Raw genomic sequence first — 113,089 nt, 5'->3', positions numbered from 1 at the left:
ATGGCGAGCAGGTGCACGACGGCGTTGGTCGACCCGCCGATCACGGCCAGGGTGACGATGGCGTTGCGGAAGCTCATCGCGGTCATCACCGTTGAGGGCCGACGGTCCTCGTGCACCAGCCGGACCGCCAGCCGGCCGGTCTCGTGCGCCATCGACCGCAACCGGGCGTCGACGGCCGGCACGCCAGCAAAGCCGGGGATCGTCATCCCCAGCGCCTCGGCCATGCACGCCATCGTGGACGCGGTGCCCATCGTGTTGCAGTGGCCGGCACTGCGGATCATCGAGGACTCCGACGAGCTGAACTCCGCCGCGCTGAGGGTGCCGGCCCGTACCTCCTCCGACAGCCGCCAGACGTCGGTGCCACAGCCCAGCGGACGGCCGCGGAAGGTGCCCGTGAGCATCGGTCCGCCGGGCACCACGACCGCAGGCAGGTCGACCGAGCTCGCCGCCATCAGCAGCGACGGGATCGTCTTGTCGCAGCCGCCCATCAGCACGACACCGTCGACCGGGTTGGCCCGCAGCATCTCCTCGATCGACATCGCCGCGAGGTTGCGCCACAGCATCGCCGTCGGCCGCATCAGCGTCTCGCCCAGCGACATCACCGGCATCACGTGCGGCACCCCGCCCGCTGCCCAGATCCCCGCCTGGACCGACCGGGCGACCTCGTCCAGGTGGGCGTTGCAGGGGGTGAGGTCCGAGGCGGTGTTGGCGATGGCGATGTGCGGCCGGCCGTCGAAGGAGTCCGCCGGCGTCCCGCGGCGCATCCAGGCCCGGTGGATGTAGGCGTCCCGGACGCCCGCCACCTCCCCGAACCACGCGTCACTGCGCATGGCCCGACCCAAGGCCATGTCGGCCCTGGGCTCTATGCTTCTGGGCCATGCGGGCCTTGGTCATCACGGCACCGGGCGAGGCGGAGGTCCGCGAGGTCCCGGTCCCCCGGGCGCGCGGCGGCGAGGTGGTCGTCGAGGTGGAGCAGGCGGGAGTCTGCGGTACCGACCTCGAGCTCTTCCACGGCACCCTCAGCTACGTCCGCGACGGCCTGACCACCTTCCCGATCCGGCCCGGACACGAGTGGTGCGGCCGGGTGCGGTCGGTCGGCGCCGGCGTCGACCAGTCCTGGCTCGGCCGCCGGGTCGTCGGTGACACCATGCTCGGCTGCGGCCGGTGCCGCCGCTGCCAGTCGGGTCGGCACCACGTGTGCGCCGTCCGGACCGAGATCGGCATCCGCGGGGACCAGCCGGGGGCGCTCGCCGAACGGCTGGCGCTGCCGGCCTCCGCGCTGTACGCCATCCCCGAGGTGCTGAGCCCCGCAGCCGGTGCCCTGGTGGAGCCGGGCGGAGTCGCGCTGCGGGCCGTCCGCGCGGCGGCCCTGCGCGGCGGCGAGCGGGTGCTCGTGCTCGGCGGCGGCACCATCGGCCACCTCTGCTCCGCGTTCGCCGTCGCGCACGGCGCCACCGTGACGGTCGCCGACCCTCGGCCAGAAGCCCTGGAGCTGGCCGGCCGGTTCGGCGCCGTCGGTGTCGCCCCGGACGACCTGCCCGACGAACCGTCGTTCGAGGTGGTGATGGAGGCGAGTGGTGGGCCGGACAGCGCGCAGCGCGCCGTCCGGCTGGTCGAACCGGGCGGCCACCTGGTCCTGGTCGGGCTGGCGAACCAGCCCAGCATGGTCGACACCCGCGACCTGGTCTTCGGTGACCTCACCGTGAGCGGGCTGCTGGGTGCCTCGGCCGGGCTCGAGGGGGTCATCGCCTGGTACGCGGCCGGTGAGGTGGTGCCCGACGACCTCGTCGCCGCCGTCGTCGGACTGTCGCAGGTCCCGGCCCTGTTCCGCGGCGAGCGGCCCGCCCAGGCGGGGTCCGGGCCGAAGATCCACGTCCAACCCTCGCGGCACGGCTGACCCGGGCGGCCACTGCGGGATAATCCTCAGGTGGCCCCTTCCAGCGCGACCTCGGTCTTCATCTCCCGGATCCGGGGGCTGCCGGTCCTGGACGCTGCCGGCGACCAGGTCGGCAAGGCGCGCGACGTCGTCATCCAGCGTCGCCCGGCCGGCCGGGCCCCCCGGGTCAAGGGGATCGTGGTCGAGCAGTTCGCCCGACAGCGGATCTTCGTCCCGATGTCCTGGGTACGCCGGCTGGACGCCCTCCAGGTGATGATCACCGGGCCCGTCAACACCCGCCGCTTCGAGCGCCGGGAGTCCGAGACGCTCGTGATCGACGACCTCTTCGACGCCACGGTCGAACGGCTGGACCATCCGATGGGCGCGACGATCTTCGACGTCGCGATGCGCCCGGTGCGGACGCCGGAGTGGGAGCTGTCGGAGGTGGCCCTGCGGGACGAGGCCAAGCCGGGACGCTTCGGCCGCCGCGGCCACCACACGACGATCGTGGACTGGTCCATGATCAAGATGCTCAGTGTTGATCATGGTCAGGGCATCGACCACCTGCTGGCCCAGCTGGAGGACATGAAGGCCGCCGACGTCGCCCGCGAGCTGCACGACATGACGCCGGAACGCCGCGCCGAGGTGGCCTCCGCGCTGGAAGACGCCAGGCTGGCCGACGCCCTCGAGGAGCTGCCCGAGGACGAGCAGGTGCAGCTGATCACCGCGCTCGACGTCGACCGGGCCGCCGACGTGCTCGAGGAGATGGACCGTGACGATGCCGCCGACCTGATCGCCGAGCTGGCGCCCGAGCTGGCCGAGGTGCTGCTCGCGCGGATGGAGCCCGAGGACGCCAAGGACGTACGCCGGCTGCTGAGCTATGCGGAGTTCACCGCGGGCGGCATGATGACGCCGGAACCGCTGATCCTGCCGCCGGACGCCACGGTCGCCGAGGCGCTGGCCCGTGTCCGTGACGCCGAGCTCACCCCCGCCCTGGCCTGCATGGTCTACGTCTGCCGGACGCCCCTGGAGACCCCGACCGGCCGCTTCATCGGCGCCGTGCACTTCCAGCGGCTGCTGCGGGAACCCCCGTCCACGCTGGTCTCGTCGCTGATCCACAGCGACCTCGAACCGTTGGTCGCGAGCGCCAACCTGCACGCCGTCAGCCGTTACTTCGCCACCTACAACCTGGTCAACGCGCCCGTGGTGGACGCCGAGCACCGGCTGATCGGGGCGGTCACCGTCGACGACGTGCTCGACCACGTCCTGCCGCAGGACTGGCGCGGCACCCAGCTGGACGGTCTGGCGATCGCCTCGCCGGTGAGCCGTGGCTAAGGCCGAGCGCGCGTCCGCGCGACTGAACACCCCAGGCTCCCGCCGACGCTTCGAGCTGCCGCGCTTCGAGCTCGACCGGGACGCGTTCGGCCAGTTCGCCGAGGGTTTCGCGCGCTTCATGGGGACGGCGAGGTTCCTGGCCTGGATGACGGTGATCGTCATCGTCTGGGTGCTGTGGAACGTCCCGGCCGGTCCCGACCGACCCCGCTTCGACGACTACCCGTTCATCTTCTTGACCTTGGTCCTGTCGCTGCAGGCCTCCTACGCCGCCCCGCTGATCCTGCTCGCGCAGAACCGGCAGGAAGGTCGCGACCGGGTGGGGCTGGACGCCGACCGGGCTCAGAACGACCAGAACCGTGCAGACATGGACTTCCTGGCCCGCGAGATCGCCAGCCTGCGCAACTCCGTCGGCGAGCTCGCCACCCGCGACTACGTCCGGTCTGAGCTGCGGGCCGAGCTACGCACGATGCTGGCTGAGCTCGAGGCCGAGGACGCACGGACCGCGCTCGGCGACCACGGCCCCCGGCCGGGCCCACGCGACGGCGACCACCGCTCACGCCCGAGCCAACGCGACGACCACCGCTGACCCAGCGTCAGCGCGGAGCTGCCACCACGACCGCGTTGGCCCGGGCCGCCTCGGCGAGCCGGTCGTCGTAAGGTGACAAGGCCTTCGAGGTCGTCGCCGAGGGTCAGAGCCGAGGCGAGGTGCACCGCGTCGAGAGGGTGGAGCAGCGGAGGTTGCAGCAGGCCTGCGGCCTCGAACACCGCGGCGGGCACCTCGAGCAACGTCACTGAGTCGAGAACAGCGCGGGCCAGCTCGGCTCGGTGTGCGGCGACCCGACGCACCCCCGCAGCAGCTCGGTGCGCGCGAGGCCGCAGCTGACTGGTCTGCGGTCACCGCCGGCGAGCCAGGTTCGCAAGGCCGCCGTCTGCGGCTCCGCCCCCACCAGCTTGACCAGGGCGGACGTGTCGAGGTACAGCGCCACCTCTCAGTACCGCTCGGCGTCTCGCACGGCTCTCAGCTCAGCCGAGACGTCCGAGCCTGGCTCAGGCGGATCGCGAGGTGCTTCACAGTGGCACTGCCGACGGCGGCTGGTCAGCCGTTGTCGTAGGGCTCGCCTAGGCTGGATCCATGCGTGCCGCCGTCCTCGACCATCCCCTGCTGCCCCCGATCCAGACCGCCCTGAGCAAGGTGGACGACCCCGAGATCAAGCGGCCGATCACCGAGCTGGGGATGGTCAACGCCGTCGAGGTGGACGCCGACGGTGGCGCCCGGATCGAGGTGCTGCTGACCGTCTCCGGCTGCCCGATGAAGGAGACGCTGACCCGCGAGGTCACGGCCGCCGTGTCGGCGGTGCCCGGGGTCAGTGCCGTCCAGGTCGACCTCGGGGTGATGAGCGACGACCAGCGGCACGCACTGCGCGAACAGCTCAAGGGCGGCCAGCCCGATCGGGAGATCCCGTTCGCCCGACCGGACACCCTGACCAAGGTGATCGCGGTCGCCTCCGGCAAGGGCGGCGTCGGCAAGTCTTCGGTGACGGTCAACCTCGCGCTCGCGCTGGCCGCGGCCGGCCGCAGCGTCGGCGTGCTGGACGCCGACATCTACGGCCACTCCGTGCCGGCGATGCTGGGCGTCGCCGACGCCCGCCCGACCTCGGTCGACGACATGATCATGCCGGTGCCGACCAACGGCCTCAAGGTGATGTCGATCGGGATGCTCAAGCCGCGCCGCGACCAGGTGATCGCCTGGCGCGGCCCGATCCTCGACCGCGCCCTGACCCAGATGCTGGCCGACGTCTACTGGGGCGACCTGGACTACCTGCTGCTCGACCTGCCGCCCGGTACGGGTGACGTCGCCATCTCCCTCGGCCAGAAGCTGCCGAACGCCGAGGTGCTCGTGGTGACCACGCCACAGGCCGCCGCCGCGGAGGTCGCCGAGCGGGCCGGGACGATGGCCTCGATGATGAACCAGCGGGTGATCGGGGTGGTGGAGAACATGTCCTACCTCGCCGTCACCTGCCCGCACTGCGGTGAGGAGCAGCGGCACGAGGTGTTCGGCAGCGGCGGCGGTCAGGACACCGCCGACGGTCTGACGACCCGGCTCGGCTACGCCGTCCCGCTGCTCGCCCAGGTGCCGCTCGACCCACGACTGCGGGTCGGCGGCGACGAGGGCGTCCCGGTGATCAGCTCCGAGCCCGACCTGCCGTCCGCCCGCGCCCTGCAGGCCCTCGCCGACGGCCTCGACCGCCGCGGCCGCAACCTGCTGGGCCGCCAGCTGGGACTTGCTCCCGCCGGCCGCTGAGCCCACGCCGTCGAGCTGGCCCAGGGACGACACGCCCTGAGCCTCTCGAAGGCCGCGTTGTCTGGTTTCTTGCCCCAGGTGATCGTGATGTCGGCCTGTGGGACGGGTGCGGGATCAGGTCGCGTCGGGATCGAACGGGGTGAGCACCCGTGCGTCGGCGTTGGCGCCGACCACGGGCTCTTCGTCCTTCGCGCCGTCGATCGCGCCCCTGACGTCATCCGCGGCGCCGGTGACGGTCGACGAGACGCCGGCGAGCTCAGCCTTGACGTCGGCGACGATCGGTTGGACCTCGTCCAGCAGGTGCTTCTGGATGAAGGACTTCGGGTTGAGGTCGCGGAAGTCGAGGTTCTCGAAGCCGGGCCCGAGCTCCTTGCTGAGCTGGTCCTGGGCCGTACCGGCGAGGGTGCGCACGTACTGGACGACCCGGGCCGCCTTGCGGGCCAGGTCGGGCAGCCGTTCGGGTCCGAACAGGATGACCGCGAGCACCAGCAGCAGGATGAACTCGGGGCCGTTGATGTCGAGCAGCAGAGGCGTCAGCACCTCAGCCCTCCTTGCTGCCCAGGGTCACCTTCGCCGACCGACGCGACGAGCCGCGAGTGTAGTCGAGCACGACACTGTCCCCAGGGAGGTGGGTGCGTACGGTGACGATCAGCTCTTCCATCGTGGTGACGCTGCGGTCGTCGATCTTGGTGACGACGTCGCCGGGCCGCAGCCCCGCGTCCGCGGCCGGCCCGCCACGTTCGACGCTCTCGAGCTGGACGCCGGAGGTGGAGCCGTCCGCGACGGTCGCGCCGATCACCGGATACCGGGCCTTGCCCCGCGCGATCAGCTGCTTGCCGATCGCGGTGGCCTGGTCGATCGGGATGGCGAAGCCCAGGCCGATGTTGCCGTTCTGGCCCTGGCCGGCACCGAGGGTGAGGATCGCGGAGTTGACCCCGATCACCCGGCCGCCGGCGTCGACCAACGGGCCGCCAGAGTTACCGGGGTTGATCGGGGCGTCGGTCTGGATCGCGTTGATGTAGGCGGTCGGGGCGTCGGCCGCCGAGCTGGCGTTCACGACGACCGGCCGGTCCTTCGCGCTGACGATCCCCTGGGTGACGGTGCCCGGCAGCCCGAGCGGGGCACCGACCGCGATCACCGGCTGGCCGACGGCCAGCGAGGCCGACCGGCCGACCGGCAGCGGGGTCAGCGTGCCCGGCGCGTCGACCTTGATCACGGCCAGGTCGTAGGAGGGGCTGCGGCCCAGCAGGGTCGCCGACTGTCGCCGCCCGTCGGCCAGGACGACCTTGATCTTGGTGCCGTCGGCGGCCTCAGCCACCACGTGGTTGTTGGTCATGATCCGCCCGGCCTTGTCGAGCACGAACCCTGAACCCGTGCCGTTGCCGACCTGGATCATCACCGTGGCCGGCACCACCCGCCTGGCGATCTCGACCGTGTTGGCCTGGGCGGGGGCGGGCGCCAGCGGGCTCGCACTGGTCGAGGGGTCGGGAGTCGACGCGGACGGTCCGACCGGGCCGGTCGTCGGGCTCGAGGCGGACACCGGAGCCGCAGCCGACGACCCACCGGCCAGCCGCGACCCGCCGTACCCGGCCGCGCCGCCGATGACCACGGCGGTGAGGGCGGCAACCGCCACCACCGAACCCCCGCGCAGTCCGCGCCTGCCTGACCCGGGCAGCGCGGTGGCGGCGACGAGCGGTATCGGTGGGGCGGGCGGCGGTGCGGGAGCGGCCCAGGTGGGCGCAGAGTCGAAGCCCGGTCCGCGCGGGGCGTACGGGTCCTCCGGCGGCGGTCCGAACGGACCGTAGTAGCGGTCGTCCGGGTTGCCCTGGCCGCCTGGAGCCGGGTGGTCGCTGTCGGCCATGAGCTAGCGACCTTCCGAAAGCGTCACGGAACTTCTCCTCTGGGTCACTGGCCCCACACGTCGGCCAGAATCTGTCCCCAGCCCGCTCGAATCCTCTTCATCGTAGTTCGCTCCGGCAGCGGCGCGTGGGGCAACGCGGAGACGGCCGAGGCCAGCAGCTCCGCCGATCCGTCGGTGACCACGGTGAAGACCGTGCCGTCGGACTGCCACGTGGCCAGGCTCGAGGTCCCGTCCTGTACGTAGGCGCCGAGCGCGCCGTCCCAGGCCGAGCCGGACGGGGCGGTGGCCAGCCGGCCCTGCTGCTCGAAGACGCTGACGGTCGCGACGCCGTCGCTGTAGACCAGGTGCAGCGCGGCCGGCGTGCCCGAGCTGCTACGCAGCCGGACCAGCGACAGCCGGGCCAGCTCGTCGGCGCAGAACCAGCCCTGCCGGCTCAGGGCGGGGGCGGCGCTGAGGGTCAGCACGGTGTCGGTGGTCGGCAGCTTCAGCTGCGCAGGCTCAGCGGGCTGGGCGGGATCAGGCGCCGCGAGCCCGTGCGGGCGCAGCTCGACGCTGGTGAAGGCCACCTGCATCACCTGCCTACCCGTGTCGTCGAAGCCCTGCTGGGCCAGGACGATCCCGGTGGCGTCGTCGACCCACCAACGGGCGGCCAGCTGGCCCGCGCGCCGCGCCTCGACCATCGTGGCCGAGCGCCCTGCCGCCTCGGCTCCGGTCCAGGCGGCGAGGCTGTAGTGCGACTCCAGCAGCGACACGAGGTGGGAGTCGTTCAGCCGGTTCACCGAGGTCGCCTTCGCGTACCCGCTGCCCACCACCTGGCCGGCCGGGTCCAGCACCCGCGACCAGGTTCCCTCACCGGCCACGGCCTCCACCTCGACGGTGGCCCGGACCGGCGTAGAACCGGACGCGGCCACGTAGACCTGCCGGCCGGCGTACCCCACCGTCTCGGCGGCGACGGCCGCCCGGGCCAGCGTGGCCTGCGCCGCCGCGGCGTCGAGGGCTCGGGTGCCGACCGTCGGCCCGACGTCAGGCAGCCCGGTCCCTGCGGTCCCGGGCGCGGCGGTCCCGGTCTGGGTGGTCCCGGTCTGGGCGGTCCCGGTCTGGGCGGTCCCGGTCTGGGTCGATCCGGTCGCGGTGCTGAGGGCAGCGACCCGGGTCGACATGACCGCGCCCAGGGCATCGTTGGTCAGGGGCAGCTGGGCGAGCATCGAGGCGAACTCGGTCCGGGCCTCCGAGCCCGGGTCGGCCACCGCTGTCAGGGTGTCCGCGGGCGCGGCGAGGTAGCCGACCACGCTGACCCCGGCCACGGTGGCGCCGACCGCGACGGCCGCCGCGGTCCGGCGCAGCCGCAACGTCCGTCGCCGGCTGGTCAGGCTCCCCGGACGGGTCCGACGGAACGGGCGGCTCCACAGCGGGGCCGTCGCCTCGGCCCCGGCGATCAAGACCAGCCGCTGGGCGAGCTCACGCGGGGCCTCGCCACCCGTCGGCATCCGCAGGGTGTCCCGCAGCCGACGCAGCTCAGCGACCTCGGCCCGGCAGGACGTGCAGTGCACGAGGTGCACGAGCAGCCGCTCGCGGCGCTCCGGGTCGAGCGCGCCGTCGACGAGGGCGGACCGGTTCTCGGCCAGGTCGGCGCAGGGGGCGCGGCGGGTACGGCCGCGCCTCACCTCACCTGCTCCGGCTCCCGCGTGGATCCTCGGGCGCCGACGGCCTGGATGAGCCCGGCTTCGACCGCGACGCCCAGGTAACGCGCCCGCTCGCCGGTCGGACGCCGGTGCGCGAGGGCGGTCCGCAGCTGGGCGCGACCGCGGTGGATCCGGCTGCGGACGGTACCGATCTTGATGTCGAGGACCGTGCTGATCTCGTCGTAGCTCAGGCCCTCGATGTCGCAGAGCACCACGGCCGCACGGAACTCCGGGGTCAGGGCGGCCAGCGCGGCGGCAACGTCATGGTCCAGGTCAGCGTCGGCGAGCTGCTGGGCGGGCGTGGGCCAGCTGCTCCGCAGCCGCTCCTCCGCACCCTCGCCCAGGCCGTCGAAGCGGATCTTCTGCCGGCGCCGGGCGCCGTCGAGGAAGAGGTTGGTGGTGATCCGGTGCAGCCAGCCCTCGAAGGTCCCGGGCTGGAACCGGTGCAGTGACCGGAACACCCGGATGAAGACGTCCTGGGTGAGGTCCTCCGCGTCGTGGGGGTTACCGGTCAGCCGGTACGCCAGCCGGTAGACCCGGGCGCTGTGGTCGCGGACGATCTCCTCCCAGCTGGGTGGGACCCACTCCGCCATCTCGGGCGCCTCGGGCGCCTCGGGCTCAGCGTCAACGGGCGGCTGCCACTGGCTGGGGTCCGGGGCTGGCCACGGTCCCGGAGCGGACGTACGGGCCATCGGGTCGGTCTCCTCGCGCTGGGCACGACCCGCCATCAGCGTCGAGTCGGTCCCAGTGTCGCCACCGATGCTGGCACAGCGCTGGCCGAAGCCTGTCAACCACCTGTGCACGTCTCCACCTCCTGGTCGGGAGAACGAGCGGCTCGACTACGCCGTTCCCGCCGGCAGACCGACCGACGTCAGGCAGGCGGCGAGAGCCTGGCGATCGGCCTCGGTGGCCTCGAGCAGGGGCAGCCGCAGGCCACCGACGGACCGGCCCTGCAAGGCGAGTCCCGCCTTGACCAGGATCGCTCCCGAGGTGGCGAAGATGCCGGTGAACAGCGGCAGCAACCGCCGGTGCAGGGCCAGCGCACCGGCCACGTCACCGCCCACGTAGGCCTCGATCATCGCCTTGGTCTCAGCGCCGCAGAAGTGGGTGGACGTCCCGACCACGCCGACCGCGCCCACCGACAGCAGCGGCAGGGTCAGCGCGTCCTCACCGGAGTAGTAGGCGAGGTCCGTCGCGGCCGTGACGGACGCGGTCGCGACCAGGTCGCCCTTGGCGTCCTTGACCGCCACCACGTGCGGGTGCTCGGCCAGCCGGAGCATCGTGTCGGTGAGGATCGGTACGCCGGAGCGGTGCGGGATGTCGTACAGCATCACCGGGACGTCGGTGGCGTCCGCGACGGCGCGAAAGTGCTGCAGCAGCCCGCTCTGGGGCGGCTTGGAGTAGTAGGGGGTGACCACCAGCAGCCCCGCGGCCCCGAGCTTGGCCGCCTGCTCCGCCAGCTCGCAGGAGTGGGCGGTGTCGAAGGTGCCGACCCCGGTCAGCACGGCGGCCCGGTCGCCGACCGCGTCCAGCACGACGCGCAGCACGTCGGCCTTCTCGGCGTCGCTCGTGGTGGGCGACTCCCCCGCTGTGCCGTTGACCACCAGGCCGTCGTGGCCCAGCTCGTCAACCAGGTGGTCGGCCAGCTCGGCCGCCCGGTCGAGGTCGACCCGGCCGTCCGCGTCGAACGGGGTCACCATGGCCGTCAGCAGGCGACCGAACGGCGGTGCAGTCATGGCCCACACTCTAGTGGTCCCGCTCAGCTACGGCTGGGCTCGATGACCACCAGCGGGTCGCCGTCGTTGACCACGTCGCCGGCGTCCACGACCACCTCCACGATGGTCCCCGCGACCTCGGCCAGGACCGGGATCTCCATCTTCATCGACTCCAGCAGCACGACCGGGTCCTCCGCCGCCACCCGCTGGCCGACCGCCACCTCGACCTTCATCACGGCGGCCACCAGCTCGGCGACGACGGTATGGCTCATGACGACATCGTAGGGCCGCCAGCACCCCGGCCCCGGCGCGCTGGGCCGTCGACACAGGAAGGCAGAGCCCGAGCCGGTATCGCTATGCTCGCCCCCGTGACCGTGTCAGCCAAGACCTCCCCCAAGACCGCTCCGAAGCCCGCCACCTGGGCGTACACCGAGGAGTTCGTCCCCGAGTCCGAGTCGGCGTCGGCGGCCCGGGACAGCGGGGCCCCGCTCGGGGTGAGTGCGCTGGGGCGCGGACCGGCCAACGTCCTCACCTTCTTGGCCCGGGTCGCGAACGCGCGGGCGGTCGTCGAGATCGGCACCGGGGCGGGGGTGTCCGGGCTGGCTCTGTTCGCCGGCATGCAGCCCGACGGCATCTTGACCAGCGTCGACGTCGAGCCGGGCCCGCAGCAGGCCGCCCGGCGCGCGTTCGTCTCCGTCGGCATCCCGACCCAGCGGTTCCGGCTGATCACCGGCGCCGCGCTGAGCGTCCTGCCGCGGCTGAGCGACGGCGCGTACGACCTCGTGTTCGTCGACGGCGACACGATGGAGTTCCCCGAGTACGTCGAACAGGGCGTCCGGCTGCTGCGCCACGGCGGCGTGCTCGCCGTGCACCACGCCCTGCTGCACGACCAGACCGCCGACCCGTCCCAGACCGACGAGGAGACCGAGTCGGTCCGCGCGGCGCTCGAGCTCGTCCGTGACAACGAAGACCTCGTGCCCGCCCTGCTGCCCGTCGGCGACGGCCTGCTCGTCGCCGTCAAGCGCTGAGCCGGGCCAGCGACCTGGGAACGCGTCCCGAGCCTGTCGAGGGCCCCGAAGGGGTTGCGCTTTCCCTGAGCTTCTCCGTGGTCAGACGGGCTTGACCGTCACGCCCTTGCCGACCACGGTGATGCCGGTGTCGGAGATGGTGTAGCCGCGGGCGATGTCGTCGGCGCGGTTGACGCCGACCTTGCCGCCGTCGGGGACGACCACGTTCTTGTCCAGGATGGCGTCGCGGACCTCGGCGTTCCGGCCGATCCGGACGTTGGAGAGGACGACTGACCGGCTGACCTTCGAGTTCTCCGAGACCCGGACGTTCGGGGACAGCACCGAGCTCTCGATCGAGCCGCCGGAGATGATGCAGCCCGGGCTGACGATGGAGTCCAGCGACAGACCGCGCAGCGTGAACTTCGCGCCCGGCATCTGGACGGGGTAGGTCCAGATGGGCCAGTCCATGTTGTAGAGGTTGAAGACGGGGTCGATCGACACGAGGTCCATGTGGGCCTCGTGGTAGGCGTCGATCGTCCCGACGTCGCGCCAGTAGGCCCGGTCGCGGTCGCTGCTGCCCGGCACCTCGTTGGCGCTGAAGTCATAGACCTGGGCATCGCCACTGTTGACAAAGCTGGGGATGATGTCGCCGCCCATGTCGTGGCGGGAACCGTCCAGCTCGGCGTCGCTGGTCAGCGCCTCGATCAGGGCTTCGGTGGTGAAGATGTAGTTGCCCATCGAGGCGAACGAGGACTCAGGGTCGTCGGCCAGCCCGGGCGGGTCGGCCGGCTTCTCGAGGAACTGCTCGATCTTGTTGTTGGGTCCGGCGTCGATCACGCCGAACGCGCTCGCCTGGGCCCGCGGCACGCGGATCGCGGCCACCGTGCAGGCCAGGCCGCCCTGGATGTGGGCGTCGAGCATCTGCTTGACGTCCATCCGGTAGATGTTGTCGGCGCCGAACACCACCACGTAGTCGGGCTCGTCGTCGAGGATCAGGTTGAGGGACTGGAAGATCGCGTCGGCGCTGCCCTGGTACCAGTGCGGGCCGAGCCGCTGCTGCGCCGGCACCGGCGTCACGAAGTTGCCGAGCATCGTCGACATCCGCCAGGTCAGCGAGATGTGCCGGTCGAGAGAGTGGGACTTGTACTGGGTCAGCACGGCGATCTGCCGCATCTCGGCGTTCACCAGGTTGGACAGCACGAAGTCGATCAAGCGGTAGGTGCCGCCGAACGGGACGGCCGGTTTAGCCCGGTCCCCGGTCAACGGCATCAGCCGCTTTCCCTCGCCGCCAGCCAGGACAATCGAGAGCACCTTCGGTCGCGCCGCCATAACCGAAACCTAGGGCGTCGGCCGATCCGTCGACAAGGGGGGTCCCGACGCGTCGACCAGCCCATACGCGGCCGGGAGTCCTGTGGGAGCATGCGGAGCATGACGACCGTCGCTGATGACGCCAAGCTGTCCATCTCGCTGCTGACCCGGGAGTACCCGCCGAGCATCTACGGCGGAGCCGGTGTGCACGTCGCCCAGCTGGTGCCGCAGCTGCGCAAGCTGATCGACGTCGACGTGCAGTGCATGGGCGAGCCCCGCGAGGGCGCGACCGCGCACGCGGAGACCTATCCGGCGGGCGCGAACGCCGCACTCCGGGTCTTCGGCGCCGACCTGTCGATGGCCGCAGCCGTGCCCGAGGTCGACCTGGTGCACTCCCACACCTGGTACGCGAACCTGGCCGGCCACCTGAGCGGCCTGCTGCACGGCATCCCGCACGTGGTGAGCGCGCACTCCCTGGAGCCGCACCGGCCGTGGAAGGCCGAGCAGCTCGGCGGCGGCTACCAGCTGTCCTCCTGGGCCGAGCGGACCGCGTTCGAGGGCGCGGACGCGGTGATCGCGGTCAGCAACGGGATGCGCACCGGCACCCTGGAGTCCTACACCGACCTCGACCCGGCCAAGGTGCACGTGGTCAAGAACGGCATCGACACCGACGAGTTCAGCCCCGACCTCGGCACCGACATCGTGAGGGGCCTCGGCATGGACCTCGACCGGCCCTCGGTGGTCTTCGTCGGCCGGATCACCCGGCAGAAGGGCCTGATCCACCTGGTCCGGGCCGCCGAGCAGCTGGACGCCGGCACCCAGCTCGTGCTGCTGGCGGGAGCCCCGGACACCCCGGAGATCGCCGCCCAGTTCGACGAGGCCTTCGGCCACCTCAAGGCCGCCCGCGGGAACGTGATCTGGGTGCAGGAGATGCTGCCCCGCGCCTCGGTCCGCCAGGTCCTCAGCCACGCGACGGTCTTCGCCTGCCCGTCGGTCTACGAGCCGCTCGGTATCGTCAACCTGGAGGCGATGGCCTGCGAGGCCGCCGTCGTCGCCTCCGCCGTCGGCGGCATCCCCGAGGTGGTGGTGGACGGCGAGACCGGCTACCTCGTCCCCTACGACCCGGCCGCCGCCGGCGACCCCGCCGCCGTGGCCCAGTTCGAGGCCACGTTGGCTGAGCGGATCAACGCCCTGACCGCCGACCAGCGCCTCTCCGCTGCTTTTGGTGCTGCCGGCCGGCAGCGCTGCATCGACGAGTTCAGCTGGGCCAAGATCGCCGCCGAGACCGTCGACGTCTACCGCGAGGCCATCCGCGTCCACGGGTCCTGACCTCAGAACAGAACCCCGCCGCACAGACGGTGCGACGGGGCTCGTGGGGCGTTCGGGTGATTGTTAGCCGACAACTTCCTTCAGGGCACCGGCGAGCTCGGCGGCCTCCGTCGCGTTGAGCTCGACGACGAGGCGTCCACCGCCCTCCAAGGGCACCCGCATGACAATCCCACGGCCCTCTTTGGTGACCTCCATGGGGCCGTCACCAGTCCGCGGCTTCATTGCAGCCATCGTCCATCCTTGTCTGTCGTCTTCGGGCGTTTCTCCAATCATCCCGCATCCTCGGCACGGGCACCTGCGGGGGCCGCAGACCCCGCGGATACTGTCGTCTGATGACCAGCCTTGGCGTCCTGATCGAGGTGGCCGACGCCGTCGGCACCGTCACCTTTTCGCGACCGGAGGCACTCAACGCCCTCGACGACGACGCCAAGTCCGCGCTGCTGACCGGGCTGCGGGATCTCGCAGCCGACCGAGGCGTCCGAGCGGTCGTGCTGACCGGCACCGGACGGGCCTTCTGCGCGGGTCAAGACCTGCGTGAACACGTCCAACGGCTGACCCAGAGCTCGGCGGCGGAGGTGTGGCGGACCGTCCCGGAGCAGTACAACCCGATCGCCCTCACCCTGCACACCATGGACAAGCCGGTGCTGGCCGCGGTCAACGGGGTCGCCGCCGGTGCGGGCGCCTCGCTGGCCTTCCTCGCCGACGTCCGACTGGTCGCGACCTCCGCCAGCTTTACCCTCGCGTTCGCCGGCGTCGGCCTGTCCTGCGACACCGGCTGCTCGTGGACCCTGCCCCGCCTGATCGGCACCACCCGGGCGATGGAGCTCCTGATCAGCGGCCGGTCAGTCTCGGCAGCGGAAGCGCTGGCACTGGGGATCGCGACCGAAGTCGTCCCGGACGAGGACTTCGCCGACCGGGTGGCGGTGCGGGCGCGGGCGCTGGCCGCCGGACCCAGCCTCGCGTACGGGGCCATCAGGCAGGCGGTCGGCTACGCGGCCGGAGCACCGCTGGCCGAGTCGCTGGCCTTCGAGGCCGAGCAGATGCGTCGTACGGGCGGCTCCGCCGACCACCGGAGCGCCGTGGACGCGTTCCTGGCCAAGCAGCGGCCGGTCTTCACCGGTCAGTGACGGGCGGGACAAAGCAGTCGGCAAGGTGGTCGTCGACCAGCCCGCACGCCTGCATCAGCGCGTACGCGGTCGTCGGGCCGACGAAGCGGATGCCTGCAGCCTTGAGCGCCTTCGCCAACGCGACCGACTCCGGCGAGGTCGCGCGGTGCTCGTCGGTCGGCCGAGGCCGGTCGACGACCCGGAACGACCAGATCAGCTCCGCGTACGCCGGTCCGAGGTCGGCCACCACGCGCGCGTTCGCCACGGCCGCCTCGATCTTGGCGCGGTTGCGGACGATGCCAGGATCGGCCAGCAGCCGCGCCACGTCCGTCTCGTCGAACGCCGCGACCCGTTCGGGGTCGAAGCCGGCGAACGCGGCCCGGAACCCCTCCCGTTTGCGCAGGATCGTGATCCAGGCCAGCCCGGACTGAAACGCCTCCAGCGTCATCCGCTCGTAGAGGCCGGTCACGCTGCGCACCGGCTGTCCCCACTCGGTGTCGTGGTAGTCGAGGTACTCCGGCGACCCGAGCGCCCACGGACAGCGCAGCTTGCCGTCCGGACCTGCGCTCGCGCGGGACCTCACGCGCCCCGCCTGCCCTCCGCGACCGCCGCGAACTGGCGCAGGCTCACCCCGAAGCCGGCCCGCATCAGCGGCAGGGTCAGCCCGACCAGGGCGTTCACCGGCGCACCCCCGGGTACGGTGACGACCTCGGTGCAGCTGATCTGTGTCCGACCGTGAGGGGTACGGCCGCCGACGTCGCTCAGGTGGAACACGCCCTCGCCGGTGAAGTAGGGCCCCAGGTGCAGGATCTCGAGCTCGGCCTCGCCGTCGGCGGGAGGCGACCAGCCGGTGACCACGAAGTTGTCCAGCAGCCCGATCGGCAGGCCGGCCAGCCAGAAGCCCGAGAGGGCGGCGACCCGGACGCCGAGACCGGCCGCGTGGTCGGTGTGCACCTGCAGGGTGGTGAGCGGGATCCAGCGGGACTGGCCCGTCCAGTCGACCAGCACCTCCCACGCCCGGTCGAGGTCGGCGTCGGTGGCGATCCCTGCCTCGAGCCGGGCGCTCACCGACGCACCGGCAGCTGCTGGTCCGGACCAGACGACGTCGCGTCCGGCTCCACCACGGGGGCCCCGGTCAGCTCGGCGATCCGTGCGTCCCGCTCGGCGATCTCGCGGCCGAGACGCTCCAGCAGGTCGTCGACCTGACCCATCGCGTAGCCGCGGAGCGTGACCCCGAAGCGGGCCTGCTCGATGTCGGTGGCCGTCAGCGGCCGGGCGGGCAGCTGCTGACGGTAGGTGTCGTACACCGGTTCCCTGCTCATCCCGCCTCCGCCTCCCGCCGCGGCGACCGCCGCGATCCCGAGGGCCACGATCGCGGCCGCCGCGATGAACCATTCCATGGACCGATCGTGCCAGAGGCGACGAGCGACGAGGATGCGACCTCGATAAGTTGCGACATGGTGCCGCGTACTCGCGGCACCATGTCGCAGCTTGTTGATCAGCGGTCGCCCAGCACCAGGGAGATGGCCTCGTCGACGTCGTCGGTCAGGTGTAGGAGGTCCAGGTCGGACGCCGAGATCGTCGCCGCCGCGAGCGCCGGGCCGGCGAGCCAGTCCAGCAGGCCGGACCAGTAGGCCCGGCCGAACAGCACCACGGGGAAGGACGTGACCTTGCGGGTCTGCACCAGGGTGAGTGACTCGAACAGCTCGTCCAGCGTGCCGAAGCCGCCGGGCATCACCACGAAGCCCTGCGCGTACTTGACGAACATGGTCTTGCGGACGAAGAAGTAGCGGAAGTTGATGCCGAGGTTGACGTAGGCGTTGAGGCCGGACTCCGTCGGCAGCTCGATCCCGAGTCCGACCGAGACCCCGCCGCCGGCCGCCGCCCCCTTGTTCGCAGCCTCCATCACCCCGGGTCCGCCGCCGGTGATGACCGCCTGACCGGCCTCGGCGAGCCGGCGTCCGATCAGCTCGGCGGTGGCGTACGCCGGATCGTCCGGCGACGTCCGCGCCGAACCGAAGACGCTGATCGCCGGCCCGAGCTCGGACAGGGTCCCGAAGCCCTCGACGAACTCCGCCTGGATCCGCAGCACCCGCCAGGGGTCGCTGTGCAGCCACTCGTTCGAGCCGGGCTCGTCCAGCAGCCGCTGGTCGGTGGTGGTGTCCGGCACCTGATCGCCCTCGCGGACGACGGGTCCCTGGGCGTAGCGGTGGTCCGACATCGCCTCAGCCTAGTAGTCTGTCGCCTCTGAGCCTTGTGGTTTGGCGGCGTCCAGGTGCGTGCATCGCAAGGCCGACGAGGAAGGGCTACCGGGTCGTAGCACGACGAGGTGAACGCCGCGAGGTGCGTGCCCTGGGCGCCGCCAAGCCCAAGAATGAGGGGCGACAGACTACGAGGAGGCTGCCCCGCACCGCGGGACTAACCGAGCCAGCGCAGCAGCGCGTCGCGGCAGCCGACGACCTCGTCGGCGGGGCAGAACTCGTCGTCGGCGTGGGCCTTGTTGGGGTCACCGGGACCGAAGTTGACCGCCGGGACGCCGCGGGCGCTGAACCGGGCCACGTCGGTCCAGCCGAACTTGGCGCTCGGCTCACCACCGACCGCAGTCAGGAACTCCGCCGCGGCCGGCTGGTCGAGCCCGGGCCGCGCGCCGGCGGCGACGTCGGTGACCCGTACTGGGAAGCCCTTCAGGACTTCCCGGACGTACGCCTCGGCCTGGGCCGGTGACTTGTCGGGCGCGAAGCGGTAGTTGACCTCGACCTCGCACCGGTCGGGGATCACGTTGCCGGCGATGCCGCCGCTGATCCGGACGGCGTTCAGGCCCTCGCGGTAGGTCAGCCCGTCCACCTCGACCTCGGCTGGGGTGTGTGCGGCCAGAGCCGCCAGCACCGCACCCGCGTCGTGGATCGCGTTGTGGCCCTTCCAGGCCCGCGCGGAGTGCGCGGCCAGACCGGTCAGCTCGACGACGGCCCGCATCGTGCCCTGGCAGCCGCCCTCGATCCGGGCGCTGGTCGGCTCGCAGAGCACGGCGAACACCGCGTCGAGGTGCTCGGGGTGGCTGGTGGCGAGCGCCTTCAGCCCGTTGCGGTGCTCCTCGACCTCCTCACCGTCGTAGAAGATCCAGGTCAGGTCACGGCGCGGGGCCGTCAGGGCGGCGGCCACGGCCAGCTGGACGGCCACCCCGCCCTTCATGTCGCAGGCGCCCCGCCCCCAGATGAGGGTCCGGCCGCCCTCCTCGGTGACGGTGGAGGGGACGTTGTCCGCGATCGGCACCGTGTCGAGGTGGCCGGCGATCACGACCCGTTCGGCGCGGCCCAGCTCGGTCCGGGCGACCACCACGTTGCCGTACCGGCTCACCTGCAGGTGCCCGTACGGCCGCAGGGCCTGCTCGACCAGGTCGGCGACCTCCGTCTCGTCGCCGCTGACCGACTCGACGTCGATGAGCGCCCGTAGCAGCGCGACGACGTCGCCTTCGAGATCCAGGGTGGTCACCCCGGCAATCTAGTGGCCCGTCGTCAGCAGACCGGGCACAGCGGCTCCCGGTAGGGTCAAGGCCCATGACGACCGAGACGGCGCCGCAGGCCACGCAGGGACGTACGGCCTGGGGGTGGGGGCTGGCGACGGTCTCCGACACGGTCGGCGTGCTGGACACCTGGTTCCCGGCGCCGGCGCTCGGTCCCGCGCCCGACGCGGAGCTCGACGGCGGAGCGCCGGCCGAGCTGGCCGCCGCCACCGTCATCGACGCGGACCGCGGCGTGCGTACCGAGGCCGTACGGGTGGTGGCCGACCTCGACGCCCCGCCGGTCGACACCTCAGACGCCTACCTGCGGCTGCACCTGCTCAGCGCACGGCTGACGGCCCCCCGTACGGTCAACCTGGCCGGGATCTTCGGTGTGCTGCCCAACGTGGTCTGGACGAACGCGGGGCCGTGCGCGGTGCCCGGCTTCGAGACCGTCCGCGCCCGGCTGCGAGCCCGGCTCGGGCACGTGACGGTGTACGGCGTCGACAAGTTCCCCCGGATGGTCGACTACGTGCTGCCGAGCGGGGTCCGGATCGCCGACGCCGACCGCGTCCGGCTCGGCGCCCACCTGGCTGAGGGCACCACCGTCATGCACGAGGGCTTCGTCAACTACAACGCCGGAACGCTCGGCACCTCGATGGTCGAAGGCCGGATCTCGGCCAGCGTCATCGTCGGCCGCGACTCCGACATCGGCGGCGGCGCCTCGATCATGGGCACCCTGTCCGGCGGCGGGACCGAGGTGATCTCGATCGGCGAGCGCTGCCTCGTGGGCGCGAACGCGGGCGTCGGCATCGCCCTCGGCGACGACTGCGTGGTCGAAGCCGGACTCTACGTCACCGCCGGCACGAAGGTGACCCTGCCCGGCGGCCAGGTGGTCAAGGCCCGCACCCTGTCCGGCGAGCCCAACCTGCTCTTCCTCCGGAACTCCCTGACGGGCATCATCGAGGTCCGCCGGCGGGTGGGCGTCGGCGTGGAGCTGAACGAAGCCCTGCACGCCAACTGACCGTGGCCCCGCCCAAGCCCCGGAGCCACCTCACCCGACGCGGCCTCGGCTGCCTCACGTTGGCGTTGCTGCTCGTCGTCGGCGCGGCCATCGCCGGCTTCGCCCTGCTGCGCGACCGTGGGGTGACCGCGCCCGTCCCGGGCCAGCAGCGCTGTGTGGCCACGGCCGGGGAGTCCTCCGTGGTGCTCAGCCTCGAGCAGGCCCACCTGACCTCGATCATCGTCGGGCTCTCGGTCCGTCGCGGGCTGGCGCCGCGGGCGGCCTCGATCGCGATGGCGACCGTCTACCAGGAGTCGGGGATCCGCAACCTCGACGGTGGCGACCGGGACTCGGTCGGGCTGTTCCAGCAGCGTCCGTCCCAGGGCTGGGGCACGGTCAAGCAGCTGAAGGACCCCTACTACGCCACCGGCGCGTTCTACGACGCCCTGGTCAAGGTCAAGGGCTGGGAGGACGGTGACATCACCGAGGTGGCGCAGCAGGTGCAGCGCAGCGGCTTCCCGGACGCCTACCGCGACCACGAGGCCGACGGCCGGGTGCTCGCCAGCGTCCTGACCGGCCGGTCGACCGCCGGCATCAGCTGCCTGGAACGCCAGGATCGCGCCGGGAACAGCGACGGTCTGGTCACGGCGATGGAGAAGACGTTGGGCACGGTCGACCACGCCGTCGACGGCCCTACGGTGACCGTCCGGGCGGGGAAGGCGACGCTGGCCTGGGCGTACGGCCAGCACGCCGTGGCCAACGCGGCACGCTACGGCGTCGTCTCGGTCACCGTCGCCGACCGGACCTGGACCAGCGACGGCACCACCCTCGCCGCCTGGGAGGTCAACCGCACGATGCTCGGGACCGGCGAGGTCCGCGTCACCCTGCGCTGACCCACGCCCTGCCACCGAGTTGTCAGCGTCAGTGGTCGCCCTGGCGACCACCGCCGCTGACAAGTCGGTAGTCAGGAGAGTCGGGCAGCGGCCGCGGCGATGCGTTCGTCGGGTGCGGTCAGGGCGAGCCGGACGTACGAGGCAGCGGCCTCACCGTAGAAGTCGCCGGGGGCGGCCAGGATGCCGTACCGGGCGAGATGGTCGACCGAGGCGCGGCCGTGCTCGTCCCGGGTGGCCCACAGGTAGAGCCCGGCCTCGGAGTGCTCGATCCGGAAGCCGGCCGCGGTCAGCGCCGGGCGCAGCACCTTGCGCCGGCCCTGGTAGCGCCGGCGCTGCTCGTCGACGTGGGCGGAGTCGGCCAGCAGGACCGTCATCGCCTCCTGCACCGGTCGCGGCACGATCATCCCGGCGTGCTTGCGTACGGCCAGCAGCTCCTCGACCAGCACCGGGTCGCCGGCCACGAAGCCGGCCCGGTAGCCGGCCAGGTTGGAACGCTTGGACAGCGAGTGCAGGGCCAGCAGCCCGGTGTGGTCGCCGCCGCAGACGTCCGGGTGCAGCACCGAGGTCGGCTCGGCCTCCCAGCCGAACTCGCCGTAGCACTCGTCGGAGACCACGACCGCCCCTCGGGCCCGAGCGTCGCGGACCCGCTCGGCGAGCACCGGGGCGGACAGCACCTCACCGGTCGGGTTCGACGGGGAGTTGAGCCAGACCATGGTGGGCCGTTGGTCGCCCAGCTCAGCCAGGTCGTCGACCGCCCGGCTGCGGCAGCCCGCCAGCCGGGCGCCGACCAGGTAGGTCGGGTAGGCCGTCCGCGGCACCACCACCAGGTCGTCCTGGTTGAGCCCGAGCAGCGTCGGCAGCCAGGCCACCAGCTCCTTGGTGCCGATCACGGGCAACGTCGCTGCGGCCGTGATCCCCTCGGCTCCCCACCGCCCGGCCAGGTAGGCCGCGATCGCCGCGCCCAGCTGCGGGGTACCCGCCGTCTGCGGATAGCCCGGGCTGTCGCCGGCGGCGGCCAGCGCCCGCTGACCCAGCTCGGGTGTGGGGTCGACCGGCGTACCGATGGACAGGTCGACGATGCCGTCCGGGTGGGCGGAGGCGAGGGTCTTGGCGGCGGCCAGGGTGTCCCAGGGGAAGTCCGGCAGAGCCGCGGAGACCCTCACGGGCGTACGGGCAGCAGGCTCACTCGGCCTGCTCCTGCGGCGGTAGCGCCTCGATCAGCGGGTGGTCCTTGTCGATCACGCCGAGCTTGGCCGCGCCGCCGGGTGAGCCGAGGTCGGAGAAGAAGTCCACGTTCGCGTTGTAGTACTCCTTCCACTCCTCGGGGGTGTCGTCCTCGTAGAAGATGGCCTCGACCGGGCAGACCGGCTCGCAGGCGCCACAGTCGACGCACTCGTCGGGGTGGATGTAGAGCATCCGCTTACCCTCGTAGATGCAGTCGACCGGGCACTCCTCGACGCAGGCCCGGTCCTTGAGGTCCACACAGGGCTGGGCGATGACGTACGTCACAAGTCACTCCTCGAATCATGCTGGTACCCACGGAACTGGCCGGGGTCGGACGTGCTCGCCCTAGTATCGCCCTCGCAGTGCACGCGCTCCACGAAGGTTCACCTACGAGACGGTGGCGATGAACGATCTCCTCCGGGCGGCCCAGCCCGGCCAACGCTGGACGGTCCGGTACCGGACGCCCGACGGCGCGGCCACCGACGTGATCGGCTGGCTGCAGCTGGTGACCGAGGAGCAGGTCTATGTGCACCGCGGCGGCTGCGAGCTGACCGTCGTCGAGCGGGCCGCGGTGGTAGCCGCCCGCCAGGTGCCGGCGGCGGCCGGCGGGCCGCCCCCGGACCGTGTCATCAGCCCCGACCAGCTCGAGCACGTCGCCCTACCCGGCTGGCTGGCCCTGTCCGAGCCGCTGGGCGACTGGGTGCTGCGGGCCGGCGGTGGCTTCACCGGACGGGCCAACAGCGCTCTGGCGGTCGGCGATCCGCACGTCCCGGTAGCCGAAGCCGCGCGCCGGATCGTGGCGTACGCGGCGCTGAACGCGATTCCGCCGCGGGCGCAGGTGGTGCAGGGCGGGGACCCCGAGGCGGCGCTGCAGGCGCTCGGCTGGGTCGACAGCTACGTGCCCACCGACGTGCTGGCGATCCGGCTGGCCGACTTGCTGGGCACCGAGCGGCCGCCCACCGGCGTCCGTGTCACCGAGACCCTCGAGGTGGCGTGGTGGAACGCCTACGCCGAGAGCCGGCCCGCCGACGTCGACCCGGGCTTGCTGCGGCTGATCCTCGCCGGCCACCCGCCGACCGGCTTCGCCAGCGCCAGCGGCGAGCCGGGGAACAGCGAACCGGTCGCCATCGGTCGGGGTCACCTGAACGGCGACTGGCTCGGCTGCTCCGCCGTCTGGACACGCCCCGAGCACCGCCGGCGGGGTCGGGCGACGGACGTCCTGCGCGCACTCGGCCACTGGGCCGCCCGGAACGGCGCCCGCTACGCCTACCTTCAGGTCGCCACCGCGAACACGGCCGCCGTGACCGCGTACGAGGGGCTGGGCTTCCGCCTGCACCACCGTTACCGCTACCTGGCGCCGCCGGCTGGCGATGGTGTGTTCACTTCCGTGGCGTAGTCGCCACGGAAGTGAACACACTGATGGCGAGGAGCCCTCAGCTGCAGCGGATCCGGTCGGTCGGGCCGTAGCGCCAGGAGAAGTTCTGCCGCTTGGCGACCTCGCCGTCGCGGTAGAAGAGCCGGCTGTAGGAGACGTCGAAGCCCTGCGCGGGCGCCTGGGGCTCGCACGAGGCGGAGTCGTCGACGAGGTCGCGGCCGGTGGTGAAGCTCGACTTCGCCGGTGCGGTGGAGGCGACCTTGTCCCACGTCTTCGTCGACCACATCGTGACGGTGATCGAGCCGCGCTGGCTCGCGCTGGCGGGGGTGACCTCGGCCTGCACGAGCACGCCGTAGCGGGTGTCGTTCTGGAACTTCAGGTCCAGGTCGGGCCACGCGACGGTAGCCTCCCGCCCCGGCGGGTAGCGGTCGATGTAGAGCGTGTGCGGCTGGTGCTCCACGTCCTTCAGCCCCGCGAAGAACATCGCGTTGAACGTCGTGGTCGCGCTCTGGGACACCCCGCCGCCGAGCTCACGCTTGAACTTCCCGCCCGAGATGATGAAGCCCTCGGTGAAACCGTTGGCCTTGGTCCGCTCCCCCACCACCTTGTTGAGCGAGAACGTCTCGTCCGGCTTGAGGACGGTGCCGTTGATCAGCTCGGCCGCGCGGCCGATGTTGACGTTGCGGTACTCGGCGTAGGGGAAGTAGGTGGTGAAGCTGCCGGTCTTCTCCGTGATGCCGAGCGCCTCAGCGTCGGCGGTCGAGAAGGACGCCTTCGCGCCGGACAGCTCGAGGGTGGCCGTCCGGTCGTCGCCCTTCCTGGTCAGCACCGGCTCGACGGCCTTGGCCAGGGCGGACGCCGCCACCGTGGCGCCCTCGACCGCCGGGATCACCGTCGGCCGCCCGTCGACCAGCCGGACGGTCGCGTCGCGGGGCTTGCTCGAGGCGACCTCGCGGACCGCCGCATCGGCCGCCTCACGCAACGTCTGGGCGTCGAGGTCGGGGACGAGCGTCCCGTCCTGCTCGCGGAAGTCCAGGGCCGCACCGATCATCGCCGGGGTCACCGAGATCCGGCCGCCGTCGCCGACCTGCACCCGGACCGGGCCGGAGACCGCAGGCAAGGCGACTGCGCTGCGCACGGCTTTGGCCTCGGCCGTGGTCACCACCGGCGGCGCGTCCTCGACCGGCAGGTCCACCGGGTCGGTCCCGAGCCAGCCGTCGGTCAGCGCGGCCGCCGCCTGCGGTCGCGCCAGCTCGACGCCGGCCCTTGCCTTCCTCACCACGAAAGCCTGGTCGCGATAGACCAGCCCGGCGTTCACGGGCTCGCGGTCCACCTCCTGCGCCACGGTGGCCAGGGCAGCCTCCAGCCGGGCGCGGTCCACCGTCACGACCGCCTCGGTCGCCCCACCGCCGGTGACCAGCACCCGGACGATCTGGCGCGGGCTCCACGGGTGTCCCCCACCTGCGGCTCGGACGCTGGCGGCGTAGTCGACGCCCAGTCCCGCCTCCGCCGGCAGCAGCGACGCCGTGGTCCCGGCCGCGACCACCTTCCGGGGTTCAGCAACCCGCGGGCCCAGCTCAGCCGTCAGCCGGTCCTCGGCCTGCGCCGCCCCGAGTCCGCCGACCGGGACCCCGGCAATGACGGCGTCCTTGGGCAGCCGGTCGCCGGCCACCAGGTGGCCGAGCAGGTAGAGCGCGGCCACGAAGGCGACCGCGGCACCGGCCACCCGCAGGATGCGGACGAGGTGGGCGCGACGCGTCGCGTCCGGAGGCACCGGAGCAGTCGGCGCCGCGCCAGCGGACGAGGGAACAGCGGGCGCCGGATCATGGCTGGACAGTGGTCAGTCCAGCCCGGCGAAGAGGTCGTCGGCCCAGCCGCCGGTGTCCGGGAACGGCAGCCCCGCCGCGAACCGGTAGTACTCGCGGCCCCACATCTGGTCGCCGATCACCTTGGCGCCGGCGAAGAACGGGCCGTCCTCGGTGATCTGGGTGGCGTGGGCGCGCATGGCTTTGAGCTTGGCCTCCACGTACTCCTCGCCCGCGATCTCGGCGACAATGTCGGCGTTGCTCGAGACCATCGGCAGGTCGGGGTTCTCGACGTCCCAGCCGGCGAAGGTCTCGGTGTCCCCGGCAGCACGCAGCGCCTCGATGCCCTCGCGCATCCGCTCCCGGCTCATCGTGTTCCAGAGCACCCGCGGGACCAGCCAGGCCTCGCCGAGGTCCGGCCGGTACGTCGGCACGCCGGCGAGCAGGTAGCCGTACATCGCGACCCGGTGCGCCTGCACGTGGTCGGGGTGGCCGTAGCCGCCAATCTCGTTGTAGGTCAACAACACCTGCGGGCGCCGGTCGCGGATCAGCGGCACCAGCGCGTTCGACGCCTCGAGCAGGTCGGCGGTCCAGAAGATGCCGTCCCGCAGCACGTCGCGGGCGATCGCGCGGCGCTGGTCGTCGTAGGCCATCCCGGAGTCGCGGTAGCAGAAGTCGCCGCCGAGCCGGACGAAGTCGGTCACTCCGAGCGCGTCCATCGCCTGCTGCAGCTCACCCAACCGGTGCGGCCCGAGGGTGTCGTCGTGGTCGGCGTCGAGATGCACCAGCTCGGGGACGAGCACCTCGCCCTCCTCGCCGAGGGTGCAGCTGACCAGCGTCACCGCAGCCCCGGCGGCGACGTACTTGGCCATGGTGACGCCGTTGCCGATCGTCTCGTCGTCGGGGTGGGCGTGCACCAGCATCAGCCGGCGGTCAGGAAGGGGCGTACTCACGGGTTCCACCCTAAGCGGAGTGAGCCTCCGCGCCGACGACGGAGAACGGGGCCGCGAAGTGGCACGCCGAGTCGTGGCTGCCCACCCCGTCCGGACGGGACACGAGCAGCGGGACGTCGACCGAGCAAGTGTCCTCGGCCTTGAAGCAGCGGGTGTGGAAGCGGCAGCCGGACGGCGGGTTGGCCGGGCTCGGCACGTCCCCGGTGAGCTTGATCTGCGCCCGCGAGTGCCGCAGCGTCGGGTCGGGCACGGGCACCGCGGAGAGCAGGGCCTGGGTGTACGGGTGGGTGGGGCGGGAGTAGATCTGGTCCTCGTCGCCGATCTCGGCGAGGGTGCCGAGGTACATCACGCCGACCCGGTCGGAGATGTGGCGGACCACCGAGAGGTCGTGGGCGATGAACACGTACGCCAGCCCCAGCTCGTCCTGGAGCCGCTCGAGCAGGTTCACCACCTGGGCCTGCACGGACACGTCGAGCGCGGAGACCGGCTCGTCGCAGATCAGCACCTTGGGGTTGAGCGCGACCCCGCGGGCGATGCCGATCCGCTGCCGCTGGCCGCCGGAGAACTGGTGCGGATAGCGGTGGATGTGCTCGGGGTTGAGCCCGACCAGGTCGAGCAGCTCCTGCACCCGGCGGCGCCGGTCGCCCTTCGGAATCGCGTCGGGGTGGATCTCGAACGGCTCGCCGATGATGTCGCCGACCGTCTTGCGCGGGTTCAGCGAGGTGTACGGGTCCTGGAAGACGATCTGGATGTCGCGCCGCAACCGCCGCATCGCCGCACCTCGCGCCGCGTACATGTCGACGCCGTCGAACTCGACGGTGCCGGCGGTCGGCTCCTCCAGCCGCATCAGCAGCCGGCCCAGCGTCGACTTGCCGCAGCCGGACTCGCCGACGATGCCGAGCGTCTCGCCGCGACGCAGCTCGAACGACACCCCGTCCACCGCCTTGACCTGCCCGACCGTCCGCCGCAGGATGCCGGCCTTGATCGGGTAGTGCTTGACCAGACCGTCCGCCTTCAGGACGACGTCACCGTCCGTCATCGGGCACCGTCCTCTCGGGTTGGTCCGGCGAGCTCGTCGGCCACCGGGTCGACCAGTCCCGCACCGTCTGCGACGTCCCTGGTCGGCGTGGCCGTCCCGGCCAGCACCTCCTCGGCGAAGTGGCAGGCGCTGCGCCGGTGATGACCGACGACGTGCAGCTCCGGCGGCGGGTCGGTCCGGCAGACGTCGGCCGCGTACCGGCACCGCGGGTTGAACGAGCAGCCGGCGGGGATGTGCAGCAGGTTCGGCGGCAGCCCACCGATGGCCGAGAGCTCCTGCCCCTTCTGGTCCAGCCGCGGGATCGACTCGAGCAGACCCTTGGAGTACGGGTGCGCCGGTGATGCGTAGAGGTCGTAGACGTCCGCGTGCTCGACGATCCGACCGGCGTACATCACCGCGATCTTGTCGGCGACGTCGGCCACCACCCCGAGGTCGTGGGTGATCAGGATCAGACCCATCTTGCGCTCGTCCTGCAGCTCGCGGAGCAGGTCCATGATCTGGGCCTGGACGGTCACGTCGAGGGCGGTCGTCGGCTCGTCGGCGATCAGCACCGCCGGGTCGAGCGCGATGGCCATGGCGATCATGATCCGCTGCCGCATGCCGCCGGAGAACTGGTGCGGATAGGCCTTCACGCGCTGGCGGGCACCGGGGATCTGCACCCGCTCCATCAGCCGGACGGCCTGCTCCTGCGCGTCGGCCTTGTTCATGCCGCGGTGCTGGCGGAACATCTCGGCGATCTGCCAGCCGACGCTGAACACCGGGTTCAGGGCGCTCAGCGCGTCCTGGAACACCATCGAGATCTCCGGCCCGCGGATCGCTCGACGCTGCGGCTCGCTCATCGTGAGCAGGTCCTCGCCGCAGTAGCGCACCTGCCCGCCCGTGACGAACCCGGGCGGGGAGTCGAGGATGCCCATCACGGCCTGAGCCGTGACCGACTTGCCGGAGCCGGACTCGCCCAGGATGGCGAGCGTCTCGCCTTCGGACAGCGAGAACGAGACCCCGTTGATGGCCTTCGCGACGCCTTCGCGCCCGCGGAACTCCACGTGCAGGTCCTCGACCTCCAACAGCACGCCGTCTCGGGGCTGGTGGTGCGCCGAGCTGACCGCACGCGCGCCCCGCGTGGGGGTGGTGAGCACCTCGGTCATCCGCGGAGGTCCTGTCGCGGGTCGAGTGCGTCCCGCAGACCGTCCCCGATGAAGTTCACCGAGAGGCTGAGCGCGACGATGAAGCCCAGCGGGATCCAGAACAGCACCGCGTTCGGGGTCGGCAGGAAGCCCTGGGTCTGGTTGATCAACAGCCCCAGCGAGGTGTCGGGCGGCTTGACCCCCAGGCCGATGAAGGACAGCGCAGCCTCCAGCAGGACGGCCGTGGCGATGGTGAGGGTGGTGTTGACGATGACCACGTCGACGGTGTTGGGCAGGATGTGCTGCACCAGGATCCGGACGTCGGAGGCGCCCATGGCTCGGGCGGCGTGCACGAAGTCCTTCTCCCGCAGGGTGAGCACCATGCCGCGGATGACCCGGGCGAGCTGCATCCAGTTGGTGACGCCGAGGAAGACCGCGACCATCACCCAGCTGCCCGAGAACTTGACCGCCATCACGCCCACGATCACCACCGCCGGCAGGATCAGCAACAGCTCGAGGGTGCGGTCGACGACCGAGTCGACCCAGCCGCCGTAGTAACCGGCGATCGCCCCGAGGGTCACGCCCAGACCGGTCGAGACGACGGCGACCACGATCGAGATGAGCAACGAGAACTGGGTGCCCTTGATGACCAGCGCCAGCATGTCGTGGCCGAGCTCGTCGGTGCCGAACGGGTGGATGGCCGAGGCCGGCAGGAACTGGTCAAAGTCCGAACCCGTGCCGGCCCGCCAGAACAGCCCGCCCAGCAGGGCGAACAGCAGCATCAGGAGGAAGACCGCCGTTCCGCCGACGGCCGCCTTGTGTCGCAGGAACCGGCGCAGCGTGGCCGTGGCGCCGGTGGTGACCGGGGCGGGTTCGACCGCAGCCGTTGGGCCGGCCAGCAGCTCAGTCAAGGCGGAGCTCAGTCAAGGCGAATCCTTGGGTCGATGACGCTGTAGGCCAGGTCGGCCAGCAGGTTGGCGAGGATGACGAACACGGCGGTGACCATCAGGAACGCCAGGATCATGTACGGCTCCTTACGGTTCACGTAGGTCACGAGCAACGCACCCATCCCCTGCCAGCCGAAGACGGTCTCGGTGATCACCGCGCCCGAGACCACCGAGCCCATGTTGATCGCCGCCACCGTCACCACCGGGATGAGGGCGTTGCGGAAGGCGTGCACCCAGATCACCCGACGCGGCGTCAGCCCCTTCGCCCGTGCGGTCCGGACGTAGTCGGAGCTGACGATGTCGAGCATCGACGCCCGCTGGAAGCGGGTGTACGTCGCGAACGAGATCAGCAGCAGTGAGATCGTGGGCAGGGTGTAGACCCCGGTGAACTGGAAGAGGCGATGCCCCAGCCCGCCGGAGAAGCCACCCGGTGGATAGCCGGCCGTGACCAGCCACCGGGGCATCCCCAGGGACTGCAGGGTGTTGTTCAGGTTGATCCCGACCAGCTTCAGCAGCACCGCGACGCTGAAGATGGGCATCGAGAAGACCAGGAACGAGAAGCCGGTCACCCCGTAGTCCAGCGCCGAGTTCTGCCGGACCGCGGTGACCACGCCGGTGAGCATGCCCACCACGATCGCGAGGATCGTGGCGAACAGGATCAGCCGGAGCGTGATCACGCTGGCGTGCAGGATCTTGCTCTTGACGTCGACCGGGGTGGTCCCCGGGTTGACCGTCGTACCCCAGTCCCCCTGCACGAAGTTTCCGAGCCAGCTGAAGTAGCGGCTCAGGAACGGCCGGCCGAGGCCGGCGCGTTGGTACGCGGCAGCGATCGCGTCAGCCGATCCCCCCGGGTTGGTCTGCCGTTGCCGGCCGGCCCACTCCGCGATGGGGTCACCCAACGCCTGCACCAGAGCGAAGCAGACGAAGGATGCCACCAGCAGGAGCAGGACCGACACGGCCAACCGGCGGACGATATAGGCGATCAACCCTGAAGTTCCCACTCGAAGGCGTTCCAGAAAGGACCGCCGGACACACCGTCGTAGGACAGGGCCGGGCTGAGGGTGCTGGTGTGGGCGATCATGTCCGAGAACTGGTAGAGCGGGATGGACGCCAGGTCCTTGGCCATCTCCGCGTCCATCTGGTTGTAGAGGTCGGACTGCTTCGTCTGGTCGGTGGAGGAGTTGCCCTCCTTGAACAGCTTGTCGACCGTCTCGTTGGCGTAGCCGTTGTAGTTGGCGCCACCACCGGTGGTGTAGATGCTGGTGCTGCTGGACTTGAACGGGTTGCCGACCCAGGCAAACAGGGCGGTGTCGAAGTCGCTCGCCGGCAGCCGCTTGGCGTTGAAGTTCACGTCCTGGTCGTCGGTCACCTTGATGCCGGCCTTGGCGCACGACGATCCGACCAGCTGGGCGATGCGCTCGCGGTTGTCGACGACCTTGTGACCCAGCCGGAAGGACGCTTCCTTGCCGTCAAGGGCGTAGACGCCGTCGGAGCCGAGCTTCCAGCCCGCCGCCTCCATGACCTGCTTGGCCTTGTCCACGTCGCCGGTCTTGTAGTCGGCGTAGTGGTCGACGTAGGCCGGTTCGTTCGGCAGGTAGATGAAGTTGCCGACCGGCACCGTGTCCGGGTTGACCTGCTTGACCAGCTTGGTGATGATGTCGCTCCGGTCCACGCAGAGGAACGTCGCCTCCCGCAGCGCCTTGCCGGCGGCGCCCTGGAACATGGGCAGCTTCATGTTGAAGTCGATGTGCTCGTAGGTGGCGCCCGCCTTGGCCACAAAAGTGACGCCGCTGAGCGCCCGCAGCTGCTGGGCGAGGGCCGCGTCGGGCTGCGGTGAGATGACCTGCACCTCCTGGTTCTGCAGCGACTGCACCTCCGACTGTCCGTCGGCGTTGGTCACGATGGTCAGCGACTCCGGGCCGGCCGCATTGCCCCACCACTTGTCGTTGCGCACCAGCACCGACTGCTCGTCGGTACGCGACTTCAGCAGGAACGGGCCGGCCGAGACGTCAGCGTCGGCGTTGAACGCCGTGAACAGCTTGATGTAGTTGGCCGCGAACTCCTGCGTGTCGGCACTGTTGTCGGAAGCGCTGATCTTCGTGACGTCCTGGATCTTGCTGGCCGCTTCGACGATGTGCGCCGGCATCATGTAGGCGAACAGGCTGCGGTAGTCGCCGAACGGCGTGGTGTAGGTCGTGGTGACGGTCTTGTCATCGTCGGAGCAGACCGGCGCCTTCATCTGGTCGTAGCCGGTGGAGCTGGCCGGGTCGAAGGCGGGCGCGCCGTCCTTGCTCTTGGCCGCAGACGCCGAAGCCAGCCACGCGAGGTAGAAGTCGTGGCAGCTGACCGGCTTGCCGTCGGACCAGACCGCGTCGGGCCTGATCTTGTAGACGATGCTCAGCGGATCGGTGCTGGCCTCGGTGACCGAGCTCATCACGTCACCGTCCACGCACACGCCGAGGTTGCTGTCGACGAAGAACGCCGACGGCTGGGCCAGGCTCAGCAGCGAGTTGGCGAAGCTGTTGGCCGTGGAGGTGTTGTTGTTGTAGTCGTGCACCGCCTCCTCGACCGCGGCGGTGACGTTGCCCGAGCTGTTCACCTTGGGGCGCTTGTACACGTCGGTCAAGCTGCCGTCCGGCTTGCAGAGCGTCGGGCCGCGGCCGGCGCCGGCCCCGGTCGAGCTGGCCCCGCCGGTGGGGGTCTCGGTGGTGGAGCAGGCTGTCGTCAAGAGCAACGGCACGGCCGCGACCGCGGCGAGCGCGCGGATGCTTCTTCGCATGGGAGGTCCTCCTCGAGGTGGCACGCCGCAGCGCACAGTTCAGCGCGTGCCCCGAACGGCCACCGCACCCGCACAGTCTTAAGCCACGCTGCCGACCAGCGCAAGGTCTTGGCGAGAGCGGCCAACGGCGCAACACGATTGTCATCTGGAGCCGTGACCGGCCGGAGGAGGAAGCCCGGACCACCGTCGGTGGTCCGGGCCAGCCGGGTCGGCGCGGTCAGCGGCTGCGGCGCTCGCTGATGAGGCGTCCGGTGATCGTGAGCAGCAACGCGATCATCAGCATCGCGGTACCGATCACGTTGATCTGCGGCGGCAGCGCCTTCTTGGCCGCTCCCCAGACGAACATCGGGAAGGTCACTTCTGAGCCGGAGTTGAAGTTGGTGATGATGAAGTCGTCGAAGGAGAGCGAGAACGACAGCAGGGCGGCACCGACGATGCCGGGCATGATCAGCGGCAGCGTGATCCGCAGGAAGGTCTGCACCCGGTTCGCGTAGAGGTCCTGGGCCGCCTGCTCCAGCCGCGGGTCGAGCCCGACGAGCCGGGCCTTGACCGTCACGACGACAAAGCTCATGCAGAACACGGTGTGGGCGATCCAGATCGTGGTCTGGCCCAGCGGGAAGCCCATCCCGACGAAGAGCACCAGCAGCGACGAGCCGGCCACGACCTCCGGGGTGGCCATCGGGACGAAGATCAACACGTTGGCCAACGCCTTGCCGCGGAACTCGTGCCGGACCAGCGCGAACGCGGCGAGCGTGCCGAGCACGGTCGCGGCGAGGGTGGCGAGGACGGCGATCTTGAGGCTGAGCCCCAGCGAGCCGCACATCCCCTCCACGCTGCACGGGTGCGCCCAGGCGTCGAGGGAGAACTCGGTCCAGGTGTAGTTGAACGACCCGGCCGGCTTGTTGAAGGAGAAGACCACCACCACCGCGATGGGGATGAAGAGGTAGACCAGCGCCAGGGCCCCGAACAGGGTGACCAGGTGGTCGCGGACCCAGCGCCCCGTCCGACCCTTGATCTTGCGGCGCGGCGGCGGCTCCGTACGCGCCGGCGCGCTGGTGGAGTCCGCGTCGGTCGGTCGAGTGAGAACAGCCATCAGACCAGATCCTCCGTTCCCGCCCTGCGGACGTAGTAGACGACGAGCACCACGATGGCCACCATCAGCGAGATCGACAGGGCGGCCGCGTGGTTGTAGTCGCGGACCCGCAGGAAGAGCGCGTCGATCACGTTGCCCGACATCGACTCGCGCATCGAGCCGAGGAAGGTGGCGTTGATGTAGTCACCGGTGGCCGGGATGAAGGTCAGCAGCGTGCCCGAGACCACGCCGGGCAGCGACAGCGGCCAGGTGATCTTCCAGAAGCCCGCCCAGGCGCTGGCGTAGAGGTCGCCGGAGGCCTGGATCAGCGACCGGTCCTGCTTTTCCAGCGACGCGTAGAGCGGCAGGGTCATGAAGGGCAGGAAGTTGTAGGTCAGACCGAGGATCACCGCGAGCGGGGTGGCGAGGACCCGGCCGTCGCTGGTCACGCCGAGGGCGTCGGTGACGGCGAGGAAGCCGATGTCGTGCAGAAGGCTGACGACAGGTCCGTCGTCGGCGAGCACGGTGGTCCAGGCCAGCGTCCTGATCAAGAAGCTGGTGAAGAACGGCGCGATGATCAACACGAGCATGATCGGCCGGACTCGGTCGCTGACCTTGAAGGCGATCGTGTACGCCAGCGGGTAGGCGATCAGCAGCGCGAGCACGGTGGAGACGGCCGCGTAGCCGAAGGAGCGCAGGAACTGCGGCCAGTAGTCGACCCACACCTCGCGGTAGTTGCCGAACTCCCAGGTGAAGCGGTAGCCCTCCTCCAGGCCGCCGCTGGTGAGCGAGCTGTTGATCTGGCTCAGCAGCGGCAGCAGGAAGAACACGACCAGGGCCAGGGCCAGGGGCAGCAGCAGGAAGTACGGGGTCAGCTTGCTCGAGCGGGCACCACTGGCCCCGTCGCTGGTATCGGTGCTCTGCCCCAGCGCCGGGCCGACCGCCCCGGTACCGACTTCCGGGGGTGCCACGCTCACGAAGCGACCTCGGCGGCCTCGGCCTCGATCCAGGCCCCCTCGTGCAGGCCGAACGTGTGCTCGGGGTGCCAGTGCAGGCTGACCTGCTCGCCCACCCGGCGGATGTGGGTGGCGCTGTTCTGGCTGAAGACCGCCACCTCTTCCTCGGCGTCGGCGAGCGCCCGCACCACGTACTGGGTGGAGACGCCGATGAAGGACGCGTCAATGATCGTGCCGTCGATGGTGTTCATCCCGCTGGGCGCCTGCCCGACGTCGGCCATCGAGATCTTCTCCGGCCGGACGCCGGCCTCGACAGCCGTGCCGGTGGCGGTGAGCCGGTCGGCCGGCATGGTGAGCCGGACGCCGTGGAAGTCGACGACGACGGTCGAGGCGTCCCGGCTGACGACGTTGACGCTCAGCAGGTTGGTCTGGCCGAGGAAGCCGGCGACGAAGGCGGTCCGCGGGTTCTCGTACAGCTCGATCGGGGCGCCGACCTGCTCGACCTTGCCCTTGTTCAGCACGGCGATGGTGTCGGCCATGGTCATGGCCTCCTCCTGGTCGTGCGTGACGTGGATGAACGTGATCCCGACCTCGGTCTGGATCCGCTTCAGCTCCAGCTGCAGCTGGCGGCGCAGCTTGAGGTCGAGCGCGCCGAGCGGCTCGTCGAGCAGCAGCACCTTCGGCTTGTTGACCAGCGCCCGGACGACGGCGATCCGCTGCTGCTGACCGCCGGAGAGCTGGGTGGGCTTCCGCTTGGCCAGGTGGCTCATCTCGACCAGCTCGAGCATCTCGTTCACCCGGCGTTCGACCTCAGGCTCCTTGCGCCGGCGTAGCCCGAACGCGACGTTCTCGAAGATCGTCATGTGCGGGAACAGTGCATAGCTCTGGAACACCGTGTTCACCGGACGCTGGAAGGGCCGCAGGTGCGAGATCTCCTGGCCGCCGATGCGGATCTCGCCTGAGGTCGGCTCCTCCAGCCCGGCCACCATCCGAAGGGTGGTGGTCTTGCCGCAGCCTGAGGGGCCGAGCAGGGCGAAGAAGCTGCCTTCCGGCACCGCGAGGTCGATGTCGTCCACGGCCGCAAAGCTGCCGTAGTGCTTGTACAGCCTGCGGATGTCGAGACCGCTTCCCTCCTCACCCTGGTCCTGCTGGGGCGGCGCCGTCTGGGTCGTGGTCATGTGGTCAGGCCCCTCATCCCGGTCAAGCGCCTCAACACCATCAGGCACCTCAACACCATCAGGCACCGGTCAGCTTGGCGAACGCGCGGTTGCATCGGTTCTCCTCTTCCTCGGTCAGGCCCATGAAGACCTGCGCCTTGGCCAGCGTCTTCTTGTCGGGGAACACCAGCGGGTTCTCGAGCAGGTCGGGGTCGTAGTCCTCCATCACCTTGGCTGTACCGTCGACCGGGGTGATGTAGTTGATGTAGTCCTCCGACTGCGCAGCGATCTCGGGGTCGTAGTAGAAGTTGATCAAGGTCTCGGCGTTCTTCTTGCGGGGGCTGCGGATGGGCGCCACGAAGTTGTCGCTCCAGATCGTGCAGCCCGCGTCGGGGACGACGAAGCCGAGGTCGGGGGTGTCGGCCTGCAGGCTGACGACGTCGCCGGTCCAGCCGACGCAGGCGGCCACGTTGCCCTGGGCGAGGTCGGAGCCGTAGTCGTTGCCGGTGAAACGGCGGATCTGGCCCGAGTCCACCGACTTCTGCAGCTTGGCGATCGCCGCGTCGAACTGCTCGAAGGTGAAGTCGGCACAGTCGTAGCCGAGGTCCATCATGGTGAGCCCCACGGTGTCGCGCATCTCGGTCAGCAGCGTCACCTTGCCGCGCAGGGCGGAGTCGGTGAGCAGCTGGTCCATCGACGTGATCTCGACCCCGCCGAGCGCCGCGGGGTTGACCGCGATCCCGGCCAGACCGGACTGCCAGGTGACGGAGTACTTGCGGCCGGGGTCGTAGCTCACGTCGCGCAGGTCGGCACGCAGGTTCTTGAGGTTGGGGATGTTCGCGTGGTCGAGCTCGGTCAGGAAGCCGAGCCGGATCAGCTTGCCCACCATCCAGTCGGTGACCACGAACAGGTCGGCGGCGATCTCCTGACCACCGGTCAGCTGCGGCTGGATCTTGGCGAAGTACTCGTCGTTGTCGTTGACGTCCTCGGTGTAGGCCACCTGGATGCCGGTCTTCTTGACGAACAGCTCCAGGGTCGTCGGGTCGGTCGACCCGTCCTCGGCGACGTCGATGTAGAAGGGCCAGTTCGACCAGTTGAGCGTCTTGTCGGAGTCGGACAGGTCCGGCACCGCGGTGTAGTCCGACACCTTGATGCCCGGGACGGCGCACGCCGAGAGGGTCGCGGCCGTGGCGGCCAGCCCGGCGCCCCGTAGGAAGGAGCGCCGGCTGACGGACCCGCGGAGCCGCCGGCCCGGCGTCAGCCCAGGGCTCGCACCCGTTCCACTCACGTGCTCCCCCTCATGGTTCGCTGACCCGATCGGAGTGGGTTACCCCGCCCCACTCCGCTCGGTCCTACGTTTATCGCAGTCTTGAGCAGCTTTGGCAAGGTATTCGGTGTTCCATTCGTGTTTCTCCTGCGGATCCGCTTGCCTCGGTTCGGCCGTGAGGCCATGATCGGTGGATGAGCACAGGACCCGTCGTGTCGGTTCCCGAAACTGAGGACCCCGAGCCCGTCGCTCCCCTCGCCGCTGTCCCGGCCCGACCGGTCGATGGCGACCGCCAGCCGGTACACCTCGACGAGATCGCCAAGGCGATCGTGGAGCAGCTGCAGCAGGACGGCCGCCGCTCGTACGCCAAGATCGCCACGGCCGTCGGCCTGTCCGAGGCCGCGGTCCGCCAGCGGGTGGCCCGGCTGACCGAGGCGGGCGTGATGCAGATCGTCGCGGTGACCAACCCGCTGCAGCTCGGCTTCCGCCGCCAGGCCATGCTCGGCATCAAGGCCGAGGGGCGGCTGGAGCCCATCGTCGACGCGCTGGCCGCGATGAACGCCGTCGACTACGTGGTCGTGACCGCCGGTTCGTTCGACGTGCTGGCCGAGGTGGTCTGCGAGGACGACGACCACCTGCTCGCGCTGCTCGAGAACGACATCCGCACCATCCCTGGCGTCCGGGCCACCGAGTCCTTCGTCTATCTCAAGCTGTCGAAACAGACCTACCAGTGGGGAACCCGATGACCAGCCCGAACCCGACCCTCGACGCCGTGACCGACCACGGACAGGCTGGCGGGATGCCCGGCAGCCGGAACGCCGCCGACCACCTGTGGATGCACTTCACCCGGATGTCGGGCTACGCCGACAAGCCCGTGCCCACGATCGCCCGCGGCGAGGGCGCCTACATCTGGGACACGAACGGTCGTCGCTACCTGGACGCGCTGTCCGGGCTGTTCGTGGTACAGGCCGGGCACGGCCGCGCCGAGCTGGCCGAGGTGATGGCCGAGCAGGCCCGGACGCTCGCCTTCTTCCCCATCTGGTCCTACGCCCACCCCAAGGCCATCGAGCTCGCCGACCGGCTGGCGGCGGAGTCACCGGGTGACCTGAACAAGATCTTCTTCGCCACCGGCGGCGCCGAGGCGGTGGAGACGGCCTGGAAGGTGGCCAAGCAGTACTTCCGGCTCACCGGCCGGCCCGGCAAGTACAAGGTGATCTCGCGGGCCATCGCCTACCACGGCACCACCCAGGGCGCGCTCTCGATCACCGGGATCCCGCCGTTCAAGGCCCCGTTCGAGCCGCTGGTGCCCGGCAGCCACCGGGTGCCGAACACCAACTTCTACCGCGCCCCCGAGCCGGTCGCGAACGACGAGAAGGCCTTCGGCCTGTGGGCGGCGAACCGGGTCGAGGAGGCCATCCTCGAGGAGGGTCCCGACACCGTCGCCGCGGTGTTCGTCGAGCCGGTGCAGAACGCGGGCGGCTGCTTCCCGCCGCCGCCCGGCTACTTCGATCGGCTGCGGGAGATCTGCGACACCTACGACGTGCTGCTGGTCTCCGATGAGGTGATCTGCGCGTACGGCCGGCTCGGCACGATGTTCGGGGCGCAGAAGTTCGGCTACCAGCCCGACATCATCACCAGCGCCAAGGGCCTCACCTCCGGCTACTCCCCGCTGGGGGCGACGTTGATCTCCGACCGGGTCTTCGAGCCGTTCAGCCACGGCGACACCGTCTTTCCGCACGGTTACACCTTCGGCGGCCACCCGGTCTCCTGCGCGGTCGCGCTGGCCAACCTCGACCTCTTCGAGCGCGAGGACCTGCTCGGCAACGTGCGCCGCAACGAGAACGCCTTCCGGCAGACCCTGGAAAAGCTGCTCGACCTGCCGATCGTCGGCGACGTCCGCGGCGACGGCTACTTCTACGGCATCGAGCTGGTCAAGGACAAGAACACGAAGGAGACCTTCGACGCGGCCGAGTCCGAGCGGATCCTGCGCGGCTACGTCTCCGGCGCCCTGTTCGAGAACGGCCTCTACTGCCGCGCTGACGACCGCGGTGACCCCGTCATCCAGGTCGCCCCGATCCTGACCTCGGACCAGGCCATCTTCGACGAGATCGAGCAGACCCTCCGCCACGTCCTCACCGAGGCCTGGACCCTGGTCTGAGGCCGATGCTTGAAGAGCTTGCGACATCGTGCCGCGAGTACGCGGCACCATGTCACAAGTTGTTCGGCTCAGCGGTAGCGGCGGACCGACTCCAGGGCTCGGCGCAGCTGGTCCAGCCCGTCCACGAGCTCACGGCGGACCGGCTCGGCCAGCTCGCCGGCCAACGCCCGTTCGGCGGCGGCGACGGCTTCCTCGTTGGCCGCCAGCCGGGGGAAGCCCTGCCGCGCGGTCTGGGCCAGCGCCCAGCCGTTCCGGAACTGCGCGGTCGCCGGGAGCTCGGCGAAGTAGCGCAGCGCGTAGGGGGCGGTCAGCTCTTCCTGGCCGATGACGAAGAAGCCGTCCGCGGCGGCGTACACCTCGTACGCGCTGGCCGTGGACGGCTCGGTCAGCAGCGCCCAGGCCGCGACCTTGGCCTCGGCGGTGGGCAGCGCAGCCCGGGCGCGGGCGGCGTGCACGGCCGCGGCGGAGGAGGGGTCCTGCCGCAGGGTCGCCTCCACCAGGTCGGCGTCGCCGGCGACCGCGGCCAGCCGTTCGACGATGCTCCAGGTCAGCTCGGAGTCCAGCTGGACGCCGTCGGGCAGCGCGCGGCCGGCGGCCCAGTCGTGCAGCCGGTCAGCGTTCACGGAGGTGCCGACGGCGAGCCGGAAGCCGGCGAGCTGGCGGTCGGACCCGGCGGCGCTGCCGGCAACGATCGCTGACGCTGTCGCGTGCACCCGCCCCAGCCGGCCCAGACGTTCAGGCACCGGGGCGTACGGCCCGGCGAGGCTGCGGGCGGCAAAGCTCAGCAGCACCCCGACCAGGTCCTCGGACTGCTGCCCGACGAGGGAGTCGCAGATCAGGTCGAGCGCGACGGCCGGGTCGAGGCTGGCGTCCCGGACGGCGTCGCGGATGGCGTTGTCGACCACCACGAGCACCGCTTCGTCGCGGACCTGCGGCAGCACGGTCGCCAGCCGGGACCAGCCGTCGGGGCCGAACCGGACCTTGGCCCAGGTGGCGTCGGTCGCGTCGGGGACGACGAGGACGCTGTCGGCGGCCACCTCGATGGGCGCAGACCGGTCCCGCAGCCGGAGGTCCACCAACGGCTGGACGCTGCCGTCGGCGGACACGCGGCCGACGGTCAGCGCGTGGGTGCGCGGCGACGTCGTTCCGTGCGGCCCGCTCACCGTCAGCGTCACGGGCCCGGAGGCTGCGGACACGTCGATCGTGTCCATCCCGGACGTTCGCAGCCAGCCGTCCGCCCACTCCGCCAGCCCGCTGGCCCCGGCGTCGGTCCAGGAGGCGATCAGCTCGGCGAACTCGGCGTTGCCGAACGCGTACCGGTCGAAGTAGGTACGCAGCCCGGCGAGGAAGACCTCGTCGGAGACGAAGCCGACGAGCTGCCGCAGCACCGCCGCGCCCTTGGCGTAGCTGATGCCGTCGAAGTCCTGCAACGCGGCCGCCGCGTCGACCGACCCGTTGCCGGCCACCGGGTGGGTGCTCGGCGCCTGGTCGGCCACCGCCCCCCAGTCCTTGCGGCGGACGCCGAACTCGGTCCAACGCGGATAGCGGGTGGCCTCGGTGCAGCAACGGTGGGCCAGGTACTCGGCGAAGGACTCGTTCAGCCAGAGGTCGTCCCACCACCGCATGCTGACCAGGTCGCCGAACCACTGGTGGGCCATCTCGTGGGCGATCACGCTGGCCCGCGAACCGCGGTCGGCCTCGGTCGCCCGGCCGCGGTAGATGAACTGGTCGCGGAACGTCACGCAGCCCGGGTTCTCCATCGCGCCGGCGTTGAAGTCGGGCACGAACGCCTGGTGGTACTCCCCGAACGGGTACCGGACGCCGAAGATCCGGTGGTAGTAGTCGAAGCTCTGGCCGGTCACCTCGATCATGTCGGGCGCTTCGGCCTCCAGCTGTTCGCGTAGCGAGGCCCGTGCGTGGAAGCCCAGCGGAATGCCGTCGTGCTCGGCGAACACCGAGGCGTACGGGCCGGCCACCAGGGTTACGAAGTAGGTCGACAGCGGCTCGGGCGGGGTGATCGTCCAGTGGCCCGGGACCGTGGCCTGGCTCGGCCCGTTGCCGAGCACGGTCCACGCGGGTGGCGCCGCGACCTCGAAGTGGTACCGCGCCTTCAGGTCGGGCTGGTCGAACGAGGCGAACCAGCGCGGTCCGGCGTCCAGGAACGACATCGCGTACAGGTAGGTCTGGTCGTCGGCCGGGTCGACGTGGCGATGCAGCCCCTCGCCGTCGCTGGAGTAGGCCATCCGGCCCTCGACCACGAGCGTGTTCTCCTCCTGCAGACCGGTCAGGGCGATCCTGCCGTCGGCCCAGGCGCCGGGGTCGACGTCGTGTCCGTTGAGCGTGGCGCCCAGCAGCTCGTGTCCCTTGAAGTCCACGAACGTGCGCGGACCCGAGCTGGCGAAGGTGATCGTCGTACGCGAGCCGAACGTGTCGGCGCGCGGATCGGTGAGGTCGAGCTCGACCGCCACCAGGTGGACCTTCAGCGTCGCCGCACGCTCCTGCGCCTCCGTCCGCAACAGGCTCGGCACGGCTACTGGTCCGCCAGGTAGTGGTCGTAGGCGTAGGTGGTGAAGAACTGCGGCCAGTCCGGGGTCAGGCAGGTGGCCTCGAAGATCTCGACCGCCGCCGCGACCCGGCCGCGGCCCGCCTCGTCGGTCCCCTCGGACAGCCGTTCAGCCTCCTCCGCGAGCAGCGTCCGGGCCAGCTCGTCGGTGACCGTCTGGCCGTCGTCGGTGATCACGCCGTGCCGGATCCAGTGCCAGACCTGCATCCGGGAGATCTCGACGGTCGCGGCGTCCTCCATCAGGTGGTCGATCGCCACAGCCCCGGCGCCGCCGACCCAGGCGGCGAGGTACTCCAGGCTGACCCGGATGTTGGTCCGTACCCCGTTCAGCGTCACACCGCCGCCGGCACTGGCGACCTCGACCAGATCGGCTGCGGTGACCGAAACGTCGTCCCGCTGGCGCCCGAGCTGATGGGGCGCCTCGCCCAGCACGGCGTCGAACGCGTCGAGGCAGGTCTGCACCAGTGCCGGGTGCGCCACCCACGAGCCGTCGAAGCCGGCGGCCGCCTCCCGCGACTTGTCCGCCGTCGTCTTCTCCAGCGCCGCTGCCGTCGCCTCGGGATTGGCCTTGCTCGGCACGAACGCCGCCATGCCGCCGATCGCGTGCGCGCCGCGGGCGTGGCACGTCTTCACCAACAGGCTGGCGTACGCGGCCATGAACGGCGACGTCATCGTGACCTGGCTACGATCGGGGAGAAGATGATCTTGGTCTTCCGCGAAGTTCTTGATCATGGAGAAGATGTAGTCCCAGCGGCCGGCGTTCAAGCCGGCGGAGTGGTCACGCAGCTCGTAGAGGAACTCCTCCATCTCGAACGCCGCCGGCGTGGTCTCGATCAGGCAGGTGGCGCGGATGGTGCCGTACGGGATCTCCAGCCGCTCCTGGGCGTAGGTGAAGGCGTCGTTCCAGAGCCGAGCCTCGAGGTAGGACTCCATCTTGGGCAGGTAGAAGTACGGACCCGCACCGCTGGTGATCAAGGTCTGCGCGTTGTGGAAGAAGTAGAGACCGAAGTCGACGAACGATCCAGGCACTGGAGCGCCGTCCAGCAGGAGGTGCCGCTCGTCGAGGTGCCAGCCGCGCGGCCGGACCAGGATGGTCGGCGTGCTGGCGCCGACCTCGTAACGGCGGCCGTTGGCGTCGGTGAAGTCGATCTGGTGCCGGATCGCGTCGTAGAGGTTGATCTGGCCGTCAACCACGTTGAACCAGGTCGGGGCGGTGGCGTCCTCGAAGTCGGCCATCCACGCCTTGGCCCCGGAGTTCAGCGCGTTGACCGTCATCTTGCGCGAGGTGGGGCCGGTCATCTCGGCCCGTCGGTCGGCCAACCCGGGTCCGGGAGGCGCCACCCGCCAGCTCGTGTCCTCGCGGACCGACGCAGTCCCGGGGCGGAAGCCGAGCGTGTGACCCGGGTCGCCGGCGGCGTAGCGGTCGGCCCGGGCCTGCAGCAGCTCAGCGCGGCGCGGGCCGAAGCGACGGGTCAGCTCGGCCACGAAGTCGAGCGCGTCGGGGGTGAGGATCTCGTCGAACCTCGGCCGCAGCTCGGCCTCCACCGTGATCGCCGGCGCGGCGCCGGAAGGGGCACCGGACTGGACAGGACTGGTCATTCGCCAAGTCTGGCAGCCGGACTTCGGGGCCGGTCAGACGGGCCAGAATGGGACCGTGGCCATCACCGTCCGTCCGCTGGAGCACGCCGACGCCGAGCAGGCCCGCCGCTTGGGCGGTGAGGCGTTCGGGGTCCCGACCAGCCCGCCGACGCAGGAAGCCCGCGTCGACCAGCCCGGGGTGGCGTGGTTCGGCGCGTTCGACGACGGCGTCCTGGTGGCCCGGATGGTCGACCGGGTCTACGACTCCTGCTTCGGTGGCGTGCTCGTCCCCACCAGCGGCATCGCCGGCGTCACCGTGGTGGCCGAGGCTCGCGGCCGCGGCACGCTGTCCCCACTTTTTGCGGCGACCCTGGCGTCCGCCCGTCGCCGCGGAGCCGTGCTTTCGACGCTGTTTCCGACGGCACCGGGTATCTACCGCCGTTTCGGCTACGAGGTGGTCGCCGACTACGTGAGGGTCGAGCTGCCGACGACGGCGCTGACCGCTGTCCGAGCGCCGATCGGTACGACCACCCGCCGCGCCACGCTGGACGACGTCGAGGCCATCCGGGGCGTCTACGACCACTGGGCGATCGCGCAGAACGGTCCCCTCTCCCGGCGGGGGGTCAGCTTCCCAGGCTCCGCGAAGGAGCTCTTGTCCGAGTTCACCGGCGTGACTGTCGCGGTCGACGCCGACGGGGAAGTCGTCGGCTTCGTCTCCTGGAACCGCGGCCAGGGCTACGGCGAGAGCGCGGCGATCGAGGTCGCCGACCTGCTGGCCGGGACGGCGGACGGGTACGCGGCCCTGCTGCGGCTGGTCGGCAGCTTTGCCAGCGTCGCCCCGGCCACCCGGATCGACACCTCCGGTGACGACCTGGCCCGGCTGCACCTACCCTCGCTGTCCTGGCGGATCACCTCCTCCTCGCCGTACATGCTCAAGGTGCTGGACGTCGTCGGGGCGCTGACGGCACGGCACTACCCACCTTCGCTGTCGGCTGAGCTGACCCTCACCCTCGCGGGAGACGTCCTGCCCGACCTGGACGGGGGCTACCGGCTCACCGTCGCCGGCGGCCGCGCTCAGTGTGTCCGGGAGGGGGCCGAACGGCTCGACGCCGGCGACCGGGTGCTGACCCCGCGCGGGCTCGCTCTGCTCTATGCCGGCGCCCAGTCGTCGGCGAACCTGCGGGCCGCCGGCCATCTCATCGGCGGCGACGTGGCCGAGGACCTCGACTGGGACGCCCTTTTCGGCGGTCGGCAAGCCCACATCCGCGACTACTTCTGAGCCCGCCGAGGCGTCTTGAGCATTCGTTGACGACATCCTGATCCGCTCTTAACCGTTCCTGCGGCATCTCTGGACGTCCTCCGGAGGTCTGTCTCCGAATCTAGTCACAAGCAAGTCGGAGCATCACGAAGGGAGCACGACCATCATGAACGTCGCTTACCGCGAAGACTGGGTCACCGCCGCCAGGTGCCGGGGCACCGGAGACGTCCTCTTCGCCGAAGGTGCTGCTCAGCGCCGTGTCCGAGTACTCTGCGACGACTGCCCCGTCCGGCTCGAGTGCCTCGCCGAGGCCCTCGACAACAACATGGAGTGGGGCGTCTGGGGTGGCCTGACCGAGCGCGAGCGCCGCGCCCTGCTGCGTCAGCGGCCCGACGTCACCTCCTGGCGCGACGCCCTGCTGCAAGAGCCCGTCACCGTTCGCTGATCGCCCGCAAGAAGCCGCTGGAGAAGAGCGACGACCCCATCCGTCGCCCTCCAGCGGGTGAGTCACCGTAGAAATATCTCCTGCGACCGCCGACCATCACCGTTACGGTTGCTGACCATCGGCGTGTAGCTCAGCAGCAGAGCACCGGGCTCCAGACCCGGAGGGGGCAGGGGCAGAACCTGCCACGTCGGCGAGACCGAGGTCGACAGGGAGTCGATGACCAACAGCTATGCGCTCGGGGAGCTGAGCCGAGCGTTCCTCACGGCGACCACCCACGAGGATCCCGACGTCCGACGTCGCGCTGATCGACGCGCGCACCAGTGGGCGCAGGCCATCGAGCAGATGGCCAACGGGCGGATCGCGGTGGGGTCGCGCTCCCCCGCCCGCGGCCTCCCGCCCTGGGTCACCCTTGACGTGCTGCGCGGCGGGTTCGCCAGGGGCAGCGCGTCTGCCGAGACGCCGATCGGAGCCGACGAGATCGCGCTCGCGAGCCGCCTGGGGATCCCGGCCGAGCGGCGTCTCGTCCTCGGCTACTTCGTCACCGATCCTGGGCTGCAGGAGCTGTACGCGCTCCTGGACTCCGGGGCCTACCGGGTGGACATCCCTGAGGACGCGATCCTGCTGACCATGGCCTGGCTCGTCCGGGCCGGCGACCGGGAGGCCGCGCTCGACCTGCTCGACGCCGTGTCCCCCTTCGCCGACCGGTTCCGGCTCGCGCCGAAGGTCGCGACTGTTCCCACCGCCCCGCCCGAGGTCGTCTACCGCATCACCGCAGGCGACGCCGCCGCCGTTCTCCGGTCACGTAAGCCGAATGCCCAGGTCGAGGCGCAGCGTGAAGCGCTGGCGATCTGGAACCCGTTCGGCGATCGCGTCCTCACCCTGTGGCTCGAGAAGTACGTCGACGGACTGGTCACGCTCGATGATGATCATGGCTGGCGCGGACGAGCCAGCGCCCTGGTCGAGGAGTACGACCGGCTGGCGTCGGTCCACACCAGGTGCACGAAACACCAGCGGCCCAAGGAAAATCTGGCGATCCTCGTCCGGACGCTCCGGACGCTCACCAGTAGCGGTGACCTGCAGCCCCGGGAAGCGGGGCTGGTCCGAGTGGCGATCGAAGCCTCGCTCGCCAAACGAGGGACGCCGGGATCCGCCGAGCACGTGGAGCTTCGTCAGCGCCAGCGGTCTGTGGCCTCGACACCCGCGCACGCTCGCGTAGCGGCCGTGGCCGCCGAGCGGCTCCGCATGCTCGACCAAGCCGACGGGATCGAGGACCCGGGCTCTCTGTCTGGACGAGTCACCCAGGAGGAGGCCGCGGGAACGGGGGTGGTCGAAGGGTCGACCATGCCCCACATCGTGTCGCGCATCCTCGCTCGGGCCCACTTCGCGCCGATCGAGACGCTCCTGGCCGAGGGCGTCGTTCCCTCCGCGGAGGTCCTGGCCGAGCTGCTGCCGCGGATCAGCGCCACGGTGGTGGCCGCCGGCTTCGCCGACCCAGCGCTCGCCAGGCTGGCCGCGGCGAACTACCGGGCTTTCCGGCGACGCCGGTCCCTGCTGCTCCTCGACCTCGCGAAGCAGGTGCAGCTCACCGAGCTGCCCTGGGTGCGGGCCGTCGCTCCGTACAGCAGCGTCACCACCGAGGAGGCCACGGCGGTGGCCCGACGGGTCGGGGCGCTCGCCCTGGACCACTTCCCGGCCACGATCCTCCCGAACCCGCTCGTGGCGGAGCTGGATCATCTCTTCCGCGCTGCTGGCCACGACGTCCCCCTCGTCGAAGAGCTCGCGGCCGACATCTTCATGGGTCGCTTCTCGGACAAGTTCCGGCTGGCCGCTCAAACTGCGATCCGGGTCGTCGGCGACACCGTCTACACGCGCTACTTCGGGATCGAGGCTCGCGCGGTCCTCAGCCTCGTCGATCCTCCGAGCAAGCTCTCACCGCGGGGCTGGATCTGGCGACGCGCTCGCGAGAGCAATCGGGGGTGGAGCTTCGCCGACCTGTGCCGAGCCCGTGCGGGCCGGCCGGCCGTGGACGGCTGGTCGGTCGCCGCCAACGGCATGGTCATCGAGCAGTCGCAGATCCTGACGACGCACAACCTCGCCGCCCTGGTGACGCTCGGCGTACGACCCACCCGGCCGTGGGTGGACCTGGCGCGGGACTCGATCGAGCAGACGGCAGCCCTGCTTGACCGTGCTACCCGCCAACCGCGGCCACTCGCCACGGTGAAGGACGCGGCGTACGCGTGGCGGCAGGCGGTCTTCTACCTGAGCCAGGCGGACCCGGCCGAGACCGGAGCCCTGATTGCCGATCCCACGGTCGCCGCCGACGGCCCCGCGGTGATGGCCGAGCTCCTCAGCGGACTGCGTGTTGCCGCCGCGGGCAGCCGAGCCCCGCAGAGCACCCGTGCACCCTTCGTCGGCTGGACGGTGGGCCGCCACTGGGTCCTCGACGCCATCGGGCACTCAGCGCACACGCCGTCCTGACGGATGCAGCGAGGAACACCTCGGCCCCTACGACCCTCGACGGGGTGGCCGCTCCGAAGCTCACTGGGTGACGCCCCCGGGCCACAGCAGCCTCGAAGAGCTCACGGGCCACCTGCGCATCCTTCTCAGCGCCTCGCCGATGTCGTGGGCCGCGTCGTCGCGATGCCGTACGTCACCGCGACACTGGTCAGCAGCGCAGCTGCGCAAGCCGGTCCTCGGCTTGTCGCATGAAGGACGTGGCACGAGAGGCGTCGACCGGCACCGCCTCGAGCCGTCGAGCTTCGACCAACGCGAGCACTGTCGCCTGCTGGACCTTGGTGAGCGCAGAGATGATCCTGACCGCCCCTCCGTCACCGGAACTATCGAACCCGAGCGGACAGTGTCAAGGATGCCTGAGCCGGTCCGGCAGCTCCCCGCAGCCGCGCCGCGAAGGAGCCGTAGAGGAACGCCGACTGGATTCCGTCGATCCGCCCGAACTTCTCGGTGAGCAAGACCACCGGACCGCTGAGGACAGCGAAGACCTCCCGCAGGGGGACGGTCAGCGGCCTATCCGGGTTGCCGCGAATGAGCCGCGTGCGATCCACCTGCCGCTCGACCAGGAGCCCTGGGTCGATGAGTCGTGCTGCCTATCGGTGAGCGGCGGGCAAGCCAGGTCGGCGCGCTCAGCAAGGTCAGCAAGGCTGAGCTCGTCGCCGGCGAGCAGGGGAGCCGACAGCAGGCGCTTGGCCGTCCGACCTGAAGATCGGAGCCAGCAGCGGCGGCCCAGTTCTCCATAACTGAGCTTTTCCTCCACGACACGAGCGCCTCATCGCCTGGCTGAGCCCATGCAGCGAACCGGAGCGAACGAGCGGGCCTACGGTCACCCGGGACTGACGCGAGGGCTCGTCATCTCGTCTTCGCTGCAGCCGCAGTGCCCGAGCCCGTGAGCCGTGGGAAACCGGCACCCGAGGGGAATCCCCGGACGCCACTTCGCGGAGCGAGCGCCGGGGTGCCGATAGCTCCCGTCGCTGGCGATCTTCAGCTCCTTGACGATGCAGTGCGGACACCATCCCGTCTCAGCGCTGAACGGCCACTCCTTGGCCAGCGTCTCCGTCGTCGTGTCCTCGGTCACCGCACGGATCCAGGCGTCGTCGACCTCGACCTCGCTCAGCGGGACCAGCGCCCCGCTGTCGGCGTACTTGCGGATGGTGCGACAGCTCGCGAGGTGCAACACCCGAGCGGTACCGATATTCGTGTCGTGGTTCGCGACGACCGGCTCGCCGGTCACGCGATAGACCCGCCCCTGGAAGAGCGCTTCGGAATCGATGGACATGCTTTGATCAACCCTTACTCGTCAGACGTTCAAGCGGAACGATCACGCGGGACTTCGGCTGTTGTCGACCACTGCTGATAACGACCGGAAACCGTTTCTGACAAGGAAAAAACAGCGCGCTGGGCCGGTCGGGTGTCAACGGGCAGAATCGGTGTCGGCCGGACATCTTGCGGACCCTTTGCGGACCGCTCAAGGCTCGGATCCCTCCCTCGTGGCTGGCGTCAGTGGCGTCGTTGGGTCTCACTCGTCGCGGAGCGCAGCTTCCCCATCCTGGCCACCGTGGAAGACGCCGAGGACGTTCACCACCAGCTCGCCGGCGAACTCGTCGACCTCGTCGGCGATCAGCGTTCGCTTCTTGAAGCTGGACGTCCGCACTCCCGGTCGAATGTCATCGCGGGCTCGGCCGGCGCGGGGGAAGACGAGGATGTCGTCGATGTGTTCGAGGATCGCCGCGACGAAGCGCTGCGCGACATCCGCGGACCCCTTCTCGGTGATCCAGTCGTCGAGGGCGTGAAGTTGCTGCTGGGCCTCAGGGGTGTAGGTAATTCGGCTCGTCACGAACGGGTGGACCACTTGGCCTTGAAGCCGGCGCGGACGTCGTCGGCCGGGATCGCCCGCGCCGGGTCAGCCTTGAGCGCGTCGTAAGCGGCAGCCACGTCAGAGCGCAGCCACGACTCGGAGGCGAGGTCGAACGCCTCCTGCGGGTCGACCGATTCGAGCAGTCGGAGAGCGACGTGCTTGCGCACGTCGGGAGGCAGGGACATCCCTGCCTCATAAACCTCCGGCTCACCCAAAGACATGACATCAGGGTACGCGGGTCTTGAGGCTCTCGGGCCTCTCACCGCGGCACGTCCCTCGGGCCAACCTCGCGCAACCGCCCCGACCTGCGACACAGAAAGGAAGGCAGTCGCGGCGCCCGACGTCGGCGTCCAGCGCGCCGGCTCGATGGACGGCGAGGCTTACGAGCGGTGGGTCGCCAGCGTCGACCTCGACACCGGCCGGAAGAAGGGTCACGTCCGTGACGACGCGAATCACTGCGGTTTGTCGAGGTCGTGATCAACGGGCCGAAGACCTCCTCTGAACTGCGGTTTTGCGCAGATTCACACGTTGAATCGGAACTCCACCACGTCGCCGTCGGCCATCACGTAGTCCTTGCCCTCCAGGCGGACCTTGCCCTTGGCCTTCGCGGCCTGCATCGAGCCGGCGGCGACGAGGTCGTCGAAGCCGACGATCTCGGCCTTGATGAAGCCCTTCTGGAAGTCGGTGTGGATCACCCCGGCGGCCTCGGGCGCGGTGGCGCCCTTGGGGATCGTCCAGGCGCGGGACTCTTTGGGACCGGCGGTCAGGTAGGTCTGCAGACCGAGGGTCTCGAAGCCCACCCGCGCGAGCACGTCCAGGCCGGGTTCGGCGACGTCCATCTCGGCCAGCAGCTCGCGAGCCTCTTCGGGCTCCATCTCCACCAGCTCGGACTCGATCTTGGCGTCGAGGAAGATCGCCTCGGCTGGCGCGACGGCCGTCCGCAGCCGGTCCAGCAGGGCCTCGTCGGCCAGCTCGTCGGAGTCGCAGTTGAAGACGAAGAGGAACGGCTTGGCCGTCAGCAGGAACAGCTCGCGCAGCGGCTCGCGGTCCAGCCGGGCGGCAAAGATGCCGCGGCCGGAGTTGAGCACCTCGTACGCCTCCCGGACCGCCGCGAGCGTGACGGCGCGGTCCTTGTTCATCCGCGACTCCTTCTCCAGCCGCGGCAGCGCCCGTTCGACGGTCTGCAGGTCGGCGAGGATCAGCTCGGTCGAGATGGTCTCGATGTCGCTGGGCGGGTCGACGGCCCCGTCGACGTGGGTCACGTCCGGGTCGGTGAAGACCCGGGTGACCTGGCAGATCGCGTCGGCCTCGCGGATGTGGGACAGGAACGCGTTGCCCATCCCCTCCCCCTGGCTGGCCCCGCGGACGATACCCGCGATGTCGACGAAGCTCACCGTCGCCGGCACGATCCGCTCGGAGGCGAAGAGCTCAGACAGCACCGCCAGCCGCGGGTCGGGCACTCCCACGACGCCCACGTTCGGCTCGATCGTCGCGAACGGGTAGTTGGCCGCGAGCACGTCGTTACGGGTCAGGGCGTTGAAGAGGGTCGACTTGCCTGCGTTCGGGAGTCCGACGATGCCGATGGAAAGAGCCACGTCGGCCAAGCCTAGAGGGTCTGGGCGAGCAGCCAGGACGCGTGGACCGCACACCCCGGGCCGGCGGTCGCCCACCACGACCACCCTCGTGCGCCTCTTGTCCGCTCTTGCGCCCGGTGTAGGGAGCGCACGAGCGCCGACAAGGCGCATGAGCGACGGATCTGGGCCAACGGGCTCGTTGGTCAGGGCTCGAGCGCGAAGAAGGCGCTGATCGCCAGCGAGAGCGACCAGGGGTCCTCCATCCCGGCCAGCTCACGAGCCGAGTGCATCGACAGCAGCGGCACCCCGACGTCGATGGTGGCGATCCCGAGCCGGGTGGCGGTCAACGGGCCGATCGTGGAACCGCAGGGCAGCGCGTTGTTGGAGACGAACTCCTGCGTCGGTACGCCGGCCCGGCGACAGGCCCGTCGCCACAGGGCGGCCCCGGCCGCGTCGGTGGCGTAACGCTGGTTGGCGTTGAGCTTGAGCAGCGGCCCACCGTTGAGCACCGGCAGGTTCGCAGGGTCGTGCCGTCCCGGGTAGTTGGGGTGCACGGCGTGACCCGCATCGGCCGACAGGCACACCGAGCCGGCGAGCGACTGGTGCCTCTGGTCGGCCGAAGCGCCCAGGCTCCCCAGGATCCGGCTGACGACGTCGGCCAGCAGCGGACCGGCGGCGCCGGAGCGGGTCGCGCTACCTACCTCCTCGTGGTCGAAGGCGGCGACCAGCTCGATCCGTTCGCTGCCCGGCGAGGCGACCAGAGCGGTCAGGGCGGCGTGCACGCTGCTGAGGTTGTCCAGCCGGCCAGCGGCGAAGAACTCACCGTGTCCTCCAAAGACAGCAGGGAGGGCGCTGTCGAACGCGACCAGGTCGTAGCCGTCGATCTCGTTGCGGGTACAGCCGGCGACGTCGGCCAGGTGGTCGAGGATGCTGGCCCCCCGGTGTCCGACGCTCCACACGGGAGCGGTGTGCTGCTGCGGGTCGAGCTTGAGCCCGTCGGCGTTGACCCCGCGGTCCAGGTGGATCGCGAGCTGGGGGATCCGCATGATGGCGCCCGTCCGGACCAGCGGGGTGCTGCCGTCGGTCAGGGCCAGCCGGCCGGCGAGGCCGAGCTCACGGTCGAGCCAGGAGTTGAGCAGCGGCCCGCCGTAGACCTCGACCCCCAGCTGCTGCCAGCCGAAGCCGCCGACGTCGGGGCGCGGCTTGAGCTTGAAGGTCGGGGAGTCGGTGTGCGCACCCACGATCCGGAACGGGATGGTCGGTCCGGCCCCCGCCGGGACCCGCCAGGCCAGCAGAGCCCCGTCGCGGACGACGTAGTGGCCGCCCGGGCTGGGGTCCCACGGCTCGCGCTCGTCCTGGGCGGCGAAACCGGCCGTCGCCAGCCGCCGCGCACCCTCGGCGGCGGCGTGGAAGCTGCTCGGCGAGGCCGAGACGAAGGCGCCGAGGTCGGCGGCGTGGTCGGTCGCGGTCATGGCCCTCACGCTATCGCCGGTGCGGCCTCCCGCTTTTTGTCAGTGGTCTCGAGCAGGATCGAACACATGGACGGGTTGGGCGTGGGTGCGTTGGTGTGTGGGCTGGTGCTGGGGCTGCTGATCGGGGTGGCCGCGGCGCTGGTGATCGCGCGGTCGCGGCGCGAGGTGCTGGCGGCCACCGACCGGACCGAGGTGGCGCAGCTGCGGGCCGAGCTGGCGAACGCCCACACCGCCACGGCGACCGCGCGGGGTGAGGCCGAGCGGTTCCGGGCCGAGACCGCCCAGGTGCGAGGCGAGCTCGAGCACGCCCGCGCCAACCAGGCCGACACCCGCGCCGACACCGCCGACCAGCTCGCGCTGGCCCGCACCGACGCGGCGAACGCTCGCACCGAGGCGGCGACCGCGCAAGCCGAGGCGGCGGAAGTCTCGGCTGCGGTCGCCAAGGTGACGGCAGAGCGCGATGCCGCCCGCCAACGCGCCACCGAGATCGAGGCCGACCGCGAGGCGATGCTCAACCACTTCAAGGTGCTGTCGGCTGAGACGCTCGAGCGCCAGGGCCGGACGGCCGACGCTTCGGCGGAGCAGCGGCTCAAGGCGACCGAACAGCTGATGCTGCCGGTACGCCAGAGCCTCGATCGCTTCAACGACCGGCTGACCGAGGTCGAGAAGGAACGGGTGGCGATCTCGACCGACCTCAAGGCGCAGGTGCAGAGTGTCCAGCTCACCGGTGAGACGCTGCGGCGCGAGACAAGCGCGCTGATCACGGCCCTGCGCAAGCCGCAGGTGCGCGGCGCGTGGGGCGAGACCCAGCTCAAGCGGGTGGCGGAGCTCGCCGGGATGGTCGAGCGCTGCGACTTCGACCTGCAGCAGACCACCCGGGCCGACGACCGGACGCTGCGGCCCGACATGCGGGTCAACCTGGCCCAGGGCAAGCACATCTTCGTCGACTCCAAGGTGCCGCTGAGCTCGTTCCTCGAGGCGGCGGAGACCGACGACCCGGAGGTGAAGGCCGAGGCGTTGGCCCGGTACGGCCGGCACGTCCGCACGCACGTCGACCAGCTGTCGTCCAAGCAGTACTGGAAGGCCGCCGAGACGCCGGAGTTCGTGGTGCTGTTCCTGCCGAACGAGATGTTCTTCGCCACCGCGCTCGACCAGGTGCCCGACCTCTACGACTACGCCGCGCAGCGCGACGTGGTGCTGGCCACGCCGACGACGCTGATCGGCATGCTGCGGGCGGTCGCGTACGGCTGGAAGCAGGCGGCGCTGGCCGAGAGCGCCGCCGAGGTGTTCAAGCTGGGCCGCGACCTGCACGAGCGGCTGGGGCTGATGGGCAACCGCTTCGACAAGCTCGGCCGTGCGCTGCGGACGTCGGTCAACGCCTACAACGAGACGATCGCCACTGTGGAGGGCACGGTGCTGGTCCAGGCCCGGAAGTTCCGCGACCTCAAGGTCAGCGAGAAGGAGCTCGAGTCGCTGACGCCGGTGCACGAGCCGGTCAGGCAGATCCAGGCGGTAGAGCTCGTCGAGGACGCCGTCCAGGTCGAACCGCTGGTGGGCCGCAGCAAGAAGCGTCGGCTGGCGATCCCGGAGGCGGCTGAGCTGGTCCGTCCCGAACCCGACCTGCTCGAGCTGGTCGAGTCGACCGTCCCCGACCAGAACGTCCCTGGCGAGGACGAGCGACAAGGTCGCGCGATGACTTGACTCAGCGATCGGAGAGGCGACGCCGGGTCCGGGCCAGGACCGCGGCACCGGCCGCGACGGCCAGCAGCCCGAGGACCAGGACGCCCGGGGCTGGGCCGCCGGTCGCCGCCAGCCGCTGAAGGTCAGCGCGCGCGGAGCCCCCGGTCGCGCTGGCCCGGGTGGGCTGGGCCCCAGCGGCAGCCTTCGGGGCGTTCGCCACGGGAGCACTTGGGACCCCGGTCACCGGTCGGCTGAGCCGTGCGGTCGCCACCACGTCGTCTGCGGTGCGGGACGGGTCGCCGTACGGCGGGTCCGCGCGCGCAGCCCCGTGCAGCACCAGCCGGCCGCGACGGGCCTCGGCCGCCGAGACGGTGTGCCAACCACGGCAGGTCTGGCTGTTCCCGGGAGCGAAGGCCGCGACCACGGGTCGGCAGTGGAGCCGAACCGATCCCGAGGCCGACGCGCGGACGTCGGTCAGCGTGGTGTTGCCGGTGTTCTCGAGCCGTAGGACGACCGGCAACCGACTGCCGCGACGTAGCTGAGCCGGTCCGGCCGCGAGCGTCAGCGCGAGCCGGGGGCGCTGCACCGCGCCGACGCTGACCGACCCCACCGCCAGCACGTCGTCGCTGTCGTCGTCGGCCTCGCCGCCCGGGCCCTCCCCGCGAGCCACGGCGCCCAGCTCGAGGCCGCCGAAGTCGAGGTCGGCCTGAGTCACCCGCAGGGTCGCCCTGCACCGCATGGTTGCCGTGGGCGCCAGATCGGTCGGCTGCGCCGGGTCACACCGCACCGGGCCGACCCCCGCGTCGGGATCGCTCACCCGTACGTCGGTCAGTGGCAGCGTGCCCGTGTTTCGCACCTCATAGCTCACGGTCAGCGGCTGGCCAACTCGGCTGACTGACGTCGGCGACACTGTGGTGGTCATCGCCAGCCGAGGAAGTGCGCTCGCGTCGCGGTCGAACCTCACCGGGTAGTCCTCGACCTCTCCGGGACCAGAGGACCCGGTCGGCTGCTCGACCTGGGCGGCGCTGGCGCCGATCCGGAACCGGGCGTAGCTGGACCCGGCGGTCTTAGGTCGAACGACCCACCACAAGGTGGCGGAGGTCGCTCCCGCGTCGAGGTCGAGACAGGACCGCTCGGCAGTCTCGAAGGTCTGGTCGCGGTCGACGTCGATCCAGCCGCAGAGGCGTGCCGGAGCCGCGCTGGCCGTCACCGCGACGACCGCGGCGACGCGCTGCTTCCGGCCAACCGCCGACGCCGGCAGTGGGCCCGTGCCGTCGTCGCCGCTGTCCGTCCGCGCGGTACCGGGACCACCGCCGCCGCCCTCGGCGTCGCTGTCCGCGGTCACCTGAGGGCCGAGCCGGAGGTGACCGAGCGCGGCGCGGGCCGGGCCGTCCGAGGCGTCGTCGTAGGCGGCCGGAGCGTCACCGTAGTCGTAGCCGACGGCAGCCGCCGGACCGGCGCCCAGCACGTTCACCGCCGCCGCCAGCACGACGGCGACCACGGTCAGGCCGGAGCGAACAGGTGCTGGCATGCTTCGGCTCCCTCAGCGCCCCCGAGCGGGCCGACTCGCGTGCGAGCCTAGCCGCCCCGAGGCGTCAACCGCGCCAGCCGTGGCCGGTTGCGGAGCTTTCCGCTCAGTCGCCGGCGACGCTACGGCGAAGGTCGCGCCGGAGCTCCGGTGGCAGCGCGAAGACCAGGGACTCCTCGGTCAGCCGCTCTTCCTGAGCGGCCGGGAAGCCGTGCTGGACGAGCAGGTCCAGGACGCCCTGCACCAGGTCCTCCGGCACCGAGGCGCCGCTGGTGACGCCGACGGTCTCGACGCCGACGAACCAGGCGGGGTCGACCTCGCCGGCGTTGTCGACCCGGTAGGCCGTCCGGGCCCCGGACTCGAGCGCGACCTCCACGAGCCGGACAGAGTTGGAGGAGTTGGCCGAGCCGACCACGATCACCAGGTCGCTGCGGACGGCGATCTGCTTGATCGCCAGCTGACGGTTGGAGGTGGCGTAGCAGATGTCGTCGCTCGGCGGGTCCATCAGCAGGGGGAACTTCTCCCGCAGCCGGTGCACGGTCTGCAGCGTCTCGTCGACGCTCAAGGTGGTCTGGCTCAGCCAGGCGACCCGGGTGGGGTCGCGCAGCTCGACCCCGGCGACGTCCTCGGGTGACTGCACGAGCGTGATCTGGTCGGGGGCCTCCCCGGTGGTGCCCTCGACCTCTTCGTGGCCGGCGTGGCCGATGAGCAGGATCTCCAGCCCCTCACGGGCGAAGCGCCGGGCCTCGTGGTGAACCTTGGTCACCAGCGGGCAGGTGGCGTCGATGGCTTTGAGGCCGCGCTCGGCCGCCTCGGTGTGGACCGCCGGGGACACCCCGTGGGCGGAGAAGACGACGGTGGCGCCGAGCGGCATCTCGTCCAGCTCCTCGACGAAGATCGCTCCCCGCGCCTGCAGGTCTTCCACCACGTGGCGGTTGTGCACGATCTGCTTGCGCACGTAGACGGGTGCCCCGTACGTGTCGAGCGCCTTCTCGACCGTGATGACCGCACGGTCGACCCCGGCGCAGTAGCCGCGCGGAGCGGCGAGCAGCACCTGTCGGCTGCCGCTAGACGGCTCGGTGGCAGGGCTGATGGTCTCAGTCATGTCCCCAGTCTAGGTTCCGTACACGGCGGTCACGTTGCCGTTGATCGTCGACCCCGACCGTTACGCTCGGGCCGTGCCCCTGGAGTCCTCGCCGGAGAACCCCCAGCCCCTGCGCCGGGTGGTGCACCTCGTCCGGGGCTGGATCGAACGGCTCGGCGCGGTCTGGGTCGAGGCTCAGCTGATCGAGATCAACCGGCGCTCCGGCAGCCGTACGGTCTTCCTCACGCTGCGGGACCGGATCTCGGAGGTGTCGGTGTCGGTGACGGTCTCCCCCGCCACGCTCGACGCGGCCGGTCCCCTGACCGAGGGCGCGACCGTGGTGGCCCGGCTGAAGCCCTCCTACTACGAGGCCTCGGGACGCTTCTCCTTCTTCTGCGACGTCATCACCCCGGTCGGTGAGGGTCAGCTGTTGGCCCGGCTGGAGCAGACCAAGCGGCTGCTGCAGGCCGAAGGGCTGTTCGACCGCACCCGCAAGCTGCCGCTGCCGTTCCTGCCGCGCGTGGTCGGCCTGGTCACCGGCGCCGGCAGCGCCGCCGAGCGCGACGTGGTCGAGAACGCCCGCCGACGCTGGCCCGCGGTCCGGATCGAGACCCGCTACGCCCTCGTCCAGGGCCCGCAGGCCGGAGAACAGCTGATCATCGCGCTCGAGGCGTTGGACCGGATGGCCGAGGTGGACGTGATCGTCCTCGCGCGGGGCGGGGGCTCGCTGGAGGACCTGCTGCCTTTCTCCGACGAGGGTCTGGTGCGGGCGGTCGCGGCCTGTCGGACGCCGGTGGTCAGCGCCATCGGCCACGAGACCGACACCCCGATCCTCGACCTGGTCGCCGACTACCGGGCCTCGACCCCGACGGACGCGGCCAAGCGGGTCGTGCCCGACGTCGTCGAGGAGCTGGCCCGGCTGACCCAGGCCCGGAGCAGGCTCGCCCAGGCGATCACCACCCAGCTGCACCGGCGCCAGGAACAGCTGGACGGCCTGCGCTCCCGCCCGGTGCTGACCGACCCGACGGCCTCGTTCGCGGTCCGTCACGAGCAGGTCGCCACGCTGCGGCACCGGGGTGAACGGGCCGTCAGCGGCCGGCTCGAGCGGGAACGGGTCGGTATCGAGCACCAGCTGGCGCGGGTCCGGGCCATGTCGCCCAAGGCGACGCTGGAACGCGGCTACTCGATCTTGGTGGGCCCCGACGGGCACGCGGTCACCTCGGTGACCGAGATCGACGAGGGCGACGACCTGCTCGCCTACCTGGTGGACGGTCAGCTGGTCCTGGAAGCCCGCGAGCAGCGACCGGCGAGCTGGCCGACCGCAGGAGGAACACGATGACCGAGCCCGGTACGGCCGCCGACCTGACGTACGAGCAGGCTCGCGACGAGCTGGTGCAAGTGGTGCAGCGGTTGGAGTCCGGCGGCGTCCCGCTGGAGGAGTCGCTGGCCTTGTGGGAGCGCGGTGAGCTGTTGGCCGCGGTCTGCCAGCAGCGGCTGGACGGCGCCCGCGCGAAGGTCGACGCCGCCCGCCCGAAGCCCGCTCCCCCAGACTGACGTGTCAGCGTGGATGGTCGCTTGGACGACCGTCGACGCTGACACGTCGGGGAAGGTGCGCGAGGGGTCAGGCGACGAAGCGGCGGTAGTCGACCGGCGCCAGCCCGATCTCGCGCCGGAAGTGCTCGCGCAGCACCACGGCAGGGTAGCCCACCGGGGCCGCGGCAGGAATCTTGCGACGCGGAACGCGCGAGCCAGCGCGGACGGCTCCCGCAGGCCTCAGCCGGCCGGGGCGAGGGTCGCGGCGTAGGACTCCAGGTCGGCGTAGGGCAGGTCGCCGACGACGATGGTCGTCACCTTGGCCGAGGGCAGCACGAGGGACCGTGTCCGCTCGTCGGAGCTGATCAGGCGCTGCCACACCTGGGTGCCGACGGTGCTCTGCCCGTCGGGCAGCCCTTTGCGGGTGCGGTCGACGATCAGGTCTTCTCCCCTCAGGTCGCCCTGGTCGAGCTCGACGTAGACGTCTTGTCCGGTCAGGAAGCCGAGCTGCCACAGCTTGCGCACGGACGGTTCGCCAGCGAGGCCAGGCTGACCGGTGGTCAGCCAGGTGGCCCGGGTGGCCCGCCAGTCCTTCGGCACCGACGTGGGCGCCAGCACCTCGAACGGGGCCTGTTGCCGCGCCTGGGCCAGGACCGGCCGGTAGTCCACCACCAGCACCGCAGGGGACTCCGGCGAGCGGGTGAAGAACCAGGTGATGATCACGAGCGGGATCAGGATCACCGCCAGCGACCGGACCAGGTCGCCCATCGACGACGGTTTCTTGGAGCGTGCCACGGGTCCATCCTCACAGACCGACCCAATGACGGACTGATCACAGTCCGTCGTCGCGACCCTGAGGTCAGCGGACGCTGTCGCTGCTGCCCGGCGTGGCCGTCTGGTCGGGCCCGTCACCCCGCGGCTCGGCGATCGTCCGGTGCACCTCAGCCTTGAGCTTGTCCGGTAGCACCTTGGCCGCCAGCTCTTGGGCCTTCGTGCCCAATGAGGCCGCGACGACCCGGTCCTTGCCCCGCTGCAGCGCGTCGTACCCCTGACGGGCCACGGCGGCCGGGTCGTCCTTCGGACCCTGCCCCACGAGCGTGTCGTCCATCCCGGCCCGGGGGAAGAAATTGGTGTCCGTCGGTCCGGGCATCAGCGACGTGATGGTCACGGCGGAGTCCTTCAGCTCGCTCTGCAGCGCCTCGGTCAGCGACTGCACGAAGGACTTTGAGGCGTTGTAGACCGCCTGGAAGGCTCCGGGCAGCGTCGACGCGATGGAGGAGGTGAGCAGCAGCCGGCCGGCGTCGCGCTCCACCATGTCGGCGAGCAGCAGCCGGGTCAGGAGCATCGTCGAGGTCACGTTCAGCTGGACGACCTGCAGCAGGGCGTCGACATCGGTGTCCACGAACGCCCCGCCCTGGCCGACGCCGGCGTTGACCGCGGCCGCGTCGACCGCACGCCCGGTCGCGATCACCGCCTCGTAGCAGGTCTGCACGCCCTCGACCGAGGAGAGGTCCACCTGCATGACGTGCACCTCGACCCCCGCAGCCCGCACCCGGGCCGCGGCCGTCGCCAACCCCTCGTCCTCGGCACAGAGCAGCAGGTCATAGCCGTCGGCGGCGAAGAGCAGGGCCAGCTCGAGCCCGATGCCGCTGGAGGCTCCGGTGACCACGGCGAACGGTGAGTCAGTCATGTCCTTCTCTTCCCGGTTGCTGGGCCGACAGACCCGTCACGGGGTCGGCATGCCGCCGTTGACGTTGAGGGTCTCCCCGGTCACGTAGCTCGACTCCGCTGACGCGAGGAACACGTACGCGGGCGCGAGCTCGGCCGGCTGACCGGCACGGCCGAGCGGGGTGTTCTCACCGAAGGTCGGGAGCGCCTCGGTGGGCTGACCGCCGGCGGTCTGCAGCGGCGTCCAGATTGGTCCGGGCGCGACGACGTTGACCCGGATGCCCTTGGGGGCGAGCTGCTGCGCGAGCGCCTTGGAGAAGGTGTTGATGGTGGCCTTGGTCGAGGCGTAGTCGACCAGGGTCTCCGAGGGCGAGTACGCCTGGATCGAGGAGGTGTTGATGATCGTCGAGCCGGGCCTCAGGTGCGGCAGCGCGGCCTTGGTGATCCAGAACATCGCGTAGACGTTGGTCTTGAACGTCTCGTCGAACTGCTCGTCGCTGATGTCGGCCAGCGACTCGACGCTCTGCTGCTTGCCTGCGTTGTTGACCAGGATGTCCAGCCCGCCCAGACCCTCGACCGCCTGTGCGACCAGGTCGCGGCAGTAGGCCGGGTCCTTCAGGTCGCCGGGCAGGGTCAGCGCCTTCTGGCCGGCGGCGGTGATGAGGCCGGCGATCCGGACCGCATCCTCTTCCTCCTCGGGCAGGTAGGAGATGGCGACGTCCGCGCCTTCACGGGCGAAGGCGATCGCCGTCGCCGCGCCGATGCCGGAGTCGCCACCGGTGATCAGGGCCTTGCGCCCGATCAGCCGGCCGAGGCCGCGGTAGGTGTCCTCGCCGAGGTCGGCCTTGGCCTTGAGGTCGGCGTCCAGACCCGGTCCGTCCTGGCTCTGAGCGGTCGTGGTGATGTCGCTGTAGAGCGTCGTCGGGTCAGTCAACGTGTACTGGTCGGTCATGACTTCTCCTTGGGGTGGGGCGGTCGCTGGTTCCAGCGTCGGGCCGACGAGCGGCCGAGCACCGTGATGGCCCTGACCAGCGCGGACGGCAGTGGCTTGAGACCCTGCTCGACCTGGTATCCCTGGACGGTGCTGGTGGCCTCCGGCGGGGGGCCGGCCGGCAGCAGCCGGGCGAAGACGCCGAGCAAGGCTGCGGTCGTCGAGGGCGCCAGACCGTTGACCCGCGCGCCGATCTTGGTCAACAGGCTGAGGAGCACGTACGCGCGACCGGCGAGCACCCCGTCGACGATCCGGACAGCAGCACGCTCGGGGTTCATGGCGATCCCCGGCAGGGTCGCCGACGGCGCGAACCAGGCGTACTCGGCACCTTGGTTGCCGGTGAACTCGGCGCGCAGGTGGGATCCGGTCCGCATCAGCCCGGGGGCGACGGTGGTGACCTTGACCCCGGTACCGGCCAGCTCCGAGCGCAGACCGGCCGTGAAGCCGACGGCGCCGAACTTGGCGGTGCTGTACGGCAGCAGGTGCGGGACGGGCACGAGTCCGCCGATGGAGGTGATGACGCCGATCCGGCCGGAGCCGCGGCGTCTCATCGGGCCGACAACGGCGAGCGCGACGTTGATCGGACCCCACAGCATGACCGAGATGGCCTCGTCGAAATGGTCCCGGGTCAAGGAGGCCAACGGCCCCACCTGGATCACGCCGGCGACGACCACGGCGACCTCGATCGGTCCGTCCTGGGTCTCGATCGCGGTCACGAGCTCGTCGACCTCGTCGGCGTCGCTGACGTCGCAGACCGCGGTCCGGACGCTCAGGCCCTCGGCGGTCAGCTGGACGCGAGCGGCGTCGAGCTCCTCCGCCGAGCGGGCACAGATGACCAGTCGGTGACCACGACGCCCCAGCTCCCGGGCGATCAACAACCCCAGGCCCCGCGACGCCCCGGCCACGAAAGCCAGAGGCGCGGTGGGGCCCGGGGTCGGTGAGATCATCGTCTGGTCGATTCCTGTGGTCAGGAGGTCGCCGTGTCCTGGACGTTGCTCTTGGCCTGCTGAGCCTGTCCTTGGACGTCGGAGGCCGCCGAGGCCCCCTCGCTGGTGACGGTCTCCTTGGCCTGCTGAGCCTGGCCCTTGACGTCGGCGGCCGCGGTGGTGCCCTCGTCCTTGACCGTGGTCACGGCGTCGGTCGCGGTCTCCTTGACCTGCAGGGCCGCCAGCTGGGCCGGCTCCTTGAGGTTGGACGCGACCTCCTTGGCGGCGTCGGTGAGGCCGGCCTTGAGCGGCTCCGCCTTCTCCTTGACCGTCACGGCCAGGTCCTTCTCCTTGGTGCTGGCCGGGATCAGCGAGCTGATCAGCAGACCGGCGCCGAAGGCGACCAGGCCCGCGGCGAGCGGGTTGCCTTGGGTCCGCCGCTTGGCCAGCGCCGGAGCGTCAGCGACGGTGCCCTGCGCCGAGGCGAGGGCACCCTGAGCCGACGACACGGCACCCGACGCGCGGTCGGAGACGGTGCCGGCCACGTCGGACGCGGTGCCGGAGGCGTTGGCCTGCGTACCGTGCAGCTTGTCGGTTGCGTCGTGGACCTTGTCGGTCACGACATCCTTGGCCTCGTCGACCGTCCCCATGATGCGTTCCTTGATGCCGACGCCCTTGTCCTTGACCTTGTCGACCTGACGCTTGGCGATGTTCTTCGGGTTGGCCTGGTCGGCCAGCGCGTCGACGTCGTTGCTCAGGTTCGCGCGGGTCCGCTCGATCTCAGCGCGGATCTCTTCGGGGCTGCTGCTGCTCACAGGTTCTTCTCCTCTTGGCCTTTGAGTGCGTTCGGGATCTTGCCGAGGGTGTCGGTGGTCTGCGGCACGCCGCGGATCTTCTTGAGCTCGCCCCGGCCGACGACAGCGAGGATGGCGGCGATGATCGCCCAGACGAGAGCGACGACCAGCGCCGACTTGCCGTAGCCGATGGCGCCGCCGAGGCCGACCCACAGAGCCTGGGACAGGAACAGCAGCACGAAGAAGCCACCGAGAGCGGCCCCGACGAGCATGCCGATGCCCTTGCCGGCGTTGGCAGCGGACTGGCTGACCTCGGCCTTGGCCAGGGCCACCTCCTGCCGCATCAGGGTGCTGAGGTCTCGGGTGACGTTGCCGAGCCGCTCACCGATCGACGGCTCGTCCGGGGTGTAGCGCTCGGGCTCCACCGACGAGGATCCGGTGTAGGGAGTCGTCATCGGGTGATGTCACCCCGGCCGGGCTCGGTGTAGGTGACGGTGTCGTCGTAGGCGACGGTCGGCTCGTAGCCGACGGTCGGCGCCTCGGCGTAGGTCGGCGCGTCCGTCGGGTAGGTCGTCGGCGCCGGGGTGGCGTAGCTGCCAGCCTCGTAGCCACCGGCGGTGTCGTAACCCGACGCGTAGGTCGAGGTTGTCAGCGCCGGGGTCTCGGCGGCGACCTTGGTGTCGTGGGCCTCCGAGGCGAGGCTGCGGCTCAGTCGGCCGACGACGACGCCAGCCAGCGCGGCGCTGGTCAGGAAGACCACCGGGCGGCGACGAGCGAAGTTGCGCAGGTCCTCGAGCAGGTCGCCGGGCTCGCTGTTCTCGAGCCGGTGGGCGAGCTCGCCCACGGTGCGCGAACCTTGCTTGGCGAGGTCGCTCAGCGGGCCGGGCTTGTCGGCGCTCGAACCCATGGAGCCCAGCTCCTCGGCGAAGGAGTGCACGAGGGTGCTCAGGCGCTGCTGCTGGGTGCCGACCTGGCTGCTCAGCTCGGTACGGCCCTGGTCCAGCAGGTCCTTGACCTGGGTGGAGGCCTCAGCGGTGACGGCGGCGGCCTGCTCCTTGGCCACTCCGGCCACCTGCTGGCCCTTGTCGACCGCCGTGTCCTTGAGGTCGGCGGCCTGCTCCTTGGCCACTCCGGCCACCTGCTGGCCCTTGTCGACCGCCGTGTTCTTCAGGTCGGCGGCCTCGGTTTTGGCGGCGCCAGCGGTCTGCTGGGCGGTCTCCTTGGCGGAGTCGGCGGTGCTCGTCTCGACCGGGGCGTAGAGCTCCTCGGTGGCGGTGCTGCCGACAAGCGGGTCGGTCACCGGCTCGGCGAACTGTCCGTAGGGAGCAGCTGGGTCAAAAGCGGTCCGGTCGGCCGTCGTGGGCGATTCGGTGATCTCCCACTCGCCCGTCTGAGGATCCTGGCCCCCGTTGGAGGGGAGGTACGGCGACTGAGTCACGTGATCTCCAATCGATCTAGTACGTGGTGCCGCGGTCGCGCGACATCCCTCTCACCTTACCCAAGCGCTTTACGACGTAAACCACCCTGGAGGGTGAATCTGCTGGAGCCCTTGTCTGTTGCCTATGAACGCCGACGAGAGCCTCCCCTCGGGTGCTCGACCGCTCGGAGGGGCGGGTGGATCTGGCCTCCCGTGCCGAAAAGCGCGGCGCTACAGTACCCAGCGGGCCGAGCCGCAAAACCTTCGTGGCCGACCTCGTGCGGAACTGGCCGACGAGCAGGCTATCGTCAGCATCAGCCGGTCGAGCAGTCTGCCGAATTTCCTCGAGGAAGCTCAGGTGACCGCATGCCCAGCTCCAGTTCTGTCCGGTCCAGTCCTGCCCGGACCTCCCCCGTCGCTGCTGCCCCGCACGTGGCCGCCGTCCCTGACCTCGACCCCGCGCCTGAGCTGGCCGACCTGTCGTCGGTGGTCGAGCCGACGGAACCGAACGCGCAGCTGCGCCGGGAGCGCTCAGCCCAGATCACCGCCCAGCTACTGGTGGCCGACCCGGCCGACGGGGCCGAGCTGCGACGGCGCCTCGTGCTCCTGCACCTCGACGCTGCCGAGTCGGTGGCCCGCCACTACGGCCGCCGCGGCCAGGACCACCAAGACCTCGTTCAGGTCGCCCGGCTGGGACTGGTGGAAGCCAGCATCCGCTACGACCCGTCGCTCGGCTCGTTCCTCGGCTTCGCGCTGCCGACGATGATGGGCGTCATCCGTCGGCACTTCCGCGACCGCGCCTGGTCGGTCAAGCCGCCCCGCTGCATCCAGGAGAACGCCGCGGTCATCGCCCGAGCCCGGGAGGACCTGACCCAGGAGCTGCTCCGCTGGCCGACGGTCGGCGAGCTGGCCTCGCACCTCTCTCTCACCGAGGACGAGGTCCGGGCCGCGCGTCAGGTGGACGGCTGCTTTCAGGCGTCGTCGCTGGACGCGCCCGTCGGTCAGCGGGCCGAGTCGCTGGGCGAAAGCCTGTCGGAGGTCGAGACCCGGTACGACCTGGTCGAGACCTCGCTGACGCTGGAACCCGCGTACCGTCAGCTGAGCGAGCGTGACCGTCGACTCGTCTACCTCCGCTTCTACTCCGAGCTCAGCCAGCGCGAGATCGCGAACGAGTTCGGCGTGAGCCAGATGCAGATCTCCCGGTGGCTGGTGCGGGTGCTGCGCTCGCTGCGGGAGTACCTCGGTGAGGACGAGAGCAGCTCGATCGCCAGCTGAACGGGACCGGCACGATTGCGGGCATGAGCGAACCCGGGTTCACGGCGTCGAGCGTCCCCGGCCTGAGGGTGCTCGCGACGGGCGCCTCGCCCCGCGGCGACCTGCTGCTGCGGAGCCGCCGAACCGATGCCGGCGAGGTGACGGAGCTGATCGTGAACGGCGTGTTCGCCATGGACAGTGTCGACACCTCCAGTGAGCGGGCCCTGGCCGCACGCGTGCCCCCAGCCGCACGCCGGGTCCTGGTCGGCGGCCTCGGGCTCGGCTACACCACGGCGGCGCTGCTGGGTCGTGATGACCTGCGGCTCGACCGGGTCGACGTGATTGAGCTCGAGCCGCTGCTGGTCGACTGGGCCTATGACGGCTTGACGCCGGTCCTGGCTACGGTGGCGGCCGACCCTCGGGTTCGGCTCGTCGTTGCCGACGTGGCCGTCGTCCTGGCTGGTCGCGCGGAACCGTCGGCCTCCTGGGACGCGATCCTGCTCGACGTCGACAACGGACCCGACTTCTTGATCCACGACGCCAACGCCGCCCTCTACGGTGCCGACCTGTTGCAGGCGGCGTACGGCCGGCTCCGCCCTGGCGGCGTGCTGGCGATCTGGTGCCAGGGACCGGCTCGGCAGCTGCTGGCCACCCTCGATGCCCTCGGCCCCGCCGAGGAGCACCGGTATCGGGTGACGCGCGGGGAGCGGTCGTGGGAGTACGCCGTCTACACCGTCAGCCGGCCGCACCCGGGCCTCGGGCAGAATGACGGCCATGGCTGACGACTTCCGGATCGAGCACGACACCATGGGCGACGTGCGGGTCCCCGCGGCCGCGCTGTGGCAGGCACAGACCCAGCGGGCGGTGGAGAACTTCCCGATCTCCGGCGTGCCTGTCGACCCGGCCCTGATTGCGGCCCTCGGCCTGATCAAGGGGGCTGCCGCCCAGACCAACGCGCAGCTCGGAGTGCTCTCGGCCGAGCGGGCCGACGCGATCAGCGGCGCGGCAGCCGCGGTCGCGGCCGGCGAACACGACGGCGAGTTCCCGATCGACGTCTTCCAGACCGGCTCGGGCACCTCCAGCAACATGAACGCCAACGAGGTGATCGCCTCCCTGGCCACCGGGGCCCTCGGCGAGACCGTGCACCCGAACGACCACGTCAACGCGTCCCAGTCGAGCAACGATGTGTTCCCCAGTGCGATCCATATCGCGGCGACCCAGAGCCTCGTCGACGTCCTCGTGCCCGCCCTCTCCCACCTCGAGCGCTCGCTGGCCCGCAAGGCGGAGGAGTTCGCGACGGTCGTCAAGAGCGGCCGCACGCACCTGATGGACGCGACCCCGGTGACGCTGGGTCAAGAGTTCGGCGGCTACGCGGCCCAGATCCGTTACGGCGTCGAACGCGTCCAGGCGACGGTGCCCCGCGTGGCGGAGCTGCCGCTGGGCGGCACGGCCGTCGGGACCGGCATCAACACCCCGGCCGGCTTCGCCCCCTCCGTGATCGCGATCATCGCCGAGCAGACGGGCTTGCCGCTCACCGAGGCCCGCAACCACTTCGAGGCCCAGGGCGCCCGGGACGCGCTCGTCGAGGCCTCCGGGGCGCTGCGCACGATTGCCGTCAGCCTGAACAAGATCGCCAACGACCTGCGCTGGATGGGCTCCGGTCCGCGGGCGGGGCTCGGCGAGATCGCACTGCCCGACCTGCAGCCGGGCTCCTCGATCATGCCGGGCAAGGTCAATCCGGTGATCTGCGAAGCCACCGTGATGGTGTCCGCGCAGGTGATCGGGAACGACGCGGCCGTGGCCTTCGCCGGCGCAGCGGGGTCGTTCGAGCTCAACGTGATGCTGCCGGTGATGGCCCGCAACGTGCTGGAGTCGATCCGGCTGATCGCCAACGTGAGCCGGCTGCTGGCCGACCGCTGCGTGGACGGCATCACCGCCAACGTCGAGCACTGCCGGAGCCTGGCCGAGTCCTCCCCCTCGATCGTCACCCCGCTCAACCGGTACCTCGGATACGAGAACGCTGCTGCCGTGGCCAAGAAGGCACTGAAGGAAGGCCTCACGATCCGCGAGGTCGTGGTCAACTCCGGCTACCTCGCCGACGGCACGGTGACCGAGGACCAGCTCGACGCCGCCCTCGACGTCTTGGCGATGACCCGCCCGCCGGTCTGACCTGCCGGGTCAGGCGTCGACGGCCGGGTCGGAGATGTTCGCCATCCACTCGATGCCGAACTTGTCGGTCACCGACCCGTACCGGTCGCCCCACATCTGCTTCTTCAGCGCCACGGTGATGGTGCCTCCCTCGGCGAGGGCCGCGAAGTAGCCGGTCAGGTCCTCGACGTCGTCACCGGTGATGGCGATCGTGATGCTGGAACCCTCGTGGAGCGGCATCTGCTCGGGGGTGTCCGACACCATCAGGGTGAACCCCTTCGGCGTGGTCAGCTGACCGTGCATGACCTGGTCGGGCGGCATCCCCTCCATCCCGAACTCGCCGAAGGTGGAGACGCTGAGCTCACCGCCGAAGACACTGCGGTAGAAGTCCAGGGCCTCGCGCGCCTGGCCACGAAAGTTGAGGTACGGGTTGAGCAGGGACGACATGACGAGCTCCTCTCGGTGGCCGGCCCCGCGCCGGCTCTGCCCATCTTGACCGGGACCACCGACAGAACTCATCGCCCTCGACCGAGCTGGCACGAAGATCGCCGGAGCAAGCACAGAGTCCAGCCTCGGATGAGCTCGGTGAGGATAGGCGGGTGACGAGTGAGGTGGTGGGCGTGGACACGGGCCGGCGATCCGGGACGCGGGGCTGGCCGCGGGGGGCGGGCCTGCTGGTCGGTGCCGGTCCCGCTGTGCTCGGCCTGCTGCCGTGGCTGGTGACCGGGCTCCGGCTGCCGATCCAGAACCTGTGGGCCACCGAGACACTCCCGGAGCAGATGCCGCGGGCGCTGTTGCCCTTCAGCCAGTACGCCCTGACGCTCATCATCGCCGTCATCGTGACGGGTGCCGCAGCAGCGGGGCTGTGCACCCGAGCCGCTCGACGGCGACTCCCCCGCCGGAGCGTCCTCGCGGTGCTGAGCGGTGTCCTGGTCGTCCAGCTCGGCGCCCTGGTGCAGACCGCCGTGGTGGTCCAGGCGGGCCTCGCCGGCGGGTTCGAGTCCGCGATCTACATCGCGGTCCTCGTGGCGGTGACCGTGACGTCGGTCGTGGTCGGCGTACTGACGCTGGCTCTGATCGCCGCCGGCCCACCGGCGGCAGCCGTGGTCGGCATGAGCGTCGGCGCCGTCGCCCTGGCGCCGTGGCTGAGCAGACTGATCGTGCCGCTGGCCACCGTCGCCCCGACGCCGTCGGCCCTCCAGCTGCTCGCCGCAGCGCGATGGGTCCCGGCCGTCCTGGTCGGCGTGGTGATCGCGTGGGCAGGACTACGCACCCTCAGGCGAGCCCTGGCCGGCGCTACGGGTCTGCTGCTGCTGTGGGTCGTCCCCGCGCTGACGACCGCGATCGCGGCCTCGGCCGGAACTCGGGTGCTCGCCCGTAGGCCGGCGGAGATGGCGCAGTTCGCCGGACAGGTCTTCAGCCAGGCCCTGACGACACCGGCCCTGGCGCTACCGCCACTCCTGGTCGCGCTCGTCGTCGCCGCGGTCGGAATACTCGGCCGGTTCCTCCGACGCCGTGGGCGGGATCAGTCGGTCAGTACCAGCCGTGGGAGTCCTTGAAGCTCCAGGCCTCACAAGGACTGCCGTAGCGGCTGTTCATGTACTGGACGGCCCAGGTGATCTGGGTCGCGGGGTTGGTGCGCCAGTCCTCGGCCACCGAAGCCATCTTCGAACCGGGCAGAGCCTGGGGGATGCCGTACGCGCCCGAGCTGGGGTTCGTCGCGGAGACGTTCCAGTTGCTCTCGCGGATGATGATGTTGTTGAAGCAGCTGTACTGGTCGTCGCCGTAGCCGAACTTGTTCTTCAGGATCTGGCGGGCCATCTCGCGCGGCTCGGTCACGCCGTCCTCGTAGCCTCGTGCGGCGATCGCTGCGTCGGCGGCGGCCTGGGCGGCGTCCGCGCGAGCCTTGGCCGCAGCCGCCTCCTTCTTGGCCGCCGCAGCCTTGGCCTTCGCGGCCGCCTTGACCTTGGTCCGCTGCTCGGAGATGGACCGGCTCTGCTCCTCCAGCGCGGCGGCGCGCTGGGCGGCCTGGGTGGCGGCAGCCACCAGCTTGGCCCGGGCCTGGATGCGCGACTGCTCGGCCTCGCGGGCCACCCGCTCGGCCTCGATGTCCTCAGCGGTGGGCGTCCCGGGGTTGACGCTCGCACTCACCACGGTGACCGGAACCGCGACCGCGGCGGTCTGGGCCGCTGGACTGCCAAGGCCCGCCACGGCAACACTCACCACGACGGCGGTGAAGCCCACGCCGACGGCGGTATGTTGAACGAGACGACGCACGTAGTGAAGCCTGCCACACCTCCGTTACCAAAACGCGATCTTCACCAGAACCTGAGTCAACGGTGACCTGCCTGTGATGCAGGCCCCTCGGCGCGTGGCGCCATCACAGTAGTCTCCGTGCGTCATCTCGTGATCATCAGCACGCACTCCACAGATGATCGCTTTCTTGAGCATTCGTGTGACCAAGATCGACAGTCGTGATCAATTTCTTGATCTTTCGCCCGTGGCCAAACTATGATCGATATATGGATCATCGTCGGGCCGTCACCGCCGAGGACCTGGGGCGCGCGGTCCGATGGGCACGCCAGGAAAAGGGGATCGACCAGGCCGAGCTGGCGATGCGGTGCAACGTCAGCAGGATGACGATCTCACGGCTGGAACGAGGCGAGGCGGTCGCGGCGACGACCACCTTGAGGGCGTTGTCAGAATGCGGGTTCGAGCTCGCCGTCGTGCCGAAGTTCAGCCGGATCGACGTCTCCTGATGCCCAAGAAGGGAGCCCCCCTGGACGTCTGGCTCTACGGCGTCCGCACCGCGAGGCTCACCGAGACGTCAGCCTTCCGCTACCGGCTCGCCTTTACCGAGGAGGCGCTCGACACCTTCGGCCAGGACGCGCGAGTGCTCTCGCTGTCCCTGCCGATCAGCAGCGAGCCGGTGGAAGATGCAGGGGCCGGCAAGTGGCCGGTTCACGCCTTCCTCGAAGGTCTGCTGCCCGAGGGCAACCTGCTACGCCAGGTGGCCAGTACGGCACGTGTACCCGTCACCGACAAGATGAGCCTCCTGAGCCAGGTTGGCGCCGACTGCGCCGGCGCAGTCCAGATCCTGCCGATCGGCAAAGCTCCGGGCGACGGCCACGTGCGCCCCTTGACGAAGGAAGAGGTGGACCGTCTCGTCGCCGATCTGCCCACCTATCACCTTCCCGACGGTGCGTATCCGCAGGCGTCGCTCGCCGGGATCCAGGACAAGGTGCTGCTGCGGCGGCTTGAGGACGGTTCGTGGGGCTGGCCGGAGAACGGTGCTGCATCCAGCCACATCGTGAAGCCGGAGCCCACCGGCTACGTGCTGCCCCACCTGCTGCAGGCTGAGGACTGGGCGCTCCACGTCGCTACGGAGGCTGGCCTCCGCGCTGCCGAGTCACGTGTCGAGGTCTTCGGTGGCCGAAAGGCGCTTGTCGTCAGTCGCTACGACAGGCGTCCGGATGGCAGCAGGCTGCACCAGGAGGACTTCTGTCAGGCTCTTGGCTTGGCGGTCGACGCCAAGTACGAGAGCACTGTCGAGGACCGGAGGCGGCAGTCGCGGCTCAGCCGCCTCGTCGCCGTGGCCGCCCCACGGGCCGCCGACCCGAACGCCTTCCGCTCAGCCCTGCTCTCCCAGGTCACCTATAACGTCGTCATCGGTAATGGTGACGCCCACTCGAAGAACTACTCGGTGCTCATCGGCGAGCGCGGCCAGATCGAGCTCGCTCCGCTGTACGACGCCGCGCCCGTCATGCACCTAAATCCGGCCTTCGCCAGTACGGGGCACGTCATCAACGGGCGCACCAATATTGGCGAGGTATCAGTCGACGACCTCGCGGACGAGGCAACCCGGTGGGGAATGTCGCCGCGTCGCGCCAAGGAGACGGTTCGCACTGCTATGGAACGCACCTGGCAGGCGGTGCAGGACACCCCCGGCCCGGAAGGGGCCGACGACGTCCGGGTCCGGCTGGCTGAGCTGTGGAAGCGACGCTCGTGGTCGGTGGGCTAGGCCTCAGATGCCGACGTCCTCCAACATCTCGGTCACCAGCGCGGCGATCGGCGAGCGCTCCGAGCGGTGCAGCGTGACGTGGGCGAACAGCGGGTGGCCCTTGAGCTTTTCGACGACCGCAACCACGCCGTCGTGCCGGCCGACCCGCAGGTTGTCGCGCTGCGCGACGTCGTGGGTGAGCACGACCCGGGACTCCTGGCCGATCCGGCTGAGCACGGTCAGCAGCACGTTGCGCTCTAACGACTGCGCCTCGTCGACGATCACGAAGGCGTCGTGCAGCGAACGGCCGCGGATGTGGGTCAGCGGCAGCACTTCGAGCAGACCGCGCGCCATCACCTCCTCGATCACGACCTTGGAGGTGACGGCTCCGAGGGTGTCGAAGACCGCCTGGGCCCACGGGGCCATCTTTTCGCCCTCGCTGCCGGGCAGGTAGCCGAGCTCCTGGCCGCCGACGGCGTAGAGCGGACGGAAGACGACGACCTTCGCGTGCTGTCGCCGTTCGAGCACGGCTTCCAGCCCGGCACAGAGGGCGAGCGCGGACTTGCCGGTCCCGGCGCGGCCGCCGAGGGAGACGATGCCGACGCTCGCGTCGAGCAGCAGGTCCAGCGCCACCCGCTGCTCCGCCGAACGCCCGTGCAGACCGAAGGCGTCGCGGTCCTTGATCAGCCGCAGCTCCTTACCTGGGGTCACCCGGCTCAGGGCCGAGCCACTGTTCGACAGCAGCACGACCCCGGTGTGGCACGGCAGGTTGCGCGCCTCCTCCAGGTCGAGGGTGCCGTTGGTGTAGAGCTCGTCGACCTGGCTGGACTCCACCTCGAGCTCAGCCATGCCGGTCCACTCGGTGGAGACCGCGAGCTCGGCACGGTACTCCTCGGCCGCCAGCCCGACCGCCGACGCCTTGACCCGCATCGGCAGGTCCTTCGACACCAGGGTCACCGCACGGCCCTCGGCGGCGAAGTTCAGCGCCACGGCCAAGATCCGCGAGTCGTTGTCGCCGAGCCGGAAGCCCGCCGGCAGCACCTCGGGGTCGGTGTGGTTGAGCTCCACGTGCAGCGTGCCGCCGATGTCGTTGACCGGGATCGGGGCGTCCAGCCGGCCGTACGCGATCCTGAGCTCGTCGAGGTGCCGCAACGCCGTCCGGGCAAAGAAGCCGAGCTCAGCGTGGTGTCGCTTGCCCTCCAGCTCACTGATGACCACGATCGGCAGGATCACGTCGTGCTCGGCGAACCGGCGCAGCGCGTGCGGGTCGCTCAGCAGGACGGAGGTGTCGATGACGTACGTGCGGCGTTCGGACACGAGGTCTGCCCTTCTTGGGGGCCGTACGCATCTGCGCCCGGCCCCACGGTTAGGTGGTGGGCCGGATTCGACGCCGAGCCGCGAGCGGCTCGAGGATGGTGACCGTCAGCTGACGGTGCATGCATCGCCTCCTGGACGAGCCGGAGAACGGCTCGGTGTCGTTGACGCTACGGTGCGCTGAAGGGCCGTCCCAGGTGCCACGCCGTTTCTTCATCCGATCGTCACGCCGCCGTCCCCGGGCCGCCGCCTCGTCCCAGCATCCCGACGACGCGACGCCTCAGCCGTGGAACACCTCGTCGAGGTGCCACTCGAGGAACTCCGTGTTGGGCCGTTCCACCGGCTTTGTCGGCACCGCGATCGGCTCCCCTTCGCGGAGGTAGAACTCGTCGCCGTTGCCGAAGTCCTGCCGCAGTCGGCTGCTGACCTGGAGCCCGTGGGTGCTGGGGTGCACGCCGAGATAGCCGCGGTCGAACATGATGTGCACGTCGGCACGCAGCAACAGCCCGTTGTCCACCCGGTGCTGTCCGGCCTGCGCGACCGGTCTGATGTGCGCCGCCTGCAACGCCGGGCGGATCTTCGCTCCGGTGATCGCGCACCGACCTCCGTACGCGGACTCGATCACCGCGGCGAACGACCGTTGGCCGAGCCGCGGGGTGTACAGCCGCGGGCTGCCGAACATGGCCCGCTCGTCGACGTAGGCGAGGTCCATCGGGGTGAGGCCTGACGGTGAGACGTCGAGCAGCCGCCTGAAGGCCTCTTCGACGGTGGAGTCGGGTTGCCGACCGATCTCGAAGCTCTTGCCCCGAACCAGGTTGCCCGCGAACTCCGCTGAAGTCGGGCGGAGGTCGGCAAGCTCGAAGAACGCGGTGTCCCGCAGCATCGCGCAGCCGATCACCGGGTTCTCGTACGGGTCGAGCGCACGCCGGCGGTACTGGCCGATGGCGGCCCTCATCTCCTCGAGCGAGGCCACACCGTTGGCCTCGCCGAACCGCTCCCACGCCGTCTCCAGCGGCAGCTGGCGGTAGTCGCTCAGGAACCCGCCCCCCACCAACCGGTTGTGCGGCCGGTGAGTCTTGAACAGGAACGATTCCCCGGGCGCCACGGCGCCGAACACGGCGGGGCCACCGCCGGGCATCCAGAAGTTGGCCTCGGTGAGGTAGGGCCGAGCAGCCAGGAACTGGTACCACCGCTGGTCGGTGACGGCGACGTAGGTCTTCACGACGCGAGCCGGCTGCTCACTCGTCCGGCACAGGGTCGAACTCGACGACCACTCCGTGGGGCTGGGCCAGATCGATGATCAGGCGCCCGTCGAGCTCGCGACACAGGGCCACCAGCGTCGTCAAGCGTGGGTTGAGCGGGCGTTGGTGTGCCCGGTCCGACAGGCCCGCCTCGATGTTCTGCAGGGCCACCCGGCTGATCCCCACAGCCATCGCCAGCTCGTCCTGGGCCCGGCCCAGCTGCTCACGGCGGTCCTTGAAGGTGCGGCCCAACGCGACCGCGTCCACCGGCGAGACGACCGGCTTCGGAGACACGAGTTAACCGTGCGGCGCGCAGACCGCCGCGTCTGCAATGTATACATTGCTTTATGGCCCCCCCGACCGAGACGCTGCTCAGCGCCGTGTCGGTCGGACCCATCCTGAACGGCCCCTATGACAGTCCTGGACGTCACTTCGAGATGGGGGCGCACGGCCCGACCGGGGTGGTCAAGGTGGGCCGCCGTCCCAGCGAGTCCTTCATCCCGATCGCCGCGACGCGCAAGGGCCACAGCCTCGCCGACGGCTCAGCGCAGGACAGCCTCGACCTCGACCACACCGGCGAACGTCGCGAGGCCAACGGACTCATCAACGAGCTCCGCCGGGAGGTCGCCCAGTGGCGCCACCGCGGCTACGACCATGTCACCCCGACCACCCGCAACCTGCTCCTCTACTGGGCCGACCCCGAGCGGGACAACCGGGTGCTGTTCTGCCAGCGCGAAGCCGCTGAGACGGCGATCTTCCTGACCGAGGTCGCCGGCCGGCACGGGTATGCGGACTGGCGTCGACGGGTCGCTGACGCCAACGCCGAGCACAACGCCGACCTGCCGCGGATGGCGCTGAAGATGGCCACGGGCGCCGGCAAGACCGTGGTGATGGCCATGCTGATCGCCTGGCACACCTGCAACAAGGTCACGTCCCCCCGGGACGCGCGCTTTGCCAGACGCTTCCTGCTCATCACCCCCGGCATCACCATCCGCGACCGGCTCCAGGTGCTGCGGCCCGGTGAGCCCGGCAACTACTACGACGAGCGCGACCTCGTACCGGCCGAGCTCAAGGGTGCCCTCAAGCAGGCCCAGCTGGTGATCACGAACTACCACGCGTTCCTGCTCCGCGACGCCAAGGAGATCAAGGGCGTCTCGACCAACACGCGCAAGATCCTGCTCGCCGGCAAGAGCACCGACCCCTTCCGCGAGACCCCGGACGCCATGGTGTCGCGGGTGCTGCGGGCCTTCAGCTCGAGCTCGGAACAGATCGTGGTCTTCAACGACGAGGCCCACCACTGCTACCAGGACAAGCCGATCGACACGGTGTCCAAGCTGTCCAAGGAGCAGCAGGACGCCAACGCCGACGCCCGGGTGTGGTTCAAGGGTCTGCAGGCCGTCCAACGCAAGATCGGCGTCAAAGCGGTCTTCGACCTGTCGGCGACGCCGTTCTACCTCAGCGGATCCGGCTACCACGAGGGCTACATCTTTCCCTGGGTGGTCAGCGACTTCTCGCTGATGGACGCCATCGAGTCCGGCATCGTCAAGATCCCGCGGACGCCCGTCTTCGACGACGCGGCCGGCGACCTCGTCACCTACCTCCGGCTCTGGGACCACATCGGCGACCAGCTGCCCAAGAAGCGGACCCCGACCACGACGGGTCCGGGCGGCTGGGTGCCTCCCAAGGAGCTCGAGGGGGCGCTGCTCAGCCTCTACCGCAGCTACCTCACGTCCTACGCCCACTGGGCGAAGGTGCTCGCCCCGCACGGTGAGCCGCCGCCGGTCTTCATCGTCGTCTGCCCCAACACCGTGGTGTCCAAGCTGGTCTACGACTGGATCGCCGGCGGACCGAGCGAGTCCGGCGCCCAACGCATCGGCGAGCTGGAGCTGTTCAGCAACGTCGAGGACGGGCGGGCGTTGGCCCGGCCGCGCTCGATCCTGGTCGACTCGGCCCAGCTCGAGTCCGGCTTGGGCATGAAGGACGACTTCAAGGCGGTCGCGGCGGCCGAGATCGCGACCTTCAAGGCGCATCTGCGCGTTCGGAACCCGGGCGTCAACACCGACGAGGTGAGTGACGAGGACCTGCTGCGCGAGGTCCTGAACACGGTGGGCAAGCTAGGCAAGCTCGGCGAAGGCGTGCGCTGCGTGGTGAGTGTCGCCATGCTGACCGAGGGCTGGGACGCCAACACGGTCAGCCACATCCTGGGCATTCGTGCCTTCGGCAGCCAGCTGCTGTGCGAACAGGTGGTCGGACGCGGGCTGCGGCGGCGCTCGTACGCCATCGACCCCGAGACCGGCCTCTTCGACGCCGAGTACGCCAACGTCTACGGCATCCCGTTCGCGTTCATCCCGAGCGACCGGGAGACCGTTGAGGTCCTACCCCGCCCGCCGGCGCTGGTCGTGGAGTCGGTTCCTGAGCGGGAACACCTCCGGATTGCGTTTCCTCAGCTCGAGGGCTACCGCGTCGAGCTGCCCGATGAGCCGCTGATCTTCGACTCCGCCGAGCTGCCCCGGTTCGAGATCGGTCCGAGCACGGTGCCCACGGTCACCGAGGTCGAGGGCATCGTCGGTCAGGGCGAGACCGTCAGCACCGCCGATCCCGGGTCTTTCCGCCCGCAGCAGGTCGCCTACGACCTCGCCCGGCGGCTGTTGCTTACACGGTTTACCGTCCTGGGCGAAGCGCCCCGGCCGTGGCTCTTCCCGCAGCTGGTGACCATCTGCGCGAGCTGGCTGCGCGACTGCGTCGACGTCGCGGACGGGTTCGTCGTCGGGCACCTGATGACCTCCGCCGAGCGTCGGGCCGAGGCCGTCGAGCAGATTGACCACGCGATCGCCGTCTCCGTCGGTGACCGCCGTGAACGACTCCGGCCCCTGCTGCGGCGCTCGGAGCCCGTCGGGTCGACGGCCGACGTCTCGTTCGTCACCCGCAAGCCCGCGATCGAGACCGAGCGCTCCGAGATCAGCCACGTCGTGCTGGACGGGGTCGGGGGCAACACCTGGGAACAGATCCTGGCGCTGGAGTGCGAGCTGGCCGGCTCGCGGGTGGCCGCGTACGCCAAGAACGACCACCTCGGCTTCGTGATCCCCTACGTCCACCAGGGGCGCAGCCACTCCTACCTGCCCGACTTCCTGCTCCGGCTCGACCGCGCGCCGGGTGAGAACTTTGACCGGACGTTGATCGTCGAGGTGTCCGGGGGGCAGAAGAGTCCCGGTCCTACGGCGGCGAAGGCGGCAACGGCCCGCGACCAGTGGTGCGCCGCGGTGAACAACCACGGCAGCTTCGGACGCTGGGGCTACGTCGAGATCACCTCGATGGTCGACGTCCGCTCGCGGCTGAAGGCAGCCGTGGACGCGCTCTACGCGGACGAGCCGATCATCGGCGACCCGGACGTCCTCGACTTTGCGGACCTGCGTCGTGCCGCCTCGTAGCCGCAAGCCCGCCGGCCCCACTCCGGTCGAGGCCATCAAGCACACCGACAAGCGGGTCAACCTGCCCACCGCCGACGCGGTCGAGGACTTTGGCACCGAGGAGCTTGAGAGCGTCCAGCAGGTCCGCTATCCCCGCGACCCGACCCTGGACCCGCAGCTCGTGTGGCGCGGCAAGGACACCGAGTCGGCTGATCTGGTGGCCGATGCTGCCCCGATCTATATCCAGGAGAAGATCGACCCGCGGGTGCTGGTCGAGAACCTGCGACGGACCTCCAAGGGCACCGAACCCGAGCCCGAGGCCACGCTGTTCGAGAGCTTCGACGGCCTGGACGAGCTCGACATCGTTGACTTCTACGCTCACCAGGCCAACTGGTCGAACCGGATGATTCTGGGCGACTCTCTGCAGGTGATGGCGTCGCTCGCCGAACGTGAGTCGCTACGCGGCCAGGTGCAGATGATCTACATCGACCCGCCGTACGGCATCAAGTTCGGGTCGAACTGGCAGGCGTCTGCACGCAACAAGGACGTACCCGACGGCGATTTGCTGTCAATCGCCAGGGAAGCGGAGCAGATAAAGGCTTTTCGCGACACGTGGGAACTAGGAATACACTCCTATCTTGCCTACTTGCGAGATCGGATACTCGCGTCGCGGGACTTGCTGACTTCAACTGGTTCGATATTCGTCCAGATTGGCGCCGAAAATGTGCACCTAGTGCGGTCCGTTATGGACGAGGTCTTCGGCAGAGAAAACTTCGTGAGCCAGATCTGCGTTCGAAAGACTGCAACCCCTAGCCAGAGCCTTGATGACTCTCTATTTTTCATCATTTGGTACTCCCGGTCGCGTGAAAACCTTAAGTATAGGCAACTTTGGCAGCGTCGAGACGCGCGGGTGTGGATGCGTGATACGCCGGGCGGTTCGTGGGGAATCGAGGACGAAGTCGGCGTTCGTCGGAACACTTCCCCGACCGAGAAGCGCGACCCTTTTACACTTTCCACGTCGGCTCGGATCTACGCTCTTTCTAAGCTGACTTCGGCAGGTGCAAGTGGGCAGCCGCAGCAATTCAGGTGGCGGAACCAAAATTACTTCCCAGGCCCATCATCACACTGGAAGACGAACATCGCTGGCCTGGCCAAGTTGAGCTGGGCGAATCGGCTGGAGTCTCGTGGGGGTCCGCCATGGTTCGTCCGATTCCACGACGACAACCCGTTGACCCCCATCACAAACCTGTTCAGCGATACCGCCGGGAAGTCGGCAGAGAACATTTACGTGGTACAGACTCAGCCCGATGTGATCGAGCGGTGCATGCTCATGTCTACCGACCCAGGCGACCTCGTCCTCGACCCGACCTGCGGCTCCGGCACCACCGCCTACGTCGCCGAGCAGTGGGGCCGCCGCTGGATCACCATCGACACCTCCCGAGTGGCTCTTGCCCTTGCTCGGCAACGGGTGATGGGCGCCCGCTTCCCCTACTACCTCAAGGCAGACTCGGTCGAGGGCCGGGCCAAGGAGCAGGAGGTCAGCCAGAAGCTGCTGCCGCCGGCCGAGGTGACCAACGACATTCGGCACGGCTTCGTCTACGAGCGCGTGCAGCACATCACCCTCAAGTCGATCGCGAACAACCCCGACATCCACGAGGGCATGAGCCGCGAGGACATCGACAAGGCGATCAAGAAGCACGCCGAGTTCGAGGTGCTCTACGACAAGCCGTACGGGGACAAGAACAAGGTCCGCGTCGCCGGCCCGTTCACCGTCGAGAGCCTCAGCCCCCACCGCAGCCTCGCCTTTGCCGGCACGACGGACGAAGGCAGCCGCGAGAGCATCAGCGAACAGTCCGCCGCGGGGGACGCCGAGGCACCCTCGTTCGAGCAGTCCATCCTCGACAATCTCGCCAAGGCGGGCATCCAGAACGGCCGTCGAGACGAGCGCATCACCTTCGCGACGACCGAGTCCTACGCCGGCGCTTACCTGCAGGCGATCGGCGTTCAGGATGACGAGTCGGGCTCCCGGATCGGCATCGCCATCGGTCCGCAGTACGGCACGGTCAGCCCCGGCTTCATCAAGAACGCGGCCCGCGAGGCGATCCGAGCGGGCGACGTCGACCTGGTCGTGGTCCTCGGGTTCGCCTTCGACGCCCAGGCCACCGATGTCACCGAATCCGACGGCGTGACGGTCGAGACCAGCGTGGAGGGGTTCGCCAATGTCGCGGGCGAACGCCGGGTCGGCCGGATCCCCGTGCTGCTCGTCCGGATGAACGTGGACCTGCTGATGGGCGAAGACCTCAAGAAGACCGGCGCGGGCAACCTGTTCACGGTGTTCGGGGAACCCGACATTGAGATCCGCACGCTCGACAGCGGCGAACTCGTCGTGGACCTGAAGGGCGTCGACGTCTTCGACCCCACGACAGGTGAAGTCCGCAGCCGGACCACCGACCGGATCGCCCTGTGGATGATCGACACGAACTACAACCAGGAGTCGTTCTTCGTCCGCCACTGCTACTTCACCGGCGGCAACGACCCGTACAAGCGCCTCAAGGTCGCGCTCAAAGCCGATATCGATGCTGATGCCTGGGCCAGCCTGTACCGTACCGAGTCCCGACCCTTCGAGCGTCCGGAAACAGGTCAGATCGCCGTAAAAGTGATCAACGACTACGGCGACGAAGTCATGAAGGTCTTCACTGTCTAGTCCAGCGCAGGCGGTGACACCAAACGGTAGAGTCACCATCATCGGAGAGGATTCCTGTGTCACGGAGGGCCAAGAAGAAAGCAGAGTACGCGAGTGCTCTTGACTTGCTAGACCAGTTCTACGCAGCGGGAAACTACACCCGTGGACACTATGATCTGAGGCGAGCGGCGCTACTGAAAGAGGCGAGCGGTCCATCGGGAGTACAAATCGTTTTCCGCGTATTGCTGTTCTTGCTTCTTGCCTATCTCGCCATAGTGTTCTTGTCGGCCGTTATTGCGTCTCTCGATTGAGGCAGTCGCCGGAGCTCGAGGAGGTCAGCTCTGTGATCGCGCACCTCGCTCAGGCCGCACGCAGGACCGTTAGATGCCCGCCCCTGCAGACCGACTTCGTTCGACGACGGCCATGCACACCACTTAGCTGAGCAGTTGGTCCACGTCGACCAGGAGCCGACCGGCGCCGAAGTCCACCTCGACCGGTCCATTGGCGGCCACCGACTGCGCGAGCCGGTAGGTCGTCCCCGCCCGCTCGAACACATCCACGACGCGGCGATCAAGGTCGATAGTCCAGTAGTGATCGACCCCTTGGGCCGCGTACTTGGTGGCATTCACTACCAGATCGGCCGACCGGTTGGTCGAGAGCACCTCGACGCACAGGACGGGCGTGCCGGTGAGGCGAATGGAGTCAGCGGCCTCGGCGTACACCATGACGTCCGGGATGAACTCATTCTGACCGGCACGCCACGACCATCCGGCGGCGGCCTCGAAGCCTCCGGCGGCCGCAGCATCGAGCGCGTTTGCCAACCGGCTGCACACCCGCTGGTGAAGGCGGGTCGGGCTGGGCGACATCACCAGCGCTCCGTCGATGTACTCACCGCGCGTCTCGTCGGGCAGAGCCTCGTACGCGGACCACGACATCGGCGTCCGTTCGAGGGCACGTGATAAATCCATGACCGCGATCCTTTCCTGGCCTTCTCTGCGTAGTCTCCCGTGCCTTGACTTAGCGAATCAGGCGTACCTGGACGGGTAGGTCAAGCTCGGCCCATAGCCGGTCGGCCGTCAACACATCGGGCGGCGCCGAGCGGACCGCAAGAGCCAGGCAGCACCGGTCACCCAGCGAAAGTGCATGGCCTCCCTGTACCTCGCGCAGAGCCCCGGCCAACAGTGCGTCCTCAGCCGTCAGCGGCACGACGCCAACGCCGGCGGCCACGAGGAGGTCGAACGCCTCACGGCCGTCGAGACCGGCGTCGATTATCTTGCCGACCACCTCGGCGATATTGACGGTCGACATCGTGGCCCCGTCGAGACTCGAGGCAACCAGGTCGGCGCCGGGCTCGTCCTGGATCAAGGCAAGCACAGCGGAGGCGTCGAGGACGGTCATTCGGACGCGGCCGCATCCCGCCGTTCGGCCAGTAGCTCATCGACGAGGGACCGTCCGCCGGCCACCCGAGCACCGAAGCTGCGCAGCTCACGCACGGCGTCATCCGGCTTCTGCATGACCAAAGTCGTGCCGTCGACCCGGACGCTGAGACGCGCACCCGGCACGAGGCCTAATTCGGCGCGGGCGGCAGCCGGCAGCACAACGCGACCCTGGGCTCCGACGGTCACCGTGATAACCATCCTCCGAGTCTGGCACATTTCGAAAAACATGCCATCGTTAGGGCATGGCTCCAGTCGTGGATGCTGCGGTCGTCCCCAGGCGCAACCCCTTCGGGGCCTTCGACAAGCTCAGGGCGCGTGTGCGGCTGAGTCCCCCCGTCGGCCACCCCACACCACCGGTGCCCCTGTGCTCACGGCATGATCGGGTCAGTCCGCGGCTGGCGGCGCGAGCACGGTGATCACGCTGGAGTCGTCGGAGGCGGCGAGGCCTTGGGCCTGGCCCAGCAGGTAGAGCTGTTCGGCCGCGGCGGCGACCGGGGTCGGCAGGCCGGCCCGGCGGGCGGCGGTCGTGACGATGCCCATGTCCTTGACGAAGATGTCGAGCCGGCTGCGTACCTCGGCGCCGCCTTCGTCGCCGGCCTGCAGCATCCGCGGGCCGCGGTCGCCCAGCATGAACGAGGCGGCGGCGCCGGCCTGCAGGGTCTCCAGGGCCAGGGCCTGGTCGAGCCCCAGCGAGCCGGCCAGCGCCAGCGCCTCCGCGGCGGCGGCGATGTGCACTCCGCAGAGCAGCTGGTTGACCGTCTTCATCGCCTGCCCGTCGCCGGCCCGTTGGCCCACCCACGTCAGGGTGGACGCCATCGTCTCCAGCAGCGGCTGCACCCGGGCGTAGGCCTCCGGCTCGGCGCCGACGGTGATCAGCAGGTCGCCGTTGCCGGCGCGGATCGGACCGCCGGACACCGGGGCGTCGACCAGCAGCAGCCCTTCGGCGGCGAGCCGTTCGGCGGTCTCCCGGACGGCCTCGATGCCCACGGTGGAGGTGAGCAGCACCACCGAGCCGCGTTCCAGCACCCCGGTCACGCCGTCCTCGCCCCAGAGCGCGGACTGCAGCTGAGCCGCGTTCCGGACGGCGAGCAGGACGACGTCGGCGCCGGTGGCGGCCTCGCGCGCACTCGTACAGACGGCCGCCAGCCCCTCGGCCGCCTCGCGTCGCTCGGGGGTGGGGTCAAAGCCCCGGACGGTGCAGCTGTCCGAGAGGGCGCGGGCCATGGGCAGCCCCATGGCGCCCAGGCCGAGGACGGCGACGGTGGTGGTCATGAGCGGAGCCTCTCGGGAGTGAGGAGTGATTCCGGGACGAACGAGCGAGATGTGCCGGAGCTCAGGACCGCGGAGCGCGGAGCGCGGAGCGCGACCGTCCAACACAGTCATGACGAGCTCCTCACGTCAGGGGGTGGGGTCGGCGGCAGACAGCAGGTCGACGACGTCGGCCAGGCTCTCCGGTCCCCCGACGTTGCCGGCGAAGACGACGTACGGGATGCCGCGGGCCGGGCCGCCGGCCGGCTCCCACAGCGAGACGATCCCGGGCAGCATCGGCCCACGCACCATGGCGCGGGTGATGCCGAGGCCGCGAGCGGCGACGTCGGAGGAGGTGATGCCGCCCTTGGCGACCACGAAGCGCGGCGGCCGTACGGCCAGGACCTGCTGGACGACCTCGATCAGCGCGGTGGAGACACGGCGGGCGATGGCGAGCGACTCGTCCTTGCCGGCGCCGTCGACCCGCAACCGGCTGGTGCTGACCACGACGTCCTCCTCCGCCAGGGCCGCGGCCGCCCGGGCGGCCACCCCGTTCACGTACGCGTCAGCGCCCTCGTCGAGCACCGCCGCCACGTCGAGCTCGATCCGGAGCGGGTTCCGCCGGGAGACCAGAGCCTCGAGCTGGCTCGTGGTCAGGGCGACGTGCGACCCCACCACGACGAGGCCGCCGCGTGCGTCCTCGGCCAGCCCGCCCTGGCGGATGGCGGCCAGGTCGTCGGGCCGCAGCGGCGGGTGCGGCGCCTGGCCGACCAGAGCCCGCGGGAAGGGCGGGCCGGCCCGGACGACGAACACCGAACCGGCGTCCTCGGCGTCCAGCACCGCCTCGGCCAGCAGCCTCAGGTCGTTCTCGGTCACGATGTCGACCACCACGGGCTGCCCGTCATGCAGGTCGCCCAGGATCCGGGCCACCTCGGCCCGGGCCGTCCGCAGCACGGTCAGGTCGATCGCGGCCACCTTCGCAGCCGGGATGCGGCCCTCAGACTTTTCCGCGACCCAGTCGCGCAGGTCCGAGGACGCGTAGCCGAAGGTGGCGTCCCGGGCGAACTCGCTCTCGCCGACCGGGATGAACCCCCCGCCCGGCGCGCCGGTGTAGTGCACACCGTCGACGGTCACCCGGCCGGCGTCGCCGAAGGCCGGCACCAGCAGCACACCGTCCACGGGGCGACCGGTCACCGCGGCGATCTCGCGGGCCAGCACGTCGGTCTCCAACGGAAAGTGGCCGCGCAAGGTGGAGTCCGAGCGCGAGACGAAGCAGAGCTCGATCCCCCGCTCGGCGGCCGCCGCCAGGGCGTTGCGGGCCACCTCGACGTTACGCTGCTCGGCCTCGGCCGGGTCGAGACTGCGGGTGTTCGTCATCACGTAGACCGCCGGCCGATGCTGGTCCAGCGCCCAGCCCAGCGACTCAAGCGTCCAGTCCATCAGCACCGGCAGGTCAGCCACCGACTGCGTGCCCGTCGGGTCGTCGTCGAGCACGAGCAGCACCCGACCGGACGCGGCCACCCGGTCGGCCAGCGCGGCCACGTCGACGTCGAGGCCCTCCGGTCGCCCGGCGAGCAGCTCGTCCAGGGACGGCATCAGTGCGGCACGACGACGCGCTGGACACCATCGATCTGGCCCGCCTCCACGTTGTTGGCCTTACGGAACAGCCCGGTCAGCGCGAACAGGACAGCACCGACGACCGCGCCCACGGCCAAGGAGTACAGCCCGGCGTTCGGACCGACGTTCTCGACGAAGTAGTCCCGCATGTTCGGCGCCAGGAAGCCGCCGAGGTTGCCGAGCGAGTTGATCAGCCCGATGCCCGCTGCGGCGGCGTAACCGGTCATGTACTCCGTCGGCAGGGTCCAGAAGATCGGCTGCATGGCCACGAAGCCGATCGCGGCGAGGGACAGCCCGGCGATGGCGAGCACCGGCGTGCCACTCAGCGCCCCCGAGGCAGTGATGCCGATGGCCGTCACCAGAAGCAGCGAGCTACCGATCAGCCGGTGCTTACGGGTCCGGTCGGCGAGGCCCGGGAAGAAGGCCACCGAGGCGAGACCGAACACCCACGGGATGGCGGTGACCAGGGACGCGGTGAAACCGAGCTTTTGCCCGGTGATCGCCACCACCTGGGTGGGCAGGAAGAAGGTGACGCCGTAGACCGCGATCTGGATGCAGAAGTAGATGGCAGCGAAGTACCAGACCCGCCAGCTCGCCAGCGCGGCCCAGACGTGCCCCGGCCCGCTGCCCTCGGTCTTGGCCTGGTCCTCGCCCTCGATGGTCTCCATCAACGCCGTGCGCTCGTCGGGCTCGAGCCAGGTGGCGTCCTTCGGGCGGTCAGTCAGGTAGAAGTAGGACCAGACGCCGACGGCGATCGCGATGATGCCCTCGACGGCGAACATCCATTGGTAGCCACGAAAGCCGCCGATACCGTCCAGCTCGAGCAGCCCGCCGGACAGCGGGTTGCCGAGGATCCCGGCCAGCGCGATGCCCATGTAGAAGTAGCCGCGCGCCCGGCTCAGGTGACGCGCCGGCACCCAGTAGGTGAGGAACATGATCACCCCGGGAAAGAAGCCGGCCTCGGTCACGCCCAGCAGGAAGCGCAGCACGTAGAAGCTGGTCGGACCCTGGACGAAGACGAAGCAGGCCGCCACGATCCCCCAAGTCACCATGATCCGGGCGAGCCACCAACGCGCCCCCACCTTGTGCAGCAGGATGTTGCTCGGCACCTCGAAGACCGCGTAACCGACGAAGAACAGCCCGGCGCCGAAGGCGTACGCGGCGGCACTGATCCCGAAGTCGGCCTGGAACTCCTTCTGGGCAAAGGAGACGTTGCTGCGGTCGAGGAAGGCGATCACGTACATCAGCAGCAGGAACGGCACCAGCCGCCGGAACACCTTCTTGGTGGCCTGCTCGCTCAGCTCGAGCCGTCGGCTCGCGCTCACCTGTGCTGACATCGTCGTCTCCTTGGGCGTTGTGGGTGGAGGGTGGGGCGCTCAGTGCATGTGCTTGCCGCCGTCGACCTGGATGGTGGCCCCGTTGATGTAGCCACCACCCTCCGACAGCAGGAAGGCGATGGTGGCGGCGATCTCGGCGGGCTGGCCGACGCGGCCGAGCGGGATGCCCGCCGACATCGACTCCTTGCGCTCATCAGTCAGCTTGCCGCCCATGATCTCGGTGTCGACCGGTCCCGGGGCGAGGACGTTGACGGTGATGCCGTGCGGACCGAGCTCGCGGGCGCCACCGTGGGCCATGCCGATCACCGCGGCCTTGGCCGTCGCGTACACCCCCTTGGAGAAGGTGCCGCCGCCGTCGAAGGCGGTGATGGAGGACGTGTTGACGATCCGCCCGACGCCGGCCGGGATCATCCGCTCCGCCGCGGCCCGCAGCATCAGGAACGAGCCGGTGACGTTGACCGCCATCACCCGCTCGAACTGGGCCACGTCGCACTCGTGCAGCGCCACCGGGCTCGCGATGCCGGCCAGGTTGACCAGACCGACCACCGGTGGCAGCTCGGCGTCGATCCGGGCGAACGCAGCGGCGACCGACGCCTCGTCGGTGATGTCGGTAGCCACGCTGATCACGCCGGTGTGTCCGGCCTCGTGCAGCTCGGCCTCGACCTTGGCCAGCCCCTCGGCGTTGACGTCGATCAGGGCCACGTGCCATCCCTGCTCGGCCAGCACACGCGCGGTGACGCGGCCGATGCCGGCTGGCCCGCCGGCTCCGGTGACCACCGCAGTGCGGTCGGACGGGAAGGTGGAGCTGGTCATTCGTTCCTCCGGGAATCAACGGTGGGTGTGTGCCGTACGTCAGTCGAACAGGGTCTTTCGGTGGAGCAGCGTCTGTCAGTCGAGCAGGGTGGCGAGGATGCCCCGGACGTACTCGCGGTTACGGGCGATCACGCCGAGCCCGTCGCTGCCGTAGTGCTCGCAGAGGAAGGCGCCCGTGAAGCCGAGCTCCAGCGCCCGGGTGATCGCCGCCCGGTAGTTGATCAAGCCCATGTCCATGGGCACAGGAAAGGTGGTGACGACACCGCTGGCCGGGTCTTCGTCGCGCAGGTAGTTCTTCACGTGCCAGTAGTTGGAGAGCGGCAGCAGCTTCTCGAACTGCGGCGGTACGGGCTCGATCGGGCGGTGCAGCCGGATGAAGTTACCGAGGTCCGGGTTCAACCCGCAGGCCGGGTGGTCGACCTCAGCCAGGAAGGCGATGGCCGAGTCGCAGGTGCCGATGTAGGTGTCCTCGTACATCTCGAGGGTGATCTGCTGGCCGTTGGTGGCGGCGTGCTCGGCCAGCTCACGGATCCGGCTCGCTGCGACGGCCCGGACCTCGGGGGACTCGTCGTCGTGCCAGCCGTCCTCGAGCCAGAACCACAGCGCCTTCGTCTGGGCGGGCGTGAAGGCCTGGAAGAAGCCGTAGCTGACCACCGGGACGCCGAGCTCGGCGGCGACGTCGAGCAGCCGGTGGCTGTAGTCGAGGTACTCCGCGCCGCGCTCGGGGTCCATCACGCTGCGCCGCGAGGTGGAGATGGCCGGGATGGTCAGCCCAGCCTCGCCCAGCACCTCGCGGAACTCGGCCAGCCGCTGCGGGGACAGGTCTGCGACGCGGACCCAGGTGTCGGTGACGTCGATCTCGGTGAATCCCAGCCTCGACACCAGGCGCAGCTGCTTCGCCCATTCAGAGGCCGGCGCGTCCTGGATGGGACCGCCGCGGGAGTCGGTACTGCCGAGGGCGAGCGCGGCTGCCGCGATCGGCCACGTCTCGGCGGTCCAGGGGGCACTCGTGGTCGTCATCGTTCAATCACTCCTTCGTGGCGGCGGGCGCCGGTCCGAGTTCGCGGAGCAGCTGCCCCAGTCGGGCGTACGCCCGGTTGCGGTAGGCGACGAGCGGGGCGGCGTCGCCGGCGGGGATGACGAAGCCGCCGTCCTGCTTGACGCCGTAGTGGCCGCCGTCGACCAGCTCGGTGAGCACCGCCGGCGGCGCGAGCCGCTCACCGTAGTGCTCGGCCAGGGTGCGGAAGCCAGCGGCGTAGACGTCGAGGCCAGCCATGTCGGCGATGGCGAACGGGCCGAAGAACGGCAGCCGGTAGCCGAAGGTGGTGCGGACGATGATGTCGACGTCCTCAGCCGTCGCCACGCCCTCCTCGACCAGCGTCGCCGCCTCCTTCAGCAGCACGTACTGCAGCCGGTTGAGGACGAAGCCGGCCTTGTCGTTCACCCGGGCGCTGAGCTTGCCGGTCCGCGCCACCAGCTCCTCGGCGGCGACCACGCTCGCCTCGTCGGTGCCCGCGTGGGCGATCAGCTCCACCCCGGGGATGAAGGGCGCCGGGTTGGAGAAGTGGACGCCGAGAAACCGCTCGGGGTGCTTCAGCTGCTCGGCCAGCCCGGCGATGGGCAGCGTCGAGGTGTTGCTCCCGATCACCGCGTCCGGACGCGCCGCCGCCTCGATGGCGAGCAGCACCGGACCCTTGACCTCGGGCACCTCGAGCACGGCCTCCTCGACGAAGTCCGCCTCGGCGACGGCCTCCTCGAGGCTCGCCGCCGCGGACAGGTTGGACTCGACGAGCGCGGCGGAGCCGGGGTCGAACAACCCCTGCTCCTCGAACTCCGACGCCTCGCGCCGCAGCCGCTCGAGGTGGCGCTGAGTGGTCTGGGCGTCCGCGTCGGCGATCGTCACCCGCAGTCCGGCCATGGCGAGCACCTGCGCGATACCGCCACCCATGTAACCGGCACCGACGACCGCGACCTGCGCGATGACCATCTGACTCCCCAGGGCCTGGAGCGGCTCCCTCGCCTGCTCTCGCCCGACACGCTACCGCGGGGGTTCAGCCGCTGATCCAGCGCCTTGACATCGGAGCTCCATACTCGGTATACATCTTCCTATACCGCGTATACAGGAGGCCACGATGACTATCCGGCAGAGCATTCTCGCGCTGCTGAGCGAGCAGCCGATGTACGGCGCCCAGCTCAAGGCCGAGTTCGAGACCCGTACCGGATCGACGTGGCCGCTGAACGTCGGGCAGGTGTACACCACGGTCGCCCGGCTCGAGCGGGACGGACTGGTGCGCTCGGCCGGAGAGGCGGTCGAGGAGCAGCGGATCGTCTACGCGCTGACCGATGCTGGCCGCCACGCCGCCTCACGCTGGTGGGCCGACCCGGTCGACCGCGACAGCGCCCCCCGGTCCGAGCTGGCAATCAAGCTGGCCCTGGCCGTCACCGTCCCCGGGGTGGACGTCACCTCCGTCGTGCAGGTGCAGCGTCGGGCCACCATGCGCCAGCTGCAGGACCTGACCCGGCTGAAGCGCCAGCAGCACCCCGACGACCCCGCCGGCCTGGCGTGGTCGCTGGTGCTCGAGAGCCTGGTCTTCGCGGCCGAGGCCGAGGTCCGCTGGCTCGACCACGTGGAGTCCAGCCTGGTCCGCCGCAGCCATCCCCGGGCCGAGCCGGCACAGGACGTCCCGGCCGGCGCCACGACCGAGCTACAGGGCCAGCGATGAGCAGCCCGTACCTGGTCCTGGGGCGGGTCAGCCGGATGCACGGCAGTGGCGACCTGACCGTGCACGCGCTGCGCCGGGTCAGCCTGACCGTTGCCCCCGGCGAGCTCGTCGCCGTGATGGGTCCCTCGGGTTCTGGCAAGTCCACGCTGCTGAACCTCGCCGGCGCCCTCGACCTGCCGACGTCCGGCCGGGTCCTGATCGACGGGGTCGACGTGACCACGGCCAGCCCGTCGGCGCTGGCCCGGATCCGGCGGACCCGGCTCGGCTTCGTCTTCCAGGACTTCAACCTGGTCAGCTCGCTGACGGCCGCCGAGAACGTGTTCCTACCGCTGGAGCTGGACGGCGTCTCGCCCCGGTCGGGCCGGGCTCAGGCTGAGCAGGCGCTCGAGTCCGTCGGGCTCGGCGGTCTCGGGGACCGTTTCCCTGATGAGCTCTCCGGCGGCCAACGGCAGCGGGTGGCGATCGCCCGCGCACTGATCGGTGACCGCCGACTGGTCCTCGCCGACGAGCCGACCGGCTCACTCGACAGCCAGACCGGCGAGAGCGTGCTGACGGTGCTGCGCGACCGCTGCGACGCCGGAGCGGCTGCCCTGCTGGTGACCCACGACGCCCGGCACGCGGCCTGGGCCGACCGCATCGTGTTCCTCCGGGACGGCGCGCTCGTCGACAGCGCATCCGCCGACGAACCGACCCCGGAGATGTTCGGGGCTTCGCGGTGACCGACGTCCAGGTCCGTCGACCCCGACCGGCCACCCCGGCGCCGGCCCGGCACGCGGCCGACGAGCGCGCCCTACGCCGCCAGCGCTGGCGGGGCAGCTGGCGAGCCGCCATCCGGCTCGCATACCGCGATTCTCTGCGGCACAAGGGATCCAGCCTGTTGATCATGGTCATGGTCGGCTTCCCGGTGTTGGTGATCAGCGCGGGCGCGGCGTACCTCGGCACCGCGGACGTCACCCCGGCCGAAAGGGTGCCAGTCGCCCTCGGCACGGCGCAGGCCAAGATCCTCGACGAGGGCTCGGGTCCGGTACGCCAGAGCGGGGACGCCGAAGAGCAGCAGAGTGAGGACACGGCTTCGTTGCCGACCTTCCCGGGTCGCCAGTCAGGTGACCCCTGGACGGCCGCGCAGCTGGCGACCCTCACCGGCGGTGTCGTCTCACCGGTGGGCTATCCCGAGCTGATCGCCGAGCAAGGTCCCGACCTGCTGCGGCTGAGCAGCCTGGCCGCCGACGACGCGGCCGGACTCGGCCTCGCCACGGTGGTGTCCGGGCGGCTGCCCGATGGGCCGACCGAGATCGCCGTCACCCCCGCCGGGATCGAGCGCGGACTGCCCGCTACGGGGACGGCGGTGCTACGCGGACCGGACGGGTCGCCCCGGACGGTCGCGGTCAGCGGTGTCGTGACCGCGACGGACTCCCGGTTCGTCCCGGTCGACGTGGTGGTCGACACGTCCTGGCTCCCCCCGGGGTCGTCCGAGCGGGACTTCCTCGTTCAGCGGGCCGCCCCGGTCAGCTGGGCCGACGTCCAGGCCTGGAACGCCCACGGTCTGCTCGTGCTCAGCCGACAGGTGCTCGCCGGTCCCGCCCCGGCCACCGGAGACCTGGGCGGCGACGACAACGCCGCCGGCAAGGCCGTCGTGGTGCTGGTGTGCCTCGGCCTGGTGCTCGAGACCACGCTGCTGGCTGGCCCGGCGTTCGCGGTGAGGGCCGCCCGACGCCGGCGGTCGCTGGCGCTGATCGGCAGCAACGGGGCCGAACAGGCGCAGCTCAGCCGCTACGTCGTGGCCCAGGGCCTCGTGCTCGGCGGGAGCGCCGCCGTGCTGGGGCTGCTGTTCGGCACCGGCCTGGGCTGGGCCGCCATCCGGCTGGCGGAGGCGTGGGGCGGCGGCATCGGCCGGCCACCGTTGGACAGCTATGCGCTGCTGACCGGCACGGTGGTGCTCGCCGCCGTCGCCGCCGCCCTGCTGGCCGCCGCGATCCCGGCGCGGGGTGCGGCCCGGCTGGCGCTGGCCGGCGTACTGACCGGACAGGAGCACCGCGTCCGTCCCACCGGCCGGGCTTCGGTGCTGGGCTTGGTCGTGGTCGCGCTCGGCGCGGTCCTGGTGCTGGGGGCGGCGCTCGGGCTGCGCTCCTCCGCCCAGCTCTACCTCGGCGGCGTCGGTGCGGCTCTGCTCGTGCTGGGCGCTCTGCCCTGCATCCCGCAGGTGCTGCGTGCCGTCAGCGCAGGGCTGCGGCACGGGCCGGTGCCGCTACGGATGGCCGCCCGGGACGCGGCCCGGTCGCACAGCCGAACCGGCTCGGCGGTCGCCGCGACGACGATGGCGGTGGCGCTGCTCCCCATCCTGGTCACCGCCAACACAAGCGACGACGCGCAGCAGCGCCGTGACTACACCCCCCGCACCGTGGCCGGGCACGGCATTATCCAGGACGACGGCGGGTACGACTTCGCGCCCGACCCCGAGCCGACGCTGCAGCAGATCCGTCGGCAGCACCCGAACTGGGAGCTCGAACCCCGCGGCCACCTCGGTTCGTCGGAGACGCGGGACGGTACGGGGACGGCCGACGTCGTCGCCGCCGTACCGCCCGGCTGCACCGCGACGCAGGCGATCGCCAACACCGACGACCTGGACACGTCCGGTGCCCCGGCCTGTGAGGGAAGGCTGGGCAGCAACAGCGGTCTGGCACCGCTGCTCACCGTGCCGCTGAGCGCCATCCAGCCCGACGTCGCCCTGACCGCCGACCAGCAGTCCGTCCTCACCCGGGGCGGCGTCCTGGTCACTGACCCGGGCGTGCTGCGCGGCAGCACCGTCCGGCTGGCGGTCGGCAGCTGGGCCCGACCGGACGGCGACGACCGTCGGGTGGTCCGACAGCTGACCCTGCCGGCGGGCCTGCTGGGCCAGGCTCAGGCCGACAGCGTGCAGCACTCCATTGGCGGCGCTTTCGGGGCCGGGATGCTGCTGCCGGCGACCGCTCAGCAGCTGGGGCTGCCGGTCCAGGTCGACCAGTGGGAGGTGGTCAACCCGGCCGGGCCGATCCCTCGTGCCGACGAGAAGGCGGTCAACGCGCGGGCTGACGTGACCATGGACGTCGAACGCGGGTACCAGTCGCCGACCGGCACCATCGTGCTGGTCCTGATCGCCGCAGCCGCCGCCCTGGTGGCCGTGGCCGCGCTGATCTCCACCGCGCTCGCCCAGGTCGAGGCGCAGGCCGACCTCGCCACCATGGCCGCGCTGGGGGCGACGAACGGCTTCCGCCGCCGGTTGGCCGCTGCCCAGGCGCTGCTGGTGGCCCTCACCGGCGCCGCCCTGGGGGTGGCGCTCGGGCTTGGCCCCGGGGTGACCTTCGCGGTGGCGCTGACCAGCGATACCGGCTACGCCAACGGCGCCCCACTCAGCACGCCCGACCCTGTCGTGATCGTCCCGTGGCTCGGACTGGCGGTCGTGGTGGTGACCGTGCCGCTGCTGTGTGCGCTGGTCGCCGCGCTCGCTGTCCGCGCCCGTCCGTCGATGACCCGTCGCGCCGGCTGAGCAGCCCCCGCGCCTTGAGGACAAGGCTGGCTCCGAGTCCGTAACGCGTGCCCGGGCTCTCTGCTTGTCTTCGGGTCAGCTTCGTCGTCGGACACGGTGATACTGGCCGGGTGAGCGCTGCCGGCGGAGGACCCGAGCTCCTCGAGGCCGGACCGCCGCCGGTCTCCCCCACCGCTCGTCGGTGGCGGCTCGTGGCGGTGGCGGTGGCGGTGCTGCTGGCGCTCACGGTGGGCGGGCTGTGGGTCCGGGGCCAAGAGGAGCGCGCAGCAGGCCCGGTCTCCTCACCCAGCCCCAGGTCGCCTTCGTCCCCGTCGCCGCTGCCGGTCTCCTCCACCCGCCTGCCGCTGCCGACCGCTCCGGTCGTGCTGCGACGTAACGGTCCCCCGATCGAGGGACTGGGCTCGGGCGACCTGTTCGTCCGCAGCCTGGACACGGTGTACCGCATCGGGCTGACCACGGGCCGAGTGACCGCGACGACGGCCGCGGTGGGCATGTCGGCGCCGGTCGGCTTCCTGGCCGGACCGTCGGAGGTGGTGCTGCGGCCGCTGGACCGCGTGCCCGGTCTGGTCGTGCCCGATGACCGGCCGGCCGCCGAGCTGCGCGGTCCGCTCCGCCGAGCCAGCCGGCTGCTGCCGGCGACCGACGGCCAGCTCTGGGCCGGGCGGCCGTTCGACGGCCGCAGCTCGCGGCTGACCCTGTACCACTTCGACGGCACCTCGAGCGGCGTCACCGTGCAGGCGAACGGCTCTTTCCTGCCCGACGGTGCGGGCGGCCTGCTGCTGGTCGACGGCGGCGGGGTACGCGAGCTCGTCGGGCCAGGTCGTCGGATCACCACCGGGACGGTGCTGGCGACCGGACCGCACCACTACCTGCTGGCCGACTGCCCGGGCGGTCGGACCTGCATCACCTCGCGCTACGACCGCCGCACCCGGAAGCCGGTCCGGGTGCCGGCGGAGCAGGCCGGCCTCTACGGCGGGGGCGGCACCATGTCCGGCGACGGCCGCTACGTCGCCGCGATGACCTACGGTCCCGACGGCTCCGCCGTCGCCGAGGTGGTCGACCTCTCCTCCGGTCGGATCGTCGCCACGCTGGCCGAGCCGAACGCCTCCGCCGACATCACCAGCGTCGCGTCCTGGTCAGCCGACGGGCGGCGACTGGTGGCCCTCGACGACGGGCAGCTGGTCGTGCTCGACCCCGCGACCGGCGAGCGTTTCACCCCCGACCTCGACCTGCCGAGCCTGTTCGGGGTGGCTCTGCGGAGCTGATCTCAGCCGAGCAGCACGGCCAGCCAGTCGGCTTCCCGCCGGCCGATCCAGTCGGCGTCGTCGGACCAGATCTGGCCGTGGCCCTCGCGCCAGAGCGTGCTCCAGGGCTCGCGCCCCGCCGCGGACTCCGTGGCGAGCAGGTCGTACATCGACCGGGCCCGGACGCTCAGCATCGGCACCAGGGCCCGCCGTTGCGCCTCGTCCAGGCCGTACGCGTCGACGAGGACGCGCAGCCGAGCGCGCGTGTCCCAGACCTGGAACCGCGGGTCGGCGCTGAGCGGGACGAAGCCGTGGGCCGCGTAGGCCAGGTCCCAGAGCCGGGTCCCGGGTGCGGCCGCATCCCAGTCGATCAGCGTCCAGCCGTCAGCCGCGTCGACGACCAGGTTCCAGGGCGCGAGGTCGTGATGGATGATCAGGTCGGCCCCGTCGGCGGGGATCAGCGCGTTCCAGCGGGCGTCCGGCGGCGGCACGAAGCCCTCGACGGCGTCGTGGAAGTCCCTGACCAGCCGCCCGACGCGCGCCAGCCGGTCGGCGGGGGCAACCGTGTCGAAGTGGTCCGGCCAGACCACCTCGCCGGGGACGAAGCTGAGCACCTCGCGGCCCTGCTCGTCGATGCCGAACGGCCGAGGCGCCGGGAAGCCGGCGCCGTGCAGGTGAGTGAGCAGGGCGTGCACCGCGGGCGTCCAGGGTCCGGCGGGCCGCCGTACGGTGTCGCCGATCCGGACGACCCGGTTGACGTTGCCTCCGACCAGGAGCTCCTCGGCCTGGCCCCCAGGGCTCGTCGGCTCAGCGGCCGAAGCGGCGTTCACGCTGACCGTAGGAACGGAGGGCTCGGATGAAGTCGACCTTGCGGAAGTCTGGCCACAGGGCCTCGCAGAAGTAGAACTCGCTGTGCGCGGACTGCCACATCAAAAAGCCCGACAGCCGTTGCTCACCGGAGGTCCGGATGATCAGGTCGGGGTCGGGCTGACCCTTGGTGTAGAGGTGCTCGGCGATGTGGTCCATGTCCAGGGTCTTCGACAGCTCCTCGATCGAGGTGCCGCTGGCGGCGTGCTCGGCCAGCAGCGAGCGGACCGCGTCGCGCAGCTCGTAGCGGCCGCCGTAGGAAACAGCGATGTTGACGACCATCCCCGACAGGTCAGCGGTCTCGGACTCGGCCCGCCGCAGCAGCTCCGCGGACGCTTCGGGCAACAGGTCCAGGGCGCCGAACGGGTGCAGCTGCCAGCGCCGGCTCAACGCGAGGTCGGTGACCATCTCCTCGATCACCTGCAGCAGCGGCCCGACCTCCTCGGCGCTGCTGCGGGTGAAGTTGTCGGTGGACAACACCCACAAGGTGACGACCGGGATGCCGATCTCGTCGCACCAGTCGATGAACTCCTTCAGCTTGTTCGACCCCGCCTGGTAACCGGCGACCAGTGGTTGTCCTGGCGCATTGTCCCGGGCCCAGCGTCGGTTGCCGTCGGCCAGCACGGCGACGTGGTGCGGCAGCCGGCTGCGGTCGAGCTCGGCGATCAACCGGTGCTCGTAGGTGGCGTAGAGCAGACCAGAGGGGTGCAACCGGTCGACGAACTCCCTTAACCGGTCCACTCGCGCCACGCCTCGCAGCGTAACCGTCCCACCTGAGGACGCTGTGAGGCGCACGCGCAGCCAGCCCACCAGAACCTACGCCACCGTAGGTTCAGCCGGTACCCTCGTAGGGTGCCTCGCCCTCGTGCCTCCGACTCGTCCCGCACAGACCCACCAGCATCGCCGCGGTACGCCGAGCCGCTGGCCCAGGTCGCGGCCGAGGTCAAGCCCCGACTGCGCGGCTGGTTGCACGCGGCCACGGCCCCGCTCGCGCTCGCGGCGGGCGTCGTCCTGGTCGTGCTCGCGCCCACCGAGACCGGCAAGGTGGGCGGTGCGGTGTTCCTGGCCGCGTCGGTGCTGCTCTTCGGCACCAGCGGCCTCTACCACCGACGCAACTGGGGCGACCGGGGCGAGGCGGTGATGCGGCGGCTCGACCACGCCAACATCTTCGTCTTCATCGCCGCCAGCTACACCCCGATGGCGCTGATGATGCTGGACGGCCGCTCCCGGTCGGCACTGCTGACCATGATCTGGCTGAGCGCGCTGGCTGGGTGCGCGTTCCGACTGTTGTGGCTCAACGCGCCGCGCTGGCTCTACACCGCGCTGTACCTGGTGATGGCCTGGGCGGCGATGGGCTGGCTGGGCGGGTTCTACGCGTCCGGCGGGCTGACCGTGGTGCTGCTCATCCTCGGGGGCGGGCTCTGCTACAGCCTCGGCGCCGTGGTCTACGCCCGCAAGCGGCCGAACCCGTCCCCCGCCTGGTTCGGCTTCCACGAGATCTTCCACGCGGGGACGGTCGCCGGCTTCATCTGCCACTACGTGGCGATCTCGCTGGTCACCTACCGGGCGGTCTGAACCGCGAGCTGCTCGGTGAGGGCCGCCGCGGTGGTCACCGGCAGCCGGCAGACGAAGTGCTGGCAGACGTACGCGGTCGCGACGCCACCCAGGGCGGCACGGTCGGCGAGCAGCGCGAAGCCCGGCCGGTCGCCCTCCCCCGCCACGACCACCGACCCGGCCGGGGTCGTCCGGTACGCCGCCCGGACCAGCGCGTCGCGTCCGGGCCCGGGCGTCCCCACCACCGCCACCTGCACGGGGGCGGCACCGGGGCGGTGCCGGCTGACCGCGTCGGCCAACAGCCAGCCGGCGAAGCGCGGCGCCCGCCGCACCAGGCCGCCCGCGGTGGCCGCCGCGCGCTCGGCCCGCTCGGCGTAACCGTCCTCGCCGGTCAGCTCGGCGAAGAGCTGGAGGGCGTGCACGGCGGCGCTCAGACCCGACGGGGTCGCGTTGTCGGTCGGGTCCTGCGGCCTGGCGTACAGCTCTTCCGCGTCGGCGGCGGTGTCGAAGAAGCCGGACCCGCCGTCGTCGAAGGCCTCGAGCAGCACGTCGAGCAGCAGCCGGGCCCGATCCACCCAGACCGGGTCGGCCACCGCGGCGGCGAGCCGGGTGGCGGCCATGGCCACCGCGGCGTAGTCCTCGAGGATGCCGGGCGCCTGGCCCACCTCTCCCAGCCGAGACGTCCGGCACAACCGGTCGTCGACCCAGTGCAGCCGCCAGATCAGCTCGGCGGCCGTCCGGGCCGCCGCCAGCCAGTCCGGCCGGTCGAAGACCATCGCCGCCGAGACCAGCGCGTCCACCGTCCAGCCGTTCCAGGCGGCGACGACCTTGTCGTCCCGGCCCGGGCGGGGCCGGTCCTCCCGGGCGGCCGCGAGCCGGCGGCGGACCTCAGCCAGCCGTTCAGGTTCAGGATCGGCCAGCAGCTGCAGCGTGGACCGCCCGTGCTCGAACGTCCCCGCGTCGGTCACCTCGAACACCTGCGCGGCCCACTCGCCGTCGTCGGGGCCCAGCACGGCGCGCAGCTCCGCCGGCGTCCAGGCGTAGAAGGCGCCCTCCTCGGCGTGGGCCGCGCCGCCTGACCCCGGCGGCAGCGAGTCCGCGTCGAGACTGGCGGCGAACCCGCCCTCGGGGGTCAGCATCTCCCGCAGCAGCCACTCGACCGTCTCGGCCACCACCCGGGCGGTGAGAGCGGACGGGCTGCGCCGCCACCCGTGGGTGTAGGCGCCGAGCAGCAGGGCGTTGTCGTAGAGCATCTTCTCGAAGTGCGGCACCACCCACGCGGCGTCGACGCTGTAGCGGGCGAAACCGCCTCCCAGCTGGTCGTACAGGCCGCCGCGCGCCATCGCCTCCAAGGTCTGCCGGGCCATCAGCAGCGCGTCCTCGCCGCCGTCGCGCAGCAGCGCCTCGAGCACCATCGACGGGGGGAACTTCGGCGCCCCGCCGAAGCCGGCATGCCGCGGGTCGAAGTCGGCGCGCAATGCGGTCAGGGCCTCGTCGAGCTCGGCCTCACCCAGCTCACCAGGCAGGGCGGTCACGGCCTGGCTCGCGAGGTGCTCCACGATCTGGCCGGCACTGGTCAGCACCCCCGACCGCCGCTCCTGCCACGCCGAGCCGATCGCCTCCAGCAGCTGGCCGAAGGAGGGCAGGCCGTGCCGCGGCAGCGGCGGGAAGTAGGTGCCGGCGTAGAACGGCCGCCGGTCCGGGGTCAGGAAGACCGTCATCGGCCAGCCGCCCTGCCCGGTCATGGCCTGGGTGGCCCGCATGTAGACCGCGTCCACGTCCGGACGCTCCTCGCGGTCGACCTTGACCGCCACGAAGTCCCGGTTGACCAGAGCCGCGGTGTCGGGGTCCTCGAACGACTCGTGCGCCATCACGTGGCACCAGTGACAGGCCGCGTACCCGACCGACAGCAGCACCGGAACGTCCCGCTCGCGGGCACGGTCGAACGCCTCCGGGCCCCACTCGTACCAGTCCACCGGGTTGTCCTGGTGCTGCAGCAGGTACGGGCTGCGGGACCACCTCAGTCGGTTCATCGAGCCTGACCCTTCTCGGACGTCGGTACGCCTGCACAGTGCCCAGACGGCCCGAGGGCAAACACCCGCCGCCCTCGTTCACGCGAGTGTGTCGGGTCGCATCTCCACCACGTCGCGGCCGCCGTACCAGGACAGCTCGGGGTCGCGACCGCCGGTGTCGAGGTAGTACCGGACCGCGCGCACGGCAGCGGCGCGCCGGCACGTCTGCCACGCGGCGAAGTGGCCCACGACCCCGGCGACGGTCACCTCGACCTCGTCTCTGGCCCCGCCGGCGGTCGTCAGGTGGTACCAGCTGTTGGGGCTGATCGGTCGGGTCGTCGCAGTGGTAAACCATCAGCGCGCCACCCGCGTCGCCGGCCACGTCGAGGCGACTCATGCCCAGGACGACGGAGACCACGGTGCGGGTGCGGCCGTCCAACGCCGCAACGGCATCGAGGACGACCTCGGCAGCGGGTCCGCTAACCGTCTGCTGCTCAGCGCCATCGTCGCGCGTGAGCACCAGACCGGGACCCGTGGCCGGGGTGGTCGAGGGAGGCGGGCCGGTCGGGCCGGTCGCGGACGGGACCGACCGGCGAGCCCCGCGAGGCCGTCGAGCCAGGTAACCGCCACCCAGACACCCCCCGAGAAACCCCAGGATGGTGGCGATCCAGAGGTACGGACCGAAGTCCCCGATCGCGCTCACGACCACAGCCGCCACCACGCCGACGAGGAAGCCGATGGTGGTCCACGTTCTCGGCAGCAGCCCCACCCCGAGGCCGACGGCGGCGCAGTGCGCGACGACCGGAAGGATCTCGGAGGCGGCCGAACCCGCCGCGAGCGGCCAGACCGCCGCCACCACCACCGAGACGCCCGCGATCACCAGGTCGACGACGTTCGGCTGGCGACTCGTCGCCCTGCCGGTTCGCGAGCGCGGCGCCATCCTGCTCCTAGGAGCCCGACCCGAAGACGTCGTCGGAGGCCCCGAGCGCCGTACCCAGGCCTGCCTGACCTAGCATGGCTCGGGTGTTCGGGCCGCTCAGGTTGGTCACGGCCCGACAGCATACGGGGCCCCGAAGTACGACAACTGGCTGAGGGTGTTCGTGCCGCGAGGTGCCCCCACCCGGCCCGACACCGCCCCACCGACGGTGTTGACGCCCCCGGAAAGGGCAGCTTGCCGGAGGTCGATGGACTGGCCCGCCACCATGTTGTTGGCCACCGACCCGGTGGCGCCGGCCGCGAAGTTCCCCGCCGCGCTGAACGCCGTCGCCCTCAACCCGGCGGAGCTGCTGCCCATCGCACGCGCCAGCGTGCCGCCAGCTAGACCCGCGGGGCCGCCGAAGCCCCGGAGACGCACCGCCCACGCCGCCAAGCCCTCCTCGTCAAGTTCGTGCTCATATCGCCAAGGTTCGTGGCTCACTGCATGCGACACGCTGCGGCTGAGCTCTACCCCGGTCACCGCCACCACGACCGCCCTTCTCGGTCTGCCCAGTCGCTGCTCGCCCACACCCAAGGCCAAGCGGCAGAGCTGCTTTCTGATGACCAAGGCCGCTGGTCCCCAGGTCTTGAAGGGGGCATCAGCCTCAGTCGATCAAGTCTCCCCCTCGAGGATCAACCACGGTTCAGGTCTGTGAGCCCAAGCTCCACAACTCTCACCAACAATGCTGGGGACATAAAATCTGGAGGCAAATCGTCGCCGATCATGGACATCGATTCCGGCACTCCTCGCTGCCAGCAATCAGCGTGGTCGACGCCGGTCGGGCACCGTCCGCATGTGGACGACGTCCATGGCGTCACCGACCGACCCATCGCGGGTACCAAATGAGCAGCACAGACCAAGAGCTCCCGTGGCGAACTCATGCAGAGTACGCCAATCAGCCTCTAAGCAGCTCGGAATAGGGTGCGAGTCACCGTCAGTCCTCACCGCATGTTCCGCTCACTACCATCGCGGCCAGCATCGGCTCCGTCATGGCGGCGAATGGCTTCGAGCAACTCAGTCAATCTTAAGTCTGCATCAACTCAGTTCCGGTCCTCGTAAGAAACCGATTCGGTGAGCTGTTCTGTTCGTGAGGAATCGCGCGAGTCCGCAGTAGTAGGAAGACGAGCCTCAGTTTCTTCCGGTGTCAACAACGTCTTCTACTTCTCACGTGGCCCTTGTTGAGATGTTGCCATCCAGACCACGGCTCAGGCCGATGGTAACCAAATCCGCCTCTCACGCTTGGAAGACGCAGGATGGACGCCCAGTCCTGAAGCCCGACGACATATCGCATCGAGCAGTCGGATTCGACTCGGAAGCGGAGGCCGTAACATTTCGCCGCGAAGCCTGGCCGGCAACCCACGGTTGGCCGGTTGTTATGTCGGCCCCGACTGCGCCACCGGCGTCGCTCAAGCCAACGGGATCGCGGAAGACCGGGCACTCTCCCACGTGGTCTATCGCGGGTAGAGGGCCATCCGCTACCTTACCTCTGACTTGTTGCCGCAACTTTGCGCCCAAGTCCAAACTTTCGTCTCATCTCCATGCCTGACCGAAGGATCAATCCCCAACCAACACCTGTTGCAGTTCTGTGAAGATCGTCAAATAGGTAAGCTTATCAAAAACCGGCGGCCGCCATTGCTTGGCCTGGACGTGGCGAAGGAAATCTGGATCGAATCCGATACCGTAAGCTTCGACATAGTCCGCCGCATCTGACCGCCAATAGTAAACACCATCGCACTTGACGCCGCTGCCTCCGGCCACAGCGAAACGGCCCTCCAGAACGTCCCTCGTGTACTCCATCCAGGCGAGGAAGACAGGGCAACTTCGCAGGTAGGTGGCGGCGGTTAACCGCATGTCTTCTGGTAGACGACCCCTCTGCTCACCCAACGCAACAGGATCGATGCCGCCCCCAGGAGTCTTGATGAAGGGGTGGAGGGGCTTCAACACCTCAGTGAGTCCCTTCTAGAAGATCGCCAGTGACTGGGTGAAGCTGAACAAGATGTGGCGACGCTCGTACGTCCGCACGTGGACTTGTGCGAGTTCGCCAGCTGTACTGCGAGCTCCGTGGCACATGACGAGGTTGATTGGCTGGCCCTCACTATAACTGGGATTGGCCCGCACAGCGTCAGCAATCTGATTAGGATGGGTCACCATTCCGTTAATCCATGGTTCGCCGTCCGGCGTGCCGTGGAGGATCACGTCATGCCCGCCACCATGACCTTGAGATCGAGCCAGATTGGTGAGTGTGTTTTCATCATCGCCGATGGCGGTTGCGGTTGGGCTGTGGTGGACCGTAGCTCCATTGTCGAGGAACGAGTCCATCTGCGCGGAAGCGGAGGTTGGTACGTCTGGCGTCGCGCGTACGTTGCTGATCACGCGGCCCGCGGTGGTGGCGATGCCGTGACCGGCGGCGCCGCCGACGCCGCCGATCGCGGCCCCGGTGGCGCCGCCACGGGCGGTAGCACCGGCGAACCCCCCGACGGTGTGCGGGCCGGGACCGGTGGCGTACTGGTAGCCGCCGGTGGCCGCGCCAAGCTTGGCGGCCGCGAATCCGCCACCGACCGCCCCGGCGGCGAAGCTGACGCCGACCTCACCCCAGTTGACCTCACCGGTAGTGGCCTTCTGGATGATCGTGTCCGCGCCGACCGAGATCAGCATCGCCCCGGCGGGACCGCCGACCCCAGTGATCATCAAAGCGCCGCCGGCGACGATCATGGCGCCACCGGCGATGTACTCCCGGTTGTTCTTGGCCCAGCCGGTGATCCCGTTGCTGTCGCGGTAGTGCTGGAGCTCGGCGTCGGTGAGCGGCTTGAGGCCACGCGGGTCGAGGGCGTGCACCGGGTCGTTCCCGGCGAACGCGTACGGGTTCCCGGCCCAGCCCGCGCCTGGGATCGGGGCGAGCGGGTCGACCGACAGGAAGCCGCGGGAGGTCGGGTCGTAGACCCGCGCTCCCATCCACTCCAGACCGGCGATCTGCACCTCACCGGAAGCGCCGACCTGGACGCCGCCGAGGCCAGCGAGGCCCGCCGCCGACCCCAGGCTCCAGGGGTCGCTACTGGTGCTGCGGGCGGTCCGCCAACCCGGCGCGGACCACTCGCCGCCGATCCCGGTCACCGCACCGGCGGACACCACGGACACCTCGCCGGCCAAGACCGGCGCACCGGCGTAGGCGGCGGTGTCCCAGAAGAACTCCGCGTCGTCGACGCCGGCCAGCTCACCGAGCGCGTCGGTCCTCAACGTGGTCCGGCGAACGTGGTCCTGACGGTGGTCGGTGACGGTGGCCAGGTGCCCGGAGGCGCTCCAGCCGAACTCGCGGGAGCCGCCGTCCTCGGTCGTGGCCCGGGTGCGGCGCCCGGTTCCGTCGTAGCCGTAGCTGACCCGCCGACCGCTCGGCCCGGTGCTCCTCAGGAGCTGGCCGGCCAGGTCGTAGTCGTAGCGGGTGGTCTGGTCGTTGCCGGTGACCGCGGTGACCCGGCCGTCGTCGTCGCGCTCGATGGCGGTGCGGGGGGATCCGTTGTCCTCGGTGAGGGTGTGTCCGACGACGAAGCCGTCTGTGTGCTCCCAGGCCTGGATGAGCCCGCCCGCGGTCGCGGCGACCAGCCGCCCGGCCGCGTCCCGGTCGAAGGTGGCTCAGTCGAGCAGCGGGTGCTCCACCGAGGTCAGCCGGCCCGCCGCGTCGCAGCCGTACGAGGTGGTCAACCCGTCGGGGTCGTCATCGACGTCCGCCGACCCTCCGCGTCGTAGGTCCAGGAGATCTCACGGCCGTCCCGGCTGCGGCGGACCAGCTGGCTGCGCCGGTTCCACTCCAGCACGTGCTGGCGTGGCTGGTCCTGCATCCGGTCCTCGATCGTGACCGTCCGCGCGCGGAGGTCGCGGGTCAGGGTGGTCAGGGTGCGGCCGTCGACCGCCATCGACAGCGGCCGGCCGGCGGCGTCGTAGGTCCAGCTGGTGGTGTGGCCGTCCGGGTCGGCCTGCCAGACCAGCCGGCCCGCCCCGTCGTACCCGGCACGGGTGGTCCGCCCCAGCGGGTCGGTCTCGGCCACGCACCGGTTCATCCCGTCGAACTCACGCCGGGTGACGCCGCCGACCGGGTTGGTGATCTCCACCGCCCGACCCAAGGTGTCGTAGCCGTACCGGGTCACCCCGCCGTTGCCGTCGGTCACCGCGACCAGCTGACCGGCCTGATCGTAGGAGAACCGCCGCTGTCCCGACTGCGGGTCGCGGGTCTCCACCACCCGACCGCACCGGTCGTAGCAGTAGCGCAACGTGCCGATGCCGGGCCGGCGGTACTCCACCACCCGACCGCACACGTCGTAGCGGGTCCGCGCCACCTCACCGGTCGGCAGGGTCTGCTCCACCGGGTGCCCGTCGACGTCGTAGCCGATGGTCGTCGTCGCGTCCAACGGGTCCGTCACGGTGGCCAGGCGGCCGCACCGGTCGTACGTGTAGCGGGTGACCGCACCGGTCGGGGTGGTCACCGTCATCGGCCGGCCAGCAGCGTCCCGCTCGATCAGGGTTAGCGCACCTTCCGGGTCCAGCGCCTCCACCGGCCGACCGCACCGGTCGTAGGCCAGCACGCTCGCCGAGCCGTCGATCTGGCCCAGCGAGGTGACCCGGCCCAGCGGGTCGAACGCAGTCGTCGTGGTCGACCCCTGACCATCGTCGACGCGCACCGAGCCGGCCGCCTGGTCGGCGGAGGGGGACGTTCACCGTCTCGGAGCGCTCACGGTCGTCGGAACGGACGTGCCCGGGTCCTTGGGCCGGTTCGCGTGAGCTCCGCGACAGACACGTGACAGGACCTGCGCGGCCCTGAGTCTGAGGAGGCGGTGCGGGTGGGTCGGCTCAGCCGATCGGTGAGGTCGGCTTGCCCACGTCGTCAGTCGACCCGGCGGTGGTCGACCCGTGCTCGGTGGTGGGCGGCACGGTCACCGGCTCGGCGGCCGCCGGCTGATCGTCGGGGAGGAAGTTCGCGTCGACGCGCCGGAACTGGCGACGCATGCTGCGGAAGAGCAGGTACATGACCGCGGCGAGCGCGATGGTGATCAGGAACGGCGTCCAGCCCGGCTTCACGATGTTGGGGTCGAGCTCGAGCAGGATCATGCGGCGAGCCTACCCGGCGAGCGCAGCCTCGGCCGGGACAGCGATCCCCGCGAACAGGTCGTCCTCGGGCAGCTCGGTCGGCACCTCGCTCGCCACGAGCTGCCAGTCCTCGCTGGGCCAGGCGCGCTGGTGCACCTCCAACGGCACCGCGAACCAGGCCCCTTCCGGGTCGACCTGGGTGGCGTGGGCCAGCAGGGCCCGGTCCCGGACCGCGAAGTAGTCCGAGCACGGCACCTGCGTGGTCAGCCGAGCCTCGTGGTCGGGGTCGACGGTCCAGCCCGCGAGCCGCTCGGCGTACGGGGACTCCATCCCGCGCTCGGTCATCGCCCGGTCGAGCGCCTCGATCCGGGGCCGGTTGAAGCTGAGCTGGTAGTAGACCTTGAGCACCTGCCACGGCTCGCCCAGCTCGGGCGCCGCGGCCGGATCGGCCGCCGTCGCGACCGCGGCTATGCTGATCAGGTGGCACATGATGTGGTCGGGGTGGGGGTAGCCGCCGTTCTCGTCGTACGTGGTGAGCACGTGCGGCCGGAAGCGGCGGATCAGCTCGACCAGCGGAACGGCGGCCTCGTCGATCCCCAGCGTGGCGAACGAGCCCTCGGGCAGCGGCGGCAACGGGTCGCCCTCAGGCAGGCCCGAGTCGACCCAGCCGAGCCAGACCTGCTCGACGCCGAGGATCTCCCGCGCGCGGTCCATCTCCTCGCGGCGGATGCTGGCGATGTTGGCCAGCACATCCGGACGGTCCATCGCCGGGTTGAGGATCGACCCGCGCTCGCCGCCGGTGCACGTCGCCACCACGACGTCGACACCTTCGGCCACGTACCGGGCGGTCGTCGCCGCACCCTTGCTCGACTCGTCGTCGGGATGGGCGTGCACGTGCAGCAGACGCAGGCGCTCGCCGTGGGCGTCCACGCGGAGCGCGGGGTGTTTCATGGGCAGACATGCTGCCACGGCGGCGGGGAGGGGTCCGCGCAGAGGCGGGCAGAATGGGACGGTGACCACAGACGGGGCGAGCACCGCCGGGGCAGCCGACGCCGCCGTACGGCTGAGCCGTCGCTATCCCCCGCCGCGGGTGTCGCGGCCGGTGCTGATCGTCCTGGTGGCGGCGGGCAGCGCCGTGGCCCTCGGCTGGCTGATCTGGGCGGCCCTGCTGCACGCCGAGCCGGTCGTCTCGGCCCAGGTGCCCTACTACAACGTGACCTCCGACACGAGCATCGACGTGACGATCACCGTGCAACGCAGCGATCCGTCCATCCCCGTCACGTGTCGGGTGATCGCCCAGGCCACCGACTTCCAGCCGGTCGCGGAGCTGCAGGTGCCCGTACCGGCCAGCGCGGTCAAGCTCGCCGACGTGTCCGTCAAGCTGACGACCCTGCGCCGGGCCACCTCGGCCTCGGTCAGCGGCTGTACCGCCGACTGAACGGCCGGAATTGCTAGAGTGCTCAGATGTCTGAAACCACGACCCACACGATCTGGCTGACCCAGGAGGCGTTCGACAAGCTCCAGGGCGAGCTCGACCACCTCTCCGGTCCCGGTCGGGCCGAGGTCTCGCAGAAGATCGCCCGCGCCCGTGAAGAAGGTGACCTGCGCGAGAACGGGGGCTACCACGCCGCTCGGGAGGAACAGGGCGTGCAGGAGGCTCGGATCCGGCAGCTGGCCGACATGCTCCGCCGCGCCGAGGTGGGCGAACCGCCCGCGCACGCCGACGAGGTCGGACCGGGTACACAGGTGACCATTGCCTTCGACGGCGATGAGTCCGACACCGAGACCTTCGTCCTCGGGTCGCGCGAGCTGCTCGGACTCGACGAGAGCGTCGGCACCAACGTCTACAGCCCGCAGTCCCCGCTCGGCTCCGCCATCCTCGGCCGCAAGAAGGGGGATGCGGTCTCCTACACCGCCCCCAACGGCCGGTCGATCGACGTGACGATCGTGAAGGTCGAACCCTTCCAGAGCTGAGCCGGCTCGCGTCGACACTGCCCCTACGCCATACCGCGCCCCTCGGCTGCTGCCGCGCCCTTCCCAGAGGGCGCGGGAGTGCGCTGCAGGGCGCGGGAGCGAGCGCCCGGTCGAGGGCACGGGCCCGCTCGAGCTAGAGGTTGGCCAGCAGGGTCGCCGCCTCGTCCGGGCTGAGCGCGCCACTGGCGACCTCGGCCAGCACCTGGTCGCGGGTCGGTCCCGCGGCTGCAGGCTCCGTCGGCTCGGCCAGCCCGAGCTTTTCCAGCAGCGCATTGAAGCGGAGCCGGGCTGTCGGGTAGGAGACCCCGAGGTGCTTCTCGAGGTCCCGCAGGTTCCCGCGCGAGGCGAGGAAGACGCGCAGCATCTCGGTCTCGCGCTCGTCCAGGCCGCAGAACCCGCAGGGGGTGAAGGTCCCGGCCAGCTCGCTGCCGCACGACCCGCAGCCGAGCCGGGTGACCGAGAGCCGGTCGCCGCAGACGGGGCAGTCGATCGGGGCGCGGTGCTCGTGCACCGGTGTACGCCGTGCGTCGGTCATGCCGCCCCCTCCTTGGCCGCGTCGGACCCGACCCGCACCTGGGCGTGGCCCATCACGACCTGTACGTCGAGCTTGGCGCTGCCGTTGCCCATCACGACCTCGTCGCCGGCGCCGCTGTGGCCGCCCGTCCAGGTGACCTTGCCCAGCTGGGACTCTCCCGTCACCGTCACGTTCGAGTCGTCGGCCAGCGTGATCGCCAGCGAACCGGACTCGGCGCGGATCCGGTTGCGGCCGGCGTTCACCGCACCCTTGATGGTGGCTGACCCGGCCTGGATGAGCGCGTCGTTGATCTGGTTGACGTCGAGCAGCTTGGCGCTGCCGGCGGTGACCCGGATCTTGCCGAGGTGCGGCACCCGCTCGGTGTGCAGGCTGCCGGCCGTGACCTCGACGTCCACGATGATCGAGGGGTTGACCCGCAGCAGCAGCTCCTTGCCGAGCCCGAGCGCCCGCAGGTCCTCGAGGTTGCGCGGCGCACCGCGCAGGATGCTGAAGCCGTCCAGGCTCGGCCCGATCTCCCCGTCGCTGGACACCTCGAGCACCGAGCCGTTCCGGCGGAGCACGTGTGGGCCGTCGGCCGAGAGGGTCGCCACCGCGGTCTCACCCAGGATGCGGACGCGGCGTCCGACGGCGCGGACCGAGATCCGCTCGACCCCGCCGGTGCCTGCCGGCTTGGTGGGCGGAGCCTCGGCCGCCGGCTCGGACGGCGTGGGTGGCGGCGGTGGCGCGAACCGCTCCGTGCTCTGGCCCGCGTGCTGCGGTCGGCCGGTCTCCTTGGCCCAAGGTTCCGCCGGCTCCGCTGCGGCCGCGCCGACGGGTGACGCAGCGGTGCTGTCCGCTGCGCCGTTGCCGGACGGGAGGGCGTCGATCAGGCGGGCCGCTTCGGCTGCGTCGATGCGACCAGCGGCGAGCTCCTCGAGGATCCCGGCCATGGTGTGAGTGTTCATGCTCCGAATGTAAAGCCAACCTTTCGAGAGTGGAAGGTGAAGTGCTCGACTCAGGGGTGAGTCAGGGTGAGCGTCTCGAAGCGGCCGGTGCGGTCACACCTGCACGGCCGATCTCTCGAACGGGCTCGGCTGGCCCCTTTCTCGGGCATGATGGGCCGCTCGCGTGAAAGGACTGATCTGTCGATGGTCGACGTCAACACCAGCAACATCGATGCGCTCAAGGGCATGTCGGATGTCGAGTTCGACTTCGGCGTCTCCAGCACCGTCAAGGCGACGTTCCGCGCCGAGGCCACGACGGTGTCGGGTCAGCGGGGCTCGCGGGCCACGTGGCGGACCACCGGGCTCACCGACTTCAAGGGTCACTTCTCGGAGGTCTTCCGGCAGAACGGGCAGACCCAGCTGAACGACCTGGACGAGGTCGTCAGCAAGCTGCGCCAGGTCGCGACCGAGATCGAGAAGGTCGAGCAGGCGGCACGCGAGGAGAACCAGCGGCGGAAGACGGCGCGCGAGTGGGCTCAGAAGGAAGCGGACCGGAGCGGCTTCGACAAGTGGGTCGACGACCACATCACCGGCGGCGACGACCCGCCTGCGGTCACCCTGTCCGACACCGGACCGTCCGCGTCCGTCCCGCAGCCGGCCAAGAGCGTCCGCCAGACCCCGCCCCCCGCGACGGGCGGCGGTGGGGGCGGGGGCACGTCCTCGGCTCGCCCGTCTCAGCTGCGGAGCTTTGCCACCAGCAGCCAGGCCGGTGACACCGAGCTGTCAGGGTCGGCCGGGCGGCTGGACGGGCAGGTCGCCGACTTCGCCGCCTCCTGCAGCTGGGCGACGCTGGACGCCAGCGGCCCCATCCTGGGGCTGCGCGAGTGGTTGAGCGCCAACGGCGAGGACGCGACGTGGGCGACCACGGTCGCGGACGCGTTCAAGAAGGCCGGCAGCGAGCACTCGGTGTCGACGCTGTCCAACCAGAGCATCGAGGCGGCCCTGCGGGCCAACCACGTGGCCGTCACGCGGCGCGACATCGAGATCGACCCGCCGACGGCCTACGGCAGCCCGCCCACCACGGGCTACTCCAACGACCCGGTCAACACCGCCAGCGGCAACTTCACCGAGGACGAGAGCGACCTCAGCTTCCCGGGCCTCGCGGGCGGGCTCCAGCTGGGCCGCAGCTACAGCTCGATGAACAGCTCGGTCGGCGCCTTCGGCCGGGGCTGGTCCTCCTGGACCGATGCCGGCCTGCGGGTCGACGCCGAGGCGGCGCGGCTGCGGCTCTCCGACGGACGCGAGGTCGTCTTCCCCCGGCTCGGCGACCGCTGGGAGCGCGCCACGGGCGAGAACCTGTGGCTGGAGCGGACGACGGACACCGCAGAGCCCGGCTTCCGGGTGAGGAACTCCTCGGGCACCTGCTGGGACCTGCGTGCCGACGGACGGCTGCAGCAGACCAGCGGAGGCCCGGGCACCCGGGTCACCTTCGACTACGACGCCCAGGGCCGGCTGACGGCGATGGCCCACGAGCACCGTCGCTGCAGTGGGACCAGGTGCAGGGGCACGGGGACGGGGCGGCCGGGCGCGTCGTCGCTGCGGTCGCCGACGACGGCCGGCAGGTCCGCTACGACTACGACGAAGCCGGACGGCTGGTCGCCGCGACCGGCCCCGGCGGGCGCCGCGAGTACCGCTGGAACGACGCCGACCTGATCGAGGCGGTGGTCGACGCCGACGGCGTTGTCGAGGCGGAGAACACCTTCGACGAGCAGGGGCGGGTGACCACCCAGCGGTCGCCGTTCGGCCGGGTGACCCGGTTCGTCTACCTGCCGGGCGGCGTGACCGAGGTGTCCGACACCGAGGGCACCCGCGCCAACACCTGGATCGCCGACGGGCGCGGCCGGCTGGTCGGCGTGATCGACGCCGAGGGCCACCGACAGTCCACGAGCTACGACCGCTTCGGCAACCCGGTGACCGTCACCCAGCGCGACGGCTCCGCGGTCGTGAGCTTCTACGACGAGCGCGGCCGTCGGGTGCGTCAGGTGACCCCGACCGGGGCCGACCTGAGCTGGGAGTACGACGACGCCGACCGGGTCGTGACGGTCACGGTGACAGGGGACGACGACGCCGCCGAGGCCGTCACCCGCTACCGCTACGAGGGCGACTCGCGCGACCCGGCGGAGTCCGTCGACGCCGAGGGTGGCGTCACCCGGATGCGGTGGGAGGAGGGCCTGCTCCGTGAGGTCGTCGATCCCGAGGGCGTGATCCTGCGGCTCGAGCACGACCAGCGCGGCGACCTGATCGCCACCACCGACGCCGAGGGCAACGTGGCCCGGCTCGAGCGCGACGAGCTGGGCCGGGTGACCGCGGCGGTCACCCCGCTCGGCCACCGGACCAGCTACCGCTACGACGGGACCGGCCCGCTGCTGTCAAGGCAGGGCCCCGACGGCGCGGTCTGGCGCTACGAGCACTCGACCGCAGGACGGCTGACGGCGGTCGTCGACCCGACCGGCGGCCGGACCGAGATCGAGCACGGCCGTCACGGCGAGCAGTCGCGGACCATCGACCCGCTCGGCCGGGCGGTGTCGACCTCCTACGACGACCTCGGCCTGCGCACGCGGGTCGAGCTGCCGGACGGGTCGCAGTGGCAGTTCAGCCACGACGCCATGTCGCGGCTGGTCGAGACCACCGACGCCGGCGACGGCCGGTGGCGGATCGGCTACGACGTCAACGGACAGCTCGCCGAGACCGTCGACCCGACCGGGGTACGGCGCAACGTCGAGCGGAACGCCGACGGGTTGCCGGCCCGGGCGGGCGACCGCAGCTCCTCGTCCGCGGCGGACTACGACGCCTTGGGCCGTACGGTCACCGAGACCGGTCCGGACGGCACGACCAGCCACTTCCGCTACGACCGGTGCGGTCGGCTGGTCGAGCACACCGACTCCAGCGGTGGGGTGACGCGGATCGAGCGCGACCGCGCGGGCCGCGCCCTGCACGTCACCCACCCGATGGGCTCGACCTTCGCCTACGAGTACGACGCCTGCGGGCGGCGCTCGGCGACGATCGACACCGACGGTTCCCGCTACGAGTTCGGCTACGACGCCGACGGCCGGCTGGTCCACGAGCTCTGGCCGACCGGCGAGCAGGCCCGGGTCAGCTACGACGAGGCCGGACGGGCGGTGGAGCGGTCGGAGCCCGGCCGCGGCACGACGCGGTTCGGCTACGACGCGGCCGGCCGGCTGGTCCGGACCTCCGACGCCTGGCACGGTCGCCGGCGCTTCCGCTACGACGCTGCCGGCCAGCTCATCGAGGCGGAGAACGCCCTCGGTGGGGTGACCCGCTTCGACTACGACGCCGCCGGCCGGTGCACGGCCGTCGTCGACCCGCTCGGTGGGCGGACCGAACGGACCTTCGACCCGATGGGTCGGGTCGTCGCCGAGACCGACCCGCTGGGCCGGACCACCCGCTACCGCTACGACGCCGCGGGGCGGCAGACCCGGAGGGTCGACGCCGGCGGCGGGGTCCTCTCCTGGGTCTACGACGAGACCGGCCGGCTGACCGACACGCTCGCCAACGACGAGCTGCTGTCCTCGGTCGAGCGCGACTTCGCGGCGCGGACCATGCGCGTGCGGGAAGGGGACACGGTCACCGAGCTGGGCTGGGACGCGGGCGGTCGGCTGGTGCGGCGGTTGCGCGGCGGCGAGGGTCTGTCGTGGTCCTACGACGCGGACGGTCGGCGGACCTCGTTCACCGGCGTGCACGGCGAGCAGACGCGTTACGAGTACGACGCAGCCGGCCGGGTGTCGGCGGTCCAGGCGCCGGGGCTGGGCCGGGCGGTGGTCGAGCGGGACGCCATCGGGCGGATCGCGTCGATGACGGCGCCCGGGCTGCACGCGTCCTGGACCTGGCAGGGCGGGGCGGTGGTCCGGCTCGAGGTGAACCGCGAGGGGTCGACCGAGGTCACCGAGATCGAACGGGACGACGCCGGCCGGGTGGTGGCGGAGGTCAGCGACGGGGTACGGACGGTCTACTCCTACGACCCGGCCGGCCAGCTCGTCGAGACCCGCCGCAGCGACGGGTCGGCGACGGCCTACCGCTACGACGCCGGCGGCCGGCTCGTCAACGAGGTCGTCGACGGCCAGCCGACCAGCTACGGCTACGACCCGGCCGGCCAGCTGAGGACCCGCCGTACGGCCGAAGGTGAGACGGAGTTCGGCTACGACCCGGCCGGGCGCCGCGTCCGCGAAGCCGGGCCGTCGGGCGAGCGTCGCTTCGAGTGGGACCCGCGCGGGTTCCTCGCCTCGATCACCACCGTCACGCACGCGCAGGACAAGGTGACGGCGCGGACGCAACGGCTGAGCGTCGACGCGCTGGGTGAGCTGTCCAGCGTGGACGGCGAGCCGGTCTCCTGGGACACCGCGGCCGCGGTGCCGGTGCTGGCGCAGGTCGGGACGGTGTCCGTCACGGGCTACGGTCCGTTGACCGGGCTGCTGCCGGACGCCGCGGGCGGCGCGGCGCAGTGGATCACGCCGGGCTGGCGGCCCGGCTCCAGCGGTTCGGACCCGTGGGACGCTGTCCCGGCGACCGCCCCGTCCGGGCTGCCGGCCGGGCTGGCGATCAGCGGGCAGGGCGGCCTGCAGGTCGAGGGGCTGGAGTGGATGCAGGCCCGGGTCTACGACCCGAGCTCGCGCGGCTTCCTCTCGACCGACCCGCTCGACCCGGTGGCCGGGTCGGGCTGGGCGGGGAACCCGTACAGCTTCGCCGGGAACGACCCCCGCAACGGGTCCGACCCGTGGGGTCTGCGTCCGGTGACGGATGCGGAGCTGCAGGCGTACCGGGACTCCAACAACGGGTCGCTGCGCAACGCCGCGTCGGCGGCGACGAGCTGGGTCAAGGACAACTGGGAGTACATCGCGGCCGGGGCGATGATCCTGGGCGGCATCGCGGTGATGGCGACCGGGGTCGGCGGGCCGATCGGGGCGGCGATGATCGCGGGTGCGCTGATGTCGGCCGGCGGTTCGGCCGGCATGCAGAAGTACCAGAACGGGTCGGTCGACTGGGGCCAGGTCGCCGTTGACGGCGCGATCGGCGGGGTCGCGGGCCTTGCTGGCGGCGGCGCCGGGGTCGCGGCCGCCCGCGCGGGCGCCCGGACCGGCATGACGTGTCTCGGTCAGAACATGCTCACCGGCGCCGCCGCCGGCATCGCCGAAGGCGGGACCGCGGGCGGCCTGTCCTACGCGACGTCGGGCCAACCGCTGACCGCCGGCGGCTTTGCCCAAGCCACATTGGGTGGCGCAGCGATCGGCGGTGCCGGCGGTGCGGCCATGGGCGGCGCCCTCACCAAGGTGTCCGGGTCGGCCTGCTTCGTCGCCGGCACCCAGGTGCTGCTGGGTGACGGCACGTCGAAGCCGATCGAGGACATCACCGTCGGTGACGAGGTCCTCGCCGCCGACCCGGACACCGGCGAGACCGTCGCGAAGCGGGTGGTGGACACCTACGTCCACGCCGACGTCGACACCTACGAGGTGCAGA

The 113,089-nt window shown here is 70.7% G+C and carries 106 protein-coding genes, 1 tRNA gene and 2 pseudogenes (1 of these 109 cut by a window edge); 37 read left to right on the top strand and 72 right to left on the bottom strand.

Translation table 11 applies throughout. From position 1 onward, the window contains the following. Window positions 1-830, bottom strand: partial view of an IlvD/Edd family dehydratase gene (locus tag ACFE76_RS04010; protein ID WP_375430447.1) — the start only. 883 nt of this gene lie to the left of the window's left edge; 830 of the gene's 1,713 nt are visible here — the first part of the coding sequence; the start codon lies at window positions 828-830; the stop codon falls past the left edge of the window. A gap of 47 nt (window positions 831-877) precedes the next feature. On the opposite strand from ACFE76_RS04010, the gene ACFE76_RS04005 reads away from it, so the two are divergent. The 3 genes from ACFE76_RS04005 to ACFE76_RS03995 are packed head-to-tail and all read left to right on the top strand — an operon-like array spanning window position 878 to window position 3,797. Then, window positions 878-1,897 (top strand): zinc-binding dehydrogenase, encoded by a 1,020-nt coding sequence (locus tag ACFE76_RS04005; protein WP_375430446.1) that lies wholly within the window; start codon window positions 878-880, stop codon window positions 1,895-1,897. A gap of 30 nt (window positions 1,898-1,927) precedes the next feature. After that, entirely contained in the window at window positions 1,928-3,211 is a 1,284-nt protein-coding gene (locus ACFE76_RS04000) for a magnesium transporter MgtE N-terminal domain-containing protein (protein ID WP_375430445.1), read from the top strand. Further along, window positions 3,204-3,797, top strand: coding sequence for a DUF1003 domain-containing protein (locus tag ACFE76_RS03995; RefSeq protein WP_375430444.1), 594 nt, complete (start codon window positions 3,204-3,206; stop codon window positions 3,795-3,797). Before ACFE76_RS04000 ends, ACFE76_RS03995 begins: the two co-directional genes overlap by 8 nt. Before the next feature lie 202 nt (window positions 3,798-3,999). Here the strand turns inward: ACFE76_RS03995 and ACFE76_RS03990 are convergent, their stop codons facing one another. Continuing rightward, entirely contained in the window at window positions 4,000-4,197 is a 198-nt protein-coding gene (locus ACFE76_RS03990; RefSeq protein WP_375430443.1) for a hypothetical protein, read from the bottom strand. Between the two features lie 146 nt (window positions 4,198-4,343). Between ACFE76_RS03990 and ACFE76_RS03985 the strand changes: the two genes are divergently transcribed. Next, window positions 4,344-5,513, top strand: coding sequence for an Mrp/NBP35 family ATP-binding protein (locus ACFE76_RS03985; protein ID WP_375430442.1), 1,170 nt, complete (start codon window positions 4,344-4,346; stop codon window positions 5,511-5,513). A gap of 114 nt (window positions 5,514-5,627) precedes the next feature. On the opposite strand, the gene ACFE76_RS03980 is transcribed toward ACFE76_RS03985, so the two are convergent. The 6 genes from ACFE76_RS03980 to ACFE76_RS03955 form a co-directional block, all read right to left on the bottom strand. Continuing rightward, the gene (locus ACFE76_RS03980; protein WP_375430441.1) at window positions 5,628-6,053 is read right to left on the bottom strand and encodes a sec-independent translocase; all 426 of its coding nucleotides are present in this window, start codon (window positions 6,051-6,053) and stop codon (window positions 5,628-5,630) included. Between the two features lies 1 nt (window position 6,054). After that, window positions 6,055-7,374: a S1C family serine protease gene (locus tag ACFE76_RS03975; protein WP_375430440.1), complete on the bottom strand. Its 1,320-nt coding sequence runs from the start codon at window positions 7,372-7,374 to the stop codon at window positions 6,055-6,057. A 44-nt stretch (window positions 7,375-7,418) separates the two neighbouring features. After that, entirely contained in the window at window positions 7,419-9,038 is a 1,620-nt protein-coding gene (locus tag ACFE76_RS03970) for a zf-HC2 domain-containing protein (RefSeq protein ID WP_375430439.1), read from the bottom strand. After that, window positions 9,035-9,649: an RNA polymerase sigma factor SigE gene (gene sigE, locus ACFE76_RS03965; RefSeq protein WP_375430517.1), complete on the bottom strand. Its 615-nt coding sequence runs from the start codon at window positions 9,647-9,649 to the stop codon at window positions 9,035-9,037. Before sigE ends, ACFE76_RS03970 begins: the two co-directional genes overlap by 4 nt. 246 nt (window positions 9,650-9,895) lie before the next feature. Beyond that, window positions 9,896-10,792, bottom strand: a complete 897-nt coding sequence (gene dapA, locus ACFE76_RS03960) for a 4-hydroxy-tetrahydrodipicolinate synthase (protein ID WP_375430438.1) — start codon at window positions 10,790-10,792, stop codon at window positions 9,896-9,898. A gap of 23 nt (window positions 10,793-10,815) precedes the next feature. Then, window positions 10,816-11,043: a biotin/lipoyl-binding carrier protein gene (locus tag ACFE76_RS03955; protein ID WP_375430437.1), complete on the bottom strand. Its 228-nt coding sequence runs from the start codon at window positions 11,041-11,043 to the stop codon at window positions 10,816-10,818. 96 nt (window positions 11,044-11,139) lie between these two features. Between ACFE76_RS03955 and ACFE76_RS03950 the strand changes: the two genes are divergently transcribed. Beyond that, on the top strand, window positions 11,140-11,799 hold the full coding sequence (locus ACFE76_RS03950; RefSeq protein ID WP_375430436.1) for an O-methyltransferase: 660 nt from the start codon (window positions 11,140-11,142) through the stop codon (window positions 11,797-11,799). 81 nt (window positions 11,800-11,880) lie between these two features. On the opposite strand, the gene glgC is transcribed toward ACFE76_RS03950, so the two are convergent. Beyond that, window positions 11,881-13,107: a glucose-1-phosphate adenylyltransferase gene (gene glgC, locus ACFE76_RS03945; RefSeq protein WP_375430435.1), complete on the bottom strand. Its 1,227-nt coding sequence runs from the start codon at window positions 13,105-13,107 to the stop codon at window positions 11,881-11,883. A gap of 126 nt (window positions 13,108-13,233) precedes the next feature. Here glgC and glgA point away from each other — a divergent pair, with 126 nt between their 5' ends. Then, window positions 13,234-14,415, top strand: a complete 1,182-nt coding sequence (glgA, locus tag ACFE76_RS03940; RefSeq protein WP_375430516.1) for a glycogen synthase — start codon at window positions 13,234-13,236, stop codon at window positions 14,413-14,415. Window positions 14,416-14,478: 63 nt separating this feature from the next. Here glgA and ACFE76_RS03935 read toward each other — a convergent pair whose 3' ends face one another. Continuing rightward, window positions 14,479-14,646, bottom strand: a complete 168-nt coding sequence (locus ACFE76_RS03935) for a DUF3117 domain-containing protein (protein ID WP_375430434.1) — start codon at window positions 14,644-14,646, stop codon at window positions 14,479-14,481. A gap of 101 nt (window positions 14,647-14,747) precedes the next feature. On the opposite strand from ACFE76_RS03935, the gene ACFE76_RS03930 reads away from it, so the two are divergent. Continuing rightward, the gene (locus ACFE76_RS03930; protein WP_375430433.1) at window positions 14,748-15,542 is read left to right on the top strand and encodes an enoyl-CoA hydratase/isomerase family protein; all 795 of its coding nucleotides are present in this window, start codon (window positions 14,748-14,750) and stop codon (window positions 15,540-15,542) included. Here ACFE76_RS03930 and ACFE76_RS03925 read toward each other — a convergent pair. The 5 genes from ACFE76_RS03925 to dapE form a co-directional block, all read right to left on the bottom strand. Continuing rightward, complete coding sequence (locus ACFE76_RS03925) at window positions 15,529-16,104, bottom strand: DNA-3-methyladenine glycosylase I (protein WP_375430432.1); 576 nt, start codon at window positions 16,102-16,104, stop codon at window positions 15,529-15,531. The two genes, ACFE76_RS03930 and ACFE76_RS03925, sit on opposite strands and share 14 nt — an antisense overlap. After that, window positions 16,101-16,589, bottom strand: coding sequence for a hypothetical protein (locus ACFE76_RS03920; protein WP_375430431.1), 489 nt, complete (start codon window positions 16,587-16,589; stop codon window positions 16,101-16,103). Before ACFE76_RS03920 ends, ACFE76_RS03925 begins: the two co-directional genes overlap by 4 nt. Further along, window positions 16,586-16,921: a DivIVA domain-containing protein gene (locus ACFE76_RS03915; RefSeq protein ID WP_375430430.1), complete on the bottom strand. Its 336-nt coding sequence runs from the start codon at window positions 16,919-16,921 to the stop codon at window positions 16,586-16,588. The genes ACFE76_RS03920 and ACFE76_RS03915 overlap by 4 nt, the downstream gene beginning before the upstream one ends. A 98-nt stretch (window positions 16,922-17,019) precedes the next feature. After that, window positions 17,020-17,742 carry a TIGR00730 family Rossman fold protein gene (locus tag ACFE76_RS03910; RefSeq protein ID WP_375430429.1) on the bottom strand — a complete coding sequence of 241 codons (723 nt, stop codon included), beginning with the start codon at window positions 17,740-17,742 and terminating at the stop codon, window positions 17,020-17,022. Between the two features lie 197 nt (window positions 17,743-17,939). After that, entirely contained in the window at window positions 17,940-19,001 is a 1,062-nt protein-coding gene (gene dapE, locus ACFE76_RS03905) for a succinyl-diaminopimelate desuccinylase (protein ID WP_375430515.1), read from the bottom strand. Between the two features lie 74 nt (window positions 19,002-19,075). Here dapE and dapD point away from each other — a divergent pair, with 74 nt between their 5' ends. Together dapD and ACFE76_RS03895 are read left to right on the top strand one after the other, a co-directional pair. Next, on the top strand, window positions 19,076-20,041 hold the full coding sequence (gene dapD / locus ACFE76_RS03900) for a 2,3,4,5-tetrahydropyridine-2,6-dicarboxylate N-succinyltransferase (protein WP_375430428.1): 966 nt from the start codon (window positions 19,076-19,078) through the stop codon (window positions 20,039-20,041). A gap of 2 nt (window positions 20,042-20,043) precedes the next feature. After that, on the top strand, window positions 20,044-20,913 hold the full coding sequence (locus tag ACFE76_RS03895) for a hypothetical protein (protein ID WP_375430427.1): 870 nt from the start codon (window positions 20,044-20,046) through the stop codon (window positions 20,911-20,913). Between the two features lie 71 nt (window positions 20,914-20,984). Here the strand turns inward: ACFE76_RS03895 and dapC are convergent, their stop codons facing one another. Both dapC and fdxA read right to left on the bottom strand, forming a co-directional pair. After that, complete coding sequence (dapC, locus tag ACFE76_RS03890; RefSeq protein ID WP_375430426.1) at window positions 20,985-22,076, bottom strand: succinyldiaminopimelate transaminase; 1,092 nt, start codon at window positions 22,074-22,076, stop codon at window positions 20,985-20,987. A 19-nt stretch (window positions 22,077-22,095) separates the two neighbouring features. Further along, window positions 22,096-22,422, bottom strand: a complete 327-nt coding sequence (gene fdxA, locus ACFE76_RS03885) for a ferredoxin (protein ID WP_375430425.1) — start codon at window positions 22,420-22,422, stop codon at window positions 22,096-22,098. A 118-nt stretch (window positions 22,423-22,540) separates the two neighbouring features. Here fdxA and ACFE76_RS03880 point away from each other — a divergent pair, with 118 nt between their 5' ends. Continuing rightward, window positions 22,541-23,533, top strand: a complete 993-nt coding sequence (locus ACFE76_RS03880) for a GNAT family N-acetyltransferase (RefSeq protein ID WP_375430424.1) — start codon at window positions 22,541-22,543, stop codon at window positions 23,531-23,533. Window positions 23,534-23,570: 37 nt separating this feature from the next. Here the strand turns inward: ACFE76_RS03880 and ACFE76_RS03875 are convergent, their stop codons facing one another. From ACFE76_RS03875 to ACFE76_RS03825, 11 genes are all read right to left on the bottom strand, one after another. Continuing rightward, window positions 23,571-25,286, bottom strand: coding sequence for a VanW family protein (locus ACFE76_RS03875; RefSeq protein WP_375430423.1), 1,716 nt, complete (start codon window positions 25,284-25,286; stop codon window positions 23,571-23,573). Between the two features lie 66 nt (window positions 25,287-25,352). Further along, window positions 25,353-26,270, bottom strand: coding sequence for an N-acetyl-1-D-myo-inositol-2-amino-2-deoxy-alpha-D-glucopyranoside deacetylase (mshB, locus tag ACFE76_RS03870; RefSeq protein ID WP_375430422.1), 918 nt, complete (start codon window positions 26,268-26,270; stop codon window positions 25,353-25,355). 10 nt (window positions 26,271-26,280) lie between these two features. Beyond that, window positions 26,281-27,309, bottom strand: coding sequence for an ABC transporter ATP-binding protein (locus ACFE76_RS03865; RefSeq protein ID WP_375430421.1), 1,029 nt, complete (start codon window positions 27,307-27,309; stop codon window positions 26,281-26,283). Continuing rightward, a complete protein-coding gene (locus ACFE76_RS03860; protein ID WP_375430420.1) occupies window positions 27,306-28,454 on the bottom strand; it encodes an ABC transporter ATP-binding protein in 1,149 nt (382 codons plus the stop codon). The genes ACFE76_RS03865 and ACFE76_RS03860 overlap by 4 nt, the downstream gene beginning before the upstream one ends. Then, window positions 28,451-29,344 carry an ABC transporter permease gene (locus ACFE76_RS03855; protein ID WP_375430419.1) on the bottom strand — a complete coding sequence of 298 codons (894 nt, stop codon included), beginning with the start codon at window positions 29,342-29,344 and terminating at the stop codon, window positions 28,451-28,453. Before ACFE76_RS03855 ends, ACFE76_RS03860 begins: the two co-directional genes overlap by 4 nt. An 8-nt stretch (window positions 29,345-29,352) precedes the next feature. Next, on the bottom strand, window positions 29,353-30,336 hold the full coding sequence (locus ACFE76_RS03850; protein ID WP_375430418.1) for an ABC transporter permease: 984 nt from the start codon (window positions 30,334-30,336) through the stop codon (window positions 29,353-29,355). A 26-nt stretch (window positions 30,337-30,362) separates the two neighbouring features. After that, window positions 30,363-32,159, bottom strand: a complete 1,797-nt coding sequence (locus ACFE76_RS03845; RefSeq protein ID WP_375430417.1) for an ABC transporter family substrate-binding protein — start codon at window positions 32,157-32,159, stop codon at window positions 30,363-30,365. 217 nt (window positions 32,160-32,376) lie between these two features. Continuing rightward, on the bottom strand, window positions 32,377-33,252 hold the full coding sequence (locus ACFE76_RS03840) for an ABC transporter permease (protein ID WP_375430416.1): 876 nt from the start codon (window positions 33,250-33,252) through the stop codon (window positions 32,377-32,379). Continuing rightward, window positions 33,252-34,208: an ABC transporter permease gene (locus ACFE76_RS03835; protein WP_375430415.1), complete on the bottom strand. Its 957-nt coding sequence runs from the start codon at window positions 34,206-34,208 to the stop codon at window positions 33,252-33,254. Before ACFE76_RS03835 ends, ACFE76_RS03840 begins: the two co-directional genes overlap by 1 nt. Further along, entirely contained in the window at window positions 34,205-35,365 is a 1,161-nt protein-coding gene (locus ACFE76_RS03830; RefSeq protein ID WP_375430414.1) for an ABC transporter ATP-binding protein, read from the bottom strand. The genes ACFE76_RS03835 and ACFE76_RS03830 overlap by 4 nt, the downstream gene beginning before the upstream one ends. 58 nt (window positions 35,366-35,423) lie before the next feature. Beyond that, entirely contained in the window at window positions 35,424-36,632 is a 1,209-nt protein-coding gene (locus ACFE76_RS03825) for a spermidine/putrescine ABC transporter substrate-binding protein (RefSeq protein ID WP_375430413.1), read from the bottom strand. A gap of 293 nt (window positions 36,633-36,925) precedes the next feature. Between ACFE76_RS03825 and ACFE76_RS03820 the strand changes: the two genes are divergently transcribed. Beyond that, window positions 36,926-37,357 carry an Lrp/AsnC family transcriptional regulator gene (locus tag ACFE76_RS03820; RefSeq protein WP_375430514.1) on the top strand — a complete coding sequence of 144 codons (432 nt, stop codon included), beginning with the start codon at window positions 36,926-36,928 and terminating at the stop codon, window positions 37,355-37,357. 53 nt (window positions 37,358-37,410) lie between these two features. Continuing rightward, window positions 37,411-38,769 carry an aspartate aminotransferase family protein gene (locus ACFE76_RS03815; protein ID WP_375430513.1) on the top strand — a complete coding sequence of 453 codons (1,359 nt, stop codon included), beginning with the start codon at window positions 37,411-37,413 and terminating at the stop codon, window positions 38,767-38,769. Window positions 38,770-38,837: 68 nt separating this feature from the next. On the opposite strand, the gene pepN is transcribed toward ACFE76_RS03815, so the two are convergent. Both pepN and aceB read right to left on the bottom strand, forming a co-directional pair. Next, window positions 38,838-41,297: an aminopeptidase N gene (gene pepN, locus ACFE76_RS03810; protein WP_375430412.1), complete on the bottom strand. Its 2,460-nt coding sequence runs from the start codon at window positions 41,295-41,297 to the stop codon at window positions 38,838-38,840. Window positions 41,298-41,299: 2 nt separating this feature from the next. Further along, window positions 41,300-42,931: a malate synthase A gene (aceB, locus tag ACFE76_RS03805; protein WP_375430411.1), complete on the bottom strand. Its 1,632-nt coding sequence runs from the start codon at window positions 42,929-42,931 to the stop codon at window positions 41,300-41,302. A gap of 55 nt (window positions 42,932-42,986) precedes the next feature. On the opposite strand from aceB, the gene eis reads away from it, so the two are divergent. The 4 genes from eis to ACFE76_RS03785 all read left to right on the top strand — a co-directional run bounded on the left by eis (window position 42,987) and on the right by ACFE76_RS03785 (window position 47,091). After that, window positions 42,987-44,189, top strand: a complete 1,203-nt coding sequence (gene eis / locus ACFE76_RS03800; protein WP_375430410.1) for an enhanced intracellular survival protein Eis — start codon at window positions 42,987-42,989, stop codon at window positions 44,187-44,189. Window positions 44,190-44,334: 145 nt separating this feature from the next. Continuing rightward, complete coding sequence (locus ACFE76_RS03795) at window positions 44,335-44,613, top strand: WhiB family transcriptional regulator (protein WP_375430409.1); 279 nt, start codon at window positions 44,335-44,337, stop codon at window positions 44,611-44,613. A gap of 119 nt (window positions 44,614-44,732) precedes the next feature. Continuing rightward, window positions 44,733-44,804: transfer RNA gene (locus ACFE76_RS03790), tRNA-Trp, on the top strand. Between the two features lie 25 nt (window positions 44,805-44,829). Next, the gene (locus ACFE76_RS03785) at window positions 44,830-47,091 is read left to right on the top strand and encodes a hypothetical protein (protein ID WP_375430408.1); all 2,262 of its coding nucleotides are present in this window, start codon (window positions 44,830-44,832) and stop codon (window positions 47,089-47,091) included. An 859-nt stretch (window positions 47,092-47,950) separates the two neighbouring features. Here ACFE76_RS03785 and ACFE76_RS03780 read toward each other — a convergent pair. The 5 genes from ACFE76_RS03780 to ACFE76_RS03760 form a co-directional block, all read right to left on the bottom strand. Then, window positions 47,951-48,403 (bottom strand): hypothetical protein, encoded by a 453-nt coding sequence (locus ACFE76_RS03780; RefSeq protein ID WP_375430407.1) that lies wholly within the window; start codon window positions 48,401-48,403, stop codon window positions 47,951-47,953. A 240-nt stretch (window positions 48,404-48,643) separates the two neighbouring features. Beyond that, a complete protein-coding gene (locus tag ACFE76_RS03775) occupies window positions 48,644-48,961 on the bottom strand; it encodes a type II toxin-antitoxin system RelE/ParE family toxin (RefSeq protein ID WP_375430406.1) in 318 nt (105 codons plus the stop codon). After that, window positions 48,958-49,167, bottom strand: coding sequence for a hypothetical protein (locus ACFE76_RS03770; protein ID WP_375430405.1), 210 nt, complete (start codon window positions 49,165-49,167; stop codon window positions 48,958-48,960). Before ACFE76_RS03770 ends, ACFE76_RS03775 begins: the two co-directional genes overlap by 4 nt. A gap of 336 nt (window positions 49,168-49,503) precedes the next feature. Beyond that, window positions 49,504-50,577 (bottom strand): redox-regulated ATPase YchF, encoded by a 1,074-nt coding sequence (gene ychF / locus ACFE76_RS03765; protein ID WP_375430404.1) that lies wholly within the window; start codon window positions 50,575-50,577, stop codon window positions 49,504-49,506. A gap of 182 nt (window positions 50,578-50,759) precedes the next feature. Beyond that, window positions 50,760-52,028, bottom strand: coding sequence for a M18 family aminopeptidase (locus ACFE76_RS03760; RefSeq protein ID WP_375430403.1), 1,269 nt, complete (start codon window positions 52,026-52,028; stop codon window positions 50,760-50,762). 66 nt (window positions 52,029-52,094) lie between these two features. Between ACFE76_RS03760 and rmuC the strand changes: the two genes are divergently transcribed. Further along, the gene (gene rmuC / locus ACFE76_RS03755; protein ID WP_375430402.1) at window positions 52,095-53,729 is read left to right on the top strand and encodes a DNA recombination protein RmuC; all 1,635 of its coding nucleotides are present in this window, start codon (window positions 52,095-52,097) and stop codon (window positions 53,727-53,729) included. Between the two features lies 1 nt (window position 53,730). Here rmuC and ACFE76_RS03750 read toward each other — a convergent pair whose 3' ends face one another. Next, window positions 53,731-55,239, bottom strand: coding sequence for a GEVED domain-containing protein (locus tag ACFE76_RS03750; RefSeq protein ID WP_375430401.1), 1,509 nt, complete (start codon window positions 55,237-55,239; stop codon window positions 53,731-53,733). Window positions 55,240-55,342: 103 nt separating this feature from the next. Then, window positions 55,343-56,341, bottom strand: coding sequence for a 4-hydroxy-3-methylbut-2-enyl diphosphate reductase (locus ACFE76_RS03745; RefSeq protein ID WP_375430400.1), 999 nt, complete (start codon window positions 56,339-56,341; stop codon window positions 55,343-55,345). Window positions 56,342-56,414: 73 nt separating this feature from the next. Between ACFE76_RS03745 and xseA the strand changes: the two genes are divergently transcribed. Both xseA and ACFE76_RS03735 read left to right on the top strand, forming a co-directional pair. Further along, complete coding sequence (gene xseA, locus ACFE76_RS03740) at window positions 56,415-57,659, top strand: exodeoxyribonuclease VII large subunit (RefSeq protein ID WP_375430399.1); 1,245 nt, start codon at window positions 56,415-56,417, stop codon at window positions 57,657-57,659. Next, a complete protein-coding gene (locus ACFE76_RS03735) occupies window positions 57,656-57,874 on the top strand; it encodes an exodeoxyribonuclease VII small subunit (RefSeq protein ID WP_375430398.1) in 219 nt (72 codons plus the stop codon). Before xseA ends, ACFE76_RS03735 begins: the two co-directional genes overlap by 4 nt. A gap of 219 nt (window positions 57,875-58,093) precedes the next feature. On the opposite strand, the gene ACFE76_RS03730 is transcribed toward ACFE76_RS03735, so the two are convergent. The 7 genes from ACFE76_RS03730 to ACFE76_RS03700 all read right to left on the bottom strand — a co-directional run bounded on the left by ACFE76_RS03730 (window position 58,094) and on the right by ACFE76_RS03700 (window position 63,532). Then, window positions 58,094-58,648, bottom strand: coding sequence for a DUF4245 domain-containing protein (locus ACFE76_RS03730; RefSeq protein WP_375430397.1), 555 nt, complete (start codon window positions 58,646-58,648; stop codon window positions 58,094-58,096). Window positions 58,649-58,712: 64 nt separating this feature from the next. Continuing rightward, entirely contained in the window at window positions 58,713-59,543 is an 831-nt protein-coding gene (locus ACFE76_RS03725) for an SDR family NAD(P)-dependent oxidoreductase (RefSeq protein WP_375430396.1), read from the bottom strand. A gap of 36 nt (window positions 59,544-59,579) precedes the next feature. Continuing rightward, window positions 59,580-60,473 carry a glucose 1-dehydrogenase gene (locus tag ACFE76_RS03720; protein WP_375430395.1) on the bottom strand — a complete coding sequence of 298 codons (894 nt, stop codon included), beginning with the start codon at window positions 60,471-60,473 and terminating at the stop codon, window positions 59,580-59,582. Then, window positions 60,470-61,459, bottom strand: a complete 990-nt coding sequence (locus ACFE76_RS03715) for an SDR family NAD(P)-dependent oxidoreductase (protein WP_375430394.1) — start codon at window positions 61,457-61,459, stop codon at window positions 60,470-60,472. The genes ACFE76_RS03720 and ACFE76_RS03715 overlap by 4 nt, the downstream gene beginning before the upstream one ends. A 20-nt stretch (window positions 61,460-61,479) precedes the next feature. After that, window positions 61,480-62,253: a DUF3618 domain-containing protein gene (locus ACFE76_RS03710; protein WP_375430393.1), complete on the bottom strand. Its 774-nt coding sequence runs from the start codon at window positions 62,251-62,253 to the stop codon at window positions 61,480-61,482. After that, window positions 62,250-62,687: a phage holin family protein gene (locus tag ACFE76_RS03705; protein ID WP_375430392.1), complete on the bottom strand. Its 438-nt coding sequence runs from the start codon at window positions 62,685-62,687 to the stop codon at window positions 62,250-62,252. The genes ACFE76_RS03710 and ACFE76_RS03705 overlap by 4 nt, the downstream gene beginning before the upstream one ends. Next, window positions 62,684-63,532, bottom strand: coding sequence for a hypothetical protein (locus ACFE76_RS03700; protein WP_375430391.1), 849 nt, complete (start codon window positions 63,530-63,532; stop codon window positions 62,684-62,686). The genes ACFE76_RS03705 and ACFE76_RS03700 overlap by 4 nt, the downstream gene beginning before the upstream one ends. 483 nt (window positions 63,533-64,015) lie before the next feature. Between ACFE76_RS03700 and ACFE76_RS03695 the strand changes: the two genes are divergently transcribed. From ACFE76_RS03695 to ACFE76_RS03685, 3 genes are read left to right on the top strand one after another with little or no spacing between them, the layout of a single operon-like run. Next, the gene (locus ACFE76_RS03695) at window positions 64,016-64,924 is read left to right on the top strand and encodes a sigma-70 family RNA polymerase sigma factor (RefSeq protein ID WP_375430390.1); all 909 of its coding nucleotides are present in this window, start codon (window positions 64,016-64,018) and stop codon (window positions 64,922-64,924) included. A 23-nt stretch (window positions 64,925-64,947) separates the two neighbouring features. Continuing rightward, window positions 64,948-65,685: a hypothetical protein gene (locus ACFE76_RS03690; RefSeq protein WP_375430389.1), complete on the top strand. Its 738-nt coding sequence runs from the start codon at window positions 64,948-64,950 to the stop codon at window positions 65,683-65,685. Further along, a complete protein-coding gene (locus ACFE76_RS03685; RefSeq protein WP_375430388.1) occupies window positions 65,669-67,072 on the top strand; it encodes a class II fumarate hydratase in 1,404 nt (467 codons plus the stop codon). The genes ACFE76_RS03690 and ACFE76_RS03685 overlap by 17 nt, the downstream gene beginning before the upstream one ends. Before the next feature lie 9 nt (window positions 67,073-67,081). Here ACFE76_RS03685 and ACFE76_RS03680 read toward each other — a convergent pair whose 3' ends face one another. Further along, window positions 67,082-67,498 (bottom strand): VOC family protein, encoded by a 417-nt coding sequence (locus ACFE76_RS03680; RefSeq protein WP_375430387.1) that lies wholly within the window; start codon window positions 67,496-67,498, stop codon window positions 67,082-67,084. Between the two features lie 152 nt (window positions 67,499-67,650). Between ACFE76_RS03680 and ACFE76_RS03675 the strand changes: the two genes are divergently transcribed. Further along, the gene (locus ACFE76_RS03675) at window positions 67,651-68,610 is read left to right on the top strand and encodes a hypothetical protein (protein ID WP_375430386.1); all 960 of its coding nucleotides are present in this window, start codon (window positions 67,651-67,653) and stop codon (window positions 68,608-68,610) included. Here ACFE76_RS03675 and ACFE76_RS03670 read toward each other — a convergent pair. Further along, the gene (locus ACFE76_RS03670) at window positions 68,585-69,328 is read right to left on the bottom strand and encodes a transglycosylase SLT domain-containing protein (RefSeq protein ID WP_375430385.1); all 744 of its coding nucleotides are present in this window, start codon (window positions 69,326-69,328) and stop codon (window positions 68,585-68,587) included. The two genes, ACFE76_RS03675 and ACFE76_RS03670, sit on opposite strands and share 26 nt — an antisense overlap. A 245-nt stretch (window positions 69,329-69,573) precedes the next feature. Between ACFE76_RS03670 and ACFE76_RS03665 the strand changes: the two genes are divergently transcribed. Together ACFE76_RS03665 and ACFE76_RS03660 are read left to right on the top strand one after the other, a co-directional pair. Continuing rightward, the gene (locus ACFE76_RS03665; protein WP_375430384.1) at window positions 69,574-69,810 is read left to right on the top strand and encodes a multiprotein-bridging factor 1 family protein; all 237 of its coding nucleotides are present in this window, start codon (window positions 69,574-69,576) and stop codon (window positions 69,808-69,810) included. Beyond that, window positions 69,756-71,072 (top strand): type II toxin-antitoxin system HipA family toxin, encoded by a 1,317-nt coding sequence (locus tag ACFE76_RS03660; RefSeq protein WP_375430512.1) that lies wholly within the window; start codon window positions 69,756-69,758, stop codon window positions 71,070-71,072. Before ACFE76_RS03665 ends, ACFE76_RS03660 begins: the two co-directional genes overlap by 55 nt. 3 nt (window positions 71,073-71,075) lie before the next feature. Here the strand turns inward: ACFE76_RS03660 and ACFE76_RS03655 are convergent, their stop codons facing one another. From ACFE76_RS03655 to ACFE76_RS03645, 3 genes are all read right to left on the bottom strand, one after another. Further along, a complete protein-coding gene (locus ACFE76_RS03655; RefSeq protein ID WP_375430383.1) occupies window positions 71,076-72,368 on the bottom strand; it encodes a PhoH family protein in 1,293 nt (430 codons plus the stop codon). 277 nt (window positions 72,369-72,645) lie between these two features. Beyond that, a complete protein-coding gene (locus ACFE76_RS03650; RefSeq protein WP_375430382.1) occupies window positions 72,646-73,587 on the bottom strand; it encodes an HNH endonuclease in 942 nt (313 codons plus the stop codon). Window positions 73,588-73,603: 16 nt separating this feature from the next. After that, on the bottom strand, window positions 73,604-73,900 hold the full coding sequence (locus tag ACFE76_RS03645; RefSeq protein WP_375430381.1) for a helix-turn-helix transcriptional regulator: 297 nt from the start codon (window positions 73,898-73,900) through the stop codon (window positions 73,604-73,606). 53 nt (window positions 73,901-73,953) lie between these two features. Here ACFE76_RS03645 and ACFE76_RS03640 point away from each other — a divergent pair, with 53 nt between their 5' ends. Together ACFE76_RS03640 and ACFE76_RS03635 are read left to right on the top strand one after the other, a co-directional pair. Continuing rightward, window positions 73,954-77,034, top strand: a complete 3,081-nt coding sequence (locus ACFE76_RS03640; RefSeq protein ID WP_375430380.1) for a BPTD_3080 family restriction endonuclease — start codon at window positions 73,954-73,956, stop codon at window positions 77,032-77,034. Then, window positions 77,021-79,717, top strand: a complete 2,697-nt coding sequence (locus tag ACFE76_RS03635) for a site-specific DNA-methyltransferase (protein ID WP_375430379.1) — start codon at window positions 77,021-77,023, stop codon at window positions 79,715-79,717. The genes ACFE76_RS03640 and ACFE76_RS03635 overlap by 14 nt, the downstream gene beginning before the upstream one ends. Window positions 79,718-80,130: 413 nt before the next feature. Here ACFE76_RS03635 and ACFE76_RS03630 read toward each other — a convergent pair whose 3' ends face one another. From ACFE76_RS03630 to ACFE76_RS03590, 9 genes are all read right to left on the bottom strand, one after another. Then, window positions 80,131-80,631, bottom strand: a complete 501-nt coding sequence (locus ACFE76_RS03630) for a Uma2 family endonuclease (RefSeq protein ID WP_375430378.1) — start codon at window positions 80,629-80,631, stop codon at window positions 80,131-80,133. An 82-nt stretch (window positions 80,632-80,713) separates the two neighbouring features. Further along, window positions 80,714-81,094, bottom strand: a complete 381-nt coding sequence (locus tag ACFE76_RS03625) for a type II toxin-antitoxin system VapC family toxin (protein WP_375430377.1) — start codon at window positions 81,092-81,094, stop codon at window positions 80,714-80,716. Further along, window positions 81,091-81,321, bottom strand: a complete 231-nt coding sequence (locus tag ACFE76_RS03620; RefSeq protein ID WP_375430376.1) for an AbrB/MazE/SpoVT family DNA-binding domain-containing protein — start codon at window positions 81,319-81,321, stop codon at window positions 81,091-81,093. The genes ACFE76_RS03625 and ACFE76_RS03620 overlap by 4 nt, the downstream gene beginning before the upstream one ends. 198 nt (window positions 81,322-81,519) lie before the next feature. Continuing rightward, window positions 81,520-82,407 (bottom strand): NAD(P)-dependent oxidoreductase, encoded by an 888-nt coding sequence (locus ACFE76_RS03615; RefSeq protein WP_375430375.1) that lies wholly within the window; start codon window positions 82,405-82,407, stop codon window positions 81,520-81,522. Between the two features lie 126 nt (window positions 82,408-82,533). Then, window positions 82,534-83,979 carry a four-carbon acid sugar kinase family protein gene (locus ACFE76_RS03610; RefSeq protein ID WP_375430374.1) on the bottom strand — a complete coding sequence of 482 codons (1,446 nt, stop codon included), beginning with the start codon at window positions 83,977-83,979 and terminating at the stop codon, window positions 82,534-82,536. Continuing rightward, window positions 83,979-85,337 (bottom strand): MFS transporter, encoded by a 1,359-nt coding sequence (locus ACFE76_RS03605; RefSeq protein WP_375430373.1) that lies wholly within the window; start codon window positions 85,335-85,337, stop codon window positions 83,979-83,981. Before ACFE76_RS03605 ends, ACFE76_RS03610 begins: the two co-directional genes overlap by 1 nt. Window positions 85,338-85,376: 39 nt before the next feature. Beyond that, window positions 85,377-86,150, bottom strand: coding sequence for an SDR family NAD(P)-dependent oxidoreductase (locus ACFE76_RS03600; RefSeq protein WP_375430372.1), 774 nt, complete (start codon window positions 86,148-86,150; stop codon window positions 85,377-85,379). Between the two features lie 75 nt (window positions 86,151-86,225). Then, window positions 86,226-87,170: a sugar phosphate isomerase/epimerase family protein gene (locus tag ACFE76_RS03595; protein WP_375430371.1), complete on the bottom strand. Its 945-nt coding sequence runs from the start codon at window positions 87,168-87,170 to the stop codon at window positions 86,226-86,228. Window positions 87,171-87,177: 7 nt separating this feature from the next. Then, window positions 87,178-88,137, bottom strand: a complete 960-nt coding sequence (locus ACFE76_RS03590) for a 3-hydroxyacyl-CoA dehydrogenase family protein (RefSeq protein ID WP_375430370.1) — start codon at window positions 88,135-88,137, stop codon at window positions 87,178-87,180. A gap of 145 nt (window positions 88,138-88,282) precedes the next feature. Between ACFE76_RS03590 and ACFE76_RS03585 the strand changes: the two genes are divergently transcribed. The 4 genes from ACFE76_RS03585 to ACFE76_RS03570 all read left to right on the top strand — a co-directional run bounded on the left by ACFE76_RS03585 (window position 88,283) and on the right by ACFE76_RS03570 (window position 93,661). Continuing rightward, window positions 88,283-88,873, top strand: coding sequence for a PadR family transcriptional regulator (locus tag ACFE76_RS03585; RefSeq protein WP_375430369.1), 591 nt, complete (start codon window positions 88,283-88,285; stop codon window positions 88,871-88,873). Next, complete coding sequence (locus ACFE76_RS03580; RefSeq protein ID WP_375430368.1) at window positions 88,870-89,592, top strand: ABC transporter ATP-binding protein; 723 nt, start codon at window positions 88,870-88,872, stop codon at window positions 89,590-89,592. The genes ACFE76_RS03585 and ACFE76_RS03580 overlap by 4 nt, the downstream gene beginning before the upstream one ends. Continuing rightward, window positions 89,589-92,396, top strand: coding sequence for an FtsX-like permease family protein (locus tag ACFE76_RS03575; protein WP_375430367.1), 2,808 nt, complete (start codon window positions 89,589-89,591; stop codon window positions 92,394-92,396). Before ACFE76_RS03580 ends, ACFE76_RS03575 begins: the two co-directional genes overlap by 4 nt. A gap of 110 nt (window positions 92,397-92,506) precedes the next feature. Further along, complete coding sequence (locus ACFE76_RS03570; RefSeq protein ID WP_375430366.1) at window positions 92,507-93,661, top strand: hypothetical protein; 1,155 nt, start codon at window positions 92,507-92,509, stop codon at window positions 93,659-93,661. A gap of 2 nt (window positions 93,662-93,663) precedes the next feature. On the opposite strand, the gene ACFE76_RS03565 is transcribed toward ACFE76_RS03570, so the two are convergent. Both ACFE76_RS03565 and ACFE76_RS03560 read right to left on the bottom strand, forming a co-directional pair. Continuing rightward, window positions 93,664-94,470 (bottom strand): phosphotransferase enzyme family protein, encoded by an 807-nt coding sequence (locus ACFE76_RS03565; RefSeq protein ID WP_375430365.1) that lies wholly within the window; start codon window positions 94,468-94,470, stop codon window positions 93,664-93,666. Further along, entirely contained in the window at window positions 94,448-95,257 is an 810-nt protein-coding gene (locus ACFE76_RS03560; RefSeq protein ID WP_375430364.1) for an isoprenyl transferase, read from the bottom strand. The genes ACFE76_RS03565 and ACFE76_RS03560 overlap by 23 nt, the downstream gene beginning before the upstream one ends. Window positions 95,258-95,359: 102 nt before the next feature. On the opposite strand from ACFE76_RS03560, the gene ACFE76_RS03555 reads away from it, so the two are divergent. Continuing rightward, window positions 95,360-96,082: a hemolysin III family protein gene (locus ACFE76_RS03555; protein ID WP_375430363.1), complete on the top strand. Its 723-nt coding sequence runs from the start codon at window positions 95,360-95,362 to the stop codon at window positions 96,080-96,082. Here ACFE76_RS03555 and ACFE76_RS03550 read toward each other — a convergent pair. Next, window positions 96,067-98,094 (bottom strand): thioredoxin domain-containing protein, encoded by a 2,028-nt coding sequence (locus ACFE76_RS03550; protein WP_375430362.1) that lies wholly within the window; start codon window positions 98,092-98,094, stop codon window positions 96,067-96,069. The genes ACFE76_RS03555 and ACFE76_RS03550 overlap by 16 nt on opposite strands. Window positions 98,095-98,172: 78 nt before the next feature. Then, a complete protein-coding gene (locus ACFE76_RS03545) occupies window positions 98,173-98,340 on the bottom strand; it encodes a hypothetical protein (RefSeq protein WP_375430361.1) in 168 nt (55 codons plus the stop codon). A 470-nt stretch (window positions 98,341-98,810) separates the two neighbouring features. Here ACFE76_RS03545 and ACFE76_RS03540 point away from each other — a divergent pair, with 470 nt between their 5' ends. Continuing rightward, window positions 98,811-99,086 (top strand): hypothetical protein, encoded by a 276-nt coding sequence (locus ACFE76_RS03540; protein WP_375430360.1) that lies wholly within the window; start codon window positions 98,811-98,813, stop codon window positions 99,084-99,086. A 32-nt stretch (window positions 99,087-99,118) separates the two neighbouring features. Here the strand turns inward: ACFE76_RS03540 and ACFE76_RS03535 are convergent, their stop codons facing one another. The 8 genes and pseudogenes from ACFE76_RS03535 to mca form a co-directional block, all read right to left on the bottom strand. Continuing rightward, window positions 99,119-99,367 carry a hypothetical protein gene (locus ACFE76_RS03535; RefSeq protein ID WP_375430359.1) on the bottom strand — a complete coding sequence of 83 codons (249 nt, stop codon included), beginning with the start codon at window positions 99,365-99,367 and terminating at the stop codon, window positions 99,119-99,121. A gap of 1,236 nt (window positions 99,368-100,603) precedes the next feature. Next, complete coding sequence (locus ACFE76_RS03530) at window positions 100,604-100,993, bottom strand: hypothetical protein (RefSeq protein WP_375430358.1); 390 nt, start codon at window positions 100,991-100,993, stop codon at window positions 100,604-100,606. Window positions 100,994-101,008: 15 nt separating this feature from the next. After that, window positions 101,009-102,283: an RHS repeat-associated core domain-containing protein gene (locus tag ACFE76_RS03525; protein ID WP_375430357.1), complete on the bottom strand. Its 1,275-nt coding sequence runs from the start codon at window positions 102,281-102,283 to the stop codon at window positions 101,009-101,011. An 84-nt stretch (window positions 102,284-102,367) separates the two neighbouring features. Further along, window positions 102,368-102,541: pseudogene (locus tag ACFE76_RS03520) on the bottom strand (RHS repeat domain-containing protein); the annotation flags it as partial. A 135-nt stretch (window positions 102,542-102,676) separates the two neighbouring features. Then, complete coding sequence (locus ACFE76_RS03515) at window positions 102,677-102,745, bottom strand: hypothetical protein (RefSeq protein ID WP_375430511.1); 69 nt, start codon at window positions 102,743-102,745, stop codon at window positions 102,677-102,679. Then, window positions 102,742-103,719 (bottom strand): hypothetical protein, encoded by a 978-nt coding sequence (locus ACFE76_RS03510; protein WP_375430356.1) that lies wholly within the window; start codon window positions 103,717-103,719, stop codon window positions 102,742-102,744. Before ACFE76_RS03510 ends, ACFE76_RS03515 begins: the two co-directional genes overlap by 4 nt. 169 nt (window positions 103,720-103,888) lie before the next feature. Continuing rightward, window positions 103,889-104,146 carry a hypothetical protein gene (locus tag ACFE76_RS03505; RefSeq protein WP_375430355.1) on the bottom strand — a complete coding sequence of 86 codons (258 nt, stop codon included), beginning with the start codon at window positions 104,144-104,146 and terminating at the stop codon, window positions 103,889-103,891. Between the two features lie 9 nt (window positions 104,147-104,155). Next, window positions 104,156-105,076: a mycothiol conjugate amidase Mca gene (gene mca, locus ACFE76_RS03500; protein ID WP_375430354.1), complete on the bottom strand. Its 921-nt coding sequence runs from the start codon at window positions 105,074-105,076 to the stop codon at window positions 104,156-104,158. A gap of 61 nt (window positions 105,077-105,137) precedes the next feature. On the opposite strand from mca, the gene ACFE76_RS03495 reads away from it, so the two are divergent. Continuing rightward, window positions 105,138-105,563, top strand: a complete 426-nt coding sequence (locus tag ACFE76_RS03495) for a DUF4307 domain-containing protein (protein WP_375430353.1) — start codon at window positions 105,138-105,140, stop codon at window positions 105,561-105,563. Window positions 105,564-105,589: 26 nt separating this feature from the next. Next, complete coding sequence (gene greA / locus ACFE76_RS03490) at window positions 105,590-106,099, top strand: transcription elongation factor GreA (protein ID WP_375430352.1); 510 nt, start codon at window positions 105,590-105,592, stop codon at window positions 106,097-106,099. A gap of 133 nt (window positions 106,100-106,232) precedes the next feature. Here the strand turns inward: greA and ACFE76_RS03485 are convergent, their stop codons facing one another. Both ACFE76_RS03485 and ACFE76_RS03480 read right to left on the bottom strand, forming a co-directional pair. Then, window positions 106,233-106,634, bottom strand: coding sequence for a DUF2089 domain-containing protein (locus tag ACFE76_RS03485; RefSeq protein WP_375430351.1), 402 nt, complete (start codon window positions 106,632-106,634; stop codon window positions 106,233-106,235). Further along, complete coding sequence (locus ACFE76_RS03480) at window positions 106,631-107,578, bottom strand: hypothetical protein (RefSeq protein ID WP_375430350.1); 948 nt, start codon at window positions 107,576-107,578, stop codon at window positions 106,631-106,633. The genes ACFE76_RS03485 and ACFE76_RS03480 overlap by 4 nt, the downstream gene beginning before the upstream one ends. A gap of 147 nt (window positions 107,579-107,725) precedes the next feature. Here ACFE76_RS03480 and ACFE76_RS03475 point away from each other — a divergent pair. Both ACFE76_RS03475 and ACFE76_RS03470 read left to right on the top strand, forming a co-directional pair. Then, a pseudogene (locus ACFE76_RS03475) lies at window positions 107,726-109,072 on the top strand (DUF6531 domain-containing protein); the annotation flags it as partial. A 41-nt stretch (window positions 109,073-109,113) separates the two neighbouring features. Continuing rightward, window positions 109,114-113,089, top strand: a 3,976-nt coding sequence (locus ACFE76_RS03470; RefSeq protein WP_375430349.1) for an RHS repeat-associated core domain-containing protein, incomplete at its 3' end; no start/stop codon positions are given.

This window comes from uncultured Friedmanniella sp. (genome assembly GCF_964244005.1).
Lineage (GTDB): Bacteria > Actinomycetota > Actinomycetes > Propionibacteriales > Propionibacteriaceae > Microlunatus.
Note: the sequence above shows the minus strand (reverse complement) of the source record. Positions and strands in the feature narration are given on the sequence as shown.

What these genes read in the sequence shown, in the direction of transcription:
- ACFE76_RS04005 (WP_375430446.1), top strand. Translation starts at nt 878, where the DNA reads ATGCGGGCCTTGGTCATCACGGCACCGGGCGAGGCGGAGGTCCGCGAG.
- ACFE76_RS03985 (WP_375430442.1), top strand. Translation starts at nt 4,344, where the DNA reads ATGCGTGCCGCCGTCCTCGACCATCCCCTGCTGCCCCCGATCCAGACC.
- ACFE76_RS03975 (WP_375430440.1), bottom strand. Translation starts at nt 7,374, where the DNA reads ATGGCCGACAGCGACCACCCGGCTCCAGGCGGCCAGGGCAACCCGGAC.
- sigE (WP_375430517.1), bottom strand. Translation starts at nt 9,649, where the DNA reads ATGGCGGAGTGGGTCCCACCCAGCTGGGAGGAGATCGTCCGCGACCAC.
- dapA (WP_375430438.1), bottom strand. Translation starts at nt 10,792, where the DNA reads ATGACTGCACCGCCGTTCGGTCGCCTGCTGACGGCCATGGTGACCCCG.
- ACFE76_RS03955 (WP_375430437.1), bottom strand. Translation starts at nt 11,043, where the DNA reads ATGAGCCATACCGTCGTCGCCGAGCTGGTGGCCGCCGTGATGAAGGTC.
- glgC (WP_375430435.1), bottom strand. Translation starts at nt 13,107, where the DNA reads ATGGCGGCGCGACCGAAGGTGCTCTCGATTGTCCTGGCTGGCGGCGAG.
- ACFE76_RS03935 (WP_375430434.1), bottom strand. Translation starts at nt 14,646, where the DNA reads ATGGCTGCAATGAAGCCGCGGACTGGTGACGGCCCCATGGAGGTCACC.
- ACFE76_RS03930 (WP_375430433.1), top strand. Translation starts at nt 14,748, where the DNA reads ATGACCAGCCTTGGCGTCCTGATCGAGGTGGCCGACGCCGTCGGCACC.
- ACFE76_RS03915 (WP_375430430.1), bottom strand. Translation starts at nt 16,921, where the DNA reads ATGGAATGGTTCATCGCGGCGGCCGCGATCGTGGCCCTCGGGATCGCG.
- ACFE76_RS03910 (WP_375430429.1), bottom strand. Translation starts at nt 17,742, where the DNA reads ATGTCGGACCACCGCTACGCCCAGGGACCCGTCGTCCGCGAGGGCGAT.
- dapD (WP_375430428.1), top strand. Translation starts at nt 19,076, where the DNA reads ATGACGACCGAGACGGCGCCGCAGGCCACGCAGGGACGTACGGCCTGG.
- ACFE76_RS03880 (WP_375430424.1), top strand. Translation starts at nt 22,541, where the DNA reads ATGAACGATCTCCTCCGGGCGGCCCAGCCCGGCCAACGCTGGACGGTC.
- ACFE76_RS03865 (WP_375430421.1), bottom strand. Translation starts at nt 27,309, where the DNA reads ATGACGGACGGTGACGTCGTCCTGAAGGCGGACGGTCTGGTCAAGCAC.
- ACFE76_RS03860 (WP_375430420.1), bottom strand. Translation starts at nt 28,454, where the DNA reads ATGACCGAGGTGCTCACCACCCCCACGCGGGGCGCGCGTGCGGTCAGC.
- ACFE76_RS03845 (WP_375430417.1), bottom strand. Translation starts at nt 32,159, where the DNA reads ATGCGAAGAAGCATCCGCGCGCTCGCCGCGGTCGCGGCCGTGCCGTTG.
- ACFE76_RS03840 (WP_375430416.1), bottom strand. Translation starts at nt 33,252, where the DNA reads ATGGCTGTTCTCACTCGACCGACCGACGCGGACTCCACCAGCGCGCCG.
- ACFE76_RS03830 (WP_375430414.1), bottom strand. Translation starts at nt 35,365, where the DNA reads ATGACCACGACCCAGACGGCGCCGCCCCAGCAGGACCAGGGTGAGGAG.
- ACFE76_RS03815 (WP_375430513.1), top strand. Translation starts at nt 37,411, where the DNA reads ATGCCCGGCAGCCGGAACGCCGCCGACCACCTGTGGATGCACTTCACC.
- aceB (WP_375430411.1), bottom strand. Translation starts at nt 42,931, where the DNA reads ATGACCAGTCCTGTCCAGTCCGGTGCCCCTTCCGGCGCCGCGCCGGCG.
- ACFE76_RS03795 (WP_375430409.1), top strand. Translation starts at nt 44,335, where the DNA reads ATGAACGTCGCTTACCGCGAAGACTGGGTCACCGCCGCCAGGTGCCGG.
- ACFE76_RS03785 (WP_375430408.1), top strand. Translation starts at nt 44,830, where the DNA reads ATGACCAACAGCTATGCGCTCGGGGAGCTGAGCCGAGCGTTCCTCACG.
- ACFE76_RS03780 (WP_375430407.1), bottom strand. Translation starts at nt 48,403, where the DNA reads ATGTCCATCGATTCCGAAGCGCTCTTCCAGGGGCGGGTCTATCGCGTG.
- ACFE76_RS03770 (WP_375430405.1), bottom strand. Translation starts at nt 49,167, where the DNA reads ATGTCCCTGCCTCCCGACGTGCGCAAGCACGTCGCTCTCCGACTGCTC.
- ACFE76_RS03760 (WP_375430403.1), bottom strand. Translation starts at nt 52,028, where the DNA reads ATGACCGCGACCGACCACGCCGCCGACCTCGGCGCCTTCGTCTCGGCC.
- rmuC (WP_375430402.1), top strand. Translation starts at nt 52,095, where the DNA reads ATGGACGGGTTGGGCGTGGGTGCGTTGGTGTGTGGGCTGGTGCTGGGG.
- ACFE76_RS03750 (WP_375430401.1), bottom strand. Translation starts at nt 55,239, where the DNA reads ATGCCAGCACCTGTTCGCTCCGGCCTGACCGTGGTCGCCGTCGTGCTG.
- ACFE76_RS03745 (WP_375430400.1), bottom strand. Translation starts at nt 56,341, where the DNA reads ATGACTGAGACCATCAGCCCTGCCACCGAGCCGTCTAGCGGCAGCCGA.
- ACFE76_RS03735 (WP_375430398.1), top strand. Translation starts at nt 57,656, where the DNA reads ATGACCGAGCCCGGTACGGCCGCCGACCTGACGTACGAGCAGGCTCGC.
- ACFE76_RS03725 (WP_375430396.1), bottom strand. Translation starts at nt 59,543, where the DNA reads ATGACTGACTCACCGTTCGCCGTGGTCACCGGAGCCTCCAGCGGCATC.
- ACFE76_RS03720 (WP_375430395.1), bottom strand. Translation starts at nt 60,473, where the DNA reads ATGACCGACCAGTACACGTTGACTGACCCGACGACGCTCTACAGCGAC.
- ACFE76_RS03715 (WP_375430394.1), bottom strand. Translation starts at nt 61,459, where the DNA reads ATGATCTCACCGACCCCGGGCCCCACCGCGCCTCTGGCTTTCGTGGCC.
- ACFE76_RS03705 (WP_375430392.1), bottom strand. Translation starts at nt 62,687, where the DNA reads ATGACGACTCCCTACACCGGATCCTCGTCGGTGGAGCCCGAGCGCTAC.
- ACFE76_RS03695 (WP_375430390.1), top strand. Translation starts at nt 64,016, where the DNA reads ATGCCCAGCTCCAGTTCTGTCCGGTCCAGTCCTGCCCGGACCTCCCCC.
- ACFE76_RS03690 (WP_375430389.1), top strand. Translation starts at nt 64,948, where the DNA reads ATGAGCGAACCCGGGTTCACGGCGTCGAGCGTCCCCGGCCTGAGGGTG.
- ACFE76_RS03685 (WP_375430388.1), top strand. Translation starts at nt 65,669, where the DNA reads ATGACGGCCATGGCTGACGACTTCCGGATCGAGCACGACACCATGGGC.
- ACFE76_RS03680 (WP_375430387.1), bottom strand. Translation starts at nt 67,498, where the DNA reads ATGTCGTCCCTGCTCAACCCGTACCTCAACTTTCGTGGCCAGGCGCGC.
- ACFE76_RS03665 (WP_375430384.1), top strand. Translation starts at nt 69,574, where the DNA reads ATGGATCATCGTCGGGCCGTCACCGCCGAGGACCTGGGGCGCGCGGTC.
- ACFE76_RS03660 (WP_375430512.1), top strand. Translation starts at nt 69,756, where the DNA reads ATGCGGGTTCGAGCTCGCCGTCGTGCCGAAGTTCAGCCGGATCGACGT.
- ACFE76_RS03640 (WP_375430380.1), top strand. Translation starts at nt 73,954, where the DNA reads ATGGCCCCCCCGACCGAGACGCTGCTCAGCGCCGTGTCGGTCGGACCC.
- ACFE76_RS03630 (WP_375430378.1), bottom strand. Translation starts at nt 80,631, where the DNA reads ATGTCGTGGTCCGCGTACGAGGCTCTGCCCGACGAGACGCGCGGTGAG.
- ACFE76_RS03625 (WP_375430377.1), bottom strand. Translation starts at nt 81,094, where the DNA reads ATGACCGTCCTCGACGCCTCCGCTGTGCTTGCCTTGATCCAGGACGAG.
- ACFE76_RS03615 (WP_375430375.1), bottom strand. Translation starts at nt 82,407, where the DNA reads ATGACCACCACCGTCGCCGTCCTCGGCCTGGGCGCCATGGGGCTGCCC.
- ACFE76_RS03610 (WP_375430374.1), bottom strand. Translation starts at nt 83,979, where the DNA reads ATGCCGTCCCTGGACGAGCTGCTCGCCGGGCGACCGGAGGGCCTCGAC.
- ACFE76_RS03605 (WP_375430373.1), bottom strand. Translation starts at nt 85,337, where the DNA reads ATGTCAGCACAGGTGAGCGCGAGCCGACGGCTCGAGCTGAGCGAGCAG.
- ACFE76_RS03600 (WP_375430372.1), bottom strand. Translation starts at nt 86,150, where the DNA reads ATGACCAGCTCCACCTTCCCGTCCGACCGCACTGCGGTGGTCACCGGA.
- ACFE76_RS03595 (WP_375430371.1), bottom strand. Translation starts at nt 87,170, where the DNA reads ATGACGACCACGAGTGCCCCCTGGACCGCCGAGACGTGGCCGATCGCG.
- ACFE76_RS03590 (WP_375430370.1), bottom strand. Translation starts at nt 88,137, where the DNA reads ATGGTCATCGCGCAGGTCGCGGTCGTCGGTGCCGGTTACATGGGTGGC.
- ACFE76_RS03585 (WP_375430369.1), top strand. Translation starts at nt 88,283, where the DNA reads ATGACTATCCGGCAGAGCATTCTCGCGCTGCTGAGCGAGCAGCCGATG.
- ACFE76_RS03580 (WP_375430368.1), top strand. Translation starts at nt 88,870, where the DNA reads ATGAGCAGCCCGTACCTGGTCCTGGGGCGGGTCAGCCGGATGCACGGC.
- ACFE76_RS03550 (WP_375430362.1), bottom strand. Translation starts at nt 98,094, where the DNA reads ATGAACCGACTGAGGTGGTCCCGCAGCCCGTACCTGCTGCAGCACCAG.
- ACFE76_RS03540 (WP_375430360.1), top strand. Translation starts at nt 98,811, where the DNA reads ATGGTGGTCCACGTTCTCGGCAGCAGCCCCACCCCGAGGCCGACGGCG.
- ACFE76_RS03535 (WP_375430359.1), bottom strand. Translation starts at nt 99,367, where the DNA reads ATGGGCAGCAGCTCCGCCGGGTTGAGGGCGACGGCGTTCAGCGCGGCG.
- ACFE76_RS03505 (WP_375430355.1), bottom strand. Translation starts at nt 104,146, where the DNA reads ATGATCCTGCTCGAGCTCGACCCCAACATCGTGAAGCCGGGCTGGACG.
- mca (WP_375430354.1), bottom strand. Translation starts at nt 105,076, where the DNA reads ATGAAACACCCCGCGCTCCGCGTGGACGCCCACGGCGAGCGCCTGCGT.
- greA (WP_375430352.1), top strand. Translation starts at nt 105,590, where the DNA reads ATGTCTGAAACCACGACCCACACGATCTGGCTGACCCAGGAGGCGTTC.
- ACFE76_RS03485 (WP_375430351.1), bottom strand. Translation starts at nt 106,634, where the DNA reads ATGACCGACGCACGGCGTACACCGGTGCACGAGCACCGCGCCCCGATC.
- ACFE76_RS03480 (WP_375430350.1), bottom strand. Translation starts at nt 107,578, where the DNA reads ATGAACACTCACACCATGGCCGGGATCCTCGAGGAGCTCGCCGCTGGT.